Consider the following 81,802-nt stretch of genomic DNA (forward strand, 5'->3'; position numbering starts at 1 on the left):
GACGGTGCCGGGTACGGTGGCGGGCGATGGGCGAACCGGCCATGGACGAGGAGGCGCTGCACCGGGCGCTCGGCCTGACCGACGACGAGGCGGCCCGCATCACCGAGATCCTCGGCCGGCCCCCCAACCACCTCGAGCTCGCCATGTACGCGGTGATGTGGAGCGAGCACTGCTCCTACAAGTCGTCACGCCTGCACCTGCGGCGCCTGCCCACCGAGGCCCCCCACGTCCTGGTCGGCCCAGGGGAGAACGCCGGGGTGATCGACGCCGGCGACGGCATCGCCGTGGCCCTGCGCATCGAGAGCCACAACCACCCGTCCGCCGTCGAGCCCTACCAGGGGGCCGCCACGGGGGTGGGGGGCATCCTGCGCGACATCTTCACCATGGGCGCCCGGCCCATCGCGCTGATGGACCCGCTGTTCTTCGGGACCCTCGACGACGCCCGCACGCGCTGGCTCACCGAGGGCGTGGTGGCGGGCATCTCCGGCTACGGCAACTCGGTGGGGGTGCCCACCGTGGGCGGCGAGCTCACCTTCGCGCCGGGGTACGCCCGCAACCCCCTGGTGAACGTGCTGTGCCTCGGGGTGATGCCCACGGAGCGCCTGGTGCTCGGGGCGGCCACCGGCGAGGGCAACCTGGCCGTGCTCCTGGGCTCGACGACCGGGCGCGACGGGATCGGCGGCGTGAGCGTGCTGGCTTCGGCCGCCTTCGGCCACGACGGGGACGAGGACGCCGACAAGCGCCCCAGTGTGCAGGTGGGCGACCCCTTCGAGGAGAAGCGCCTCATCGAGGCCTGCCTCGAGCTGCTCGACCGGGGCCTGGTGGTCGGTATCCAGGACCTCGGGGGCGCCGGCCTGGCCTGCGCCACCTCGGAGACCGCGGCGCGCGGTGCCATGGGCATGGACGTCGACGTCGACGTCGTGCCGCGACGCGAGCCGCACATGGCGCCCTTCGAGGTGATGACGTCGGAGAGCCAGGAGCGCATGCTCGCCATCGTCGGCCCCGGGGACCGCGACGCCGTCCTCGAGGTGTGCGCGCGCTGGGAGGTGCGGGCGACGGTCATCGGCGTGGTCACCGCCCCGCCGGCCGCGCCCGCCCCCGGTGCGGGCGAGGCCGGCGGCCGGCTGCGCATCCTCGACGCCGCCGGCACCGTGCTCGCCGACATCCCCGCGGCGTCACTGTCGGACGACGCCCCGCTCTACGACCGCCCCCGGGCGGCGCCCGCCGATCTCGACGAGCGCCGGGCGCAGCACCCCGAGGACCTCCCCCCCGGCGAGGTCACCCCGGAGCGGCTGGCCGCCGACACGTTGGCGCTGCTGGCCGACGCCTCCTGGGTGTACCGCCAGTACGACCACCAGCTCTTCCTCAACACCGTCGTGGGACCGGGGGAGGACGCCGCCGTGCTGCGCCTGGCCGCCCCGGGGCTGCCGCCGAGCGACCGCGGCCTGGCCATCTCCACCGATTCCAACCCGCGCTGGTGCGCCCTCGACCCGCGCCGGGGCACGGCCATGACGGTCGCCGAGTCGGCCCTCAACGTGGCCTGCGCCGGGGCCCGCCCGGCGGCGCTGGTCAACTGCCTCAACTTCGGCAACCCCGAGAAGCCCGAGGTGATGTGGCAGCTGTCGGAGTCCGTCGACGGCATGGCCGAGGCCTGCGGGGCGCTCGGGATCCCGGTCATCGGCGGCAACGTGAGCCTGTACAACGCCAGCGGCGGCGCCGACATCGACCCCACGCCCGTGGTGGCGGTGCTCGGCGTCATCGACCGCCTCGAGCGACGGCCGGCGGGCATGGCGCTCGTGCCCGGGACATCGCTCGTGCTCCTGGGCGAGACGGACCCGGCGCTGGGCGGCTCGCGCTTCGCCGTGGAGCGCCACGGACAACGCGGCGGCGTGCTCCCCGCCCTCGACCTGGCGGCCCACGCCCGGGTCCTCGAGCTGACCGCCGCGCTGGTGTCGTCGGAGGGGCTCGTGGCCTCAGTGCACGACGTGTCGGGTGGCGGGCTGGCCGTGGCGCTCGCCGAGTCGGCGCTGCGCGGCGGCGTGGGCTGCACGGTGGCGGTGGCGGGAGGGTTCGCGGCGTTGTTCTCCGAGAGCCCCAGTCGTGTGGTGGTGGGATCGGCCGACCCTGACGAGGTGGTCGCCGGGGCGTCGGCGGCGGGGGTCCCCGCCCGCGTGATCGGCGCTGTCGGCGGCGACCGCATCGTGGTGAGGGGCCTCCTCGACCTGTCCGTGGCCGAGGCCGCAGGCGCGTGGCGCGCCGCCCTCCCGGACGCGCTGGGCGAGCCGGTCACCGCCTGATCGGACCGGTCACCGCCTGATCGGACCGGTCAGCAGTCCTCGATCGGGTGCAGCCCACCGCTGTGCACGTCGAAGACGAAGCCACCCACCTCGATGTCGGGAGGAAGCAGCGGGCACGACCTGATGGCCGCCAGGTCGGAGCGCAATGTCGCCAGCTGGTCGGTGGTGGCCAGGAAGTCCCACCCGGTGGCGTCGACGCCACGTGCGGCCTCGATGCGGGCCCGCACCTGGTCGTCGGTCGACCCCACCATGGCGCAGTCGGTGTGCTGGACCACGCAGACGCGCGTCACCCCGAGCAGGTTGGCCGCCAGGACGAGTGAGCGCAGCGAGTCGGTGGTCACCCGGGCCCCGGCGTTCCGCATGATCTTGGCGTCCCCGGCCCGCAGGCCCAGCATGGCCAGCGGGTCGATGCGCGAGTCGATGCAGGTCAGGACGGCCAGGCCCTTGGCGGCCTTCCCCTCGATACCCGAGTCGTGGAACTCCGTGCTGTAGCGACGATTGGCGTCGAGCAGGTCGTCGAACACGCCCCCGGTTCTACCAGCCGGGGGCGATCCAGCTGAGCGCCGGCCCGGTCAGGCGTGTCCCGGTTGCCGTGGAGACGGCACGGTCGGACATGGCTCCGGCCCGGGCCGCGTCCGGCGCGACGTGATCAGCCGCGTGCGAGCTCGGCCTGCTCGGCGGCGGTGAAGACCCTCGAGCGCACGATGAAGTGCCGGTCCTCACCGGCGGCGAGCGAGAACCCCTCGGGCTCCCCGGCACCCACGTCCAGGACGAGTTGGGTGTGCTTCCACACCTCGAACTGCCGGGCGTCGATGTAGAAGGGGCAGCCCCCCACCTCGCCCAGCCGGACGTCGTGGCTCCCGATGACGAACTCCCCGTCGGCGAAGCACATCGGCAGGCTGCCGTCGCAGCACCCGCCCGACTGGAAGAACATGACCGGGCCGCGCTCGGCCACCAGCTCGGCGATGGCCTCGAGCGCCGCCGGTGTGGCGATGACCCGTGCAGCCGCTCCGCCCCCGTCCGTGCCCGGTTCGTCGGCGACGGGCACGGCGCAGCCGGGATCGTCCGTGCCCGAGACCCCCCCGCCGGTCCGCATGCCCTAGAAGAAGCCGAGGGGCTTGGCGCTGTAGCTCACCAGAAGGTTCTTGGTCTGGGAGTAGTGCTCCAGCATCATCTGGTGGTTCTCACGTCCGACGCCCGAGATCTTGTAGCCGCCGAACGCCGCGCCCGCGGGGTACAGGTGGTAGCAGTTGGTCCACACCCGGCCCGCCTTGATGGCCCGGCCCACCCGGTACGCCACGTTCCCGTTGCGCGTCCACACGCCGGCGCCGAGGCCGTAGAGGGTGTCGTTGGCGATGCGCACGGCGTCCGCCTCGTCGGTGAACGTCGTCACGGCCAGCACGGGGCCGAAGATCTCCTCCTGGAAGACCCGCATGCCGTTGTGCCCCTTCAGCACCGTGGGCTCGTAGTAGTACCCGTCCCCGAGCTCACCGTCGAGCGTGGTCCGCTCGCCGCCGATCAGCACCTCGGCGCCCTCCTGGCGGCCGATGTCGACGTAGCCGGCGATCTTCTCGAGCTGCTGGGCGGAATTCTGGGCGCCGAGCATGGTGGTCGGGTCCAGGGGGTTGCCCTGGGTGATCTTGCGGATGCGGTCGAGGCAGCGCGCCATGAACCGGTCGTAGACGGACTCCTGGACCAGTGCCCGCGACGGGCACGTGCACACCTCGCCCTTGTTGAAGGCGTAGAGCACCAGGCCCTCGATAGCCTTGTCGAGGAACTCGTCGTCCTCGTCCATGACGTCGGCGAAGAAGACGTTGGGTGACTTGCCGCCGAGCTCGACGGTCGAGGGGATGAGATTCTCCGCCGCGTACTGCATGATCAGGCGCCCCGTGGTGGTCTCGCCGGTGAAGCCGATCTTGGCGATGCGCGGGCTCGACGCCAGGGCCTTGCCGATCTCTCCGCCCGGGCCGGTCACGATGTTGATCACGCCCGGGGGGACGACGCTCTCGATGACCTCCGCCAGCTTCAGGATCGACCACGGGGTGGGTGACGCCGGCTTGACCACCGTGCAGTTCCCGGCGGCCAGGGCGGGGGCGATCTTCCACGCCGCCATCAGGATCGGGAAGTTGAACGGGATGATCTGCCCCACCACGCCGAGGGGCTCGTGGAAGTGGTAGGCGACGGTGTCCTTGTCGATCTCGGTGGTGCGGCCCTCGAGCGAGCGGGTGGCACCGGCGAAGTAGCGGAAGTGGTCGACGGCCAGGGGGATGTCCGCCGCCAGCGTCTCGCGCACGGGCTTGCCGTTCTCCCAGCTCTCGGCGACTGCCAGCATCGTCAGGTTGGCCTCGATGGCATCGGCGATGGCGTTGAGCACCGCGGCGCGCTCGGGCAGCGACGTCTCGCCCCAGGAATCCTTGGCGGCGTGGGCGGCGTCGAGGGCCAGCTCGACGTCCTCGGCGGTGGACCGGGCCACCTCGGTGAAGGGCTGGCCCGTGACCGGGCTGATGTTCTTCATGTACCGGCCCTGGGCCGGAGCCACCCAGTGGCCGCCGATGAAGTTCTCGTAGCGGGGCTTCACGTCCACGAGGCTGCCGGGCCGGCCCGGGGCGACGAAGGTCCCGTCGGCGGTGGTCCCTGCGGTACCGGGCTCCTGTGTGGCGGTCTCCTGTGTACCGGTCTCCTGTGTACCGGTCTCCTGTGTAGCGGTCTCTTGTGTAACGGTCATCGTCGTCTCCAGGCTCGGGATCGAGCCGCTTGCCAGTCGGGGGGTCGGTCGTCGGATCGCCCGACCCGGAGCGGCGACGGCGTCGCGCTCGTGTCCGACAGTACGGAGACACGCCCGTCGGCAGTAGGGCCGAAGGACTGTTCCTCGGGGGGAGGCGCGCCGGCGGTCAGGTGGTGCGTGTTCGCTGAGCGGCGAAGCGGTACCGTCCCCGCCCGCCGGCTTTCGCCGCGTACATGGCGGTGTCCGCCCGGGAGACGACCGAGTCGTAGGTGTCGAGACCCTCGGGGAACATGGCGATGCCGACGCTCGCTCCGACCGACAGGGTGAGCCCCCGGACCGTGAACGGCGTTCCCACCGCCGACACGATCTTCTGAGCGACCGATTCGACATCCTCGGGATGCCGCACGTCCTGGAGCACGACCCCGAACTCGTCCCCGCCGATCCGGGCCACGGTGTCCACCTCGCGCACCACCCGCAGGAGCCGCTCGGCCACACCCGCCAACACCTCGTCACCGATCTTGTGGCCGTGCGTGTCGTTGATCACCTTGAAGCAGTCGAGGTCGATGAACATGAGGGCGTGCCCGGCCCCGCTCCGGCGGGCCAGCGTGATGGCGTGGGTCACGCGGTCCTCGAACAGGCGCGAATTGCCGAGGTCGGTCACCGGATCGTGCAGCGCCTGGTGGCGCACTTCGTCGAGGAGCCTGGCGCCGTCGAGGGCGGTCCCCGCCAGGCTGGCCACGCCGCTCAGGCGCTCCGTCAGGATGTCGTCGGGTTGGGCGCCGTCGGCGACGGGCCCGACGGCCAGGACCCCGAAGAACTCGTCGCGAGCCGACAGGGGCACGACGACCGCCGACGACAGGCCTGTCAACGACAGCACGCCCTGCAGGACCGGATCCGAGATGCCCGTCGCCACGGTGGGGCTCGGTGTGGACAGCATCCGGTTCACGATCCGGTTGTCGCGCAGCGACGCCACGCCGGGTACCGGGACGGAGATGGGCGAGCGGCGGGCCGCCGCGGCTCGCGTGAGCACGGCGTCGCCGCTGTCCCAGAGGAGCACGTACGCCTCCTCGCCGGCCACGATCTCGGGGAGGGCATGGACGAGCAGTTCGGCGACCTCCTGGCGCGACCGCACCTGGGCGAGCGCCTTGCCCAGCGCGAGCAGCGCCCCCAGCGTGGCGTTGCGGTCGCGTGACTCGTCGAGGGCGGCCGCGGTCTCCAGGGCGGCGGCGGCGTGCCCGGCGTAGGCCATGAGCAGCGAACGCTCCTGGGGCAGGAAGTGGTAACCGTCGGGATAGAAGGCAGCCAGGCGTCCGAAGTGGGCACGGGGTGACGCGATCTCGACCAGGAGGCGCGAACCGTGCTCGGCCGTGGGGTCGGCCACGAGGACCTCGCGCAGGGCGTCGTCGACCTCGGCCCGGGCGAAGCCGACGTGGTGGACCCTGGGGGCCAGGTCGCCGGGGAGCTGGGCCACCAGCAGGTAGCGCGGGGCGCGGACCGCGACGCCGGCGCGTCGGGTGATGGTCTCCAGCATGGCGTCGACGTCTCGTGCCGACGACAGGTCCTGGGCGACGGACTCCAGCGCCTCGAAGCGGGTGGTGAGGACCCCCACGCGCTCTCGCAGGAACTCGACCTCGCGCTCCGGGCTGGCCTGCAGCGACGACGTGGGATCCCAGGTGATCGCGAACAGGCACCGCGCGTCGCCGCGGGTCTGGCACTCGCGTTCCTCGACTCGGGCGGGCTCCATCCCGAACAGGACGGGGAATTGCGAGATGGCACCGGCCGTGTACCCGCAGAAGAGCGGGTCCCGCGTGATCGGATGGGTCGTCACCTGGCTGACGAAGGCGTGGTCGTCGCCGACCTCGAAGACTTCGGAACGGGTGACCGTGGACTGCTTCGCCGATATGGCCGGGTACACGCGCAGCAGCTCAGCGGGTGAGCCGAGCGACCGCAGCGTCGTCAGGACCTCGGTCCCCGCGTACTGGCGCAGCACTTCCACACCGGCCTTCCGACCGACGTCGGGGTCGTCGAGCACCCGGGCGGCCGCCGCGAAGATCGCCAGCCCCTGCGGGTAGGTGCTCCATTCGTTCGGGTCCTGCAGTTGGGCCACGGGGCGGCGTTCCCCCGCCTCGTGGCGAACGCGCTCGACGCCGGTGTCGCCGGCCGCCTGGCGCACGTGGGCGAGCAGCGCACCCAGCATCGAGTTGGCCAGGGTGTGGCCGTTCTCGTGGTCGTCCACCCGTTACCCATCGGCACCAGGGCGAGGACCCTTGACGGCCGTGGGCCCCCGCCCGAACGCCCCACGCCCGGAGCTCCACGCACGCTCGAACGCCCCTCGGTCCCGAGCGCCGGACGGGCCGGGCCGTCGGTTGGCGGCGGTTCGTCAGTCGTCCGACGCGCCCGCCACCACCGCGGTGACGTCGGCGCCCGGAGCGAACGTGCTGATGCCGACGGTCAGCCCCGGCGTTCCTCGAGGGCGCGGAGCACGTCGTCGGGGACCCTCAGGTCTCCCCGGCCGGTGCCCACGTTGAGCCCGGGCTTGAACGTGCCGTGGAAGTCGGAGCCGCCGGTGGCCACGAGCCCGCAGCGCTTGGCGATCTCCCGCAAGGCGGTGCGCTGGTCGTGGGAGTACGAGGCGTAGACGGCCTCGATGCCGTCGAGCCCCCCGTCGGCGAGCTCCGCCACCAGCCGCTCCAGGGCCCGGGGCCCGAGCCCGGTCGAGAGCGGGTGCGCCAGGACCGCCACCCCGCCCGACTCGTGGGCCAGCCGGGCGACGTCAGGAGGGTCGATGCGGGCCTTGGGCACGTAGGCGGCGCGCCCGTCGGCGAGATAGCGGTCGAAGGCGTCGTCGACGTCGGCCGCCGCGCCGGCGGCGACGAGGGCCCGGGCGAAGTGGGGCCGGCCCACGCCGCCCTCGTCGCCGGCCTCCGCCACGACGTCGTCGTAGCGCACCCCCGTGCCGAGCTCCACGAGGCGGGCGGCGAGCTCCTGGTTGCGCACCGCCCGGTCCCCCCGGAGCTTCACCAGCTCGTCCTGGAACGGCCCCGCTCCGGGCGTGACGAAGTACACCAGGACGTGCACGGACCCGGCGATCGGGGCGGCCCCCTCGGGTGGTGCGGGCTTGCGGCACGACACCTCGCACCCGGGCACGAGGCGCACGCCGAGCTCGGCCGCCACCCGCCCGGCCTCGTCCAGGCCGGCCAGGCTGTCGTGGTCGGTCAGGGCCAGGGCCGAGCACCCCGCGGCGGCGGCCAGCTCGGCCACGCGGGCGGGCGTCTCCGAGCCGTCGGAGACCCGGGAATGGGTATGGAGGTCGATCACCGCCGGGAGGCTACCCGGGCGCCCGCCACGCTCCACCCGACCGTCACGCCGGCGTGGGAGGGTAGGCTCCACAACGCGGCGAGAGGGTGCGCCGGGGGAGCGGGGAGCCCCCTGAACGTCCGGCGCAGTGAGGGCAGCGCGATGAGGGCCCAGTGAAAGAAGCCTGTGGCGTCTTCGGCGTGTACGCGCCCGGCAGGGCGGTGGCGCAGCTCACCTTCGACGGTCTCTACGCCCTGCAGCACCGCGGCCAGGAGTCGGCGGGCATGGCCGTGAGCGACGGCGAGGCCGTCACCGTGGTGAAGGACATGGGCCTCGTCACGACCGTCTTCGACGAGCGCACGGTGTCGTGCCTCCCCGGCGACCTCGCCATCGGCCACACCCGTTACTCCACGACGGGCGCCTCGGAGTGGCGCAACGCCCAGCCCGTGTTCCGACCCGTGGGCCGGGCCGGGTTCGCGCTGGGCCACAACGGCAACCTGACCAACACGGCGTGGCTCGCCGAGCAGGCCGGCATGCTCCCCGGGGTGGTGGCCTCCGACAGCGACCTCGTGGCCGAGCTGCTGGCGCTGCGGATCCCGGCGCCGCCCGCCTGGGACGCCGAGCTCGACGCCGCCGCCGACGGGCTCGACGGCCTCGACGGCCTCGCCGGAGGTGCGGGCGCCGGGCTCGACGTCGTCGACGATGCCCTCGAGGACGCCCTGCGCCAGGTCCTGCCCCTCGTGGACGGGGCCTTCTCCTTCGTGCTGCTCGACGCCACCCATCTGGTCGGGGTGCGCGATCCCGCCGGGCTGCGGCCGCTGTGCCTGGGCCGGCTCGGGCCCGCCGAGGCGCCGGCGGGATGGGTGCTGGCCTCGGAGACCCCCGCGCTCGACATCGTGGGCGCCACCTTCGTGCGCGAGATCGAGCCCGGTGAGATGGTCGTCGTGGACGGCAAGGGGGTGCGCTCGGAGCAGCTGTTCGCCCCCGAGCGCATCGACCAGCACCTGTGCATCTTCGAGTTCGTGTACTTCGCCCGGCCCGACAGCCTGCTCTACGGGCGCGAGGTGCACAGTGCGCGGCGGCGCATGGGCGAGCTCCTGGCGGTCCAGGCGCCCGTCGACGCGGATCTGGTCATGGGCGTGCCGGATTCGGGCGTCCCCGCCGCCGAGGGGTTCGCCCGCAAGACCGGCATCCCCCACGGCCAGGGCCTGGTGAAGAACCGCTACATCGGGCGCACGTTCATCATCCCCGGCCAGGCGGCGCGCGACGCCGGGGTGCGGCGCAAGCTCAACCCCCTGCGCGAGAACATCGCCGGCAAGCGCATCGTGGTCGTCGACGACTCCATCGTGCGCGGCACCACGCAACGGGCCGTGGTGCGCATGCTGCGCGAGGCCGGGGCCACCGAAGTGCACCTGCGCATCTCGTCGCCGCCGCTGTCGTGGCCGTGCTTCTACGGCATCGACATCCCCGACCGCAACCAGCTGGTGGCGGCCGAGCAGACGGTGGAGGAGGTCGCCGCCTTCCTCAACGTCGACTCGCTCGCCTACCTGTCGCTCGACAACCTCGTCGCCGCCATCGACGTGCCCGGGGCGGGCTTCTGCACGGCGTGCCTCACGGGGGACTACCCCGTGCCCGTCCCGGTCGCGCTGGCCGCCGCCGGGAGCGCTCGGGGGCCGTCGGGCCCGACCACCGCCTGACGTGGGCGAGGACCGCCCCGGCGCCACCTACGCGGCCGCCGGCGTCGACATCGGCGCGGGCGACGCCGCCGTGGCCCGCATCCGCGACCTGGTGGCGTCGACCGCCCGCCCCGAGGTGGTGGGCGGCATCGGCGGCTTCGGCGGGAGCTTCGCCTTGGACCCGGCGCGCTACCGGGCGCCCGTGCTCGTGTCGTCGACCGACGGCGTGGGGACGAAGTCGCTCGTGGCCGCCGCCGCCGGGCGCTACGACACCATCGGTGTCGACCTCGTGGCCATGTGCGTCGACGACATCGTGTGCGTCGGGGCCGAGCCCCTCTTCCTCCTCGACTACGTGACCACCGGGAAGCTCGACCCCGACCAGATGGAGCAGCTGGTCGCCGGGGTCGCCGACGGCTGCCGGCAGGCGGGCTGCGCCCTCCTCGGCGGCGAAATGGCGGAACATCCCGGCTCCCTCCCGCCCGGCGAGTTCGACCTGGCCGGGTTCACGGTGGGCGTGGTCGAGCGCGACCGCATGCTGGGGGCGCACCGGGTGGTGGCCGGGGACGTCCTCGTGGGGCTGCGGTCGCCGGGGGTGCGCTGCAACGGCTACAGCCTGGCGCGCCACGTGCTGCTCGAGCGGGCCGGGCTGGACCTCCTCGGCCCCGCCTGGGAGGGCGCCGACCACACCCTGGCCGACGAGCTGCTGCGGCCCTCGGTCGTCTACGCCCCGGCGGTGATGGCGGCCGTGGGCGGCACCGAGGTGCACGCCGCCGCCCACATCACCGGCGGCGGCATCCCCGGCAACTTGGCGCGCGTGCTCCCCGAGCACTGCGACGCCGTGGTCGACCGCAGGGCCTGGGAGGAGCCGCGCGTGTTCGCCGAGATTCGCCGTCTCGGCGACGTCGACGAGGGCGAGATGGCCCGGGTCTTCAATCTCGGCATCGGCATGGTGCTGGCGCTGCCCGAGGCGTCGGTCGCCGCCGCCCTCGGCGCCCTGGCCGGCGCCGGCCGGCCGGCGGTGGTCATCGGGCGCGTCACCGACGGGGCGGGGCGCGTGCGGATGGGGGAGGGGGCGTGACCCGGACGACCGGGCCCGACGCCGCCACGCTGGACGCGCTGCGCCGGCACCTCATGGACCACTCGGTGCGCACCGGTGATTTCGTGCTGAAGTCCGGTCGCCGCTCGACGTGGTTCATCGACTCCAAGCAGACGGTGTGCCGGCCCGGCGGGATGCTCCTCGTCGCCGACGCGCTGCTGGCGGTGGTCCCCGCCGACGCCACCGCCATCGGCGGCCTCACCATGGGGGCGGACCCCGTCGCCTTCGTCGCCGCCGGGGTGGCCGCCACCCGGGGCCGGGACCTGAAGGCCTTCAGCGTCCGCAAGGAGGCCAAGGGCCACGGGGGTGGCGGGAGCATCGCCGGGGCGCTCGACCCCGGGGACAAGGTCGTGGTGACCGAGGACACCGTCACCCGGGGCACGTCGCTGCTCCAGGCGGTGCAGGCCGTGCGCGCCGCGGGCGCCGAGGTGGTGCTGGCCGTGGCCGTGGTCGACCGCGGCGGGGCCGCCGCCGACCTGCTCGGCGCGCAGGGCGTCGCCTTCCGTGCCCTGCTCGGCGCGCCCGACCTCGGCTTCGACTACGACGAGCGCTGAGCGCTGAGCGCTGAGCGCCGATTGACGCCACGCGTCGGGCCGTCGTGCCGGCGCCCGAGGGGTTCGACTCCCACCGGTGTCACGACGACAGGTCGGCGAGCGCCGGCTCCACCGCCCGGTGGAAGGTGGGATAGGCGTAGATCATGCGCCGGAGGTGGTCGACGGGGACCTCGGCATGCACGGCGAGGGTGAGCATCGACAGCACCTCGCCACCGGCGGGGCCCGCTGAGGTGGCGCCCACGAGCACGCCGCGCCCGGCGTCCTCGACGAGCTTGATGAAGCCTTCGTTGCCCGCCTTGTGGATCCACCCCCGGGTGGAGTCCCGCACCGGGTAGGTCCCGGTGCGCACCGTCAGGCCCTGCTGGCGCGCGGCGGCCTCGCTCAGGCCCACGGAGCCGATCTCCGGGTCGGTGAACGTCACCCGGGGCAGCGCCCGGTAGTCGGCCGCCGGCGGCTCCTCGCCCAGGACGTCCGCCACCACGATGCCGGCCTGGTACATCGCCACGTGGGTGAAGGCCCCGACGCCGGTCACGTCCCCGATGCCCCACACGCCGTCGGTGACGCGCAGCCGGTCGTCCACGGGCAGGGCACGCGCCGTCTCGTCGACGCCGATCGTCGCCGCGCCGATGGCGGCCAGGTCTGGCCGGCGGCCGGTGGCCACCAGGAGCTGGTCCCCGGTGACGGGGCGGTCCCCCTCGAGCTCCAGGACGAAGCGCCCCATGTCGTGGCGCACCGCGGTGATGCGGGCCCCGGTCCGGAGGTGCAGGCCCTCCCGGTCCAGCACGTCGGTGACGAGCGCGCTCGACTCGGGCTCTTCGAGGGCGAGCAGCCGGTCGGCCGCCTCCACGACCCAGACGTCGGTGCCGAAGCGGGCGAACACCTGCCCGAGCTCGACGCCGATGGCACCACCGCCGAGCACCACGAGCGACGAGGGCAGGGTGTCGGCCTCGATGGCGTCGCGGTTCGTCCAGTATCGGCCGGCGAGCTCGGCGAGGCCGGGGATGGGCGGGGCCCAGGGCTCGGCCCCGGTGGCGACGACCACGGCGCGCCTCGCCTCGTAGGCGTCGTCGCCGACCACGACGCGCCCCGGGCCGTCGAGGCGTCCCCAGCCGCGCACGAAGCGCCCGCCCTTCCCCTCGAAGCGCTCCACGGCCACCCGGTCGTCCCAGTCGTCGGTGGCCTCGGCGCGGATGCGGCGGGCCACGGGCGTCCAGTCGGGTGTGACCGTGGCGCTCCCCGCCATGCCGGGCACGCGCCGCGCCTCGGCCAGCAGGTTGGCGGCGCGGATCATCATCTTCGACGGGATGCAGCCCCAGTACGGGCACTCCCCGCCGAGCAGGTTGCCGTCGACGCCGACGACGTCCAGGCCCGCCCGGGCCAGCCGGCCGGCGGCCTCCTCGCCGCCCGGGCCCATCCCCAGCACCACCACGTCCACCTGCTCGGTCATGCCGCCTCCCGCGTCGGTCGCGCCGCTTCTGCGTCGGAACCTACCGCCGACGGCGATCCGACTCGGGGCGGCCTGCCCGGCCCGTGCCGGCAAGGCCGTCCAGGTGCGAACGGCAGGGTGCGGGGTGCCGTTCGCCTCTACTGCCCGTGCCTGGGGAAGGCCAGTGTGGGTCGTATGTTGACCGACAGCGAGGGCTTGGAGGTTCTCGTGGAGGAGGAGTGCCTGAAGCTCCTCGACTCCGCGTCCCTGGGGCGCATCGCCGTGACGATCGGCGCGGTGCCCGCCATCTTCCCGGTGAACTACCAGCTGCTCGACGGGCAGATCCTGTTCCGCACCGGCGAGGGGACGAAGCTCCACAACGCCTCGGACAGCGCCGTGGTCGCCTTCGAGGTCGACGAGGTCGACGAGGTCACGCACGAGGGGTGGAGCGTGCTGGCGGTGGGTGTCGCCCGGGAGGTCAGGGACCGGATGCTGGCCTCGTCGGTGCTCGAGCGCCTGCCCCATCCGTGGGCGCCCGGGCGACGTAACCACCTGATCGCCATCGTCCCCGAGTTCGTGTCCGGACGGCGGATCGTCCAGGTCCCACAGCCGTCGTAGGCGCCGCGTCGTCGCCGCGGGCGGCCCGGGGCGGGCGGGTCAGGAGACCGTGGGCCCCTGGGCGCGCCCGATGTCGGCCATGAGGTCGATCCAACCCTGGATGTCGCTGTTCTTGTAGTCGACGTGCGCCTTCAGGTCCGCGGGCACGAAGAACTCGAACCCGTCGGTCTCCATGGCGTCGACGATGCCGGCCGCGCACTGCGCCGCGGTGGCGAACTCGCCCCCGGTCAGCCCGGGCAGCTCCCCGGGTCGTTGGTCCCAGATCTCGGTGGCGATGGCACCGGGCTGGACCAGCTTCAGCTCGACGGGGGTGTCGGCGAGGTCCATGGCGGCCGCCTCGCTCCAGCCCGACATGGCGAACTTCGACGCGCAGTAGGCGGACTCGTGGACGATGCCGAAGCGGCCGCCGCCGCTGGCGACGTTCACGATCGTGCCCGACCCGCGCCCCAGCATGAGGGGGAGGATCGCCAGGTTCATGCGGATGGGGGACAGGAAGTTCGTCCGCATGACCACGTCGAGGTCCTCGGCGGTGTGGTCGGTGACCAGCTTGCGCTTCCCGACGGCGGCGTTGTTGACGAGGCAGTCGAGCGCGCCGAACGCCGTCCAGGCGTCGTGCACCAGCTGCACCGAGGCATCCACGTCCGACAGGTCGGCGACCCACATGCGCGAGCCGGGGGCGTGTCGGCGGCACCGGGCGAGTGTCTGGGTGAGGCGATCGGCCCGGCGGGCCACGATCCCCACCGTGGCGCCCCGCTCCGCCAGCATCGGTGCCAGCGCCTCGCCGATGCCCGACGACGCGCCCGTCACGAGGATGGTGGCGCCTTCGACTCTCACGTCCCGGCCTCCCCCGTCGGGTCCTCGAGAATCCGCGGCCGACGGCCGGGCGGTGATCCGAGTGGTGAACGGCGCCCGTCGACCCGCCGGGCGGGGAGGTCGGTCAGCCGACCCCTCCCGCCGGGACGGTGTCCACGAGCTCGCTGCGTCCTACCGCCGACGCGCCGGTGCCTTGCGGGCGGTGGCCTTGCGCGCCGGTGCCTTGCGCGCCGGTGCCTTGCGGGCCGGTGCCTTGCGGGCGGTGGCCTTGCGCGCCGGGGCCTTCTTGGCGGTTGCCTTGCGGGTGGCAGTCTTCTTGGCCGGCGCCTTGCGGGCGGTCGCCTTCTTGGCGGTCGCCTTGCGTGCCGCCGGCGCAGCCTTGCGCGTCGCCACCGGAGCGGCCGTCTTCCCTGCGGCGCGCACGGCGTCGTCGCTCGTCGGGAAAGCGCCGCGCTTGAGCTTCGGGGCACCCGACGGCGACATCACGGCGTCCTTGAACGCCTTCACCGGAGTGATGCGCGCCTTCTTGGAGGCCTTGATGCGGATCGTCTCTCCCGTGGCGGGATTGCGGCCCATGCGGGCGGGACGGTCGACCTTGACGAACTTGGCGAACCCGGTGATCGCCACCGGCACACCCTGCGCCACTACCGCGGTCACGACGTCGGTGAAGCCCTCCAGGACAGTGGACACGGTCCTGAGGTCCACATCCGCCTGCACGGCCACCGCTTTGGCAAGCTCTCTTTTGTTCATGGGGGCCTATTGTGCTCCACCTTTGCGCGGGCGCGCCAAGTGAAGCGTCGAGCGGTGCGGGCTCAGCGCCCCAGCATCCAGCGGCCGGCCCGCATGGCACGCCGGCCGAGCGCGCCGCCGAGGTCCGGGAGCCGCACACCCGCCCCCGCGTCGGCCAAGCGCGAGTACCAGCGGCGGGGAGCGCTCGCCAGGACGAGGAGCGCTAGGCCCAACAGGACGAGGAGGGCGCCGAGGCGGGCGGTCCACCCCACCCCCTTGCCCGGCCCGGTGAAGGCCAGGGAGCTGCTGGAGACCACCGGCGTCTGGGACCCCGAGCCCCCACCCGACCCCGCGGTGGCCGGTGGCTTGGTCGTCGTGGTGGCGGCGGCCGCCGAGGTCGTGGTGGTCGTGGGCGCCACCGTCGTGGTGGTGGCGGCCACCGTGGTCGTCGTCGTCGGCGCCACGGTCGTGGTGGTCGTGGGGGCCGTCGTGGTGGTCGTGGGGGCCGTCGTGGTGGTCGAGCCCGTGGTGGTGGTGGTCGTGGTCGTCGTGGTGGGGTCCGGCTGCAGGAGGATCAGGCCGCCACCCGAGACGTTCGTCCCCGCCGCGAAGCAGGCCGTGGTGGCGGGACAGGCGACGTCAGAGATGTCGCTCGCCTCGGGTGGGATCGCCTCGGAGGCCCATGTCGCCCCGCTGTCACCGCTGGCGAGGAGCTCGGCCCCGCCGCCCGATGCGGTGGCGAGCGCGCTGTCGTGGAGGGCCGCGCCGAGGATGGCACGGCTGCGGGTCGCCCCGCCCAGGACGTGACCGCGCACGGTCCGGTGGCTGGCCGCCGCGGCCCGGACCCACCGGAAGGCCGTGGCCAGGCCGACGGAGCTCGTGGTGGTGGCGCCTGCGCCTGCGCCGGGGACGCTCCCACCGCCGGTGGCGCTCAGGAGCTGCCCACCGGCGAAGCACTGTGTCGTGGTGGGGAGGCAGCCGATGCCTTCGAGCGGGCCGGTGCCGGCGGGGACCGTGCCGGCCTGCCATGTGATCCCCCCGTCCGAGGTGTCCACCACGCTGGCGCCGGCCACCACGCCGGCGGACAGGCCGTCGCCGACGGCTGCACAGGACGTGGCCGACAGGCAGCTGATGCCGAAGAGCGGCCCCGTGCCCGCCGGGGTGGTCTGCGCCGTCCACGTGGCACCGCCGTCGGCGCTGGCGAAGATCGCCGCCGTGACGCCCGTGATCTGGTCGCCGCCGGCGCCGACGGCGAGGCACGACGTCGCCGACGGGCACGCCACGCCGAGGAGCTCCAGGGAGCCGGCCGGCAGCACGCCGGGCGTCCAGGTGGTGCCGCCGTCGGTGGTGGCGACGGTGACCGACGCCGTCTCGGTGGCGTTGGACCCGACGGCGACGCACGCGCTGGCCGACGTGCAGGTGACCGCCATGAGCGGGCCCGTCCCCGCCGGCAGGTTCTGGGGCGTTCCCCAGGTGGTGCCGCCGTCGGTCGTCTCGATCACGATGCCCGCGCTCGCGGTGCCGCTGTTGGACCCGACCCCGTAGCACGTGGAGACAGAGGGGCAGGCGATGCCGAGCAGCTGCCCGCTGCTCGCCGGGATGGGCTGCGGGGTCCAGGTGGTGCCGCCGTCGGTCGTGGCGTAGACGGCGCTGCCGCTGGCGTCGAAGCCGATGGCGTAGCAGGTGGTGGCCGAGGGGCAGCTGATGGGACCGAGGGACCCGGTGCCCCCCGGCAGGCCCTCGGTGGTCCAGGTGGCACCGCCGTTGGCGGTGCCAAGGACCTTCGCCACCGAGCCGTCACCGTTGGACGTCATGGCGACGCACGAGGCGGCGGGCCGGCAGGCGACGGCGGCGATGGGCCCGGTGTCGCCGGGGAGCGTCTGGGTGGTCCACGTGGCGCCGCCGTTCGTGGTCCCGACCATCACTCCGAACGTGAAGTTCTGGTCCTCGCCGCCCACCACGCACGACGTCGCCGACGCGCAGCTGACACCCTGGAACGCCCCCGCGGTGGCGGGGACGGCCTGGCTCACCCAGGTGGTGCCGTTCGCGGTGGTGTCGATCTCCGCCGCGGAGCCGTCCGCGTTGTACCCGGCGGCGACGCACATCGACACCGTGGGGCATGACACCGCCGAGAGGTCGCCGGCGCTGTTGGGGGCGTTGCGGTTCACCCACTTGGCTCCCCCGTTGGTGGTGGCGATGATGGCCGCGGCCGATCCGTCGGCGGTGGTGCCGACGGCCACGCACGTGGTGAGCGAGGCGCACGACAGGGCTTCGATCGGCCCCATGGCGGCCGGGACGGTCTGCGGTACCCAGGTGGCGCCGCCGTTGGCGGTGGCCACCACCACGGCGGTCAAGAAGTTGGGGTCGGTCCCCGCCGCCGTGCACGACGTGGCGCTCGGGCACACGACGCCGAAGAGCGCCCCGGCGGCGGCCGGAGCCGTCTGGCTCGTCCAGGTGGTGCCGCCGTCGGTGGTGGCCACGATCACGCCGGCGGTCTCGGCGGCATTGGACCCGACGGCCACGCACGACGTGGCGCTGGCGCAGCTCACGCCGAAGAGGGGCCCGGCGCCGGCGGGCGGGCTCTGGCTCGTCCAGGTGGCCCCGCCGTCGGCGCTGGCCATGATCTCGGCCCCGGTGAAGTCGGCGTTGGCACCGACGCCGATGCACACCGTCGCCGTGGGGCACGACACGCCCGACAGGGGTGAGACGGGCCCGGTGTAGGAGGCGCTGGTCTGCCACCCCGACGCCGTGGCCGAGGCGTGCGTGGACAGGAGCAGGCCCCCGCCCACGGCGGCCACCAGGGCGGCCACCACCCGGACGCGGACGCGCCCACGGCCGGTGCCGGTCGGGGGAGCGGGCCTGATGGCCACCCCGTGCGTAGGAGCGATCGCTCCGGGCGCGATCGAGCGCGTCCAGATCTGACGGCGTCGTCCAGACATCATCCCCACCCCCCCCAGAAAGCCCCCGCCGGTGGGAGTCGTCCCAGGTAGACGAACGCTACTGCCTGGACGGCGGGGTTATCAATCGGTGGGGCGGCCGCCCCGGGCGCGCGGCCCGGGGCGCCTGGTGGTCGGGACCGGCGTCGATCCGGTGACCTCACGCTTTTCAGGCGCGCGCTCTACCAACTGAGCTACCCGACCGTTGTCTGCCGCGGACAACGTCCGTGGCGGCGGTCCTGACGGGATTTGAACCCGCGACCTCCGGCTTGACAGGCCGGCGTGCACTCCAGACTGCACCACAGGACCCCGGTCAGCGTCGCCCCACCGCTGCACCCCCAACGGGATTCGAACCCGTGTTACCGCCTTGAAAGGGCGGCGTCCTCGGCCACTAGACGATGGGGGCTGGACCGATCAGGGCTTTTGCAGGTTAGCAGGGTCCCTCCCGGCGCTCACCCGGGCGCGGCGCCGTCGACGAGCCCCCACTCGGAGCCTCCGGGCGTGTCGCGGACCTCCACCCCGAGGGCCACCAGCCCGTCGCGCACGGCGTCGGCCTCGGCGAAACGGCGTTCGGACCGCGCCGCCTCGCGCAGCGACAGGGCGAGATCGACGAACGGGCCCACCACGGTCGCCGGGTCGCGGGTGCCGCGCTCGGCCACCGTGCCCAGCTCCGCCACCATGGTCCGCAGGCTGGCGCGACCGCGGTCGAGCGCGTCGGACTGCAGGGTGTCGGCGCTCCAGGCCCACAGCTCGTCGTCGAGCGCCAGCACGGCGCGCACCATGCCCTCGGCGTCCGAGCCGTCCCGGGCGGCGCGGAACGACTCTTCGTGGAGCCTGATCGCGCTCAGCAGGGGCGGGCCGTCGCGGTCGGCCGACCCCGCGCCCGCCCCGGCGGCACCTCCTGGCGTCCCGGCTGCCGGGCCGCCGGCTGTGTCCGTGCCGGGCACCGCCGTGCCGGGCACCGCCGTGCCGGGCACCGCCAGCGCGGCGTCGCCGGTCCCCCCGGCGGCGAGCTCGGCGGCGAGCCCGGGGATGCGGTCGAAGGGCACCGTCTCCCCGGCCTCGATCCGCACGGACCGGCCCCGCACCCGCACGGTGACCCCCCCGTGGCCCTGCACGGCGGCGGTGCCGGCGTCGAGGTCCACGCACAGGGCGGTGTGCTCGTCGACCCCCAGGACGAAGGCGCCCTCGGGGAGCTCGCGCTCCAGGGCCGCCAGCCGGTCCTCCCCCAGGTAGCAGAAGCGCGTGTCGTGGGTGCCGCCCTCGGCGTTGTCGTAGTGGGGGATGAGGGCAACCCGCAGGCCGAGGGGCGCCAGCAGGTCGAGCCCCGGGGCCCAGCGCGGGTGCTCGCCCACCTTGTAGACCTCGTAGACGGGTACGGTGACCACGCCCAGGGTGAGCGCCGCCGCCGACGAGAAGGTGAGGGCCCCCCCGAGGGCCAGCTTCTCGGCCAGGACCGAGGGGACGAGGGTGCCCTGCCACTGGCGCAGGGCATAGGTGGGGCTGCCGGGGCCGGCGAACACCAGCGCCGCCGCCACCAGCCGGGCGATGACGGCGTCGCCCCCGGGCCCTTCCAGGTCCGCCGCGGACCGCATGCCGGCGACGTCCAGGGTGGCCCCGACGCTGTCGCGGAAATACGAGACGGTGCGCGCCGCGATCTCCGCCGCGTTGGTCTGGAACCCGAAGGGGGTGTCGAGGAGCAGGGCCCGGACCGGCCCCGGCCCCAGCCGCTCGACCACGGCACGGTGGACCTTCACCATGGTCGGCGCCGTCTCGCCCGACCCCATGATCGTCAGCAGGCGGGGCCCGGACATCGCAGCGCGAGATCTTACGGGTCCCGGCCTCTCACCGGTCCCGTGGGTCGGGAGCGGTGGCGCCGCCCTTGGGCAGCCCGGCGGCCAGGGCGTCGACGATCTCCCCCTGCAGCATGCTCAGGTACTGGTAGACGGTGAATTGGTCCGACCGCGGGTCGTCGGGCTCGATCTCCACCACGTCCTCGCTGACGTCGAGCTGGGTCCCGAGGACCAGGCGCAGGACCTCGACGGCCCCCAGCCACCCGTGCAGCTCGTCCTCGTCGATGCTGGTCTCGTCCACGGTGTCGGTCAGGACCGCGAGGGCGTGGCGATGGTGATCGAGGAGCTGGGCCCCCATCATCTCCCGGTACTCGGCCTGGGCCGCCTCGTCGTCGGGGTAGGCGACGGGGAAGAGCCGCTGCGCCGACGGCTCGTCGTGCTCCACCAGCTCGCGGGCCTGCTCGGGCAGGGCCCGCAGCAGCTCGCGCTCGGGGAGCTCCAGGCCGGGGCGGATGCGCCCCTGGCGGTCGCGCCCGAAGCGCTTCCGCCCGATCACCGGCACCACCCGATCAGCGGGCACGGCCCCGTCAGCGGGCACGGCCCCGTCACCGTCTCCGCCCCGTCACCGTCTCCGCCCCGTCACGACGACTGCTCCATGGTGGCCCACAACCCGTGCTCGTGGAGCCGGAAGACGTCGAGCTCCGCCCGCTCGCGGGGCCCCGAGGTCACGACGGCCCGGCCCTTGTGGTGGACGTCGAGCATCAGCTTGGTGGCCTTGTCGCGGCTGTAGCCGAAGAGCTTCTGGAAGACGTAGGTGACGTACGACATCAGGTTGATGGGGTCGTTCCACACGATGACCATCCACGGCCGGTCCGGGCGCACGTCCTCCCCGCCCTCGGGCCGGTCGACCTCGACGGGCCGGACCTCGGTCCCGGGCCCCGTCATCGGGGGGCCGGCGTCGGCGACGCGGCGTCGGCGGGGATCCCGAGGGCGGGAGCGGGAGCGCCGGGGGCGTCGGCCCGGGGTGCCGGCGCGCGGGCGAGCCCGTCGTGGAACCACAACATCGCCGACCACACCACGGTGGCCCCGAAGACGTGCACGCCCACCAGGAGGGGCGGAAGGTGGATGAAGTACTGGGTGTACCCGATGACGCCCTGGGCCACCATGGCGGCGAGGAGGAGCCGGGCCCGCTCCGCCACCGTGGCCGGCGCCCCGCTGCGCCCCAGGAGCACCAGCACCACGAGCGTGAGGCCGACGAGCACGAGCACGATCCCCGAGTGGACCCGTGCCATGTCGGCCAGGGCCACGGGCACCCGCTTGGCGCCGGGGCCACCGGCGTGCGGCCCGGCCCCCGTGGTGGCCGTGCCGGCGGCCAGCGCCACGACCAGGACGCCGACCATCGCCCGGGTCACCCCGACGACGCTGCGGTCCACGACCGGCACGCGCCGCCCGGTCCCGGGCTCGCGGCCCGCCCGCAGGGCCAGCACCACGGCGTCGCTCAGCACGGCGATGCCCAGCATGAAGTGGGCCATGACCACGTAGGGATTGAGCTTGGTGTAGACGACCACGGCCCCGAGGACGGCTTCGCCCACCACGCCGGCCACCAGGCCGCCCGACAGCCAGACGAGGTCGCGCCGGGCCGGCGCCCGCCGCAGGGCCGCCACCAGCGTGACGACCGTCAGGATGCACAGGACCACCACCACCATGCGGTTGCCGAACTCCACGGCCGGATGGAACGCCAGCGGCGGCGTGAGGTGGTGGCGGGCGCAGGTGGGCCAGTCGGGGCAGCCGAGCCCCGAGTCGCTCAGCCGGACGGCCGCGCCCGTCACGATGTTGAGGAGCACCACCGCCACCGCCAGCTGGGCGATGCGGAGGAAGGAGCGGGGGCCGACGGCGGCGAGTTTCACCGGACGGTCATCGTACCGGCGGGGCGCCGGGCCCCCCTCGGCGCGGCCGGGGTCGTGGGACGGGCGCGGCCGGGAGTGCCGTCGTAGACTCCCCCCGATGTCCCTGCTGAATCCCGCCATCCCCCGCAGCGTCCGGGCGGGAGGAGCGAGAGTGCGTACCTACGTGGCGCTGACCAAGCCGCGCATTATCGAGCTGCTGCTGGTCACGACCCTGCCCACCATGCTCGTGGCCGACCGCGGCGTGCCCTCGGTGGCGCTCATGGCAGCCACGCTGCTGGGTGGGACACTGGCCGCCGGCGGGGCCAACGCCCTCAACATGGTGCTCGACCGCGACATCGACCGGGTCATGCACCGGACCCGCCACCGCCCGCTGGTGACGGGCGACGTCACCCCGCTCGCCGCCACCGTGTTCGCCGTCACGCTCGAGGCGGTGGCCTTCGCCGAACTGTGGGCGTGGGTCAACCTGCTGTCGGCGGTGCTGGCCGTGGCGGCCACGGCGTTCTACGTCGTCGTCTACACGCTGTGGCTCAAGCGCACCTCCAGCCAGAACATCGTGATCGGCGGGGCGGCCGGTGCCGTGCCCGTGCTCGTGGGGTGGGCGGCGGTCACCGACCGGCTCGGCTGGGCGCCGCTCGTGCTCTTCGCGGTGATCGTGATCTGGACCCCGCCACACTTCTGGGCGCTCGCCATCCGCTACCGCGAGGACTATGCGGCCGCCAACGTCCCGATGCTTCCGGTGGTGGCCACGTTCCGTCGCACCGCCCGGCAGATCCTGCTGTACACGGTGGTGCTCGTGGCGGTGACCGTGCTGTTCGCGGCGGTGGGCCACATGGGGGCGCTGTACCTGGCGGGCGCGATCGTGCTCGGGGCCCTGTTCGTCGTGTTCGCGCTGCGACTGCGCCGCGACCAGACGCCGCGTGCCGCCATGGCGCTGTTCCGGTACTCGATCACGTACCTCACCCTGCTGTTCGTCGCCATGGCCGGCGACGTGCTCATCCGATTCCATTGACGGCCCCGGCCGGCGGGCGGGTGTCCCGCCCGGCGCGCCGCCGGGCCCTGTCCATCGCCGCAGGCGTGGTCCTCGGGGCCGTCCTGTGGCTGGCGCTGACCCTGACGGGCGGTCCCGGTCCGCACCAGGCACCCGCCTTCTCGCTGCCGCGTCTCGGCGGCGGCCCCGCGGTGGCGTACCCGGTGCGCGGTGCCGAGGCCCGGCGTCCCGTGGTGCTCGTCTTCTTCGCGTCGTGGTGCACGCCGTGCCGCGCCGAGCTGCCCGCCGTGGCCCGCGTCGCCGACCAGGTCCGGGGGGCGGGCGGTCACGTGCTCTTCCTGGGTGTCGACGGCAACGATGATCCCGCCAGCGGCCTCTCCTTCGCTCGGCACAGCGGCGTGTCCTTCGCCGTGGGCGCGGACCGTGACAGCTCGCTGGCGCCGAAGTTCTCGTTGGTCGGCTACCCGGGCACGGTGTTCATCGACGCGTCGGGGAATGTCGCCGGGAGCGTCCGCGGTCCGGTGACCCGGGCCACCCTCGAGCGCTGGGTCTCGCGCCTTGGCGCCACCTGACGACACGACCGGAGGGCCTGATCGGCCGGCCGCCCCGGACGCGGCCCGATGTTCCCCGGTAGTGTCGGCGCCGTGCCGAACCGCGCCGGCGTGGGGGATGCCCGGGTCGCCGGGCGGGTCGCATCCCCGCCGCGCGACGCCGGCATGGCGCCGAGCGACGCCGGCTCCATGAACGGCGACGCCGGCTCCATGAACGGCGACGCCGGCGCTCACGACCCGTCGGCGCCCGTCGTCGACCGGGCGGCGGCGTTCGCCCGCGGCGCGCCGAGGATCCCCCGCAAGGCCGTCCTCGTCGTCCTGGCTGCCGCCGTGGTGCTCGGCGGCGGCGGGGTGGCGCTCGAGCACCTCCTGGCGGGCGCCGGGCTGAACCCGGGAGCCACCGGCTCAACGGGCGCCACCGGCTCAACGGGCGCCACCGGCGCTCGAGGCGGGCCGTCGCGCCGGGCGACGACGGGGCCGGTCCTGGCACCCCCGGTCTCGGAGCCGGCGCGTCAGATGAGCGCCCGCCTGTCGTCGTTCATGGGCATCGCCACCCCCAGGCCCGCGCCCGCCCCGTCGCTCGCCCTCGTCGACCAGGCGGGCACCCCGGTGTCGCTGTCCGCCCTGCGGGGCAGCGTGGTGGTGATCACGTTCTTCGGGGCGCCGTGCACCGACATCTGCCCCGTCCTGGGCCCCGAGATCGCCGCCGCCGACGCCGCGCTGGGCCCGGCGGCCTCCCGCGTGGTGTTCCTCACGGTGAACACCGATCCGCTGCACCTGGCGCGCCTGCCCGCTCCCGCGGCGGTGACCGGCGTCGGACTCGGCGCCGGCGCCCTGGCGAATTGGCACTTCCTGACGGGGTCGGTGCGACAGCTCGATCCGGTCTGGCGCCGGTACGGCGTCGCCATCACCGCCTCCGCGGCCACGGGAACGGTGGCGCACAACGACGTCATGTACTTCGTCGACCCGACCGGTGTGATCCGGTACCGGGCCACGCCGTTCGCCGACGAGAGCGCCGCCGGCGTGTTCACCCTCCCTCCGGCCAGCCGGACGCGCTGGGCGGAAGGCATCGCCTCGTACGCCCGACGGCTCCTGCAGGGTGCGTCGTGACGGGCCCCACGGGTGCCACCTCGACGCTGGCCCAGCCCGCCGGCCCGGACGCCGGCGCCGCCCGGGTGCCGTGGTACCGGCGCCGGGCGGTCCTCGTGGTGGCGGGGATCGTGGTGGTGGTCGCGGCCGCGGTCGTCGTCGACCTCCCCCGCCACGCCTCACGGTCGTCGCAGGTCGCCACCGACGCCCAGGTCGTGGACGAGATCAACACCGACATCGGCCCGTGCCGGTACGCGGTCACCGAGGCGTTCACCCTGTACCGCGCCCTGACCGACCCCGCCACGTCGGCCGCCGACCGGGGCCGTGTCCCCGCCCTGCTCACGGACGACCAGCGGGTGTGCTCGTTCACCGACTCCGACATCGTCGACCTCGCCAGCATCGAGATCCCGGGCACGGCGGCCGGGTCGCACCTGCGCCGCGTCGTCGACTCGGTGACGCTGTGGGTCACGGGCGACGCCCTGGCGGCCGTCGAGGCGATCCAGACCCTGGCGGCCAAACCGGCCGACGCCACCGCCCTGGCCTCGCTGGACAGGGCCCGGCACGAGATGGTGGCCGACCAGAGGATCGTCGCCGCGCAGCTGGCGGCCGCCGAGCGGGCACTGGGCGCCAGACCGGGGCATCCCGACCTGCCGCGGCTGCCGCTCCCGGCGCCGCCGCGCTGAGGGGATCGCCGGGCCGACCGGTCCGGCGGCGTGGCACCGGTCCGGCTCGGCCGGGTCGTTCAGCGGTCGGGCTCGGGGCGGTGCCCGGCGCCGGCGGCCGCCCACGACCGGCGACGCCCCTCGCGCACCAGGCGGTGCATCTCGTTGTCGGGGTCGTCGTCGGTCCGCAGCCAGGACATCAGGTTCCAGAAGATCACCGGGATGAATGCGCAGATCGCCGCGAGCCACAGCACGCCGGTGGTGAGCTGCTGGTCCGCCCACACGCTCACCCCGCGCCCGGGCACGTGGAGGTAGGCGCGGTACCACGAGGCGTGGGCCAGGCCGAGGACGTACGCCGCCGCCCACACGGCCCACATGGCGAAGGCCGCCAGCGCGGCGCGCCTGGGGTGCGCGAGGCGGGGCGTGAGCGGAGGGGACGCCACGCACTCCAGCCACAGCGCCACGCCGCACGCCACGAGGCTGGCGGCCTCGGCCACCACCAGCCACGGATGGCGGGCCAGGGCGTCGACCGCGGCGGGCACGCGCCAGGCCACGATGACGCCCACGTCGAGCGCCAGGACGGCGAGGCTCCGTACGAACTCCGGGTGCCGCCGCCGGGCCGCCTGCAGGCGGTCGACGGGCCCGGCCGCACGCGACGCCGCCGACCCGGGCCGGGCCCCGGCTGACGGGGCCGCCAGCCGGAGGAACCGCCACGGCGCGCCCAGCACGAGCAGGGCGGGTACGGCGATGGCGAAGAGGGCGAACTGGACGGCCTGGGCGTACTCGAGCCGACGGGCCTCGGTGGACAGCGGCGGCACGAACGCCACCACGAGGAGGATCACGGCCAGGACGGCGAGCAGGCGGCGCGTCCCGTCGGTGTCCGGCGGCCGCCCGTCGGCGACCGCGCCGGTCACCGGGTGGAGCGGCGCTGGAAGAACCCCCACAGGCACACGAGGGCGAGCGTTCCCACGGGGATGGCGAAGGTGAGGACCTGGGGCCCGATGAAGCTGTCCGTCCCTGCCGGCATGTGGCCGCCTTTCGCCGCCGCCCTCGGCAACCCCCCGCCGGCGCCGGTCACGCTCCGGGCGGGCTGCCGATCGTGCGGATCAGATCACGTAGAAGAGTACCCAGAACAGCACGCTCACGAGGCCCATGAACCCCCAGAAGTACGAGCAGCCCTCCAGGTTGGCCCGGAAGAGCCGGGCCACGGGGAGCGCCGAGCGCGCCGCCCCGCCCTCCTCGGCCACGGCCCGGCGCAGGCGCAGCGACCGGGCCAACAGCGTCTCGAGCCAGTACACCCCGCCGAGCAGCAGGGCGATGTTCATCGCCGCCCACCCCACGAAGCACGAGGCGTAGCCGCTCGAGCCGGGGAAGAACGGGAGCTGGGTGAGCTCCCACACCTGCAGCCCGACGGCGAGCAGCCCGCCGCCCACGGCGGTCCAGCCCGCCACCTCCCAGTCGAGGGTCAGGCCCCGGCGCAGGCGCAGCGTCCCGTAGGCGTTGAGGACGGCGCTCGCCACCACCACGGCGAAGATCGCCGCGCCGATGCCGGTCGGCGCCGTGATGCCACCAGGGCGCCACAGCTGTTCGCTGTTGGCCGACCGCAGGTAGAAGTAGGCGAAGGCGAGCGAGGCGAAGGCGAAGGCGACGATGCCGATGAGGAGGCGTCCGCCGGTCCACATGGCGCCCTCGGCGGAGCGCAGCTCGTACTCGATCTCCTCGGGCGTCTCGCGCAGGGTCGGCGTGTCGGCCACGGCGTTGGCTCCCCCTCGGCTCATCGGGTCGGGTGTCATGCGATCGGCGGCCTGGGGTCGAACTCGCCCTCGCCCCCGGTGCCCGGCGGCGACAACGCCTCGGGCGACACCGCCGAGTCCTCGGGGACCGCACCCACGGACACGAGCGATCCCACCCCGAGGTCGGCGACCGCCGGGGCGTCAGGCTCGCTGTAGTGGTACGGGTCGGCGAGGACGACGGGGATGCGCGTGAAGTTGTGCTCCGGCACGGGCGTGGCGGTCTGCCACTCCAGTCCCCGCGAGTCCCACGGGTTGGCCGGGGCGGGCTTGGGGTCGATGAACATCGACCACACGAAGTTGGCCACGAAGATGAGGAACGACGCGCCGAGCAGGAAGGCGCCCGCCGAGGAGATGTCGTTCAACGTCTGGAGCCGCTGAGCGTACTCGAACACCCGCCGGGGCTGCCCGAGGATCCCGACCATGAACAGCGGGAAGAACGTCAGGTTGAAGAAGACGAACATCGTCCAGAAGTGCCACTGGCCGAGCTTCTTGTTCATGGTCTTGCCCGTCATCTTGGGGAGCCAGAAGTAGAGGCCGCCGAAGAAGGCGAAGACCAGGCCGCCCATGATCGTGTAGTGGAAGTGGGCCATGACGAAGAAGCTGCCGTGCACGGTGACGTTCACCGGGACGTCGGAGAGGAACACACCGGTCACGCCGCCGATCAGGAAGTTGAAGTACATGCCGAGCGCGAACAGCATCGGCACCTCGAACCTGATCTTGGCTTTCCACAGCGTGCCCAGGCCGACGAGATAGATGAACCCCGTCGGGATGGAGATGAGCTCGGTGGTGAGCATGAACAGCGGCCGCATGTCGGGGTTGATGCCGCTCTGGAAGAGGTGGTGCTGCCATACGAAGAACGACAGCAGCGTGACCCCGATCATGCCCGCCGCGCCCACGCGGTAGGCGAACAGGGGCTTGCGCGTGAACACCGGCAGCATCTCGGCCACGATGCCGAAGCCGGGCAGGGCCATGATGTAGACCTCGGGGTGCCCGAAGAACCAGAAGAGGTTCTGCCACAGGAACTGGCTGCCCCCGTGCTCGGCCACGAAGAACCCGGTCTGCGCCGTGCGGTCGAGGATCCCGAACAGGCCGGCCGTCACCAGGGTCGGGGTGGCCAGCGTCAGCAGGGACGCCGTGGCCAGGATGGACCACACGAAGATCGGCACCCTGCCCCACGTCATGCCGGGCGCCCGGTAATTGATGATGGTGGCGGCCAGGTTGAAGCCCGCCGCGATCATGCCGATGCCGATGACCGCGAAGCCCACCAGGTAGGCGTCCATTCCCACCGAGGCCTGGGTCTGCAGCGGGGCGTAGCCCGTCCAGCCCGTGGGGAAGCCGCCCAGGGGGAGGGCGCTCAGGATGACGAGGTACCCCGCCGCGAAGATCCACAGCGAGAACGCCTCCACCCGGGGGAAGGCCATGCGCCGGCTGCCGATCATGAGGGGCACCAGCCAGTTGCCGAGCGGGCCGATCACGATGGACGACGCCATCATCATCATGATCGTCCCGTGCTCGCCCACGATCGAGATGTAGGTGCCCGGCCCGAAGACGTGGCTGGTGGGGTTCAGCAGCTCCGTGCGGATGGCCATGGCCAGCAGCCCGCCGGTGAAGAAGAACAGCAGCACGACCACCGTGTACTGCAGGCCGATGACCTTGTGGTCGAGCGACGGGCGCATGAAGCGCGTCCAGTTCGACGGCGAGGTGGGCGGCAGGGGCTCGCGCCCCACCATCTTGGCCAGGGGGTAGTTGAGCATCCCTGCGCCCGCCAGCCATCCGAGCACCCCGAAGGCGAGGCCCAGGACCACGGCCACGTTGTTCTCGCCGCTGTTGGCCACGTTGATGTAGCCGGCGGCGAGGAGGTTGCCGATCCAGTGCCCGAGGGCGTAGCCGCCGACGGCCAGGACCAGGGCCGTCCCGAGGTGCTGGCCCAGCCACGCCGGGCGGCGTCCGAGCGGCCGGGGGCCGGGCGGCGCCCCTCCGGTGCCCGCGTCCACGGACTCACGCATGCCGAGTGCCATCGCTCTCAGCCGTCCTTCCCGTCCCGCAGGCGACAAGCGGGAACGATTCGTGCTCTCGACGTCACGGCGTCAGCCCCCACGGCGGTGGTCACGACGCCGGCTTGGTCGCGCCGTACTGCTCGACCTTGCTGTAGGGGTCGACGTTGTCGGGGTAGAAGCCGCCGGCCGCCCCGTTGGCGTCGGGGACGTAGGTGTAGGCGAACGCCGGCAGGAGCTTGGTGGCGGGGGCGAGGTCGGCCTCGGTGGTGTTGGCCCAGTTCTCGAAGGCGTCCTTCGACACCACGCTGCCGTTGTTGAACATCGCCCCGTGCCACAGGCCGCACAGCTCGGCGCACCGCACCGTGAACGTCCCCAGCTGCTTCGTGGTCGTGTAGGCGACGTTGTCCTGCGACGGGTTGGCGTCGGCCTTGACCCCGAGCTGGTAGGCCCAGAAGGAGTGGATCACGTCGAGCGACGTGACGTGGAAGGCGATGGTGGTGTCGACCGGCAGCATCAGCTGGGCCGACTCGAACCCGCCGAAGGTCGGGTACCGGTAGGTGAACTTCCACTGCTGGCCGATGACCTGGACCGGCAGCACGTTGTGGGAGGCCGGCGTCCAGATGGGGTTGGGGCCCTCGCCGCCGCCGGCACCGGCGGGCACGACCAGCTCGACGGTGCCGAAGACGAACATGGCCAGGACCACCACGGTGGTGATGCCGATCCACCCGACCTGGATGCCCAGGTGGCCGCGCGCCTGCGGGCCGCCGACGGGCTCCTGCGCCCCCACCTTGGAGGCCCGCCAGGTGATGAGGGCGTAGGCCCCGTACACCCACACCGCCAGCACGACCGGCAGCGCCACCATGAACAGGACGTTGAAGTCGAACTGCTGGCCGCTGGCGGTGTCGGACATGGCGCCGGGGGGGATGTGGGGGCCGGCCAGGAAGTAGAAGAGCGGCTCGGTCACCGCCGACAGGACCACCCAGATCAGCAGCAGCCGCCGGAAGTGGTGGGGGCCGGTGCCCCCCGCCGGGCTCACGCCGTCACCTTCAGGAACCCGCCCATGTACCCGAGGGTCTGCATGGGCCCGCCGTTGCCGTAGAGATAGCCGAGCCCGCACGGGACGAAGCACTGCCACGGGTACTGGCCGGGCCCCGGCGTCGTGAACGAGAACTGGATGACGTTGTGGTCGTAACTGGTGGCGCAGGGCGCCACCGAGCACGGGTTCTTGGCGTCGCCCGAGATCCCGTACAGGGGCACGCTGACACCGAGGGCCGGGATGGTGAAGGTGTGGCCCACCCCGTTGGCGCTGCCGTTGGAGTCGATCAACGACAACGGCTTGGCGTTCAGCGAGGCGTCCGTCGTCCCCTGGACCAGCCCGAACTGCTGGTTGCGCAGGGGGCTGCCGCTGTCGTACTGGTCGATCGTCACGTTCACCCGGGTGTGGGCCGGAAGGTCCCAGAGCGTGGTGTGGACCCACTGGCCGTCGGGGGCCTTCGTGAGGTACGACACCCACGTCGGGTGGATCCCGAAGCCGATCGACGGCACCGTCTGCACCGTCATGTCGACGGGCTGGCCGGCTTGGTGACCGCTGGTGAAGTCGACCGTCGGGGGCGACGAGCGCAGGAACGCCATGACGGCGAAGACGACGAGGCCCACGGCCACGGCGAACAAGGCGAAGACGATGCCCAGCCTTCCCGTTCGGGACACCCCCAGAAGGCCTCCTCCGGTCGCCCGGCGCCGCCTGCCGGCTGAGTCACCGCCTGATGGGACGATGAAGAGTCGAGCACCTACTGCGGCCGGGTCACACCATCTCGGTCCACGAAAAAATTGCTGTTCGGGGCAACATATGTCCGCGTCGGGCGGCCGTCAACCACCTTTGCCTGCCGTGGCGGCCCCGCCGTAGGAAACCACGGCGGCGATGGGCGCGCCTGGTTCCGCGTCGCGTGGCGGTGCAGTCACGCGCCGGGGCGGAACTCCTCGAGGGTGGGGCTTGGGAACCGGTGCACGAGCCGGTCGAAGGCGTCGGACAGGCTGCCCTCCTGCTCGATGGCGCGCCGGATGATCACGATGAGCGCGGGCACCGCCCAGAAGTCACCGCATACCCACAAGACGGCGGCGCCGATCTGCTGGTCGGCGAACGGCGGCGTGGTCACGCCGGGAAGGTGCGCGTACACCGGGTACCAGGAGCTGTTCGACAGGATGCTCATGGCCATGGCGAGCACGAACATGACCACGTTGGTGCCGATGATCGCCGACCCCTGCCACAGCGCCGAGGCCCGGGGCCGGAGCGGATGCGACGGGATGATCTGCAACCAGAACAGGACGCCGGTGACGAGGAAGCTCCCGTGCATGAGCCATACGTGCACGCTCTGGTTGTTCTGGGCCAGATCGAACAGGGCGGGCACGTGCCACGCCACCATGGCGACGTTGAACCCGACCAGCCCCGTCCACGGGTTGGCCACCACCTTCCCGATGGCCCGCAGGGGGCGGGCCCGGCGGCTCAGGAGCAGGGCCCGGCCCACCCGGCGCCGGGCGCCCACCGGCAGCGCGAACAGCAGCGGCAGCCAGGGCGCGCCGGCCACCACCAGGATGGGCGCGTAGAACGCCAGCAGGATGTGCTCGACCATGTGGACCGTGAAGTACCGATCCGCCCAGTAGTCGATGGGGGACTGCACGGTCACGACGAGCAGCGCCAGGCCGGCGTAGAAGAGGAGCGAGCGCAGGCGCCGACGCCGGGTGCGGGTGGGGTCGGAGCGCCGCCGCAGGCGGGCCAGCCCGACCTCGTGGGCGACGACGACCAGGACCACCGCCACCCCGAAGGGGTCGAAGGACCAGTGGCCGGTCAGGTATCCCATCGGTGCAGGGCCGCCGGCGTGCTCAGCGCGGGCCGGCCGGCGGGGGTGACTTCACCCTGAGGATTGTGCTCCATCGACCGCACCGCGCGCCGCCGCCCGGGGGTCGGCGGCGAGAACCCGGTGGACGATCGAGATGCCCGGCCGCCCACCGCGGTGCCCGGTGGACGGTCCGGCTCAGGCGGCGCCGCCGGTGCTGATGGTCTCGACGCGCTCGAAGACCTGCAGGCTCGCCAGGTAGTCGTGGATGTCGCGGCCGAGGCCGGCACGGGCGTCGGCGGCCTTCGGGACGGTCACGAGGACGGCGCGCTCGCCCGCGGGCCGGTGCACGTGGGCGCCGGCCAGGAGTCCGGCGCGCTCGCCGGCGTTCACCGATGAGAAGGCGCGGTCGAGCTCGCCCTGCGTGACACCGGGCCGCACGGTGGCGGCCACGCGCACGGCGTCGTCGGCCGGGACCGGGAGCCGGCCGGTGGCGTAGGCGCCGCACTTGATCCGCCGTTCCTCGGAGATCGACCACACGACGATGGGGACGGTGGCCATGGCGACGGCCACGACCATGAGCGGGACGGTGATCCAGAAGACGAGCATCGCGCTGCGGGCAGGTGGTTGCGTGTCTCTGCCCGACCTCCTTCGGGGTGATCATCCGCGGCGCGTCTGAAGGCGCGATGAATCCCACCTCTGACCCCGCTGTGTCTTGTGCCAACGGTCGCCAAACACGGGTCGTGACCATCCGGTGGCCTCACGCGGGCCGGATGTCGCCTGCCGGTGGGCCGCCGGCAGGCGACGGCGAGGAGGCGTAGTGTCGTCCCCGTGTCCATGGGCGTGGACGAGCGCACATCGGTGGCTCCGGGGGCCACCGACCCCGCCGCATCCGTACGGGCGCGGCAGACCTGGCGCAACGCCCTGATCCTCGGGGTCGCCGCCATCGTGACGATGGGCGCCCTGGACCTGGCGGTCGTGCTGAGCCGGTCGTCGGGCCCGCACGTCGACTCGCTGTCGATGCTCATGGGGCTCGGTGACCTGCCGGCCACCAAGGCCGCGCCGGACTTCACCCTCGTCGACCAGCACGGCAGGACGCAGTCGCTGTCGGCCATGCGCGGCAAGGCGGTGGTGCTGCAGTTCATGGACCCGCACTGCACCGACATCTGCCCCATCGTGTCCCAGGAGCTCGTCGACGCCGCCCACGACCTGGGTCGGGACGTGAGCAAGGTCGACTTCGTGGCGGTGAACGTCAACCCCTACGCCACGGCCGTGCGCGACGTGTCCGCCTTCTCCCGCGAGCACGGGCTGTCGTCGCTGCCCAACTGGTACTTCGTGACCGGCCCCGCCACCGCCCTGGCCAAGGTGTGGTCCGCCTACGGCATCTCCGTCGAAGCGCCCAGCCCGACCGCCGACGTCATTCACAGCTCGTACCTGTTCTTCATCGGCAAGCAGGGAACGGAGCGGTACATGGCCATTGCCTCCGACGACCACACCACCAGGGGCCGGGCCTATCTGCCGGCCGCGGACGTCACGGCGTGGGGCGCGGGCATCGCCACCGTGGTGCGACGACTCCTGTAGGGCACCGGGTCCTGTAGGGCACCGGGGCGGGCCCGGGTCGGCCGCAGGCCCCGTGTCGGAAGCGCCCCGCTACCGGGGGGAGCCGGCGCGGCTCGTGTCGGCGACCACGGCGAAGCGCGGCGCCACCCCGAGCAGACGCTCCGGGAAGGGCAGCTCCGTCGACGCCGCCCACTCCACGTCGCGCAGCCGCACCAGGCGGGGAACCGCCCACCCCGCCCGCGCCACCAGCTCGGTCACGGCACGAGGATGGGTGCCGGTGCCGAGCGGCAGGGCGGCGCGCACGTCCCCGGGGTAGGGCCCGTGATGGTCGTCAGCCTCGCCGCGCAGGCGGCGCAGCCACTGCCGCCCCCGGCCGCGCAGAGCCTCGACCGGATCCGCATCACCCCACATCGACTCCACGGCGACGAGCCGGCCCGTCGGCGCGGCCTGGCGCCAGGCGCGCAGGGTGGCGAGCTGGTCGGGAAGGGTCCACAGCACGTGGCGCTCCATGACGGCGTCGAACCCGTCGGGCGGCTCGTGGGCCGGGGCTACGACGACGGCCACGTCGAGGCCCTCGGCGTCGGCCGCGGCGCCCAGCTTGGCGAGCATTCCCGGTGAGAGGTCGAGAGCGGTGACGCGGTGGCCGAGCCGGGCGGCGATGAGGCTGAGGAACCCCGTCCCCGCCCCGCAGTCGAGGACGCGCGCCGGTGGGGGCGGCAGCAGGCCCGCCAGCGCGGCCGTCCACGCCGCCTGCACGGCCGCGCTGGTGGGTCGGTGCCCGGGCGAGTCGTCGTAGCGGGCGGCGTCGTCGTCCCAGAAGCGGCGGATCTCGTCGAGGATGGCCATGCCCGTGTTCTACATGGCGCGACCCCACGGGGTTCACACGGAGGTTCGCATGTGGAAGTGGCGGGCTCGTCCGTCCTCGTCGCCGGCCCTGACGTCGACCGGCCCTGACGTCGACCGGCCCGGGCGTCGACCGGCCCGGGCGTTGCGGACGGCGGCTCAGGTGCGCTCGGCGTCCTCGAGGTAGCGCGTCACACCGCCGGCGATCCCCTGGCCCGCCAGCTGGCGCCACTGCGGGCTCTGCACGAGGGCGGCGTCGTGGGCGTTGCGCATGTTGGCGCACTCCACGAGGACCTTGGGCACCGTGGACAGGTCGAGACCACCGAGATCGGAGCGCAGCACGATCCCGTCCTGGCCCGTGTAGTCCGCGGGCGGCTCGCCCGTCGTGGCCACGAAGGCGTCGCGCATGTCGGTCGCCAGCACGGTGGAGGGCCCCACGATGGCGCGGTTGTCGGAGATCGAGCTGATCACGGCCACCGGGGTGTCGACGGCGAAGCCGCTGCCGCCGGGCGGCCCACCGTCGGCGTGGATCGACACCGCCACATCGGCGTGCAGCGCGTTGGCGAAGGCGGCGCGCTGGTTCACGCACGGGCCCACGCCGTCGTCGGTGGTGCGGGTGAGGGCGACGCGCGCCCCGGCGGCCTCGAGCGCGTCGCGCGCCGCCAGGGCCACGTCGAGGTTGAAGGCGTGCTCCGCATATCCGTTGTCGGTGGCGGTGCCCGTGGTGTCGCAGGGCTCGGTGAAGCCCCCGCCGTCGATGGGCCGGTTCACGACCTGCGGGGCACCGGCGTTGCCGCCGTTGTGCCCGGGGTCGAGGACCACGGTCAGGCCGGCCAGCGGGAGCACCGCCACCGATCCCTGGTAACGGGCGTCGCCGAATGCGTACACGCCGCCGTCGGCGCCGGCCATCCAGTACCCGCCGTCCCCGACGGTGGCCGCCATGGCCACCACGGCGCGGTTCAGCACCATCGCCCCGGTCGAGCCCTCGAACGGGGCGCCGAAGGCGAACACCCCGCCGTCGGCGGCCACCAGCCAGTAGCCCCCGGTGCCGCGGTCGAGCGCCATGCCCACCACGGGGCGGGTGAGAGGCGTGCCCCCCATCGACCCGGCGAAGCGGGCGTCACCGAAGGCGAACACCCCGCCGTCGGCGGCGACGAGCCAGTAGCCGCCGTCGTCGGGGGTGGCCGCCATGCCCACCACAGGCGCGTTGAGCGCGAGCCCACCGGCCGACCCGTCGAACGGCGCGCCGAAGGCGAACACCCCGCCGTCGGCGGCGGCGAGCCAGTACCCCCCGGTGCTGCGGTCGGCGACCAGGTCGACGACCGGTGCATTGCTCGAGGGCGGGCTCGTGGCCCCGCCGCCGGCCACGCGGGCGGCGGGGCCGGCGGCCACAGTGACGGTGGCCGTGGCCGCGGCAGCCTCGTGGGTCACCGACACCGTGAGGGCCGATCCGACGACGACGGCCAGCACCACCAGCGCCGGGCCGCCGCCACGCAGGGCGCGCACCGGTGATCGCACGACGTCAGGCCTCCTTCGCCGCCGCCGCCGCCGCCGCCGCCGCCGTTGCCGCTGCTGCTGCCAGGTGCAGCGCCAGGGCGACGGCACCGGCGGGGTCGTCGGCGCGGGCGATGACGTCCACCGGCTGCCCGGCGCGAGCGAGCTCCCACGTGCCGAGGCCGACCACCGGCGTCCCGGCCACGAGGGCCAGGGCGATCTCCGACAGCGTCCCGAACTCGCCGGCCACGGCCACCACGGTATCGGCGGCCGCCACCACCAGGGCGTTGCGCGCCTCGCCCAGGCCGGTGGGGACGGCGACGTCGACGTAGGGGTTGGCGGACGCGCGATCGCGTCCGGGGAGGATCCCGACGGTCAGCCCGCCGCCGGCGCGCGCCCCGCGGCAGGCGGCCTCCATCACGCCGCCGAGCCCGCCGCACACGAGAACGGCGCCGGCGTCGGCGACGGCGCGGCCGACGGCTTCGGCCTGGCGCAACTGCTCCTCGGGCGCGGAGCCGCCGCCCACCACGGCCACGTAGGCGCGGCTCACGGCGCGCCTCACTCCCACCGGAACGTGGCCGCGGCGGCCAGGGGCGCGCCCACCGCCCACAGGGCGAGCACCAGCCACGCCCATCCGGGCACGGCCGTGCCCAGGCCGAGCGCCCGGTGCAGCGCTTCCGCCAGCGCGGCGGCGGGCAGGGCCTTGGCCGCGCCCTGCAGGCCGCCGGGCAACTTGGACAACGGTGCGAGCATCCCGCTCACGAGCAGCAGCACCAGCCACAGCCCGTTGGACGCCGCCAGGTTGACCTCGGGCCGCAGCACCCCGGCCAGGAGGAGGCCGGTCCCCCCGAACCCGGCCGTCGCCAGGATCACCACGACGATCGCCCGACCCACGCCGCCGGCCGTCGGGTGCCACCCGAGGCCGAGGGCGACGGGGACGAGCACGACGAACTGCAGGGCCTCGACCACGAGGACGGCGACGATCTTGGCGCCGAGCAACGCCGGGCGTCCGAGCGGCGTGGCGCCGAGGCGCTTCAGCACGCCCTGGCCGCGCTCGAACCCCGTGGCGATGCTCAGGTTCACCAAGGCCGTGCCCATGACGGCCAGCGCCAGGATCCCCGGCGCCAGGAAGGTGACGGGGTGGGCGGTGCCGGTGGGGAGCAGGTGCACCTCGGAGAAGAAGACGAGCAGCAGCACGGGGATGCCGATGGTGAGCAGCAACGACTCCCCCCGGCGCAGGGTCATGCCGACCTCCGCCGCGCACTGGGCCGCCAGGCGGCGCGCCGCGGGTGGCAGCGACCGGACGACGCGACGGCCGGCCCTGCTCGGGGCCGCGGTGCTCGCGCTCATCGCCGGCTCCCGGCCCCCCGGGCGCCTTCACGGCGGTCCGGCGCGTCGGGGCCCTCGTCCCCCCGGGTCACCTGCAGGTAGACCTCCTCGAGCGAACGGCGCCCGGCGCGCAGGTCGCCCACGGGCACGTCGTGGTCGGCCATCCACCCCGCCAGCGCCGCCAGCCGGGCCGGGGTGGCCTCGCCCGTGACCCGGTACTCGCCGGGGTGCTCCTCGGTCACGCCCCCGGGCCCGGTCCCGAGCGCGGCGGCCAGCGCGGCGGTGTCGAGGGCGGGGGGAGCCTCGAAACGGATGCCGCCCCCGCCGGCGGCCGACAGCTCGGCCACGGTCCCCCGGGCCACGGCGCGGCCATGGGCGACGATCACGACCTCGTCGGCCAGCCGCTCGGCCTCGGGCAGTTCGTGGGTGGTGAGCACCACGCACGCCCCCCGGTCGCGCAGCGCCGTGACCACCCGGCGCACGGCGATGCGCCCTTCGGGGTCGACCCCGGCGGTGGGCTCGTCGAGGAACACCACCTCGGGACGGCCCACGAGGGCGAGCGCCAGGGACAGCCGCTGCTGCTCGCCGCCCGACAGCCGGCGCCAGGGCGTGCGGGCCACCGCGTCCAGGCCCACCAGGCGGAGCAGGGCGTCGGGGTCCTCGGCGTGGTCGTAGTAGTCGGCGAAGAGCCGCAGCACGCGCCGGGGCCCCATGACGGGGTACACGCCGCCGCGCTGGAGCATGACCCCGATGCGCGTCACCAGCCGCCGGTGGTCGCCGACGGGGTCGAGGCCGAGCACGCGCACGGACCCCGAGGCGGCGCGCCGGTAGCCCTCGAGGGTCTCCACCGTGGAGGTCTTGCCGGCGCCGTTGGGCCCCAGCAGCGCCAGGACCTGCCCCCGCCGGGCCGACAGGGACAGGCCGTCCACCGCCGTGACGTCGCCGTAACGCACCACCAGATCCCGGCACTCGACGGCCGCGTCGTCGCGCGACGAGCCGGCCACCGACGAGATCGACATCGCGGCGAGGCTACCGTTGGGCGCACCATGATCGACATCCGACTGGCCCGGGAGGACCCGGATGCCGTGAAGGCGGCCCTCGCCCGCAAGGGTGTCGACCCGGCCGAGGTCGTCCGCCTGGTCGACGCCGACGGCCGGTCGCGCCAGGCGGTGGGCCGTCGCGACGAGCTGCGGGCCCGCATCAAGGAGCTGTCGCGCCAGGTGGCCGACGCCCGGCGCTCCGGCGACAGCGCGGCGGCGACCGGGCTCACCGAGGCCAGCCGCGCCCTCGGCGAGGGGGAGAAGGCGGCCGACGCCGAGGCCACCGCGGCCCAGGCCGAGGTGCGCGAGCTGCTCCTGTGGCTGCCGAACATGCCGGCGGCGGGGGCGCCCGACGGGGAGGGCCCCGAGGACAATCCCGTGGTGCGCCGGTGGCCGGAGACGGCCCGGGAGTACGCCGAGCACCAGCGCGTCCCGCACTGGGACGTGGGCGCGGCGCTCGGCATCCTCGACCTCGAACGCGGTGCCAAGCTGTCGGGCTCCATGTTCCCCCTGTTCCGGGGGGCGGGGTCGCGTCTGTTGCGCGCCCTGACCGCCTTCGCCCTCGACCACCACGCCGACGCCTACGAGGAGATCCGCCCGCCCACGCTGGTGCGCACCGAGACCATGGTGTCGACCGGGCACCTGCCCAAGTTCGCCGACGAGGCCTACCACCTCGAGCGCGACGACCTGTGGGCAATCCCGACCGCCGAGGTGCCGCTCACCTCCATGTACCGCGGCGACATCCTCGAGGAGGCCGACCTCCCCCTGCGGCTGACGGCCGCCACCGCCTGCTTCCGGCGCGAAGCGGGGTCGGCGGGGCGCGACACGCGCGGCGTGTTGCGCGTGCACGAGTTCGACAAGGTCGAGCTCTTCGCCTACGCCACCGCCGAGCAGTCGCCGGCCGAGCACGAGCAGATGGTGCGGCGCGCCGAGGCCCTGCTGCAGGAGCTCGACCTCGAGTACCGGGTCGTCGACCTCTGCACCGGCGACCTCGGCAACGCCTCGGCACGCACCTTCGACATCGAGGTGTACGCCCCGGGGTGCGACATGTGGCTCGAGGCGTCGTCGGTGAGCTGGTGCACCGACTACCAGGCGCGCCGGGCCAACATCCGCTACCGGCCGGCCGACGGGGGCCAGCCCGTGTTCGTCCACACCCTGAACGGCTCGGCCGTCGCCTGGGCCCGCATCTGGGCGGCGCTGGTCGAGACCGGGCGCCAGGCCGACGGATCGGTCCTGCTACCGGCCGCGCTCGACCGCTACCTGGGGGGTCACCGGATCATCGAGCCGCCGGCGCGCTGACGGGAGCCCCGGGGCGGGGCAGGGCCGTGTCCCTGCTCCCGTGCGTTCCGGACGGCACCTCGGTCTGAGCGGCGCGGGACTGCGGTGCGGCGCGGGACTGCGGTGCGGGACTGCTCGCGGCGCGGGACTGCTCAGTGGTGGAACCCGGCCCCGGCGGCCCCGGGTGTGCCCGTGCCCCTACCCGTGCCCAGGTGGCCGACCACCCGCTGCACATCGTCGACCAGGAGCGAGGCCAGGTCGCGGCTGAAGCCGTTGCGCACCACGATCCGGAGCACGGCGACATCGTCGAGTGCCGGCGGCATGGTGTAGGCGGGGATGAGCCAGCCCCGGGCGCGTAGCGACTCCGACACGTCGTAGACGGTGAACGGCGCCTCACCGATCCTGAAGGCGAAGGCGGGGATGCCGCTGCCGTTCGACACGAGCTCGAACGGGGAGATCGCCGCGATCTGCTCCGCCAGCCACTGCGCGGTGTCCCGACTGGCCTGCTGCACCTGGCGGTAGCCCTCGGCCCCGAGCCGGAGGAAGTTGTAGTACTGCGCCACGACCTGCGCTCCGGGCCGCGAGAAGTTGAGGGCGAACGTGGGCATCTGGCCGCCGAGGTAGTCGACCTTGAAGACCAGGTCGTCGGGCAGCGCCGCCGGCTCGCGCCAGATCACCCACCCCACGCCCGGGTAGACGAGCCCGTACTTGTGGCCCGAGGCGTTGATGGACTGCACGCGCCGCAGGCGGAAGTCCCAGACCACGTCGGGGTCGAGGAAAGGGGCCACGAACCCCCCCGACGCGGCGTCGACGTGGACGGGTACGTCGGGGCCACCGGAGGCGGCGAGGTCGTCGAGGGCGCCGGCGATGTCGGCGACGGGCTCGTAGGCGCCGTCGTAGGTGGAGCCCAGCACGGCGACGACCCCGATGGTGTCGTCGTCGCAGTGCGAGGCGGCCGCCGCCGGGGTCAGGCAGGTGGCCTCGGGGCCGACGGGGACGAGGCGCGGCTCCACGTCCCAGTAGCGGCAGAACTTCTCCCAGCAGACCTGCACGTTGGCGCCCATGACGAGGTTGGGCCGATCGGCGGGCAGGCCGGCGGCCCGGCGACGCTGGCGCCAGCGCCATTTGAGAGCCAGGCCCCCCAGCATGCACGCCTCGCTCGACCCCGTCGTCGAGCAGCCCGTGGCACCGTCGCCTTCCTCGGCGTGCCACAGGTCGGCGAGGATGTTGACGCAGCGCCGTTCGAGCTCGGCGGTCTGCGGGTACTCGTCCTTGTCGATCATGTTCTTGGACGAGCACTCCGCCATCAGGCTCTCGGCGTCACGATCCATCCAGGTGGTGACGAACGTGGCCAGGTTGAGCCGGGCGTTGCCGTCGAGGAGCAACTCGTCGTGGACGATCTCGTAGGCGGTGCCCGGCGCCATTCCCTGGTGTGCCAGCCGCAGCTTCGGGACCTCGTCGAGCTCCCCGGACAAGGAGAACTGCGGCCGGACCGCCAACCGGTCCGCGTCACGGTGCGTCTCATGGACGTGGAGGGCCACGGCTCGCACCGTAGCCCTGCCGGAAGCGTCACGCCCCGGCGCCTGCGTGCAGCCCGACCGCGGCCGTCACGCCCCGGCGCCCGGACGGAGGGTCAGTGGTCTCGCTTGGCGCTCTGGTCGACGAGCACGCAGCGGGTGCCGCTGTAGATCGTCGGCATGCACTTGTTGCAGTGGATGCACAGCGAGCCGTGCGACGAGCCGGCCTGCATCTTGGACACGAGGTCGGGCTCGCGCAGCAGCGCCCGGGCCATGGCCACGAAGGAGAACCCCTCGACCAGCGCCTGCTCGACAGTGGCGAGCTCGGTGACCCCGCCCAGCAGGACGAGCGGCACGTCGAGCGCGGCGCGGAACTGCCGGGCATAGGGGAGGAAGAAGGCCTCCTCGTACGGATAGTCGGGCATGAACCGACGGCCGACGAGCCGGAACCCGAGGCGGGCGGGCTGCGGGAGCGTGGCGGCGAACTCCCGACGGGGCGCCTCTCCCCGGAAGAGGTACATGGGGTTGGCGAGTGAGCTGCCCCCGGTCAGGGTCAGCGCGTCCAGCGCGCCGTCGGCCTCGAGCAGACGGGCCACCTCGACGCTGTCCTCCAACCACAGGCCCCCGGGCACGCCGTCGGCCATGTTGAGCTTGGCCGTGACCGCGGCGCGCGCTCCTGCGGCGTCGCGCACGGCGCGGACCACCTGGCGGGCGAAGCGGGCGCGGTTCTCGACGCTCCCGCCCCACTGGTCGTGGCGATGGTTCAGCTTCGGGCTCAGGAAGGCGCTCAGCAGGTAGTTGTGGCCCAGGTGCACCTCGATGGCGTCGAAGCCGGCGTCGACCACGGTGCGCGCCGCGCGCCCGTAATCGGCGGTGATGCGCTCGATGTCGGCCTCGGTGACCGCCCGGCTCACGGTACCGAGCGGGCTCAGGTGACGACTGGGGGCGAGGGCGGGAGCCCGGTTCGACCGCGGATTGGCGACGGGCCCGGCGTGACCGAGCTGGGCGGCGACGGCGGCACCGGAGTCGTGGACGGCGTCGGTGAGGCGCCGCAGTCCCGGCGCGGTGTCGTCGTCGACGAGCAGGCAGTGGCGGTCGGTGCGACCCTCGGGTGACACGGCCAGGTAGGCGACCGTCGTCATGGCGGCACCACCGGCGCCCACGCGCCGGTGGAAGTCGACGAGCGCATCGGTGACCTGCCCCTTGGGAGACGCCCCCTCGAAGGTCGCCGCCTTGATGATCCGGTTGCGCAGGGTGAGCGGGCCCAAGGGGGCCGGGGCGAAGGGCGAAGGGGGTGTGGTGGTCACGGTGTCGTCACTCCGCTCCGGCGATGTCGGTGGGTCAGGGGTCGGTGGGTCACGAGTCGGTGGGGATCTCGAAGCGGTAGCCGACACCCCGGACCGTCGTGATGATGGCCGGCGACGACGAGTCGGCCTCGACGTGGCTCCGCAATCTCTTGATGTGCACGTCCAGGGTCTTCGTGTCCCCCACGTAGTCCGCACCCCAGACCCGGTCGATGAGCGTGTCCCGGGTGAGGACGCGGCCGGCGTTCTCGATCAGCAGGGCGAGCAGCTCGAACTCCTTGCGCCGCAGGTGGACCTCCTCGCCCCGCACGAACACGCGGTGGCGGTCGGGGTCGACCCGGACGTCGCCCACCTCGAGCACCCCGTCGTTCCCCGGGGCGACGGAGCCCGATGGGCCGGCCGCGCCGGGCTCCATCTGGGGCACGCGCCGCAGCACGGCCCGCATCCGGGCCACGAGCTCCCGCAGCCGGTAGGGCTTGGTGACGTAGTCGTCCGCCCCGACCTCGAGGCCCACGACGGTGTCGATCTCGGTCCCCTTGGCCGTGACCATGATGATCGGGACCCGCGAGCGCGCCCGGATGGCGCGGCACACGTCCACGCCCGAGAGCTTGGGCAGCATGATGTCGAGCAGGACGAGGTCGGGGTCGACGGCGTCGAACAGCTGGAGGGCCTCGGGGCCGTCCCGGGCGATGGTGACCTCGAACCCCTCGCGCCCGAGCCCGATCACCAGGGCGTCGACGAACGACTCCTCGTCCTCGGCGATCAGGACCGTCACGGCGCGGGCGGTGTCGCGGCCCGCGTCTCGGCCCGCGTCACGAGTCTCGCCGCGGTGCCCGCTGTGGGACGGGCGCGGCTGAGGCGCCCGGTGTGCCCCCGGCGCGCTGCTCACGACTCAGCCGACCTCCGAGTGCGCGGGGAGGATGAGCCGGAACGTGGACCCCTCGCCTTCGCGCGAATCGACCTCGACATGCCCCTGGTGGTTGGCGGCCACGTGACGGACGATAGACAACCCGAGCCCGGTCCCCCCGCTGTTGCGGCTCCGACCCTGGTCGACCCGGTAGAAGCGCTCGAAGATGCGGTCGAGGTCGCGTGCCGGGATGCCGACGCCGTGATCCTCGACGTCGAGCCGCACCTGCCCGTCGGTCACGGCGCCCGCGAAGCGCACCGAGTTCCCGTCGTAGGAGAATTTCACCGCGTTCTCGAGAAGGTTGTACAGCGCGGAGACGAGCTGGCGCCTGTCCCCGAGCACGGTGACCGGCGGCGGCTCCTCGAGCTCGATCTTGACGTCTCGCTGCTCGGCGGCGGCACGGACGCGCTCGACGGCCTCGGCCATGATGAGGTTGACCAGCACCGGCTCGCGCGGCGGGGCCTCCTCGGCCTCGATGCGCGACAGGTCGAGCAGGTCGTCGATGATCCGGCTCACCCGGAACGCCTCGGAGTGGATGCGGCTGGCGAGCCGCTGGGCCACCGTGGGGTCGGCCTCGGACACGAGGGTCTCGGCCAGCAGCCCGAGCGCGCCCATGGGCGTCTTCAGCTCATGGCTGACGTTGGCGACGAAGTCGCGCCGGATCTCCTCGAGGCGCCGGCGCTCCGACACGTCGTCGATCGCCGCGATGACACCCAGCGTGCGCCGGCCGTCATCGATGAGCTGGGTGGACACCGCCAGCGTCCGGCGCGGGGGCCCGTAGAGGTCGAGCGTGCGGTGGGCCGAGCCCTGCTTCCAGGCGTCGGCGAGAAGGTCGACCACGGCCTGTGCGGCCAGCGCGTCGCCATGGCGACCGCCCATGAGCCCGACGGCGCGGGCGTTGCGGAACACCACCGTGCCGTTCTCGTCGCACACGATGACGCCCTGGGGCAGCGTGTCGAGGGCACGCCGTAGGCGGATGGCGTCGGCCGACGACTCGGCCACCGCCTCGGCGGCCCGGTCGGTGACGAGCTCCAGATGGTGCAGTGCCGGCTCGACGCCGGTTCCGCGCTCCTCGGCCGGCGCGTCGACTCCGAGGCGCGATGCCAGGGCCGACAGGCGCTGCTCGAGCGCTTGGCGCCCCGAGCGGCGACCGAGGATCGTGGCCACCACGATGCCGACCACGGCGAGCACGCCGAGCCCGGCGAACCCGGCGATCACCACGTTCGACGACACCCCGGTCGTACCGATCACGGCACAAGCATGACAGGACTGGCCGCGGGCCGGGTCGGGCCGCCGGCGCAGGCCCGCGACGACAGGTGGCCGGTCGGGAGCTCGTTCCGGCGCGTCTTCGACCGACATGAAAAATAATGGAAAAGCTTGAAAAAGCTTGAAACAGACCAGAAGGCCTTCTATCGTGCTCGGACACACGCCGAACCGGTCACGGCCGGTCGGCACCGACCAGAGAGGGGATCGTGATGGTGTCGTGGGCGGTCCGCGCCGCGGTGTCCGGGGTCACGCTGAACCCGGACACGAGCAACCTTCCCGGAGGCGCCGTGCTCCAGCACCTCACCGACGGGCTGGGTGGCTGGGCGCTCGTCTTCGCCCTCGTGGGGCTGTTGATCGGCGCGGCCGCGTGGGCGCTCGGGGCCCACGCCCAGAACTACCACCAGGCCATCAACGGCAGGCGAACGGTCATGGTGTCGGGACTGGCGGCGCTCCTCATCGGCGCGGCCCCGGCGATCGTCAACTTCTTCTTCCACGCCGGGCAGGGCGTGCAGTGACCCTGCACGTCGCGCTCCCCCTGTGTCCGGGGTCGATCCCCGTCGTGGGCACCGTGTGCAACGCGGTGTCGGGCGTGGCGGGAAAAGCGGCGGGCATCGGCGCCACTGCGGTCTTCGACGCCGCCGGCGCATGGGTGTCGTCGGGGGCGGTGTGGCTCATCGGCCAGGTGGGTCACGTCATGTCGGCCACCACGAGCGACGACCTGGGGACCGGATGGTTCGGCGCGCACGAGGCGGTCATGGCGGGGCTGGCCGCCGCCGTGGTCGTCCCCATGGCGTGCTGCGCGGCGATCCAGGCGATCTACCGCCAGAGCCCGTCGATGCTGATGCGCACCTTCCTGGTCCACCTCCCGCTGTCGCTGCTGCTGACCGGAGTGGCGGTGACGCTGGTGCGCATCTCCCTGGCCGTGACCGACGCGCTGTCGGCGCGTGTCATGTCGAGTGCCGGGGTCGACACCTCCAATCTCTTCTCCGGGATGTCGGCGTTCTTCACCACCGTGGGATCCACGCCCGCCGTCCCCGCCTTCGTGGTGTTCGTGAGCGCCCTGCTCGTGTCGCTCGCCGCCCTCGTGCTCTGGCTCGAGCTCGTTGTGCGCGCCGCCGCGGTGTCGGCGGCGGTGCTGTTCCTACCGCTGGCACTGGCCGCCCTCGTCTGGCCGGCCGTGGCCCACTGGTGTCGACGGCTCGCCGACACCATCGCCGCCCTCGTGCTCTCGAAGCTGGTCATCGCGGCGGTGATCTCCCTCGCAGTAGGGGCGCTGGCCGGCGGCCTCGGGTTGTCGGGCTCGTCCTCGGGCGGGGGGTTCGGGGCCGTGATGGTCGGGATCGCGCTGCTGCTCGTGGCCACGCTGTCGCCGTTCACGCTCCTGCGACTGGTGCCGGCGGTCGAGGCCGGGGCCGTCGCCCACCTCGAGTCGACGCGGCACCGGCTGCAGTCCGCCGCCCGCGCCGTCGGTGGTCGCGGCAACCTCGCCCTGGACGAGGTGCGCAAGCTGGGGGGGCCGGGGACTGCGGCGCTGGAGGCCGCGGTCGGGACCGCGGGCGCGGTCGGGACCGCGGGCGCGGTCGGGACCGTGTCCGCGGGCGCCACGGGCTCGGTGGCAGCGACCGGCTCCGGCGGGTCCGGCGGGTCTGCCGGCTCCGGCGGGTCTGGCGGGTCTGCCGGGGCGGGCGGACCTGGCGGGTCGGATGGACCGGCCGGGTCGGGGCCGTCGGGATCGATCGCCATGAGGACCGGTCGAGCTTCCCCCGGGTTCGAGCCCGGGGACGGGGCGAGGTCTGCCGGCCAGTCCGGAGGGAGCGGGTCACGGGCCGTGGCCGGGGCGGATGCCGGCGTGCACGCCGGCCGGCGTGGCGTCAGTGACGGCACGACCGCCCCCCTCGCCACGGATCGGTCTGTCACGGACCGAGTGCCGGCCAACGGGGACGTGGACCGTGCCGGCGGGTGAGATGTCGCCGACCCGCTACCGGTTCGGGCCGCTCGAACGGCGCGGTCTCGTCGCCGGCTGGCGGGGCGGTCAGATCGCCGCCGTGGCGGTCGGGTTGGTGGTGGCCGTCGGTGTCCTCAGGGCCTCGGCGTCGCCCGCGGGCGTCGTCATGGCGCTGGCCGCCGTGGCCGTCGGTGTGGGCGTCGCCACCTGGCCGATCGTCGGGAGGACGGCCGAGGAGTGGGCGCCGGACGCGTTGCGGCATGCGCTCAGGCGCCGGCCCCGGCCCTGGCGATCGGGCCCGTTCGCCGGCGTCGACCTGATCGCCGTCGACGTCGGCGTGAGCACCGCCGGCGTCCTGTGGGACCGGGCCCGCCGCACATACACGGCGGTGCTGGCGGCGTCGGCGCCGGGCTTCGTCCTCCTCGGCGATGACGACAAGGCCCGACGCGTGGGCGCCTGGGCGGGCGTCCTGGCGTCATTGGCACGCGACGGGTCGGCGGTGCACCGCGTGCAGTGGATCGAGCGGACGCGCCCGCTCGTCCCGGCCCCCGTGCCTGGTGGCGCTGGTGCCGGGCCCCACGGCGCCGCTCTGTCCGCGCCGGGGGCTGCACCCGTGGGTGGGTCGGCACCGACGGCATCGATGACGGCTGGAGTGGCGTCGTCGAACGGGGCCGGCGTACGGGCCGCCTCCGGCCTCGACGCCGACGCCGCGGCGCGCGCCTCGTACGAGGCCCTCCTGGCCGCCGCCGACTACGGGGCGCGCCGACACGAGGTGCTGCTCGCCGTCACGGTGCACGGGGGTCGAGGAGCGCGCGCCGTGCGGGCTGCGGGTGGAGGAACGGCTGGGGCTTGCACCGTGCTCCTCCGGGAAGTTGCTGCCCTGCGGCGGCGCCTCGCCGACGCGTCGGTCGATGCCGGTACGGTCCTGGCTCCGGCGGAGCTGTCCGCCACCGTGCGCGCCGCTTTCGCGCCCGGCGGGGCCGCCGCGCCCGCCGAGGACGGGGACCGCGTCGCGACCGTGCCGTCAGCGTCGCCCGAGGAAGGCGCCAGCGCCTCGCCGGCCACCTGGCCGTGGCCCATGGGGATCGCCGCCGAGTGGGGCCGCCTGCGCGCCGACGCCACGTGGCACGCCACGTTCTGGGTGTCGGAATGGCCCCGCATCGACGTCGGGCCGGACTTCCTGGGGCCACTCGTCCTGTCCTCGGACGTCCGGCGCGCCGTGTCCGTCGTCATGGAGCCACTGGGCCCGATCGCCGCGGCGCGCAAGGTCGAGCAGGCGCGCACCGCGGACATTGCCGACGCCGAGCTGCGCCGCCGCGGCGGCTTCCTGGCCACGGCCCGGCGCCGCCGCGAGGAGGAGCTCCTGGCCCGGCGGGAGCTGGAGCTGGCCGACGGCCACGCCCAGTACCGGTTCGCCGGCTACGTCACGGTGAGCGCGCCCGACCCCGACGCCCTGGAGGAGGCCTGCGGCCGGATCGAACAGTCTGCCGGGCGCGCCGGGCTCGAGCTCCGGCGGTGCTACGGCGACCAGGCCAACGCCTTCACGTGCGCGTTGCCCCTGGGCCGGGGCCTGCCCTGATCCCGGCGCGCCCGGACGGATCACGCCATGGGGACTCCCGCGCACGAAGCCACCACGCGCCATCTCGGCGCCGCTTACCCGTTCGTCAGCGAGCCCGGCTTGGGCGCCGACGGGGTGCTCGTGGGACGCGACCTGCTCGGAGGAGCGTTCGCGTACGACCCGTTCGCCCTCTACCGACGGGGCGTGCTCACGAATCCGAACATGGTCGTCGTCGGGCAGATCGGCCGGGGCAAGAGCGCTTTCGTGAAGACCTACCTGTGGCGTCAGGCCGCCTTCGGTCGCCGGGCCTGGGTCGTGGATCCCAAGGGTGAGTACGGCGCGCTGGCCCGTGCCTGGGGCGTCGAGCCGGTGGCGGTGCGCCCGGGGGGCGACGTGCGGTTGAACCCGTTGGACGCCGTCCCGTCGAGTGCGGCCCGCGCCGGCGGCGAGCCCGGTGGGGACCAGGTGGACCGCCATCGGTCCGAGCTGCTCTCCTCGCTGGCGGCGGCGAGCCTCGGACGCCCACTCCTGCCGACCGAGCGCAGCGCACTGGAGCTGGCCGTGGCCGACGCCTCGGCGTTGCCGCATGGCCCGGCGCACCGCGGCGCCCCGCCACCGGGGCCCACGCTCCCGACGGTGGTGGACGCGCTGCTGCGCCCGACGGCCGCCGCGGCGCGCACCGTCGGCACCGACGCCGCCGGGTTGGCCGCCGACGGCCGGCACGTGGCGCTCGAATTGCGTCGCCTGGTCGCCGGCGATCTCCGGGGCATGTTCGACGGGCCGACGTCTCGGGGGATCCGGCTCGACGCCCCGCTCGTCGTCCTCGACCTCTCCGCCGTCTACCACTCCGCCGCGCTCGGCGTGCTGATGACGTGCGCCACCGCGTGGTTGCAGGCGGCCCTGGCCGCCGGTGCCGCCGACACTGCCGTCGGCACGACCGGCACCGACGGCGGCGTTGTGCTGGTCGTCGACGAGGCGTGGGCCATCCTCGCCAACCTCGGCGTGGCGCGCTGGCTCCAGTCGTCGTGGAAGCTGTCGCGCGCCCGGGGTGTGGCCAATGTCGCCGTGCTCCACCGCCTGTCGGACCTCGAGACGACAGGGGCGGCCGGCTCGGAGCAGGTCGGCCTGGCCCAGGGGCTGCTCGCCGATTCGGAGACACGGGTCGTGTACGCCCAACCCCCGGGCGAGGTCGAGCGCGCCGCGTCACTGCTGGGCTTGTCGTCCACCGAAGTCGAGCTCGTGCCCCATCTGCGTCGCGGCGTGGCGCTGTGGAAGGTGGGCACGCGGTCCTTTCTGGTGGAGCACCGCCTGTCACCCCACGAAGCGACCATCGTCGATACCGACGCCCGCATGGGTGGCGGCGGTGGCAGCGCGCCCAGCGCACCCGGCGCGCACGGTGCCATCGCCCCTGATCGGTCCGACCGGTGAGCGGGCTCGTGCCGGTCGTCCTGGCGGTGGCGGCGGGATGGGGCGTGGTGGTGTCCCGGAGCGGGGGGCGCGCCGGGTCGTTCGGACACCGGCGTCCGGGCCCGGCGCAGGGCGCGCCGGGACGGTCCGTCCTGCCGGGCCGGACGCGGTGGGGTGCGGCTCGCTCCCGGCCCGACGACGACCCGGCTCGCTGGGCCACGCCCCGCGATGCCCGTCCCTTGGCCGTACGCGGGCCCACGCCTGGCCGGCTGTCGCTCGGTGTGGCGCGCCGTCGGTTGCTGGCGGCCGAGCGCGGTCACTCCGTGCTCGTCGTCGGACCGACCCAGAGCCGCAAGACGAGCGGCTTCGCCGTGCCCGCCATCCTCGAGTGGGCGGGGCCCGTGGTGGCGGCGTCGGTGAAGTCCGACCTCGTCCGCAACACCATGGCCTGGCGCCGCCGGTGCGGACGGGTGTCGGTGTACGACCCGATGGCCGTGACCGGGCTGGCGCGGGCGTCGTGGTCCCCGCTCCAGGCGGCGGTGACATGGGAGGGCGCACGCCGCATCGCGCAGTCGCTGACCGAGGTGGCCCGGTCCTCGGCGGGATCGATGACCGACGGCGACTTCTGGTACTCGACGGCGGCCAAGCTCCTCGCGCCGCTGCTGCTGGCCGCCGCCGCCTCGGGCCGGACGATGGCGGACGTCGTCCGCTGGATCGACACCCAGGAGGTGGACGAGGTCTACGACGCCCTCATGATGTCCGGCGACGGCCCGGCCCTCCAGGCGGCCCGGGCCTCGTGGGCACGCGACGACCGCCAGCGCAGCGCGGTCTACACGACGGCGGAGACGGTGGTGGAGGTCTTCGCCGACCCCGTGGTGGCGACCTCCGAGTGCCAACCACGTGCCGACGCCGGCGCTGACTGCGCCGCGGGCGCCGCGGGCGCCGCGGGCGCCGCGGGCGCCGGTGCGAGCCCGGCCGCCGTGGCGGGGGAGGCGTTCGACCCGGTGCGCATGCTCGACGAGTCCGGCACGCTCTACCTCTGCGCGCCGGCACACGATCAGCGCCGGCTCCGTCCGGTGTTCGCCACCCTGGTCGCCCAGGTGGTCGAGGCCGCCTACGAGCGCGCCTCGAGGCTCGGGTCGCCCCTCGACCCGCCCCTCCTCGTGGTGCTCGACGAGGCCGCCAACGTCGCCCCCCTGGCCGAGCTCGACGTGCTGGCGTCGACGGCGGCCGGCCATGGCGTGCAGCTCGTGACGGTCTGGCAGGACCTCGCCCAGGTGCACGCCCGCTACGGCGCGCGGGCGGGGAGCGTCGTGAACAACCACCGGGTGAAGGTGTTCCTGTCGGGCATCGCCGATCCCGGCACGCTCGAGCACGCCAGCGCGCTGATCGGCGACACCGAGCGTCGCTCGGTGACGACCACGGTCGACGGGTACGGCGCCGCCTCGGTGACCGAGTCCCCGGCCTTCCGGCGGCTGGCGCCCGCAGACGCCCTGCGGCGCATCCGCCCCGGTGAAGGAGTGGTGGTGTCCGGCCACCTCCCGCCGATCCGGCTCGCCCTGCGCCCCTGGCAGGACGATCGTGCACTGCGGGCACGCGCCGAGGCCGACGCCACGTAGGCGGCTACCGTGGCCCCGTGGTCGACGAGGCAGCGCCCGGCACCGCCCAGCCCGGCTTGGCGGAGCTGGTGGCCCAGCGCACCGCGCAGTTCCACGAGGCGGCGCGCACCGTGCGCGACGCGGCCGAAGCCGCCGGCACCCTCGTCTGGGACCCCTACGACCCGGCCTGGGTCGCGGACCCCTACGGCGTCTATGCCGCCCTGCGCCGGGACAACCCCGTGCACCGCAACGCCCTCGGGTTCTGGGTATTCACCCGGCACGCCGACTGCCTGGCCGTGCTGCGCGACCGGCGGTCGAGCAGCGACGGCCGCAACGTCGACGGCGGCTCGGTCGTCCCGCTGCGCGCCGACGAGTTCGGGCCACGGTCGGGGCCCGAGACCATGCTCGCCGAGATGGCGCCGTTCCTGTTCCGCGACCCGCCGGACCACACGCGCCTGCGCGGCCTGGTGCAGAAGGCCTTTACGCCCCGCGTCGTCGAGGGTCTGCGGCCCCGGGTGGAGGAGATCTGCGACGAGCTGCTCGACGCCGCCTTGGCGCGCGGGGAGGCGGACCTGGTCGCCGACTACGCCTACCCGCTGCCCGTGCAGATCATCGTGGAGATGCTCGGCGTCCCCGCCGAGGACCACGAGCAGTTCCGCGTGTGGTCCGACGCGCTGGCGAGGGGCCTCGACCCCGACTTCCTGCTCCCGCCGGAGGCCGTGCAGCAGCGCCTGGGGGCCATCCTGTCGTTCGTGCAGTACTTCGCCTCGCTCATCGAGCAGCGCCGCACGCGCCCGGGCGAGGACCTGCTCAGCCGGTTGATCGCCGCCGAGGAGCAGGGCGACGTGCTCACCCAGGGAGAGCTGCTCTCCACGTGCATCCTGCTGCTCGTGGCCGGCCACGAAACGACGGTGAACCTGGTGTCGGGTGGGGCGCTGGCGCTCATGGAGCATCCCGACCAGCTGGCCCGGTTCCGCGACGACTTGTCCGTGATGCGCAGCGGCGTGGAGGAGATGCTGCGCTTCGTGCCCCCGGTGCAGCTGACGGGGCGGGTGGCGCTCGAGGACATGGAGGTCGGGGGGGCCCGCATCGCCGCCGGCGAGTTCTCCATGCTGCTCATCGGGTCGGCCAACCGCGACCCCGACGCCTTCGACGATCCCGACACCTTCGACGTGGGCCGCGCCGACAACAACCACCTGGGCTTCGGCTTCGGCATCCACCACTGCCTCGGCGCGCCGCTCGCCCGGCTCGAGGCGCAGATCGCGCTGCCCGCCCTGCTGCGCCGGGCCCGGCGCCTGGAGCGCACCACCGACCAGCTGCTCTACAAGGAGAACATCGTGTTGCGGGGGCTGCAGGCCCTTCCCGTCAGCCTGTCGGCCTGACCGGACCGTCCGCACCGGCCGGCGGCACGAGCGGGACCGGCGCAGGATCAGAGCGGGGCGCCCGGCGCCACCAGGGGCCAGGGGCGCTCGCGCTCGGCGATCAGGGCCAGGTCGAGCAGCAGCTCCTCCTGGTGGTGCCGGCCGATGACCTGCATCCCCACGGGCAGCCCGTCGAAGGTGCCGACCGGGATCGACACCGCCGGGTTCCCGTTGAAGTTGGCGGGGAAGGTGAGGTTCCCCTGGTTGGCGCCCACCCGCATGATGTCGCCGAACTTCTCCATGAGGTCGACGTCGCCGACCGTCACGGGCACGGGCCCTTCGGCGGTGAAGGCCACGTCGGGGTTGGTCGAGGCGAAGATGAAGTCGACGTCGTCGAGCAGGTCGGCCATCACCTCGTGTGCCTCCACCCGGAACCGCTCAGCGGCGGCGGCCATGGCGAGGTCGTAGTGGTGGGAGGCGATGTTCATCCCCAGCATGATCTCGCCCGTGAGGTCCTGCTCGCACGCCGGGTACCGCTCCCCGAGGTCAGCGGCCAGCGTCACGAGATTGGACATGGCCCATTCCATGAGCGCCGACGGGAACGACACCACCACGTCCACGCGGGCCAGCCCGGCGTCGGCGACGAGCGCCTCGGCGGCCGAGGCGACACGCGCCGCGACCTCGGGGTGCACCACCGCCACGCCCAGGTCGACGGCGATCACGGCCCGCTTGCCGCGCAGGTCCTGGCGGTGGCTCCCGAGGCCGGCCTCCCACCCCTCGACGCGCGGCAGGCTGAGAGTGTCGTGCGGGTCGTAGCCGTTGCACACGTCGAACCACCGCGCCGTGTCGCGCACCGACCGGCTGATGCACCCGAGCGTGACGGTGTGGGGGATCTGGTGCGTGAACGGGCCCTTGGGGATGCGCCCGAAGTTCGACTTCAGGCCGAACATGCCCGTGAAGCCGGCGGGGATGCGGATCGACCCGCCCCCGTCACCGCCCGACGCGATGGGCACGAGGCCGCCGGCGACCGCCGCCGCCGACCCGCCCGAGGAGCCCCCCGGCGTGCGCTCGAGGTTCCACGGGTTGCGCGTGGTGCCGTGCAGCTTGGTGTGGGTGACGTTGATGCCGCCGAACTCGCTGGAGGTGGTCTGGCCCGCCAGGACGGCCCCGGCGTCGACGAGCCGGTGGACGTGGGTGCTCGTGTGGTCGGCCACCCGGTCGGCGTAGACGAGGGACGCTTCGGTGTAGGGCCAGCCTGCGACGGGCTCGAGCTCCTTGATCCCCACCGGCAGCCCCCCGAAGGGAAGCGACACGTCCGCCTGCGCCGCGACCCGGCGGGCCGCCTCGGCGTCGACGTGGCTGAAGGCGTTCAGGCCCGAGCGCTCGACGGCGGCCAGGGTGGCGTCGAGCGCCTCCAGGGGGCTGATCTCGCCCTTGCGGAAGGAGTCGACGAGCGAGCAGGCGTCCCCGGTCCACGGTGCGTCGGTCATGGCGCGGAGGCTACCGCGCACGGTCGGGAACGGCTCGGGCCCGCCGGCGGTCACGGACCGGCCGGCGTCAGGGAAGCACGCGGTCGGGGGCCTGGGCACCACGCGGCCGGCCGGCGGGGCCTGCGCTTGTAAGGTGCGCGCATGGAGCCGCACCGGTCCGGGCCTGCCGATCCCACGGACACGGCGGGCGCCGTGGGCACCGCCCCGGCCCCCGGCGCTCCCCCCGCCTTCTACGACGTGGTCCATCGCCGGCGCGACGTGCGGGCCGAGTTCAGCGGCGAGCCCGTCGACGAGGAGGTCCTCGCCCGGGTGCTGGGGGCCGCCCACAGCGCTCCCAGCGTGGGCCTGTCGCAGCCGTGGGACTTCGTCCTCGTCACCGACGACGCCGTCCGGCGCGCGTTCTGGGCGCATGTCCAGGAGGAGCGCAGCACCTTCGCGGCGTCCCTCGAAGGCGAGCGCGCCGAGCGGTTCGCCGGCATCAAGATCGACGGGATCCTCGAGGCGAGCCTGTCGGTGGTGGTGACCTACGACCCCGCTCGCGGGGCGCCGGGCGTGCTCGGCCGCCACGCCATCGCCGACGCCGGCCTGTACTCGGTGTGCCTCGCCATCGAGAACATGTGGCTGGCGTGCACGGCCGAGGGCTGGGGCATGGGGTGGGTGTCGTTCTACCGGGAATCCTTCCTGCGCGAGCTGCTGCACATCCCCGACGGTGTCCGGCCGGTGGCGTGGTTGTGCGTGGGCCCGGTGGGAACGCTGCAGGACACCCCCGACCTCGAGCGCCACGGCTGGCGGTCGCGCCTGCCCCTCGACGCGGTGTTGCATCTCGACCACTGGGAGATCGGCGGCGCCGAGGCGCTGCACACCGCGGCCGGGGGACGCGCCGTCGACACCGCCGCCGGGGGGCGCGCCGTCGACACCGCGGCCGGGGGGCGCGCCGTCGACACCGCGGCCGGGGGGCGCGCCCTCGACACCGCGGCCGGGGGGCGCGCCCTCGACACCGCGGCCGGGGCTGGACGAGGAGGCGCACGATGACCGAGCAGCCCACCCCGAGCCGGTCCCCCGAGGCCCCGCTGACCCTCGCCATCGACATCGGGGGGACGGGGCTCAAGGCGTCGGTGCTCGACGCCACCGGGGCGATGGTGGCCGACCGCGTCGTGGTGCGGACCACGTACCCGTGCCCCCCGGCGACGATGATCGACGACCTCGTGGCGCTGGTCGCCCCGCTCCCGTCCGCCGACCGGGTGTCGGCGGGATTCCCGGGGATGGTGCGCAACGGGCGTGTGCTGTCGGCACCGCACTTCATCACCGAGCACGGCCCGGGGACCACGATCGACCCGGTGCTCGTCAAGCTGTGGTCGGGGTTCGACCTCGCCGGGGGGCTCTCGAAGCGCCTGGGCCGGCCCACCCGGGTCGCCAACGACGCTGACGTCCAGGGCGCCGCCGTCGTGACCAGAAGAGGGCTCGAGCTCGTCGTGACCCTCGGCACGGGCGTCGGGACCGCTTTCTTCTACGACGGCCGCCTGCTGCCGCACCTGGAGTTCGCCCATCACCCCTTCCTGAAGGGCGACACCTACAACGAGCAGATCGGCGACGCGGCGCGCAAGGCCATCGGCAACGCCCGCTGGAACAAGCGCGTGCGCAAGGCCATCGTCACGCTGCGGGCGCTGTCGTTCTTCGACCACTGCTTCATCGGGGGCGGCAATGCCAAAAAGCTGCATGCCGGCCTCGGCGACGATGTTTCCATCGTGGACAACACCGCCGGCATCCTCGGGGGGATCCGGCTGTGGGACGAGTCCCACATCGCGCTATGACCGACGTCACGGGCGAGCGGCCCGGGCGCGAGGAGATGGAGCAGCTGGGGCGCCGGCGGCGGCGGCGGGCCATCCGGGGGCTGTCGTTGCTCGTCCTACTGGTGGTCGTCCTCGTCTTCGTGGTGCAGAACTCCCAACCCGTGCGCGTGCACTTCTGGTTCGTGAACCGCCATCCGCGCCTCATCTGGGTGGTACTCGCCTGCCTCGTTCTCGGCACGGTGTTCGGCTACGTCCTGGGTGGTCCCGAGCGCAAGGCCACGCGCCGGGCGCGCCGCCAGGAGAAGCAGGCCGAGCGCCAGCGACGCAAGGGCCGGATCCAGGGCTCCGACGCACCACCGGCCTAGCGGCAGTGCCCTGACACGTCGTCGGCACCCGGTAGGTTTCGGCCCGTGCGGGCGGTGACCATCGGGGACGGTGAGCTGCGCTGGGCGGAGCACCCCGACCCCGAGCCCGGTGACACCGACCTCCTGGTCGCGGTGCGGGCCGCCGGGGTCAACGCCGCCGACCTCATGCAGCGCGTCGGCCTCTACCCCGCACCCCCGGGGTCCCCGCCCGACATCCCCGGCATGGAGCTCGCCGGCGAGGTGGTCGCCACCGGCCGCCGGACGTCGCGCTTCTCGGTCGGCGACCGCGTCATGGCGGTGGTGGGCGGGGGCGCGCAGGCCGAGCTGGCCCTGGTGGACGAGCGCGGGGCCATGGCCGTGCCGGGCGGCCTGCCGTGGCCCGAGGCCGGTGGGTTCCCCGAGGTGTTCTCCACCGCCCACGACGCCCTGTTCGCCCAGTGCGGCATGTCCGTCGGCGACCGCGTGCTCGTCACCGGCGCCGCCGGGGGCGTGGGGACGGCCGGGGTGCAGCTGGCGGCCGCCGCCGGGGCCCGCTGCGTGGCGTCGGTGCGCCGTGAGGAGCTGCGCGCCGGCGTGCTCGCGCTGGGGGCGGCGGAGGCGGCCGCTCCCGACGACGCCCTCGGCTTCGGGCCGTTCGACGTCGCCCTCGAGCTCGTGGGCGCCGCCAGCATCACCGGCGTGCTCGGCGCCATGGCCACGTCGGGCCGCATCTCGGTGATCGGCGTGGGCGGCGGTGCGCGCGCCGAGATCGATCTCCTCACCGTCATGCGCGGGCGGCTTCAGGTGAGCGGCTCCACGCTGCGGGCCCGCTCCCCGGTCGAGAAGGCCGCCGTGGCCGCCGCCGTCGAGGCGCACGTGGTGCCGCTCCTGCAGGCCGGCACGGTGCGCGTGCCGGTGGCGGCCACCGTGCCCATGGAGCGCGCCACCGAGGCCTACGAGCGCTTCGCCCGGGGGGGCAAGCTCGGCAAGATCGTCCTGGTGGCGCCCGGCCCCTGACGCGCCGGCGCGTCGGGCCCCTACGGCGGCGTGCCGTCGGGCCGCTCCCGCGCCGTGCCATCGGGCCGGTCCCGCGCCGTGCCATCGGGCCGCTCCCGCGCCGTGCGCCGCGCCAGCTCGCCGAGGCCGTCGGGGGTCGCCGGCAGCACGCACGCGCCGTCCCGGTCGCGCAACCACGCCAGGTTGCGCCGGTGGAGGTCCGACGACGCGTCGAAGCGGTTCAGCACGACGACGGGGACGAGGGGAGGCCGGCCGTCGCGGCGAACGTCGGTGAGTGCGCGCACGCTGAGGCGCACGGCGTTGACGGTGCCGAGCCCGGCGTCGGCCACGAGCACCACGCCGTCGGGCCCGATGGCCCGCACCATGTCCGTGGTGTCGCCGTCGTCGGCCTGCGGCGAGCGCACACCACCGGCCATCTCCACCAGCCCCACGTCGGTGCCGGCCGGCGGCCAGGCGAGCTCACCCACCAGGTCCGCCAGCGTGGGCGGGGGGAGGCCCAGCGCGTCGGCGGCCATGGGCGGCGCCAGCGGCACCCGGTACGAGCGTCCCGGCCGGCACACCGTGGCGGGCTCCTCGCCGCTCGCCGCCCCGAGCACCTCGGCGTCGGTGGGTCCCGCACCCTCGGCGAACGACTGGGCCGGCTTGCGGGCGGCCACCGACAGGCCCGCGACGCGCCAGGTCTCGAGCAGCCGGGCGGCCACCCACGTCTTGCCCACGTCGGTGCCGGTGCCCGCCACCAGGACCACGACCGCCGGACGCGGCCCGGTCACGGGTGGTGCGGCGACTCGGTGCCCGGCGGCCCGAAGGCGGCCCGCACCTCGCCGAGGGCCTCCAGGAGCAGGGTCACGTGCGCGCTGGTGTGCGCGGCCGACAGGGTGATGCGCAGGCGCGCCGTCCCCACCGGGACCGTGGGCGGCCGGATGGCCGGCACCCACACCCCCTGGGCGCGCAGGGCGGCCGAGGCCGCCACGGCCCGGTCGTCGTCGCCGAGCACGACGGGGACGATGGGGCTCGGGTGGCCCGGGGCCACGCGGGCGACGTGGTTGGCGAGCCGCGTGCGCAGCCGGTCGCCCTCGGCCGTCTGCACCAGGCGCACCGCCGCCAGCGCGGCGGCGGCGTCGGGCGGAGTGAGCGCGGTCGTGAAGATGTAGGAGCGGGCGCGGTTGACGACGAGGTCCACGAAGGCGCGCGGTCCCGCCACGAAGCCGCCCAGCGACCCGAGCGTCTTCGACAGCGTGCCCACCCGCAGGACGTCGACCCCGCCGAGGTCGGCCGCCGGGTCGGGGCCCAGCACGCTGTGGGCCTCGTCGAGCACGAGCAGCGCGCCGTGGCGCCGGCAGGCGGCCGCCAGCTCCGCCACCGGGGCCACGTCGCCGTCCATGGAGAAGACCACGTCGCTCACGACGAGCGCTGGCCCCGTCGCCGCGCGCAGCAGCGCCTCGAGGTGGTCGGTGTCGCGGTGGCGGTAGACGGCGACCTCGGCGCGCGACATGCGGGCCCCGTCGATGATCGACGCGTGGTTGAGCTCGTCGGAGCAGATGCGCACGCCGCTGTCGCCGAAGGCACCGAGCACCCCCAGGTTGGCGCCGAACCCGGTGGGGAAGGCCGCGGCCCGCTCGGTCCCCTTCCAGGCGGCCAGCGCCGACTCGAGCTCGTCGTGCACGGGGCGCGACCCGGTGACGAGGCGGCTCGCCCCCGAGCCGGTCCCCCAGTGGTCGAGGGCCTCGTGGGCGGCGGCCACCACCGTCGGGTGCACCGACAGCCCGAGGTAGTCGTTGGACGCGAAGGCGACGACCTTGTCGCCCGTCTCGGTGAGGACGCCTTCGGGTCCCCGGGCGTCGAAGGTCACGGGGCTGCGCCACCGTCCCTCGGCCTGCAGGCGCGCGGCGCGGGCCGCCACCAGCGTGGACCACAGGCTCACCGCGCCCGACCCGGGGTCGGGCGTCACCGGTCGGTGCCTGCGGCCACCTCGGCCACCGTCGACAGTGCCTCGGCCAGGGTGGACACGATGCGGGCGATCTCGTCGTCGGTGGTCGTGAGCGGCGGCATGATGACGACCACGTCGCCGAGCGGGCGCAGGAGCACACCGCGGGCCACGGCCGCCGCGCACACCCGTCGGCCCCATCGCAGCCCGGGCGCCGGCGGCGCCAGCTCGACGCCCACCATCAGCCCGCGCTGGCGCACCGCGCCCACGGCCGGGTGCGGGGCCACCGCGTCGTCGAGCGCGGCCGCCAGCTGCTCGGCGCGCGCCGTGACGTTGGCGAGCACCGCGGGCCGCGTCACCAGGCGCAGGTGCTCGAGGGCCACGGCCGCCGCCAAGGCGTTCCCCGCGTAGGAGTGCCCGTGGTAGAAGGTGCGCGGGCCGAGGTCCTCGCCCAGAAAGGCGTCGTAGACGTGGCCCGCGGCCACCGTCGCCGACATCGGCAGGTAGCCGCCGGTGAGGCCTTTGCCCATGCACAACAGGTCGGGCCGCGTGCCGCTCCACTCGCAGGCGAACAGCCGGCCGGTGCGGCCGAAGCCGGTGGCGACCTCGTCGGCGATGAGCAGCACCCCGGCCCGGCGGCACGCGGCCGCGAACCGGGCCACCTCGCCGGGGTCGGTCACCAGCATGCCCGCCGCCCCCTGCACGAGCGGCTCGAGCACCGCCGCGGCCAGCTCCCCGGCGTGGGCGTCCACGGCGGCGACGGCCTTGACCGCCCACCCCGGGTCGTCGTAGCCGGGGGTGCGCACCACGGGGAAGCGCAGCGGGTCGAAGACGTCGGTGCCGAAGCCGCCGTCGCCGAGCGACAGGCCCCCCACGGTGTCGCCGTGGTAGGCGTTGCCCAGTGCGAGGTAGCGATCGCGGCCCTCGACCCCCTGGTTGGTCCAGTACTGAACGGCGATCTTGAGCGCCTGCTCCACCGCCGAGGCTCCGTCGGAGGCGAACAGGAAGTGCGGCGCGTCCACCGGCACCACCGCGGCCAGGGCCTCGGCCAGCTCGACCACCACCCGGTTGCCGTTGCCGAGGAGGGTGGAGTGGGCGACCCGGTCGAGCTGGCGGCGCAGGGCGGCGTCGAGCTCGGGGACGCCGTGGCCGAGGGTGGTGACCCACAGCGACGAGATGGCGTCGAGGTAGCGCCGACCCTCGACGTCCACGAGCTCCCGCCCCTCGGCGTGGTCCACGATCACCGGGGCGTTGTCGCCGTAGGCGGCCATCTGGGTGAACCCGTGCCACACCACGGCCGCGTCGCGTGCCGCCCAGTCGGTCGTGTCGGCCGACTCCCCCCGGCCCGCGATCGGTGTCACCGCCGTGGAGTCTCTCCCAGGGTGGGGCATCGGTCCAGCTCCGGCCGCTCAGACCTGCGAGCGCCCCCGGTCCACGATCCCCTGGCGGCGGCGCTCGATCTCGGCCGGGTCGACCCCGCCGCGCTGGAACACGGCCGCCGCGCGCCGCTCGGCCTCCCAGGCCTCACCACCGGTGACCCGGCTGGCCTCCTCGTAGGTGGCGAGGATGGCGGCCACCGCCCGGCGGTCGCTCGACACGATGTCGGCGGCCAGCCGACGGGCGAAGGGCAGGAGGTCCTCGTGGGGCACCACGTGGTTGACCAACCCCCAGGCGAGCGCGGTGGCCGCGTCCACGAAGTTGCCGGTGGCCGTCATCTCCCGGGCGCGGCGGATCCCGACCGCCTGGGGGAGCAGGACGGTCAGCCCCCACAGCGGGTGGACACCGACGCGCCCGTGGGTGTCGGCGAAGCGCGCCCGCTCCGAGGCCACCAGGAAGTCGCAGTTGAGCGCCAGCTCCAGCCCACCGGTCACCGCCACGCCGTTGACGGCCCCGATGATCGGCTTCGTCGTCGGCAGTGTGGCCCCCCGGCCCCCGCGCCCGCGGCGACGTTGGCCGCCGTCGTCGCGCCCGGCGCCGGTCACACCGTCACCCGCCACACGCTTGAGTGGGCCGCCGTCGACGCCGAGCTCCTTCAGGTCGAGGCCGGCACAGAAGGCGGGGTCGGCACCGGTGAGGATGAGCACGTCCACGTCGTCACGGTCGTCGGCCTCCCCGACCAGGTGGGCGAGTGCCCGCACCAACTCCGTCGACAGGGCGTTGCGCGCCTCGGGCCGGTTGAGCGTCACCGTGGCGACGCGCTCGACGACCTCGAGGAGCGCGACGTCGGGCACGGCTCCTGGGTCCCGGTCGGCTAGGTGGTGACGATGACGCTCGACCCGTGGCCGAACAGTCCCTGGTTGGCGGTGACGCCCACCCGGGCGCCCTCGACCTGGCGCCCCGGCGCCCGGCCCCGCAGTTGCCACACCAGCTCGCACACCTGGGCGATGGCCTGGGCCGGGATGGCCTCGCCGAAGCTCGACAGGCCGCCGCTCGGGTTGACCGGGATGCGGCCGCCGATGGCGGTGTCACCGTCGCGCAGCAGGCGCTCGGCCTCACCCTCCTTGCACAGGCCCACGTCCTCGTACCAGTCGAGCTCGAGGGCGGAGGACAGGTCGTACACCTCGGCCACGTCGACGTCCTCCGGGGCGATGCCGGCCTCCTCGTAGGCGGCCGCCGCGATCGACCGGCGGAACCCGGGGCCGTCCACCGCGCCCACGGCCACGGCCGAGTCGGTGGCGAAGTTGGGCATCTCGATCACGGTCTGCGGGAACCGGGGTGTGACCGTCGACACCGCCGGGATCGTCACCAACGTGCCCCCGCCGGCGTGGCGGCGGGCGAAGTCCATGCTCGACAGCACGAGCGCGGCCCCGCCGTCGGACGTGGCGCAGATCTCGAGCAGGCGCAGGGGGTCGGCCACCATGGGGGAGGCCAGCACCTCCTCGGCGGTCACCTCCTGGCGGTAGCGGGCGTTGGGGTTGGCCGCGCCGGCCCGGGCGTTCTTCACCTTGACGGCCGCGAAGTCGGCCTCGGTGGCGCCGAACAGCTCCATGCGACGGCGGGCGTAGAGGGCGAAGTACGTCGGGTTGGTGGCCCCGAGGAGGTGGAACCGCAACCAGTCCGGGTCGTCCTTGCGCTCGCCGCCACCCACCGGGGCGAAGAACCCCTTGGGCGTCGTGTCGGCGCCCACGACGAGGGCCACGTCGCACAGCCCCGCCAGGATCTGCGCCCTCGCCGCGGCGATGGCCGTCGCCCCCGACGCGCAGGCGGCGTAGGCGCTCGACACCCGGGCGCCCGACCACCCCAGGGCCTGGGCGAAGGTGGCCCCGGCGATGAACCCCGGATAGCCGTTGCGGATGGTGTCCGCGCCCGACACGAACTGCACGTCGGTCCACGCCAGGCCGGCGTCGTCGAGGGCGCCACGCGCCGCGGCCAGCCCGTACTCCACGAAGTTGCGCCCCCATTTGCCCCAGGGGTGCATGCCCGCCCCGAGCACGGCCACACGACGGTCGTCAGGCACGGAGCCCCCCCGATCCGGCGGCCACGGGCCGCCACTTCCACACGAGGTACTCGTGGTCGTCGTCCTCGTAGAGCACGTCCACGACGAGCTCGACTTCGGTGCCCACCGACAGGTCGTCGACGCCGACCCCGGGGACCACCTGGCCCATCACCACCATCTTTTCCTCGGCCAGCTCGACCGCGGCGATGCAGAAGGGCACGTAGGGGTCGGCCGCCACGTACGGCGCCGGCGGCGTGTAGCGGGCGTCGGTGTAGGACCACACCCGGCCCCGCCGGCTCAGGTGCACCTCGTCGAAGCCGTCGCCGTCGCAGCCCGGGTTGCGGCAGAAGAGGGTCTCGCGGGGGAAGGCGTAGGTGCTGCAGGTCCGGCAGCGGCTGCCGAGCAGCGCCGGCGTGTCGCCGTCGGCGGTGAACCAGCCCTCGACGGCGGGGACGCGGGTCTTGGTGGCGGCCATCGGGGAAGTCTAACGCCCCGTCAGAATGCGCTTCAGGGGCCCTTCGGGCCGGCCTGCTCCGGGGCACCCGTTCGCCTCGGGAACAGCGCCGGGCGTACCCCCCGGCCCCGGCGCGCCGCCTGCCCCGCGAGCCGGCCCGTGACCCCGACGTAGATTCGCCTTCTGCCGCCCCGGCCCGATCGCGAGCGCACCCATGGACCTGACTGTCGTCGACTCGTTCACCGACCGCCCGTTCGCGGGCAACCCTGCCGCCGTCGCCGTCCTCGACGCCTTCCCCGACGACGCCCGCATGCAGGCGGTCGCCGGCGAGATGAACCTCTCGGAGACGGCGTACGCCGTGGCGCGCCCCGACGGCTCGTACGACCTGCGTTGGTTCTCCCCCACGGTGGAGGTCGACCTGTGCGGTCACGCCACCTTGGCCACCGCCCATGTGCTCGGCGGGTCGGGGAGGTTCCACACCAGGAGCGGCGAGCTCGTCTGCGCCCCCGCCCCGGACGGCTGGATCGACATGGACTTCCCGGCCGACCCCTACACGCTCGACGACGCGCCGCCGGCGATCGATGCCGCCCTCGGCTCCGATGGCGCGGCGGCGGTGCGCGCCGTGGCCCGTGCCCGGGCGGCCATCCTGGTGGAGTTGGCCGACGCCGCCGTCGTCCGGGGGCTCCGCCCCGACCAGGCTGCCGTGGCCGCCCTCGGATCGTTCATGGTCATCGTCACCGCCGCTGCCGACCGGCCCGGCATCGACTGCGTGAGCCGGGTGTTCGCCCCCAACGCCGGCATCCCCGAGGACCCCGCGACCGGCGCGGCCCACTGCACGCTGGCCGGCTACTGGGGCGACGCATTGGAGCGTGACGAGCTGACGGGGGAGCAGGCATCGGCCCGCGGGGGGATCGTGCGGATGCGCAGGCGCGGCGACCGCGTGATCCTCGGGGGCCGGGCGGTGACGGTCTCACAGGTGCACCTGGTCGTCTGAGTCGCCGCCGCGTCCGGCTCGGCGCGCCCGGGCCGGTGCGCACGGGACGGTGACCGTTCAGCTGCTGGCTTTGCGCACGCCCTTGCGGTAGGCACGCGGGAAGACGGCGCGGCCCACGGGAGCGAGCCGGGCGATCGGCGCGGCGTCGATGTCCATCTTCGGTCCACCGATACGGGCGAGCAGCAGTCGGGACACCTGCTCTTCGGAGCGGCGCACCATCCTCGGGGGCATGGGCATGCCCTCGTCGAGGGCGGCCGATCCCATCGCCGTGGGGACCCACCCCGGGTACAGGACGTGAAGGTGCACACCGCGTTCCTCGGCGTCGAACGACATGCTCTCGGTGAAGGCGCTCAGCGCAGCCTTCGACGCGCCGTAGGCGGCCTCGTGTGCTCCCGGCCCCGGCGCCCGGCCGCTGTCGGAGGACACGTTGACCACGACGCCGCGACGCCTTTCGAGCATGCCCGGGAGGACCGCCAGCGTCCCCGCCACCGCCGCGAAATAGTTGGTCTCCATCACCGCGCGGTACGCCGCCAGGCCGGCGCCGGTGCCTCCCCGGGGTGGGCCGATGCCGGCGTTGTTCACGAGGACGTCGATGCGGCCGTGCTCGTTCTCGACCAGGGCGAGCGTGGTCGAGAAGTGGTCCGTGTCGCTGACGTCGCACGTGACCGTGGACGATCCCGGCGACAGGCGCCGCATGTCGTCGCCGAGCGTCGTGAGCAGCTCCTGGCGCCGCGCCACGCCCGTGACCAGCGCGCCACCCGCGGCCATGTCGAGCGCGAACCGCCGCCCCAGGCCCGACGACGCCCCGGTGACCACCACCACCGCCCCGCGCAGATCGAACATGGCTCCTCCGTCCCCGGCCCGGCCCACTGCGGGGCCCGCGCCGTGGACCCATGGTAGGAACACGGCCGGTGGACGCGGCGCGCACGGCCCGGGAGCTCTGGCACCTGTTCGAGCCGGTGCACGCCGTGACCTACTTCGCCGAGGAGTCGGCCGAGGCGTACGCCTCCGCCGGGCTGGAGGGCTTCTGGATGGGCTACGTCGCCGGTCGGGCCGCTCCCATGGGAGCCGTCGGGCCCGCCGTCGTCGACGCCACCTTCTTCAGTCTCCACCCCGCCCGGGTGGCCCGGGCCCTTCCGGAGGCCTGGTCGCTGGTGTCCGCCAACGCCGCGTCGCCCTGGCCCGGCGAGCCGCGCCGGGCGCTGTGGCACGGCGCCACCGTGCTGCGTGAGCACCGGGGCGACGGGCACGTCGCCGTCCTCCTGGCCGCCGGGCTCGACGGGTGCCGGGCGCTCGTCTCCATGGCGGCCACGGGTGCCGTGCCCCGTGCGGTCCTGCAGGCGGCGCCCGGGTGGGACGACGACGCCTGGGGAGCCGCAGCGTCGGCGCTGGTGGACAGGGGCTGGCTCCACGACGACGGGACGCCCACGGCGACGGGGACCGCGGCGCGCCTCGAGATCGAGGACGCCACGGACCGGCTGGCGGCCGAGCCGTGGACGAGGCTCGGGGACGAGGGCATCGACGCCCTGCGGTCTCTCCTGCGTCCGCTGGCGGCGGCGGTGGCGGCCGCCGGGGTCGTCCCCGTGCCCAACCCGATCGGTCTGCCCCGGCCGCAGTAGCCGCACCCACGGGTGCCCGCGTGGGCCCTCGGCGTCACGGAACGTGGTGACAAGGTGACCTTCGCCCTGTCCGGACAGGGCCGTTGTGACCTGCGGCACCGGCTCCGACGTGACGACGGACTCATGTGATCGCTATGCACGAGACCATCGCCACCCACCTCGAGCTGCTCCCGGCCCTGCAGCGGGCCGAGACCGTCTACGACCGCAGTACCGCCCAGCATTCGGCCCGGGTGGGAACGATGAGCGCGCTCATCGGCGAGGTCCTCGGGCTGGACAGCGCCGAGCTGGGCATCCTGACGTGGGTGGGCGTGCTCCACGACATCGGCAAGCTGACCGTCTCCGAGGAGGTGCTCCACAAGCCCGGCAGCCTGTTCACGGCCGACGAGTGGGAGCAGCTCCGGCACCACGCCATCGCCGGAGAGCAGCTCATGCTCGCCTTCGGGTCGCAGCTGCGGCCCATGGCGGCGGTCGTGCGATCGCACCACGAGCGCTGGGACGGCAGTGGGTACCCCGACGGCCTCGACGGCGAGGACCTCCCGTCGTTCGCCCGCATCATCGGTGTGGCCGACGCCTACGATCTGCTCACCCACGCGCAGCCGTACCGCAAGGACGCCCTTGCCCACCACGCCGCCATCGAGCTCGTCGTCCACGGCCGGGGCACGAAGTTCGAGCCGGGTGTGGTCGACGCTTTCGCCCACCTGGACCGGCGCGGCGTGATCGCCACCATCGCCCGATCGATGCAGCACCGGCCCTCGACGATCGCCGCCGTCAACGCCGCCCGTCGCGTCGGTGTGGGCACGACCCGTCACCGGCATCTGCGGACGTCGGTGGCGTAGCCCACGGACGACACCGCGTCGCGCCCGGTGACACCGGGCACACGATCAGGTCGACCGGTCGCCCGCTTGCTTCGCGTCGGCTGCTGTGCGACGCCCCGGGCTCGGCCCGCGCACGCTGGCGAGCTCGGCAGCCACGGCGCGCGCCTCGGCGGCGTCCACCTGCCCGAGGGCGAAGCCGCTGTGGACGACCAGCCACTGCCCCGGTTCCGGGGGGTCGCCGTCGTAGGCCAACAGGGAGACACGGTGCCGGGCGCCGTCCATGTCCTCGACCGTCACCTCGCCGGCGTCCGGTGACCCCACCACGAGGTGGAGGCGGCTCACGCACACGGCAGCGCCGTCCCCACGATCTCGAGCACGCGTGCCGCGGCCTCCTCGACGGCTCGGGCCACGGCGTCGCTGAGACCGGTGCCGTTGCCGAAGTCCTCACCCTCGATGCCGACCGCCAGCACCCGGTCGGGCGCGCGGCCGACCGCCCGCGCCAGGCGCAGGGCCCCGGCGATGCCGAGCCCGTGCGTGCTCGAGGCGCGTCTGTCGGTCACCCCGGTCGCATACCCCGGTTCCGTCACCGCGTCGCCACGGCCGTCGGCCGCGCCGCCGGTCCTGCCGGCCTCGGCCGCGCCGCGGGTCTTGCCGGCTTCGCCCGCGTCGCCGGACCTGCCGGCCTCGGCGGCGTCGGTCGCGCCCGGCCTGGCGCCCAGCTCGACGACGACCACCGTGCCGGGGGGCGCCCCCGTGCGCACGGCGTCGACGACGACGGCCAGGGCGGCGTCGTCCCACTGCCCCAGGAGGTCGAGGGGGTCGCCGAAGGGCCCGATGCCGACGGCGTCCACCTCGGGCGTGGACAGCTCGCCGAGGCGGGGGCGCACGGAGCGCACGACGGCCAGGCCGGCACCGTCGTCGCGCCGGTACTCGTTCCCCATGGCCACGACCACCACCCGTCTGATCACGAGCGGTCGACGGTCAGGTCGAGGAAGTGTGCCGCGCACGAGATGCACGGGTCGTGGTTCCGTACCGCTTGCTCGCACCGCCACGTCAGCTCGTCGTCGGACAGGTCGAGGCCGCCCTCGACCACGCGCCGGAGGTCGTCCTCGATGGTGATCTGGTTCTGCGACGTCGGGGGCATGATGCGCGCCGAGCGGATGACACCGTCGCCGCCGATGTCGTAGCGGTGGACGAGCAGGCCCCGGGGGGCCTCGGTGGCGCCGGTGCCCACCCCGTCCCTGGGCACCACCGTGTCGGCGGCCGGCTCGAAGCGGTCGTACGCCTCCACCAGCCGCAGCGCCTCGTCGCAGGCGAACACCAGCTCCACGCTGCGCACGACGATGCTCTGGAACGGGTTGCGGCAGACCTCGGCCAGGCCCGCCGCCCTCGCCGCCTGGCGCGCCAGCTCGGGCAGGCGCGCGGCGTTGACGGCGTAGCGGGCGAGGGGCCCGGTGAGATAGGGGTCGCGCCCCTCCAAGCGGGCGTGCAGCGCCGTGGAGCGGGCCACGTGCTCCTCGACGGCGATGTCGGCGAACTCCGCCGCGCTGACGTCGCCGCCTGTCGACAGCGCCACCCGGCCGTCTTCGATCGGGTAGTGGTCGGGGTGTGTCAGGGCCACGAACCGGTAGTCGCCCTCGACGTCGGGGAACTCGAAGCCCGCCACCCACTCCACGGTGGCCAGGGCGGCGTCGCGGGCCCGGCGCAGCGGCTCGGCCAGGGCGCGGACGGCGGCGGTGTCCGGGGCACGGTAGAAGCCGCCGAGGCGCACGTTCACGGGGTGCACGGCGCGTCCGCCCACGGCCTGCATGAGCTGGTTGCCGGTGCGCTTGAGCTCGAGGCCGCGCTCCACGGCCGCCCGGTCGATGCCGGCCAGCTCCACGGCGTCCTGGCACCCGAGGAAGTCGGGAGCGTGCAGGAGGTAGACGTGCAGCGCGTGGCTCTGGATCCACTCGCCGCAGTACAGCAGGCGCCGCAGCGCCGCCACGGGCTCGCTCACGGTCACCCCGCAGGCGTCCTCCATGGCGAGGCACGCGCTCATCTGGTAGGCGACGGGGCAGATCCCGCAGATGCGCGCCGTGATGTCCGGGGCCTCGTCGAACCGTCGCCCTTCGAGCAGCGCCTCGAAGAAGCGCGGCGGCTCGAAGATGTTGAGCTCGACCTCGGTGACCGTCCCGCCGCGGACCTCGACCCGCAGCGCGCCCTCGCCCTCGACGCGCGCCAGGCCTGGGACCTCGACGGTCCGGTTACCGTTCGGGCGGCCGTGGGTCATTGGCGAGACTTTCCTGACGGAACGCCGGCGCGCCGGCGTTGAAGGTGCGGAACAGGCGCGACACGTCGACCGGTGCGAGCCCGTCGGCGCGCAGGCGTGCCGCCAGCGAGTTCGTGTTGGCCGTGTCGGCGGGCCCGAAGCAGCCGAAGCACCCCCGGTCCACCGACGGGCACAGCGCGCCGCACCCGGCCCGGGTCACCGGCCCCAGGCACGGCGTGCCCTTGGCCACCAGGAGGCAGACCGTGCCGCGGCCCTTGCACTCCTGGCACACGCTGTGGCCGGCGATGGCGGGGCGCCGCCCCGAGATGTGGGCCACGATCACCTCGAGTAGCTGGCCGCGGTCGACGGGGCAGCCGTGCAGCTCGTAGTCGACGGCCACGTGCGACGAGATCGGGGTGGAGGTCTCGAGCGTGGCGATGTAGTCGGGACGGGCGTAGACCGTGGCGGTGTAGTCCCCGACAGAGGCGAAGTCCCGCAGGCCCTGGATCCCGCCGGCGGTGGCACACGCCCCGATGGTCACGAGGAACGTCGACGCGGCGCGCACCGCCTGGATGCGCTCGGCGTCGTCGGGCGTGGTGATCGACCCCTCGACGAGCGACACGTCGTACGGCCCGTCGACGACCGCCCGGCTCATCTCCGTGAACGAGGCGATCTGCACCGCGCCGGCCAGTGTCAGCAGCTCGTCCTCGCAGTCGAGCAGGCTGAGTTGGCACCCGTCGCACGACGCGAACTTCCACACCGCCAGCGTGGGGCGACCGTCGGGACCCGCCATCAGCGCTCCCGCTGGAGGAGGAGCCGCTCGAGCGCCCCCTCGTATCCGAAGATGGGACCGTCGCGGCACAACAGGTAGGGGCCGAGCTGACAGTGCCCGCACAACCCGACGCCGCACTGCATGTTGCGCTCCAGCGACACGCGGATCGCCGACGCCGGCACGCCGCGGTCGACGAGGCCGCGGATGGAGAAGCGCATCATGATCTCGGGCCCGCACATGATGGCCTTCGTCCGGTCCGGGTCGAAGGCCGCGCCGGGCAGGAGCGTGGTCACGACGCCGACGCGCCCGGCCCACCCGGCCTCGGCGACGTCCACCGTCACCCGGACGTCGGCGCCGGCCTCCTGCCAGCGCGCCAGGTCGTCGGCGAAGACGACCTGGTCGGGCGACCGCGCCCCGACGAGTACGAAGAGCGCCGAGGGGCCCCGCCGATCCCCGAGCGAGGCGACCAGGCGCTCCACCGCGCCGCGCAGCGGTGCGAGCCCGATGCCGCCCGCCACGACCACGACATCGGACCCGGCCATGTCGTCGACGCCCCAGTCGTTGCCGAACGGGCCGCGCACGCCGACGACCGCACCGGGCGAGGCGCTGCACAGTGCATGGGTCACCGCGCCCACGTCGCGGATGGTGTGCTCGAGGGGCCCGGGCGCGTCGGGGGCACTGCTCACCGAGATAGCCACCTCGCCGATGCCGAAGGCGGTCAGCATGTTGAATTGCCCGGGCCCGAACCGCACGGGCGTGCCGGCCAGCGGTTCGAGCGACAGCGTCGTGACGTCGTCGGTCAGCCGGCGCGTGGCCATCACGCGATAGGGCAGCGGAGTGAGCGGATGGAGGGGCGCCACCGCGGTGTCAGCCACTGCCCTTGCCGTAGAGGTCGAGGAGGCGGATCCGCGTCGACTGCAGGCGCTCGAGGATCACCGCGGCCACGCGCTGCATGAGGGCGTAGCCGAAGGCGGGGTCGGCTTCGGCCTTCTGCCGGAGGCAGGTGGCGTCCACAGCCACGGCGCCCACGGGCTCGAGGGCCCGGGCGTCGAAGTGCCAGCGGTACGGGGGAAGCATCCACGACCAGCCCACGGGGTCGCCCGGCCCGACGGTCTCCACCGTGATGCGGCCGCGTTCGGGCGAGTGCAGCTCGAGCGCCACCCGTCCCCGGCGCAGGAGATACAGCGTGTCCGCAGGCCCGCCCTCCTCTAGCAGGAGGTGGCCCTTGGCGACGACGATGTTGCGGGCGCAGCCCGCCACCAGCGCCACGGCATCGCCGGGCAGGCCCGCCAGGAGCGGGTGCTTGGCGACGAGCTCGGCGATGTCCTGTGTCACCTCAGGCCTCCTTGTCCGACGCGACCGCCCGGCCGGTACCGTCGGAGGCCCGGAGGGCGGCCGCCTCCTCGGTCAGGTCGATGCCCACCGGGCACCAGGCGATGCAGCGGCCGCAGCCCACGCAGCCCGACATCCCGAACTGGTCGTGCCAGGTGCCGAGCTTGTGGGTGAGCCACTGGCGGTAGCGCGACTGCGTGGAGGTCCGCACGGGGCCCCCGTGGACGTACGAGTGGGCGAGGTCGAAGCACGACGCCCACGTCCTGTGGCGTTCCACGGTGCCGGTGAGGTCGGTCACGTCCTCGACGGTGCTGCAGAAGCACGTCGGGCACACGAGCGTGCAGTTGCCGCAGGCCAGGCAGCGGCCGGCGACGTCCTCCCAGCGCGGGTGGTCCAGGGTCCGCTCCAGCAGGCCGGGCAGGTCGTCGGTGTCGAGCTGCCTCCCCATGTTCTGCACGGCGCCGTCCACCACGGCGGCACGGGCTTCGAGGTCGACCGCGGTCGCCGGCCGGTGCGCGACGTCGTCGAGCACGGCCCGCCCGGCGGCGGTGCCGGCGCGGACCACGAAGCGGTGCTCGCCCTCGAGGATCTCGGTGAGAGCCAGGTCGTAGCCCTCCGTCGCGGAGGGCCCGGTTCCCATCGAGGTGCAGAAGCACGTCCCCGCCGGTGACCCGCACTCCGCCGCCACCACGAAGGCGGCGCCGCGGCGCGCTGCGTAGGCGGGGTCCGGCGCGGGGGCGCCCTGCATGACGCGGTCGAGGACCCGCAAGGCGGCGAGGTCGCAGGGCCGCACCCCGACGACCGCAGTGGGAGCGGCGTCGTCGGGAACCTCCTCGACCTCCACGCCGGCTCCACCGCCCCCGTCGTCGGGCCGCACCCGGGCCCGCCACACCACCGACCGGGGCGGGAAGACCTCCGCCTTCACCGAGTGCGGCCCCACGGCCCATCCGAAGAGCGCCTCGTCGTCGCCGTGATGCAGGCGGTAGGTGCCCGGCGCCTGGCTGTCGTGCCAGCCCTCGGGGAGATCGGCCGAGGTGGACACCTCGCCGTACGTGATGGCGCCGTCTCGGGCCACCGGCCCGACCGTCCGGTAGCCGCGGGCCCGCAACCCGGCCAGGAGCGCGTCGAGCCCGTCCCGGGTGACCACGGCCGCCTCGCCCACCTCCACGAGGTCAGGCTACGGGTGCCGTCGCCGCGCCACCAGGGTCCCAAGGCCCAACGTCGGCCGCGTGCCGGGGGCTCACTCCCAGAGGCCGGCGGGGGCGCCGCCCAGAGGGTAGTGGCCCGGGAGGAGCCCGCCCGAGGTGGCGCGCTCCATGCGCCGGCGCATGCCGTCGGACAGGGCGTCGGCCTTGATCATCTCGATGAACAGGGCGGTGGCGTTGCCGACGTCGAAGAAGTCCCGCTGCCAGGACCACCGCCAGTTCCCGGCGTACCGGAACCAGCTCCCCCCCAGGCCGGCGATCACGTACGGCGTCCCGTCGGGCCGCCGCGCGTCGGCCACCTGCTTCCACAGGCCGATCACCTCGCCCTGGCGGGGGTCGATGAGCACCTTCTGGTACGGGTAGGTCCAGCCGTCGAGGCCCCCCATCTCGAGCCCGAGGGCGATGTCGCGGATCTCGTCTCGCCCCACGGCCATGAACTCCTCGTTGGGCCCGATGTTCCAGCCGTACGTGGCGTCCTCGGTGTACATCTCGGACATCGGCCGCCAGTCGCCGGCCTCCTGGGCGCGGCGGTTGGCGTCGAGCCAGCGCTGCACCATCTCCTCGAGCTCCTCGTACGCGAACGGGGCCACCGTCAGTCCTCCTCGTTGTCGTCGGTCCCTGCTGTCCCTTCTGTCCCTGCGGCCGCCACGGTCCCGTCGGCCGCCACGGTCTCCTCGGCCGCCACGGTCTCCTCGATCCGCAGGGCATGGGTGGGGCAGAACGTCACGGCCGCCTCGACCTGGGCGCGCAGCCCGGCCGGCGGCGTGTCGTCGAGGATCTCGACGACATGCTGCGTCGACACCGCGAACACGGCGGGCGCCTCCGACTCACAGACGCCGTGCCCCTGGCACAGGTCGCGGTCGACGACGATCCTCACGGGGCTGGCGACGGGGCCGGGACCGGGCGACGCCGGAAGCGGACGACGCACGGCCGGGCCAGCTGGACGACCATCTTCGAGTGGTCGTTGCGGTAGCTGTCCGAGGGTTGGGCCAGCTCGAAGTCCCAGTTGCGCAAGAGCACCGAGAAGATCGCCTTGAGCTGCATCATGGCGAAGGCCGCCCCCACGCAGCGGTGCCGGCCGGCGCCGAAGGGGATCCAGGTCCAGGGGTTGGCGCGGTCCTCGGCCCGGGGCTCCAGGTAGCGCTCGGGCACGAAGGCGTCGGGGTCGGGGAAGTCCTCGGCGATGCGGTTCGACACGGCCGGGCTCGCCCCGACGAGCTTTCCCGGCGCGATCCGCACGCCTTCGACCTCGAACTCCTCCTTCGCCACCCGCAGGACCAGGATCAGCGGGGGGTGCAGGCGCAGCGCCTCCTTGATGGCCGACTCCAGCCGGGGCATCTCCCGGAGGGCCTGGTAGCTCACGTCCGCGTTGTCGGCGTAGAGCTCGTCGAGCTCGGCGCGCACCGCCTCGAGCTCGTCAGGATGGCGCAGCAGCTCGATGAGCGTCCATGCCGCGGTGCCCGATGTGGTGTGGTGGCCGGCGAACATCATGGAGATGAACATGCCGGTCACCTGGTCGGTGCTGAAGCGCGGCGTGCCGTCCTCGTCGCGGATCGACATCAGGACGTCGAGCAGGTCGCGGTCCTCGTCGGTGGCGGATGGCCCGTCGCGGCGGCGGTCCATGATCCCCTGCACCAGGTCGACCAGCCCGCGTCGGGCCTCGTCACGGCGGCGGAAGCTCTCGACGGGCGCGTACGGGTCGACGTAGGCGATCGCATCGGTGCCCTGTTCGAGGTCGTGGTAGAGCTCGGCGAAGCGGCGGTCGAGCTCATGGCGGAACTTGCTCCCGATCAAGCACGCCGAGGACGTGTAGATGGTGAGCTCGGCGAACCAGTCGAGCAGGTCGATCGAGCCGCCCTCGTCCCACGCCCCCACCATGGCGTCGACCTCGCGGGCGATCGTGGACGCATGGCCCCGCATGAACTTGTCGCGCAGGGCCTGGTTGTGCAACATCTCGCGGCGACGCTCGGGCGGTGCGTCGAAGACCACGCCCTCGCCGAAGATCGGGGTCATGAACGGATAGGCCTCGGCCTGGTCGAGTGCCTCCTCGGGCGCCCGGAAGAACAGCTCGTTGGCCTCGGCCCCGGTGAGCAGCACCACGTCGCGGTCGGCCAGGCGGAATTGCCCGACGTCGCCGCACTCCTCCCGGACGCGGCGCATGAGCCCGATGGGATCGTGGCGCAGCTCCTCGAGGTGGCCGTGCTCGCTCTCGCCTCCCGACACCTGCGGCGGCTCGCGCCGTTGGACCTCGACGGTCATGCTGTGCCTCCTGTGGTGTCCCCGTCCTGGCGGATGGGGGCTTCGGGCTGGACTTCGATCATGGTGAGGTGCGTGCCCGGAGGTGTCGACACGGCGGCGAGCACGGCGGCGGCCACCGCCGCGGGACGCAGGAAATGGCTGTGGCGGGCGACGCCGAAGCGGATCCACTCGCCCAGCACGGCCGTGGTGGTGTCGGGGTCCCAGTCGGTCCCCATGCCGGTCAGGGTCTGGCCCGGCTGGACGATGGTGGCCCGCACGCCGGTGCCCTCCAACTCGAGCTGCAGCGCCCGGACGAAGCCCTCGAGCCCCCACTTCGACGCCACGTAGGCGGCCGTCAGGGGGCGTGGGTTGCGGAGCACCTCCGACGTCACGAAGACGAGGTCGCCGTGGTGGCGCTCGGCCATCGCCGGCGCCAGCGCGGCGACGAGGCGGTGGGCACCGAGCAGGTTGACGTCGACGGTATGGGCGAACACCGCAGGGGCCGTGCCGAGGGCCGTGCCCGGGGCGGCGTGGCCGGCGCTCGACACGACGACGTCGACGGGCCCGACGGCCTCCTGCGCGACGAGCGCGAAGGTCTCGACGGACGCCGCGTCGGCGAGGTCGAGGAAGGCGGCGTGGGCGTGGCCGCCGCGGGCCCGGATCCCGGCGGCGACCTCCTCGCACCGGTCGACCCGGCGCGCCCCGAGGACGACCGGGTGGCCGGCGGCCGCCAGGGCCTCGGCGGTGGCGGCGCCGATCCCCGAGGACGCGCCGGCGACGACGGAGGGCCGACGTTCGGGGTGGGGGACGAATCTCGCCATGGGCCTCGGGACCGCTCAGCGTGCCACGACGGTCGTCGCCAGGGTGGCGAAGCCCCGCACGTTGATGGAGTGGACGCGCCGGGTGCCGTCGGGGTCGATGTCGTAGTCGGCCACCCGGGCCACGAGCTCCTCGAGCGTCACCCGCGCCTCCAGCCTGGCCAGGGGGGCGCCCAGGCAGAAGTGGCGCCCGCCGCCGAAGCTGATGAGCTTGGTCGTGTCCCGGTCGATGTCGTAGCGGTCGGGCTCGGCGAAGACCAGCGGGTCACGGTTCGCCGAGCCCACCAGCAACAGGACGCGCTCGCCGTCGGGCAGCACCGTTCCCCGCAGCTCGACCTCGCCCGTGGTGACGCGCAGCAGCATCTGCGACGACGTGTCGAACCGCAGCGTCTCCTCGACCCAGTCGCCGGCGCGCGCCGGGTCCGCCAGCGCCTTGGCCTTCTCGTCGGGGAACCGCCACGCCCAGTACCAGGCGTTGGCGAGGAGCTTGGTGGTGGTCTCGTTGCCCGCCACCACCATGAGGAAGAGGAAGGAGATCACCTCGTCGTCGCTGAGCCGGTCCCCGTCGATCTCGGCGTCGAGCAGGCCCGACGTCAGGTCGTCGCGGCGGGTCGCTCGGCGCGCCGCCACCATGTCGGCGAAATAGCCGGCGAGGACCAGCGCGGCCTCCATGCCCTCCTGGGGCACGTCGAACACGCCCTCCTGCCGGTGCACGAGCAGGTCGGCCAGGCGGCGCACCTCGGCGCGGTCCGCGGGTGGCACGCCGATCATCTCCGAGATCACGTCCATCGGGAGCTTCCCGGCGACGTCGGCCACCATGTCGAAGCTGCCGGCCTCCACGGCCGCGTCCAGGTAGCGCACCGCCAGGGCCCGGATCTGCGGCTCGAGCTCCGCCACCCGGCGCGTGGTGAACGCCTTGGAGACGAGCGATCGCATGCGGGTGTGGCGCGGGGGGTCCATCGCCAGGAACGACATCGACTTGTGGGCGTGGGGACCGTAGGCGGCGGGGTCCAGGGTGACGCCGAAGCGGTTCGACAGGCGGGCGGGGTCGCGGAAGGCCGCCAGCACGTCGTCGTGGCGTGACAGGGCCCAGAAGTCGAGCTCGTCGTTGCGATACAGCGGGGCCTCGTCCCGCAGGCGAGCGTAGACCGGGTAGGGGTCCTCGTGGACGGCGTAGTCGTACGGGCTGTAGTGGACCGGTGCCATGGTGTCGCTGCCGGTCACAGCTCCCTCCCCAGTGCCAGCCGGGCCACGTCGGCCAGGGCGTCGGGGACGTCGCCGAAGTCGATGTGCCCCATACCGGCCCACAGCATGGCCCCGCTGTAGGCGAGGTCGAGCGTGCGCAGCACGGTCTCGTCGGCGTCGTCGCCAAGGGCGTCGGCCAGCCGGTCGTGGAGCGCGGCACCGAAGCGGACGCGCACCGCCCGGACCTCGGGCCCGCTCCCGAGCAGCGCCGTGGTGCAGGCCGCCGCCAGGGTGGGATCGTCCGCCATGAACAGCCCCAGCACCCGCAGCGCCGCCGTGACGCGGTCCACGCCGCTGTCGCCCGGGCTCGTCGGGGGGATCGGGAGCGCCTGCAGGCGCCGCCACAGCACCTCGGCGAGGAGGTGGTCCTTGGAGGCGAAGTACGTGTACGCCGTGGCCGGCGCCACGCCGACCCGCCTGGCCACGTTGCGCACCGTCAGGCCCTCGTAGCCCGTGGCGCGCGCCTCGTCGGCGGCCGCGTCGACGAGGCGCTCCACCACGACCGCCTGCCGGGGGGTGAGCCGCCGCCGGGTGGACTCGGCGGCCATGTCCGATACCGCCGGGCCCGCGGACAGCGCTGCGTCGGTCACCGGGCTCGATCGTCGGCCGGGTCGGCGGCCGCCGCCGTCCCCGGCGGTGCCGCGCCCGTCGGCACGTGGGGCGTGCCGTCTCGCAGGGCGGGGAACCGGAAGGTGGCCGCCGTGGTCATGCGCGTCATGGTGGTGATGTCGGCGACGGGGAGCGTTTCGGTGTCCTCGTCGATCACCACCTCCCATCGGCAGTGCGGCACGCGGTCGGCGGGGGCCCGCGGCGGCCGGTGCACGGCGCGCACCCGGGCCTTCGGGTTGACGGCCTGGGCGGTGACGTCGAAGGTGCCGTCCTCGATGTCGTGGCACATCCCGGTGACCAGACGCTCGCCCCAGGGCTCGACGTCCATCAGTGCTCCGCAGCTGCGCAGCTCGAAGTAGCCGTGGCGGTCGTCGACCACCTCGTAGTGGACGTCCATGTAGTGGTGGGGGAAGCCCGGGTCGAGCTGCAGGACCTTGAAGATCGCCTCGATGCCGTCGCCCTCGACGGCCATGATCTCGCGCAGGCGCTCGCCGTAGATCGGGCTCGCCCCCCGCCACTCCTCGATGGCCAGCTCGTTGACCATGTCGGTGCCGAAGCGGATCCCGATGGCGGCGCACATGGAGCGGTCGAGGAGGTGCACGATGAGGGCGTATTCGCGCACCAGGCGCACGAGGGCCTCTTTGGACAGGTCCTCGTAGCGGAAGTCGGGGTCGAAGGGCCCCGAGTAGTCGTTGCGGTCGGCCATGACGCCAGACTACGTTCCAGACACCTGTCTGGCTAGAGGGGAATCCATGAGCGCACGAGGAGGGCCCACCCCGTGACCACGGTCGGGGTCATCGGGCTCGGCGACATCGGCCGCGGTGTCGCCGAAGCGGTGGTGCGCGCCGGCCTCGGCCTGGTCGTCTGCGACCTGCGGCCCGAGGCCACGGGGCGGTTCTCCACGACGGCGCGGGTGGCGGGGTCGCCCGCCGAGCTCGGCGAGCGCAGCGACGTCGTCGTCGTGGCGGTCGTCGACGACCGCCAGGTCCTGGCCGTGCTGGACGGCGAGGGCGGTGCCCTGGGTGCCTGCGCGCCGGGGTCGGCCGTTCTCGTCGTGAGCACCGTGTCACCCGGCACCATCGAGGCCGTGGCGGCGCTGGCGAGCCGGCGGGACGTGGACGTCGTCGACTGCGGGGTGAGCGGCGGGCCGGCCGCGGCCGCGGCGGGCACCCTCGTGGCCATGGTCGGCGGTGACGGTGCCGCCGTCGAGCGCGTCAGGCCTGTGCTCGACGCCTTCACGTCCCTCGTCGTCCACATGGGCCCGCTCGGTGCCGGACTCAAGGCAAAGCTGGCTCGCAACCTCGTGCAGTACGGGTCGTGGCTGGCCGCCTACGAAGCCCAGGTGCTGGCCGAGGCAGCCGGGATCGAGCTGGGCAAGCTGGCCGAGGTCATCCGCGTCAGCGACCAGTTGATCGGCGGGTCCTCCCGGCTCATGTTCCGCGACACCGTCGCACCGTTCCCCCCCGACGCCGATACCGGCTTCGTGGCGCTCATGGCGGCGGCGGCGGGGCTCGCCCACAAGGACCTTCGGGCCGCCCTCGAGCTCGGGGCCTCGCTCGGGGTCGACTTGCCCCTGGCCGAGATGGCCGACGCACGGTGCGACGCCGTCTTCGGCCTGGCGGGAGACGGGGCACCGGGGAGGGTGCCGTGACGTCGGGATTCGGCGAGGAGCGGATGCTGATCGACGGCGCGCTGGTGCGTTCGTCGACCGGTGCGGTGTTCGAGACGGTGAACCCCGCCACCGAGGAGGTCCTGGGCGTGGCGGCCGACGCCTCCGACGAGGACGCCGAGCGGGCCGTGGCCGCGGCCCGGCGCGCCTTCGACGACACCTCGTGGTCGACCGACCTCGCCCTCCGGGTCCGGTGCCTGCGCCAGCTGCAGGTGGCCATGCGCTCGCACGCCGACGAGCTACGGGCCATGACCATCGCCGAGACGGGCTCTCCGGAGTTCCTCACCCGTTCGGCGCAGCTCGACGACCCCGTGGCGTCGCTCGGCTGGGTGGCCGACCTGGCCGAGTCCTACGAGTGGGTCGTCGACCTCGGCACCGCCGAGCCGCTCGGGATGCCCGCCCGGCGCTGGGTACGGCGCGAGCCCGCCGGGGTCGTGGCGGCCATCACGCCGTGGAACGTGCCGCACCAGATCAACCTGGCCAAGATCGGGCCGGCGCTCGCCGCCGGCAACACCGTGGTGCTGAAGCCGGCGCCCGACACCCCGTGGTGCGCCACCGTGCTCGGCCGGCTCATCGCCGAGGAGACCGACATGCCGGCCGGGGTCGTCAACATCCTGCCGTCGTCGGCCCCCGTCTTCGGGGCGCGACTGGTCGCCGACCCCCGGGTCGACCAGGTGAGCTTCACGGGGTCGACCGCCACGGGGCGCACCGTCATGGCCGGCGCCGCCGGGACGCTCAAGCGGGTCTTCCTCGAGCTCGGCGGCAAGTCGGCCTTCGTGGTGCTCGACGACGCCGACCTGCGCGGCGCCTGCGGTGTCGCCGCCTTCACCGTGTGCACCCACGCCGGCCAGGGATGCGCCATCACGACGCGCCTCGTGGTCCCGAGGGCGACGTTCGACGACGCCGTGACCGCCACCGCCGCCACCCTCGGCAAGCTTCGGGCGGGGGACCCCACCGACCCCGGCACCGTCTGCGGGCCGCTCATCAACGCCCGCCAGCGCGAGCGGGTGGAGGGCTTCATCCGCATGGCGCGCGACGAGGGCGGGACGGTGGTGGTCGGCGGGGGGCGTCCCGCCGACCGGCCCCGGGGGTTCTTCGTGGAGCCCACGCTGGTCGTGGGCATCGGCAACGATTCCCCCGTGGCGCAGCAGGAGATCTTCGGACCGGTCCTCGTGGTCCTCCCCCACGACGGCGACGACGACGCCGTGCGGATCGCCAACGACTCGCCCTACGGGCTGTCGGGATCGGTGTGGTCGACCGACCGGGACCGGGCCATGGGCGTCGCCGGGCGCATGCGCACCGGGACGGTGGGGGTGAACGGGGGCGTCTGGTACAGCCCCGACGTCCCCTTCGGCGGCTACAAGCAGTCCGGTATCGGACGCGAGATGGGCGTCGCCGGCTTCGAGGAATACCTCGAGACCAAAGTCGTGGCGGAGCCCGCATGACCGGAGACTCCATGCCGGGGACTCCATGACTGGAGGCTCCATGGCCGAGGACCACAGGCCGCCGTCGCCCGACCGGGCCGAGGGGATGGCGAAGATGCAGGAGGTCTACAACTTCTCGGTGGACCCCGACGCCGTCCCCGGGGACTTCGTCGCCTACACCGTCGACCATCTCTTCGGCGACGTGTGGCGCCGCCCGGGCCTGTCGACGTTCGAGCGCCGCCTCGTGACCATCGGCGTGCTGGCCGCGCTGGGCAAGACCGAGCTCCTCGACGTCCAGTTCCAGAGCGCGCTCGACAACGGCGAGCTGACCGAGGCGCAGGTCCGTGAGCTCGTGGTCCATCTCGCCCACTACGTCGGATGGCCGCTCGCCACGGGCGCCAACGAGGCGGCCGAGCGGGTCATCGGCCGCCGGCGTGCCGCCGGTGGCCCCGGGTCGGGTGGTGGATCGTGACGACCTACGACTTCAGCGGCAAGGTGGCGGTCGTGACCGGTGCAGGGCGCGGCATCGGCCGCGCCTACGCCGAGGGCCTGGCGTCGGCCGGGGCCTCCGTGGTCGTGGCGGACGTCGACGAGGGCGGTGCCGCCGAGACGGCCGAGGCCATCACCGTGGCCGGGGGGAGCGCCGCCGCGGTGCACGTCGACATCGCCGACCACGACTCGGTGGCGGCCATGGCGACGGCCGCCGAGGACCGGTTCGGCGGGATCGACCTCCTCGTGAACAACGCCGCGATCTTCGGGGGGATGAAGCTCGACCTGCTGCTCACCGTCGACTGGGCGTACCTCCAGCGGTTCATGGAGGTGAACCTCTTCGGTGCCCTCGTGTGCACCCGGGCCTGCTACCGGGCCATGGCCGCCCGCGGTGGCGGGGCGATCGTGAACCAGTCGTCGACCGCCGCCTACCTGTACGCCGGCTACTACGGCTGGGCCAAGGCCGGGGTGAACTCGCTCACGCAGCAGCTCGCCCACGAGCTCGGCGGCATGAACATCCGCGTCAACGCCATCGCCCCCGGCCCGACCGACACCGAGGCGGCCCGCTCGGTGGTGCCCGACGAGTACATGCGCCAGCTGGTCGGCTCCCTGGCGCTGAAGCGCCAGGGCACCCCCCAGGACCTCGTGGGGATGTGCCTGTTCCTGCTGTCCGACGATGCCCGGTGGGTGACGGGGCACGTCTTCAACGTCGACGGCGGGCAGGTCGTGCGGCCGTGACGGCGTGAGCCCTTCCGTGGTCGAGACGTCCGACACCGGCGCCGTGCGCGTGGTGCGGTTCAATCGTCCCGAGGCCCGCAACGCCTTCAACGCCGCGCTCTACCACGCGGTGACCGAGGCGATCCTCGACGCCGCGGAGGCACCGGGCGTGCACGTGGTGGTGCTCACCGGCACCGGCGCCGCCTTCAGCGCGGGCCAGGACCTCAAGGAGATGGCCGCCATCGTCACCGGTGAGGCCCCGCCCGAGGCGGCCCGGGGCTTCCAGGGCCTGCTCGAGGCGGTGCAGCGCTTCGAGAAGCCGCTCGTGGCTGCGGTGAACGGGGTGGGCGTGGGCCTCGGCTTCACGCTGCTCGCCCACTGCGACCTGGTCCTCATGGCCGACGACGCCCGCCTCCGGGTGCCCTTCGCCGAGCTGGGCGTGCCTCCCGAGGCGGCCAGCAGCTACCTCTTCCCGGTGACGATGGGCTGGCAGCGGGCCGCCCACCTGCTCTTCACGGGGGCGTGGCTCGAGGCGCAGGAGGCCGTCGACGCCGGCGTGGCGTTGGCGCGGTTCCCCGCCGATTCGCTCATGGACGAGGCCATGGCCGTGGCCTCGTCCATCGCCGCCCGACCACCCGACGCCGTCCGGGCGATCAAGCGGCTGCTCCTGGCCTCGCGCCAGCCGGCCGTGGCGGCGGCCCGAGCACGCGAGGAGGCGGCCTTCGCCCAGCTCCTGGGCTCCACCGCCAATCTGGCCGCCCTCGATCGCTTCGGGGGCCGGCCGCCGTCCTGAGCCGTGGCGCCGTGTCTCGGGCCCAGGGGGAAAGATAGGATGACCAGCTGCTCCGGCCGGACACCCACCCGTCCCGGTTCGAGGCCGCATGTGGGCGCTCGTAGCTCAATTGGATAGAGCATCTGACTACGGATCAGAAGGTTGGGGGTTCGAGTCCCTCCGAGCGCGCTGG

Annotated in this window: 80 protein-coding genes and 4 tRNA genes; 30 read left to right on the forward strand and 54 right to left on the reverse strand. The window is 74.0% G+C overall.

Annotation, left to right across the window (positions count from 1 at the left end; all coding sequences use genetic code 11):
* Positions 1-26 precede the first annotated feature (26 nt).
* Positions 27-2,297 carry a phosphoribosylformylglycinamidine synthase subunit PurL gene (purL, locus tag VMV22_04700; protein HUY21621.1) on the forward strand — a complete coding sequence of 757 codons (2,271 nt, stop codon included), beginning with the start codon at positions 27-29 and terminating at the stop codon, positions 2,295-2,297.
* Positions 2,298-2,326: 29 nt separating this feature from the next.
* Here the strand turns inward: purL and VMV22_04705 are convergent, their stop codons facing one another.
* The 5 genes from VMV22_04705 to VMV22_04725 form a co-directional block, all read right to left on the reverse strand.
* Positions 2,327-2,821, reverse strand: a complete 495-nt coding sequence (locus tag VMV22_04705; protein HUY21622.1) for a carbonic anhydrase — start codon at positions 2,819-2,821, stop codon at positions 2,327-2,329.
* 125 nt (positions 2,822-2,946) lie between these two features.
* Entirely contained in the window at positions 2,947-3,345 is a 399-nt protein-coding gene (locus VMV22_04710; GenBank protein ID HUY21623.1) for a DUF779 domain-containing protein, read from the reverse strand.
* Between the two features lie 51 nt (positions 3,346-3,396).
* On the reverse strand, positions 3,397-4,875 hold the full coding sequence (locus VMV22_04715) for an aldehyde dehydrogenase family protein (GenBank protein ID HUY21624.1): 1,479 nt from the start codon (positions 4,873-4,875) through the stop codon (positions 3,397-3,399).
* Positions 4,876-5,188: 313 nt separating this feature from the next.
* Positions 5,189-7,258 (reverse strand): diguanylate cyclase, encoded by a 2,070-nt coding sequence (locus VMV22_04720; protein ID HUY21625.1) that lies wholly within the window; start codon positions 7,256-7,258, stop codon positions 5,189-5,191.
* A 215-nt stretch (positions 7,259-7,473) separates the two neighbouring features.
* Positions 7,474-8,340 carry a PHP domain-containing protein gene (locus tag VMV22_04725; protein ID HUY21626.1) on the reverse strand — a complete coding sequence of 289 codons (867 nt, stop codon included), beginning with the start codon at positions 8,338-8,340 and terminating at the stop codon, positions 7,474-7,476.
* Positions 8,341-8,492: 152 nt separating this feature from the next.
* On the opposite strand from VMV22_04725, the gene purF reads away from it, so the two are divergent.
* Genes purF through pyrE form a run of 3 tightly spaced genes read left to right on the forward strand, consistent with a single transcriptional unit; the run spans position 8,493 to position 11,645 of the window.
* Positions 8,493-10,016, forward strand: a complete 1,524-nt coding sequence (purF, locus tag VMV22_04730; protein HUY21627.1) for an amidophosphoribosyltransferase — start codon at positions 8,493-8,495, stop codon at positions 10,014-10,016.
* 1 nt (position 10,017) lies between these two features.
* Entirely contained in the window at positions 10,018-11,073 is a 1,056-nt protein-coding gene (gene purM / locus VMV22_04735) for a phosphoribosylformylglycinamidine cyclo-ligase (protein ID HUY21628.1), read from the forward strand.
* On the forward strand, positions 11,070-11,645 hold the full coding sequence (pyrE, locus tag VMV22_04740) for an orotate phosphoribosyltransferase (GenBank protein ID HUY21629.1): 576 nt from the start codon (positions 11,070-11,072) through the stop codon (positions 11,643-11,645). Before purM ends, pyrE begins: the two co-directional genes overlap by 4 nt.
* A gap of 79 nt (positions 11,646-11,724) precedes the next feature.
* Here pyrE and VMV22_04745 read toward each other — a convergent pair whose 3' ends face one another.
* The gene (locus tag VMV22_04745; GenBank protein ID HUY21630.1) at positions 11,725-13,092 is read right to left on the reverse strand and encodes an NAD(P)/FAD-dependent oxidoreductase; all 1,368 of its coding nucleotides are present in this window, start codon (positions 13,090-13,092) and stop codon (positions 11,725-11,727) included.
* A gap of 174 nt (positions 13,093-13,266) precedes the next feature.
* Here VMV22_04745 and VMV22_04750 point away from each other — a divergent pair, with 174 nt between their 5' ends.
* Positions 13,267-13,689: a pyridoxamine 5'-phosphate oxidase family protein gene (locus VMV22_04750; GenBank protein HUY21631.1), complete on the forward strand. Its 423-nt coding sequence runs from the start codon at positions 13,267-13,269 to the stop codon at positions 13,687-13,689.
* Between the two features lie 39 nt (positions 13,690-13,728).
* Here VMV22_04750 and VMV22_04755 read toward each other — a convergent pair whose 3' ends face one another.
* The 10 genes from VMV22_04755 to VMV22_04800 all read right to left on the reverse strand — a co-directional run bounded on the left by VMV22_04755 (position 13,729) and on the right by VMV22_04800 (position 21,867).
* Positions 13,729-14,523, reverse strand: a complete 795-nt coding sequence (locus tag VMV22_04755) for an SDR family NAD(P)-dependent oxidoreductase (GenBank protein HUY21632.1) — start codon at positions 14,521-14,523, stop codon at positions 13,729-13,731.
* A 150-nt stretch (positions 14,524-14,673) separates the two neighbouring features.
* Complete coding sequence (locus VMV22_04760) at positions 14,674-15,252, reverse strand: HU family DNA-binding protein (GenBank protein HUY21633.1); 579 nt, start codon at positions 15,250-15,252, stop codon at positions 14,674-14,676.
* A gap of 62 nt (positions 15,253-15,314) precedes the next feature.
* Complete coding sequence (locus tag VMV22_04765) at positions 15,315-18,101, reverse strand: hypothetical protein (protein ID HUY21634.1); 2,787 nt, start codon at positions 18,099-18,101, stop codon at positions 15,315-15,317.
* Between the two features lie 194 nt (positions 18,102-18,295).
* A tRNA-Phe gene (locus VMV22_04770) sits at positions 18,296-18,371 on the reverse strand.
* A 30-nt stretch (positions 18,372-18,401) separates the two neighbouring features.
* Positions 18,402-18,476 (reverse strand) — tRNA-Asp (locus tag VMV22_04775).
* A gap of 24 nt (positions 18,477-18,500) precedes the next feature.
* Positions 18,501-18,573 (reverse strand) — tRNA-Glu (locus tag VMV22_04780).
* Between the two features lie 46 nt (positions 18,574-18,619).
* The gene (locus VMV22_04785) at positions 18,620-19,981 is read right to left on the reverse strand and encodes a hypothetical protein (GenBank protein HUY21635.1); all 1,362 of its coding nucleotides are present in this window, start codon (positions 19,979-19,981) and stop codon (positions 18,620-18,622) included.
* Positions 19,982-20,012: 31 nt separating this feature from the next.
* The gene (locus tag VMV22_04790) at positions 20,013-20,558 is read right to left on the reverse strand and encodes a DUF2017 family protein (protein ID HUY21636.1); all 546 of its coding nucleotides are present in this window, start codon (positions 20,556-20,558) and stop codon (positions 20,013-20,015) included.
* A gap of 41 nt (positions 20,559-20,599) precedes the next feature.
* The gene (gene clpS, locus VMV22_04795; GenBank protein ID HUY21637.1) at positions 20,600-20,905 is read right to left on the reverse strand and encodes an ATP-dependent Clp protease adapter ClpS; all 306 of its coding nucleotides are present in this window, start codon (positions 20,903-20,905) and stop codon (positions 20,600-20,602) included.
* Positions 20,902-21,867, reverse strand: a complete 966-nt coding sequence (locus tag VMV22_04800; protein ID HUY21638.1) for a COX15/CtaA family protein — start codon at positions 21,865-21,867, stop codon at positions 20,902-20,904. Before VMV22_04800 ends, clpS begins: the two co-directional genes overlap by 4 nt.
* Positions 21,868-21,964: 97 nt before the next feature.
* Here VMV22_04800 and VMV22_04805 point away from each other — a divergent pair, with 97 nt between their 5' ends.
* The 4 genes from VMV22_04805 (at position 21,965) to VMV22_04820 (ending at position 25,178) form a co-directional block, all read left to right on the forward strand.
* Entirely contained in the window at positions 21,965-22,876 is a 912-nt protein-coding gene (locus VMV22_04805) for a heme o synthase (GenBank protein HUY21639.1), read from the forward strand.
* Complete coding sequence (locus tag VMV22_04810) at positions 22,873-23,427, forward strand: TlpA disulfide reductase family protein (GenBank protein ID HUY21640.1); 555 nt, start codon at positions 22,873-22,875, stop codon at positions 23,425-23,427. Before VMV22_04805 ends, VMV22_04810 begins: the two co-directional genes overlap by 4 nt.
* A gap of 72 nt (positions 23,428-23,499) precedes the next feature.
* Positions 23,500-24,516 (forward strand): SCO family protein, encoded by a 1,017-nt coding sequence (locus VMV22_04815; protein ID HUY21641.1) that lies wholly within the window; start codon positions 23,500-23,502, stop codon positions 24,514-24,516.
* Entirely contained in the window at positions 24,513-25,178 is a 666-nt protein-coding gene (locus tag VMV22_04820; protein ID HUY21642.1) for a hypothetical protein, read from the forward strand. Before VMV22_04815 ends, VMV22_04820 begins: the two co-directional genes overlap by 4 nt.
* 59 nt (positions 25,179-25,237) lie before the next feature.
* Here the strand turns inward: VMV22_04820 and VMV22_04825 are convergent, their stop codons facing one another.
* From VMV22_04825 to VMV22_04855, 7 genes are all read right to left on the reverse strand, one after another.
* Positions 25,238-26,071, reverse strand: coding sequence for a cytochrome c oxidase assembly protein (locus VMV22_04825; protein HUY21643.1), 834 nt, complete (start codon positions 26,069-26,071; stop codon positions 25,238-25,240).
* A 192-nt stretch (positions 26,072-26,263) separates the two neighbouring features.
* Positions 26,264-26,935 carry a hypothetical protein gene (locus VMV22_04830; GenBank protein HUY21644.1) on the reverse strand — a complete coding sequence of 224 codons (672 nt, stop codon included), beginning with the start codon at positions 26,933-26,935 and terminating at the stop codon, positions 26,264-26,266.
* Between the two features lie 11 nt (positions 26,936-26,946).
* Positions 26,947-28,956: a cbb3-type cytochrome c oxidase subunit I gene (locus VMV22_04835; protein ID HUY21645.1), complete on the reverse strand. Its 2,010-nt coding sequence runs from the start codon at positions 28,954-28,956 to the stop codon at positions 26,947-26,949.
* A gap of 100 nt (positions 28,957-29,056) precedes the next feature.
* A complete protein-coding gene (locus tag VMV22_04840) occupies positions 29,057-29,983 on the reverse strand; it encodes a cytochrome c oxidase subunit II (protein ID HUY21646.1) in 927 nt (308 codons plus the stop codon).
* On the reverse strand, positions 29,980-30,654 hold the full coding sequence (locus tag VMV22_04845; protein ID HUY21647.1) for a hypothetical protein: 675 nt from the start codon (positions 30,652-30,654) through the stop codon (positions 29,980-29,982). Before VMV22_04845 ends, VMV22_04840 begins: the two co-directional genes overlap by 4 nt.
* Positions 30,655-30,902: 248 nt before the next feature.
* Positions 30,903-31,802, reverse strand: a complete 900-nt coding sequence (locus VMV22_04850; GenBank protein ID HUY21648.1) for a cytochrome c oxidase assembly protein — start codon at positions 31,800-31,802, stop codon at positions 30,903-30,905.
* A gap of 174 nt (positions 31,803-31,976) precedes the next feature.
* Positions 31,977-32,387: a hypothetical protein gene (locus tag VMV22_04855; protein ID HUY21649.1), complete on the reverse strand. Its 411-nt coding sequence runs from the start codon at positions 32,385-32,387 to the stop codon at positions 31,977-31,979.
* 228 nt (positions 32,388-32,615) lie between these two features.
* Between VMV22_04855 and VMV22_04860 the strand changes: the two genes are divergently transcribed.
* A complete protein-coding gene (locus tag VMV22_04860; protein HUY21650.1) occupies positions 32,616-33,359 on the forward strand; it encodes an SCO family protein in 744 nt (247 codons plus the stop codon).
* A gap of 69 nt (positions 33,360-33,428) precedes the next feature.
* On the opposite strand, the gene VMV22_04865 is transcribed toward VMV22_04860, so the two are convergent.
* The 5 genes from VMV22_04865 to VMV22_04885 form a co-directional block, all read right to left on the reverse strand.
* Positions 33,429-34,184, reverse strand: a complete 756-nt coding sequence (locus VMV22_04865) for a class I SAM-dependent methyltransferase (GenBank protein ID HUY21651.1) — start codon at positions 34,182-34,184, stop codon at positions 33,429-33,431.
* Positions 34,185-34,340: 156 nt separating this feature from the next.
* Complete coding sequence (locus VMV22_04870) at positions 34,341-35,687, reverse strand: N-acetylmuramoyl-L-alanine amidase (GenBank protein HUY21652.1); 1,347 nt, start codon at positions 35,685-35,687, stop codon at positions 34,341-34,343.
* A gap of 16 nt (positions 35,688-35,703) precedes the next feature.
* On the reverse strand, positions 35,704-36,225 hold the full coding sequence (locus VMV22_04875) for a TIGR00725 family protein (protein ID HUY21653.1): 522 nt from the start codon (positions 36,223-36,225) through the stop codon (positions 35,704-35,706).
* Between the two features lie 8 nt (positions 36,226-36,233).
* A complete protein-coding gene (locus VMV22_04880; GenBank protein HUY21654.1) occupies positions 36,234-37,025 on the reverse strand; it encodes an ABC transporter permease in 792 nt (263 codons plus the stop codon).
* Positions 37,022-38,023, reverse strand: coding sequence for an ABC transporter ATP-binding protein (locus tag VMV22_04885; GenBank protein ID HUY21655.1), 1,002 nt, complete (start codon positions 38,021-38,023; stop codon positions 37,022-37,024). Before VMV22_04885 ends, VMV22_04880 begins: the two co-directional genes overlap by 4 nt.
* Before the next feature lie 27 nt (positions 38,024-38,050).
* On the opposite strand from VMV22_04885, the gene serS reads away from it, so the two are divergent.
* The gene (gene serS / locus VMV22_04890) at positions 38,051-39,343 is read left to right on the forward strand and encodes a serine--tRNA ligase (protein HUY21656.1); all 1,293 of its coding nucleotides are present in this window, start codon (positions 38,051-38,053) and stop codon (positions 39,341-39,343) included.
* Positions 39,344-39,474: 131 nt separating this feature from the next.
* On the opposite strand, the gene VMV22_04895 is transcribed toward serS, so the two are convergent.
* The 4 genes from VMV22_04895 to VMV22_04910 form a co-directional block, all read right to left on the reverse strand.
* Positions 39,475-40,863 carry a glutamate decarboxylase gene (locus VMV22_04895; GenBank protein ID HUY21657.1) on the reverse strand — a complete coding sequence of 463 codons (1,389 nt, stop codon included), beginning with the start codon at positions 40,861-40,863 and terminating at the stop codon, positions 39,475-39,477.
* Positions 40,864-40,955: 92 nt separating this feature from the next.
* On the reverse strand, positions 40,956-42,146 hold the full coding sequence (locus VMV22_04900) for an NADH:flavin oxidoreductase (protein ID HUY21658.1): 1,191 nt from the start codon (positions 42,144-42,146) through the stop codon (positions 40,956-40,958).
* 49 nt (positions 42,147-42,195) lie between these two features.
* Complete coding sequence (locus tag VMV22_04905) at positions 42,196-42,918, reverse strand: response regulator transcription factor (GenBank protein ID HUY21659.1); 723 nt, start codon at positions 42,916-42,918, stop codon at positions 42,196-42,198.
* A gap of 117 nt (positions 42,919-43,035) precedes the next feature.
* Positions 43,036-44,301 (reverse strand): ATP-binding protein, encoded by a 1,266-nt coding sequence (locus tag VMV22_04910; protein HUY21660.1) that lies wholly within the window; start codon positions 44,299-44,301, stop codon positions 43,036-43,038.
* A 224-nt stretch (positions 44,302-44,525) separates the two neighbouring features.
* On the opposite strand from VMV22_04910, the gene VMV22_04915 reads away from it, so the two are divergent.
* Genes VMV22_04915 through VMV22_04940 form a run of 6 tightly spaced genes read left to right on the forward strand, consistent with a single transcriptional unit; the run spans position 44,526 to position 52,206 of the window.
* Positions 44,526-44,831 (forward strand): DUF6112 family protein, encoded by a 306-nt coding sequence (locus VMV22_04915; protein HUY21661.1) that lies wholly within the window; start codon positions 44,526-44,528, stop codon positions 44,829-44,831.
* On the forward strand, positions 44,828-46,279 hold the full coding sequence (locus VMV22_04920) for a hypothetical protein (GenBank protein HUY21662.1): 1,452 nt from the start codon (positions 44,828-44,830) through the stop codon (positions 46,277-46,279). The genes VMV22_04915 and VMV22_04920 overlap by 4 nt, the downstream gene beginning before the upstream one ends.
* Positions 46,266-47,840 carry an SCO6880 family protein gene (locus tag VMV22_04925; protein HUY21663.1) on the forward strand — a complete coding sequence of 525 codons (1,575 nt, stop codon included), beginning with the start codon at positions 46,266-46,268 and terminating at the stop codon, positions 47,838-47,840. The genes VMV22_04920 and VMV22_04925 overlap by 14 nt, the downstream gene beginning before the upstream one ends.
* 27 nt (positions 47,841-47,867) lie before the next feature.
* Positions 47,868-49,247, forward strand: coding sequence for a hypothetical protein (locus VMV22_04930; GenBank protein HUY21664.1), 1,380 nt, complete (start codon positions 47,868-47,870; stop codon positions 49,245-49,247).
* Positions 49,244-50,845: a type IV secretory system conjugative DNA transfer family protein gene (locus VMV22_04935; GenBank protein HUY21665.1), complete on the forward strand. Its 1,602-nt coding sequence runs from the start codon at positions 49,244-49,246 to the stop codon at positions 50,843-50,845. The genes VMV22_04930 and VMV22_04935 overlap by 4 nt, the downstream gene beginning before the upstream one ends.
* Positions 50,846-50,862: 17 nt before the next feature.
* On the forward strand, positions 50,863-52,206 hold the full coding sequence (locus VMV22_04940; GenBank protein ID HUY21666.1) for a cytochrome P450: 1,344 nt from the start codon (positions 50,863-50,865) through the stop codon (positions 52,204-52,206).
* Between the two features lie 47 nt (positions 52,207-52,253).
* Here the strand turns inward: VMV22_04940 and VMV22_04945 are convergent, their stop codons facing one another.
* Positions 52,254-53,675: an amidase gene (locus VMV22_04945; protein ID HUY21667.1), complete on the reverse strand. Its 1,422-nt coding sequence runs from the start codon at positions 53,673-53,675 to the stop codon at positions 52,254-52,256.
* Between the two features lie 141 nt (positions 53,676-53,816).
* Between VMV22_04945 and bluB the strand changes: the two genes are divergently transcribed.
* Genes bluB through VMV22_04965 form a run of 4 tightly spaced genes read left to right on the forward strand, consistent with a single transcriptional unit; the run spans position 53,817 to position 56,826 of the window.
* Positions 53,817-54,707: a 5,6-dimethylbenzimidazole synthase gene (bluB, locus tag VMV22_04950; GenBank protein ID HUY21668.1), complete on the forward strand. Its 891-nt coding sequence runs from the start codon at positions 53,817-53,819 to the stop codon at positions 54,705-54,707.
* On the forward strand, positions 54,704-55,486 hold the full coding sequence (locus VMV22_04955; protein HUY21669.1) for an ROK family protein: 783 nt from the start codon (positions 54,704-54,706) through the stop codon (positions 55,484-55,486). Before bluB ends, VMV22_04955 begins: the two co-directional genes overlap by 4 nt.
* Positions 55,483-55,830: a LapA family protein gene (locus tag VMV22_04960; GenBank protein HUY21670.1), complete on the forward strand. Its 348-nt coding sequence runs from the start codon at positions 55,483-55,485 to the stop codon at positions 55,828-55,830. The genes VMV22_04955 and VMV22_04960 overlap by 4 nt, the downstream gene beginning before the upstream one ends.
* Before the next feature lie 45 nt (positions 55,831-55,875).
* Positions 55,876-56,826, forward strand: a complete 951-nt coding sequence (locus tag VMV22_04965; protein HUY21671.1) for a zinc-binding dehydrogenase — start codon at positions 55,876-55,878, stop codon at positions 56,824-56,826.
* A gap of 20 nt (positions 56,827-56,846) precedes the next feature.
* Here the strand turns inward: VMV22_04965 and VMV22_04970 are convergent, their stop codons facing one another.
* From VMV22_04970 to VMV22_04995, 6 genes are read right to left on the reverse strand one after another with little or no spacing between them, the layout of a single operon-like run.
* Entirely contained in the window at positions 56,847-57,596 is a 750-nt protein-coding gene (locus VMV22_04970) for a dethiobiotin synthase (protein HUY21672.1), read from the reverse strand.
* Positions 57,593-58,774 carry an 8-amino-7-oxononanoate synthase gene (locus VMV22_04975; GenBank protein HUY21673.1) on the reverse strand — a complete coding sequence of 394 codons (1,182 nt, stop codon included), beginning with the start codon at positions 58,772-58,774 and terminating at the stop codon, positions 57,593-57,595. The genes VMV22_04970 and VMV22_04975 overlap by 4 nt, the downstream gene beginning before the upstream one ends.
* Positions 58,771-60,111, reverse strand: coding sequence for an adenosylmethionine--8-amino-7-oxononanoate transaminase (gene bioA, locus VMV22_04980; protein ID HUY21674.1), 1,341 nt, complete (start codon positions 60,109-60,111; stop codon positions 58,771-58,773). The genes VMV22_04975 and bioA overlap by 4 nt, the downstream gene beginning before the upstream one ends.
* Positions 60,112-60,159: 48 nt before the next feature.
* Positions 60,160-60,981 (reverse strand): enoyl-CoA hydratase, encoded by an 822-nt coding sequence (locus VMV22_04985; protein HUY21675.1) that lies wholly within the window; start codon positions 60,979-60,981, stop codon positions 60,160-60,162.
* 20 nt (positions 60,982-61,001) lie between these two features.
* Positions 61,002-62,207, reverse strand: coding sequence for a lipid-transfer protein (locus VMV22_04990; protein ID HUY21676.1), 1,206 nt, complete (start codon positions 62,205-62,207; stop codon positions 61,002-61,004).
* The gene (locus VMV22_04995) at positions 62,200-62,661 is read right to left on the reverse strand and encodes an OB-fold domain-containing protein (protein HUY21677.1); all 462 of its coding nucleotides are present in this window, start codon (positions 62,659-62,661) and stop codon (positions 62,200-62,202) included. The genes VMV22_04990 and VMV22_04995 overlap by 8 nt, the downstream gene beginning before the upstream one ends.
* 193 nt (positions 62,662-62,854) lie before the next feature.
* On the opposite strand from VMV22_04995, the gene VMV22_05000 reads away from it, so the two are divergent.
* Positions 62,855-63,634, forward strand: coding sequence for a PhzF family phenazine biosynthesis protein (locus tag VMV22_05000; protein ID HUY21678.1), 780 nt, complete (start codon positions 62,855-62,857; stop codon positions 63,632-63,634).
* Positions 63,635-63,691: 57 nt separating this feature from the next.
* On the opposite strand, the gene VMV22_05005 is transcribed toward VMV22_05000, so the two are convergent.
* Complete coding sequence (locus tag VMV22_05005; GenBank protein HUY21679.1) at positions 63,692-64,477, reverse strand: SDR family oxidoreductase; 786 nt, start codon at positions 64,475-64,477, stop codon at positions 63,692-63,694.
* Between the two features lie 68 nt (positions 64,478-64,545).
* On the opposite strand from VMV22_05005, the gene VMV22_05010 reads away from it, so the two are divergent.
* Together VMV22_05010 and VMV22_05015 are read left to right on the forward strand one after the other, a co-directional pair.
* Positions 64,546-65,253, forward strand: a complete 708-nt coding sequence (locus VMV22_05010; protein HUY21680.1) for a hypothetical protein — start codon at positions 64,546-64,548, stop codon at positions 65,251-65,253.
* Between the two features lie 134 nt (positions 65,254-65,387).
* Complete coding sequence (locus VMV22_05015) at positions 65,388-66,089, forward strand: HD domain-containing phosphohydrolase (protein HUY21681.1); 702 nt, start codon at positions 65,388-65,390, stop codon at positions 66,087-66,089.
* Between the two features lie 45 nt (positions 66,090-66,134).
* Here the strand turns inward: VMV22_05015 and VMV22_05020 are convergent, their stop codons facing one another.
* The 14 genes from VMV22_05020 to VMV22_05085 form a co-directional block, all read right to left on the reverse strand.
* Positions 66,135-66,410 (reverse strand): HypC/HybG/HupF family hydrogenase formation chaperone, encoded by a 276-nt coding sequence (locus tag VMV22_05020; protein ID HUY21682.1) that lies wholly within the window; start codon positions 66,408-66,410, stop codon positions 66,135-66,137.
* Positions 66,407-67,036, reverse strand: a complete 630-nt coding sequence (locus VMV22_05025; protein ID HUY21683.1) for a hydrogenase maturation protease — start codon at positions 67,034-67,036, stop codon at positions 66,407-66,409. The genes VMV22_05020 and VMV22_05025 overlap by 4 nt, the downstream gene beginning before the upstream one ends.
* Positions 67,033-68,340 (reverse strand): Ni/Fe hydrogenase subunit alpha, encoded by a 1,308-nt coding sequence (locus VMV22_05030; protein HUY21684.1) that lies wholly within the window; start codon positions 68,338-68,340, stop codon positions 67,033-67,035. Before VMV22_05030 ends, VMV22_05025 begins: the two co-directional genes overlap by 4 nt.
* Positions 68,315-69,112 carry a hypothetical protein gene (locus VMV22_05035; GenBank protein HUY21685.1) on the reverse strand — a complete coding sequence of 266 codons (798 nt, stop codon included), beginning with the start codon at positions 69,110-69,112 and terminating at the stop codon, positions 68,315-68,317. Before VMV22_05035 ends, VMV22_05030 begins: the two co-directional genes overlap by 26 nt.
* Positions 69,112-69,966 carry an FAD/NAD(P)-binding protein gene (locus VMV22_05040; GenBank protein HUY21686.1) on the reverse strand — a complete coding sequence of 285 codons (855 nt, stop codon included), beginning with the start codon at positions 69,964-69,966 and terminating at the stop codon, positions 69,112-69,114. Before VMV22_05040 ends, VMV22_05035 begins: the two co-directional genes overlap by 1 nt.
* The gene (locus tag VMV22_05045; protein HUY21687.1) at positions 69,959-70,426 is read right to left on the reverse strand and encodes a cyclic nucleotide-binding domain-containing protein; all 468 of its coding nucleotides are present in this window, start codon (positions 70,424-70,426) and stop codon (positions 69,959-69,961) included. The genes VMV22_05040 and VMV22_05045 overlap by 8 nt, the downstream gene beginning before the upstream one ends.
* 1 nt (position 70,427) lies before the next feature.
* Positions 70,428-71,591: a 4Fe-4S dicluster domain-containing protein gene (locus tag VMV22_05050; protein ID HUY21688.1), complete on the reverse strand. Its 1,164-nt coding sequence runs from the start codon at positions 71,589-71,591 to the stop codon at positions 70,428-70,430.
* A 72-nt stretch (positions 71,592-71,663) separates the two neighbouring features.
* Positions 71,664-72,218: a nuclear transport factor 2 family protein gene (locus VMV22_05055; protein HUY21689.1), complete on the reverse strand. Its 555-nt coding sequence runs from the start codon at positions 72,216-72,218 to the stop codon at positions 71,664-71,666.
* Between the two features lie 2 nt (positions 72,219-72,220).
* The gene (locus tag VMV22_05060) at positions 72,221-72,505 is read right to left on the reverse strand and encodes a ferredoxin (protein HUY21690.1); all 285 of its coding nucleotides are present in this window, start codon (positions 72,503-72,505) and stop codon (positions 72,221-72,223) included.
* Positions 72,502-73,887, reverse strand: a complete 1,386-nt coding sequence (locus VMV22_05065) for a cytochrome P450 (protein HUY21691.1) — start codon at positions 73,885-73,887, stop codon at positions 72,502-72,504. The genes VMV22_05060 and VMV22_05065 overlap by 4 nt, the downstream gene beginning before the upstream one ends.
* Complete coding sequence (locus VMV22_05070) at positions 73,884-74,687, reverse strand: SDR family oxidoreductase (protein HUY21692.1); 804 nt, start codon at positions 74,685-74,687, stop codon at positions 73,884-73,886. Before VMV22_05070 ends, VMV22_05065 begins: the two co-directional genes overlap by 4 nt.
* Before the next feature lie 15 nt (positions 74,688-74,702).
* Positions 74,703-75,908, reverse strand: coding sequence for a cytochrome P450 (locus tag VMV22_05075; protein ID HUY21693.1), 1,206 nt, complete (start codon positions 75,906-75,908; stop codon positions 74,703-74,705).
* Positions 75,905-76,519, reverse strand: coding sequence for a helix-turn-helix domain-containing protein (locus tag VMV22_05080; GenBank protein HUY21694.1), 615 nt, complete (start codon positions 76,517-76,519; stop codon positions 75,905-75,907). Before VMV22_05080 ends, VMV22_05075 begins: the two co-directional genes overlap by 4 nt.
* Entirely contained in the window at positions 76,516-77,244 is a 729-nt protein-coding gene (locus VMV22_05085; GenBank protein HUY21695.1) for a hypothetical protein, read from the reverse strand. Before VMV22_05085 ends, VMV22_05080 begins: the two co-directional genes overlap by 4 nt.
* A gap of 72 nt (positions 77,245-77,316) precedes the next feature.
* Between VMV22_05085 and VMV22_05090 the strand changes: the two genes are divergently transcribed.
* The 6 genes from VMV22_05090 to VMV22_05115 all read left to right on the forward strand — a co-directional run bounded on the left by VMV22_05090 (position 77,317) and on the right by VMV22_05115 (position 81,798).
* Positions 77,317-78,189 (forward strand): NAD(P)-dependent oxidoreductase, encoded by an 873-nt coding sequence (locus VMV22_05090; protein ID HUY21696.1) that lies wholly within the window; start codon positions 77,317-77,319, stop codon positions 78,187-78,189.
* The gene (locus tag VMV22_05095) at positions 78,186-79,652 is read left to right on the forward strand and encodes an aldehyde dehydrogenase (protein HUY21697.1); all 1,467 of its coding nucleotides are present in this window, start codon (positions 78,186-78,188) and stop codon (positions 79,650-79,652) included. The genes VMV22_05090 and VMV22_05095 overlap by 4 nt, the downstream gene beginning before the upstream one ends.
* Before the next feature lie 40 nt (positions 79,653-79,692).
* Positions 79,693-80,103: a carboxymuconolactone decarboxylase family protein gene (locus VMV22_05100; protein ID HUY21698.1), complete on the forward strand. Its 411-nt coding sequence runs from the start codon at positions 79,693-79,695 to the stop codon at positions 80,101-80,103.
* Positions 80,100-80,858: an SDR family oxidoreductase gene (locus VMV22_05105; protein HUY21699.1), complete on the forward strand. Its 759-nt coding sequence runs from the start codon at positions 80,100-80,102 to the stop codon at positions 80,856-80,858. The genes VMV22_05100 and VMV22_05105 overlap by 4 nt, the downstream gene beginning before the upstream one ends.
* Positions 80,859-80,862: 4 nt before the next feature.
* Positions 80,863-81,630, forward strand: coding sequence for an enoyl-CoA hydratase/isomerase family protein (locus VMV22_05110; protein ID HUY21700.1), 768 nt, complete (start codon positions 80,863-80,865; stop codon positions 81,628-81,630).
* Positions 81,631-81,724: 94 nt separating this feature from the next.
* Positions 81,725-81,798: transfer RNA gene (locus VMV22_05115), tRNA-Arg, on the forward strand.
* The last annotated feature ends 4 nt before the right edge of the window (positions 81,799-81,802 follow it).

The organism is Acidimicrobiales bacterium, from assembly GCA_035531755.1.
In the GTDB taxonomy this organism is placed as follows: Bacteria; Actinomycetota; Acidimicrobiia; order Acidimicrobiales; family UBA8190; genus DATKSK01.

Excerpts from the sequence above, each read along its gene's own strand:
- VMV22_05100 (HUY21698.1), top strand. The coding sequence starts at position 79,693 with ATGGCCGAGGACCACAGGCCGCCGTCGCCCGACCGGGCCGAGGGGATG.
- VMV22_04835 (HUY21645.1), bottom strand. The coding sequence starts at position 28,956 with ATGCGTGAGTCCGTGGACGCGGGCACCGGAGGGGCGCCGCCCGGCCCC.
- VMV22_04855 (HUY21649.1), bottom strand. The coding sequence starts at position 32,387 with ATGCTCGTCTTCTGGATCACCGTCCCGCTCATGGTCGTGGCCGTCGCC.
- VMV22_04865 (HUY21651.1), bottom strand. The coding sequence starts at position 34,184 with ATGGCCATCCTCGACGAGATCCGCCGCTTCTGGGACGACGACGCCGCC.
- VMV22_05065 (HUY21691.1), bottom strand. The coding sequence starts at position 73,887 with ATGACCGTCGAGGTCCAACGGCGCGAGCCGCCGCAGGTGTCGGGAGGC.
- clpS (HUY21637.1), bottom strand. The coding sequence starts at position 20,905 with ATGACGGGGCCCGGGACCGAGGTCCGGCCCGTCGAGGTCGACCGGCCC.
- VMV22_04885 (HUY21655.1), bottom strand. The coding sequence starts at position 38,023 with ATGTCGATCTCGTCGGTGGCCGGCTCGTCGCGCGACGACGCGGCCGTC.
- VMV22_05085 (HUY21695.1), bottom strand. The coding sequence starts at position 77,244 with ATGGCCGACCGCAACGACTACTCGGGGCCCTTCGACCCCGACTTCCGC.
- VMV22_04955 (HUY21669.1), top strand. The coding sequence starts at position 54,704 with ATGACCGAGCAGCCCACCCCGAGCCGGTCCCCCGAGGCCCCGCTGACC.
- VMV22_04960 (HUY21670.1), top strand. The coding sequence starts at position 55,483 with ATGACCGACGTCACGGGCGAGCGGCCCGGGCGCGAGGAGATGGAGCAG.
- VMV22_04760 (HUY21633.1), bottom strand. The coding sequence starts at position 15,252 with ATGAACAAAAGAGAGCTTGCCAAAGCGGTGGCCGTGCAGGCGGATGTG.
- VMV22_04745 (HUY21630.1), bottom strand. The coding sequence starts at position 13,092 with ATGACCGAGCAGGTGGACGTGGTGGTGCTGGGGATGGGCCCGGGCGGC.
- VMV22_04860 (HUY21650.1), top strand. The coding sequence starts at position 32,616 with ATGGGCGTGGACGAGCGCACATCGGTGGCTCCGGGGGCCACCGACCCC.
- VMV22_04850 (HUY21648.1), bottom strand. The coding sequence starts at position 31,802 with ATGGGATACCTGACCGGCCACTGGTCCTTCGACCCCTTCGGGGTGGCG.
- serS (HUY21656.1), top strand. The coding sequence starts at position 38,051 with ATGATCGACATCCGACTGGCCCGGGAGGACCCGGATGCCGTGAAGGCG.
- VMV22_05005 (HUY21679.1), bottom strand. The coding sequence starts at position 64,477 with ATGTTCGATCTGCGCGGGGCGGTGGTGGTGGTCACCGGGGCGTCGTCG.
- VMV22_04915 (HUY21661.1), top strand. The coding sequence starts at position 44,526 with ATGGTGTCGTGGGCGGTCCGCGCCGCGGTGTCCGGGGTCACGCTGAAC.
- purL (HUY21621.1), top strand. The coding sequence starts at position 27 with ATGGGCGAACCGGCCATGGACGAGGAGGCGCTGCACCGGGCGCTCGGC.
- VMV22_04930 (HUY21664.1), top strand. The coding sequence starts at position 47,868 with ATGGGGACTCCCGCGCACGAAGCCACCACGCGCCATCTCGGCGCCGCT.
- VMV22_05015 (HUY21681.1), top strand. The coding sequence starts at position 65,388 with ATGCACGAGACCATCGCCACCCACCTCGAGCTGCTCCCGGCCCTGCAG.
- VMV22_05000 (HUY21678.1), top strand. The coding sequence starts at position 62,855 with ATGGACCTGACTGTCGTCGACTCGTTCACCGACCGCCCGTTCGCGGGC.
- VMV22_04945 (HUY21667.1), bottom strand. The coding sequence starts at position 53,675 with ATGACCGACGCACCGTGGACCGGGGACGCCTGCTCGCTCGTCGACTCC.
- VMV22_04995 (HUY21677.1), bottom strand. The coding sequence starts at position 62,661 with ATGGCCGCCACCAAGACCCGCGTCCCCGCCGTCGAGGGCTGGTTCACC.
- VMV22_04880 (HUY21654.1), bottom strand. The coding sequence starts at position 37,025 with ATGAGCGCGAGCACCGCGGCCCCGAGCAGGGCCGGCCGTCGCGTCGTC.
- VMV22_04830 (HUY21644.1), bottom strand. The coding sequence starts at position 26,935 with ATGAGCCGAGGGGGAGCCAACGCCGTGGCCGACACGCCGACCCTGCGC.
- VMV22_05030 (HUY21684.1), bottom strand. The coding sequence starts at position 68,340 with ATGACCCACGGCCGCCCGAACGGTAACCGGACCGTCGAGGTCCCAGGC.
- VMV22_05035 (HUY21685.1), bottom strand. The coding sequence starts at position 69,112 with ATGGCGGGTCCCGACGGTCGCCCCACGCTGGCGGTGTGGAAGTTCGCG.
- VMV22_04750 (HUY21631.1), top strand. The coding sequence starts at position 13,267 with ATGTTGACCGACAGCGAGGGCTTGGAGGTTCTCGTGGAGGAGGAGTGC.
- VMV22_04805 (HUY21639.1), top strand. The coding sequence starts at position 21,965 with ATGTCCCTGCTGAATCCCGCCATCCCCCGCAGCGTCCGGGCGGGAGGA.
- VMV22_05070 (HUY21692.1), bottom strand. The coding sequence starts at position 74,687 with ATGGCGAGATTCGTCCCCCACCCCGAACGTCGGCCCTCCGTCGTCGCC.
- bluB (HUY21668.1), top strand. The coding sequence starts at position 53,817 with ATGGAGCCGCACCGGTCCGGGCCTGCCGATCCCACGGACACGGCGGGC.
- VMV22_04785 (HUY21635.1), bottom strand. The coding sequence starts at position 19,981 with ATGTCCGGGCCCCGCCTGCTGACGATCATGGGGTCGGGCGAGACGGCG.